Here is a 115,343-nt window from a genome sequence, read left to right as displayed (position 1 = left end):
GGTAAACAGCTTGGCATACAGCACGTACAGCATATAGATGAAGCCGGAGAAGGAGAAGAGAAATCCCAGATAACCGGCTAATTTTAAAGGCTTATGGGAAAATGACGTCATGCCGTCCAGACTTAGCTTGAGCATTTTTTTCAGCGGGTAGTGGGATTCTCCGGCAAGCCGTTCATCGCGTTCATATTCTATGGCGGTCTGGTGAAAGCCGACCCAGCTGACCAGCCCCCGTACGAACCGGTTGCCCTCGGGAATTCGCTTCATCTCTTCACAGACTCGGCGGTCCATCAGCCGGAAGTCGCCGGTATCAATGGGGATGGAGATGTCCGTTGCTGCACTAAGCAGTCTGTAGAACAGGCGTGCCGTCTGTCTCTTAAACACCGTTTCACCTTTACGTCTCGTACGTTTAGCATAGACGACATCGTAGCCTTCCTTCCATTTGGAAATCATTTGCGGTATCAGCTCCGGAGGATCCTGCAAGTCCGCATCAATGATGACGACGGCATCCCCGGAGGCGTAGTCCATTCCTGCTGTAATGGCAATTTGATGTCCGAAATTTCTGGAAAAATCGATCAGCTTGACCGAAGGGTCGAACCGGCTGTAATCCAGCAGGATGGAGGCCGTCTGATCACGGCTTCCGTCATTGACGAACAGAAGCTCGTAGGTTTCTTTGGTCCGGTTCATGACCGTTTTGAGCCGCCGGTAGGTCTCGTGGATGACGGCTTCTTCGTTATATACAGGGATAATGATGGTATATCGAATGGGGCTATCCATACCATTCTTCCTCCTTATCATCCGTTTACGTTGATTTCATACAAGGTTAAGCTGCTGCTTCTGCTGAAGGATTGAGTATCTGTGTCAGATGAGGCGCCTGTTTGCCATTCGGATGAAGGTACCACCTGACTATTGTCCTTAATCCATTGGAGCACCTCCGAGCTGCCTCCTTGGCCGCCCGGGCCTCCTCCAAATCCGCCTCCAGACGGCAGTAAAAAGTATTTGATTTGCTTGTCGGCAACCATTTGCTTCAATCGGTCTACCGTCATGATGGGGTCAGAGCCGCTATAGCCGCCCATAGCCATGACTGCTTTACCGGATTCGATAATATAAGGCGCTGCTGTAGTTGCGTTAGTTGTGCCGAACAGGAAGGTCTCTCCGGTATTATGACGGGTCACGTAGGACAATAGACCAGCATTGATCTGATCGTCTCCTCCCATCGGCATTCCTCCACGGCCGACTCCCGATGCTTGCGGTCCTGCTTCCGGAAGCTTGCTGTTTTGTCCGTATAGAATCGGTGTCGCCGTCCAGTACAAGGGTGCGGCAAGCAGGATGAGCAGACTGGCCAGCGCAGCGTAATAAGAGTAAGACTTGCGCTGCTGTCTTATCAGCACGAGGACCAGGGTTGCAGCCAAGCCCGCTGTCCCGACCCCATATAACCACGCTGCATGGATGGAGCGGATATTCTCGTACAGTATAACGACCTCCAGGGCTGTAGTGGCCAGCACGGAAGCGGGAAGAAGCCATGAAGTCCAGCCCGATTTGGCTTTATACAGGTTCCATAAGGCAATCCATCCGGCTCCCGTTAGAGCCGCAATCGGAGGAGCCAGCATAATGAGATAATATTGATGGAAAAATCCGGCGATACTGAAAAAAATCATTCCTGGAATAAGCCACGCCAGCCAAAAGATCGTTTCTTTATGCCGAGGTGTCAAACCGCTTTTTCTTCGGATGCTTCCGAGCAGCCCTACGCAGCCTATGGCGGCTAAAGGAATAAGCCAGCTGATTTGCCCGGACAGTCCGGACTGGAATAGGCGAAGCGGACCCGGGCTGCCGGTTCCAAACATGCCTCCGCCGCCAGGTCCGCCGCCTCCCATAGGACCTCCATCCCCCATAGATCCTCCAGATCGTAGCCTGCCGCCGCCGTCACCCGAACTCGGCATCTGACCGCGATTCCCGTTTCCATCCCGCATCATGCCACCAGGTTGATTCTGGTTAGTAGCACTGTTGGAGTCGTCCATCCGATTCGGTGACTGCGATACATTGGAGCCGGCCTCCGGCTGGTTCGGTGTTATAGCAGCTGAACCTTCAGCTTCCGTTTGTCCTGGAACCGAAGGATTGGCAAACCGGCTGCCGGATTGCTGCTCAGGCTGTTCAAGCAGGCTTCGATCTTGAGCGGCATTGCTGGGCCCGGTGCTGCCCCGATTTTTTCCGGTCAGCCTTTGAATCCCGTTATAGCCAAAAGCAAGCTCCAGCACGGAATTGGTTTGGCTGCTGCCGATGTAAGGCCGGTCTTCCTTAGGAATCGAGTCGACGATTACAGGCCATGACAAGGACACGAGAAGCAGGGCAGCCGCTGCTCCCGCCAATAGGGCTGCCTTCTTTTTCCACTTCACTTTGAAGGCAAGCAAATAAAACAGGCCGAAGGCTGGAACCACCATATAGGCTTGCATCATTTTCATGTTAAAGCCGATACCGATCACGGCAAATGCGGCCAAGAGCCACCAGGCCTGCTGTCTTCTGACGGCACGGAACAGCATCCAGGCAGCGACAAGCAGTGTAAAGACGAGCAGGCTGTCGACGTTATTGGTTCTGGCGACCGCCGTTGCAACAGGGGTGCAGGCCATAACCAGAGCGCTTATGCGTGCGGCACCCCTTCCGAAGCTGGGCTTTACCAGGCAGTACACGAGGAGTACCGAGCCTACGCCTGCCAAAGCCTGAGGAAGAATAACGCTCCAGCCGTGCAGACCGAATAGAGCTGCGCTTAACGTCTGAATCCAGAACGTAACCGGAGGTTTATCTACCGTTACATAGCCCGCCGGGTCAAATGAGGCGTAAAAGAAATTGTGAAAGCTTTGCAGCATGCTCTGCACGGCTGAGGTGTAATAGGCGTTAACATACTTTTCTTTCCAAGTATTGAAAATATTCAGGAAAGCGGGTAATGCGGCTATGAGAAGAAGGACCGCATCGATATGTTGAAATCGAGTCCGAGGCTGCTTCATTTGTCCATGTTCACTCCCGTTCCTTTATGGCTGTTATCAAGTGATGAGCTTAGCTTGGGATCATTATGTACCTGCAACCTTAATTGAACGTGAGAGTCCGCTGAATATTTGCTGAGTGGTGCGGGCTCCAGGAAGCGCTTATAATGAAATCATTCTTGATTTTCAGCGGACGTTCAGCTTGCGTTCAGATCGTTTTCAGATCGAAGCCGGATAATAGGAGTGCACAAAGGATAAAATGGTGTACAATGGAATCCGGAGGGATCAGAGAATGAATCAGCTAAAAGGAATCAAAATATTGCTCGTTGATGACGAGCCTAATATACTTCAATTTTTGGAGCTGGGACTTACGAATGAAGGCTTCGAGGTTGAAACCGCTCAGGACGGCTTTGCGGCGATCACCGCAGCAAGGCAATTTCAACCGCATATCGCCATCCTCGATGTCATGATGCCCGGCATGGACGGCTTCGAGGTATGCCGGATGCTGAAGAAAACCGAGAATATTGCGGTGATCATGCTGACGGCGAAGGAGGAGGTAGAAGACCGGGTCAAGGGGCTCACGCTTGGTGCGGACGATTACATGTCGAAGCCCTTCAGCTTCGAGGAGCTGCTGGCGCGCATTCATGCCAGGATTCGCAATCATTTTCCGAATTTGCTCGGGGAGGTCGCGATCGGTCCGTTCCGCATCGACGACCGTCGCAAGGAGATCAGCTATGAGAATCGGGTACTGGAGCTATCGCCGACCGAGTATGAGCTTCTTTCCTTTCTTGTCATTAATCACGGGCTGGTGCTCAGCAAAAGTAAAATATTGGACAAGGTATGGGGCTATGATTTCGGCGGGGAAGAAAATATTGTGGAAGTGTATATCCGTTCCTTGAGAGACAAATTGAACGATAAGGAGCATCGGTTGATTCGTACGCTGCGGGGTGCCGGATATCGGGTGGATCTGTCATGAAACGTAACGTTCTAAGACGGCTGGCCCGATTATTCGCGCCCCGTTCTTTGCGATATCAGCTTCTTTCCCGCTCCTTGTTGATATTGGCAGGGCTGCTGCTGCTTATCGGAATTTTCCAATATTTGTTTATGCAGCAATTCGTGTATAAAAATAAGGCGGAGAGCATTCAAAGCCAGATAATGACGATCCCGCGGGAAGCTTGGTCGAATATGAACAAAGAGATGCAGGGGCCAAGAAAGGATCCGCCGATGCGCCTGCTGTTCTTTTCTCCGGATTCCTCGGTTGCTTTTATCGATACGGAAGGCAATTATAAGCTGATCGTTGACCCACCCGAAACGGGGGCGACGGTGAAGCTTTCCCAGCAGGAATATCAGGAAGCTATGGGTTCCAAGCATTGGATTAACTATAAGATCGTCAACGACGAGAACGGAGTCGAGCAGCTTGTCGTTCTGCAGCCGATTGTCAACCGGGGCAAGCTTATCGGTCTCGCTCAAGTCAATACGGGAACGGCTCCGCTGAAGGATGTGCTGCTGCTGCAGCTGGTGACCTTTATAGGCCTATCCTTCCTGGCCCTCGTGTTCGGCTTGCTCACCTTCCTGCCGGTGCTCAAGCGGACATTGGTTCCGCTATCCAAAATGGTAGGTACAGTGGAAAAGATCGATGCAGGCAATCTGGACGAACGGCTTCCGAGTCGGCAAAACCAGCTGGAAATCGACCGGCTGTCCATTTCCTTTAACCGGATGCTTGAACGGCTGGAGGCTTCGTTTGAGGCGGAGAAGGAGGCCAAGGAACGGATGCGGAGGTTTATTGCGGATGCGTCGCATGAGCTCCGTACACCGTTAACGTCCATCCACGGATTTCTCGAAATCCTGCTTCGCGGGGCCATCCATCAGCCTGAGCAGCTGCATAAGGCGTTGAAGAGCATGTATTCCGAATCGGAGCGTATCAACAAGCTGGTGCAGGATCTGCTGCTGCTGGCGCGGCTGGATCGCACACCGACATCGGAGATGGAGGAGGGGCAACTGGACGAGGTGGTTCTGAGCATGGAGCCCCAGCTTCGTCTGCTTGCGGGGGATAGAGAGGTCACATTGCATGTAGAGCCTGAAACGTCATGCATGTTTGATCAGGACAAAATGAAGCAGATCATCTTGAACTTGTTTCATAATGCCGTTCAGCACACAAATGCCGATACGGGTCATATAACCATCAGCCTGGCCCGTGCGGGTCAAGGGGTGCGGCTCTCTATAGGAGATAACGGCTCAGGCATTCCGGAGGAACATCTTCCTCATTTGTTCGATCGCTTCTACCGCGTCGATACGTCCCGGGCACGCAAATATGGGGGAGCAGGGCTTGGATTATCCATCACCAAGACGATTGTTGATATGCATGGAGGGACGATCCAGGTCGAGAGTGAAGAAGGACGGGGAAGCACATTCCATGTCTGGATACCCGAGCATCAGTCTGCTGTAGAATCTTCAGACCATCACGAATAAGACTGCCGGTCGACGGTTTGCTTGAACAAAGCGAAACGTCGGCGGCAGTCTTTTTTGACGTATTGTTGCTCAGTGTTAACGTTTGTTCGATTTTTTCGAGCCTTTATCGCTGGTTCGGGTCGTTGTGTTTTGGTTTGCATGACCTTGCTGCTTATCGGACATCCTCGTCACCTCCCAAGCCTGTCTCCTGTAATGGACAAGCTTTTTTAGTATGACATGCCTCTCATGAGCATATACATGGTTGTATCACAGGGCCAAATTCGGTTTTCACGGATTTAGACCTATGAGAAATAGTTCTTTCGTGCTATAATCTAGGCACAAAGTACTTACATACAAGGTTAGGAAGTGGCGGCGATGAGTATTTTGGCGGTGGCCAATTGTCCGGGATGCGGGAGAGTGTTCCAAAGAAACCTGCGCAACATGTGTATGGACTGCATCAAGTCTATTGACGATGAGTTCGAAGCCTGTTACCGTTTTATGCTATATAACCGTAGAGCTACGACTGAACAATTAAGACAAGCTACAGGTGTCAGCCAGCAGCGTATCACGCAGTGGATGAAAGACCATCGGCTATCGGTTGCCGATTTTCCTAATCTGACCTATTCCTGCAACAGCTGCGGAGCTCCGATCCGCCAGCATCACTTATGCTTGCCATGCAGCAGCAGATTGACTCGCGACATCCGGGAGCTCCACGCCCAGGAGGCGAAGAAAATAGATCCAGGCATCGGCTTTTACAGCAGAGACAGGGTTCGGGCAAGAAGCAAATAAGATAGAGGAAAGCCTTGCTCCAACGGCATTTGGAGGGGCTTTTTGTTTTTGCATAAACTTGTGTTAGAATATCTGGTGAAACGGAAATGTGATAAATTGTCACAAATTTTTCACCGGATTCCCTCGAAAAGGAATAGGTAAAGCACGTTTCATTATGTACAATAAGGCTATACGTCTGTTGGTAAAACTGTAAGGGGGATATTTCCAAATGCAAAAGTGGATCATGTTTACTTTATTTATTGTAGCCTGCCTTCTGGGTGCAGGAGTGCTGTTCCAAAACATTTCGGAGCGTCAAGCGGAAATGGCAGCGGAAGCGAAAGCCGGACCCCAGTTGAAATTCGTGGCTTCGAACTATCAGTTCGATAAGCCTGAATATACAGTCAAAGCTGGCGAAAAGGTGACCGTTTCTCTGATGAACAAAGAAGGTCTTCATGCGTTGGAAATCGTAGGATTGAACGTGAAGCTGGACAATAACACGAAATCCGCTGATGTTACGTTTGACAAACCAGGCACTTACGAAGTACACTGCGTGCTTCCTTGCGGTCCTGGACATGCTGACATGAAAACCAAGCTTATCGTACAATAAGGTAGAACAGCTTAAGGGAGTCGAGAGATCGGCTCTCTTTTCTATTCCAGGTCGGGATGAAATTCATCCCGGCTTTTTCTTTTTCCACGGATTGGAATATTTCAAGGTAAAGTAGTCAACACTGATAAGCAGTAATATAACATTTTTGGAGGGGTAGAAAGGTATGCTCAACAAGGTACTCAAACTGTTCGTTTCTATCTCGCTGCTGGCGTCATTTGCATGGCCTGCGGCGTTTGCGGAGGAGAAGAAGGCTCCGTCCCAAGCTGTTGATTTGGCACCGAATGCGATGTCGGCAATTACCGTCGATGCGGATACGGGAACGGTCATTTTCGAGAAAAACAAGGAAGCGAAATTGCCCCCGGCCAGTATTACGAAAATTATGACGATGCTGCTCATCATGGAAGCGATTGATCATGGAAAGCTCAAGATGGATGACAAGGTTCGCACCAGCGAATATGCGGCTTCTATGGGAGGCTCGCAAATATTTCTTGAACCGGGAGAAGAAATGACCGTTCAAGACATGCTGAAGGGGATTGCCATGGCCTCAGGTAACGATGCTTCCGTCGCTATGGCGGAGAGGATAGCAGGCTCCGAGCAGGCCTTCGTTCAAATGATGAACGAGCGGGCCCAGCAGTTGGGAATGAAGAACACTCATTTTGTTAACTGTAACGGCCTCCCGGCGGATAATCATTATTCCTCTGCACAAGATATCGCCATCATGTCGCGAGAACTATTGAAGCATGAAGAGATTACACAGTTTACTGGAGCATATCAAGACTACTTGCGCAAGGATACGCCTAAGCCCTTCTGGCTGGTCAACACGAACAAGCTGGTCCGGTTCTACAGCGGTGCCGACGGTCTGAAAACGGGTTTCACGGGCGAAGCGAAATTTTGCTTATCGGCTACGGCCAAAAGAGATAATTTGCGAGTCATCAGCGTTGTGATGGGCGAGCCGAATACGAAGACGCGAAATGCGGAAGTATCCAGCCTGTTCGATTATGCCTTCGCTCAATACACAAACCTGCCGATTGTCAACAAAGGAGACACCCTGGGGCAAATTAAGGTAAGCAAAGGCGAGCAGCCGGTTATTCCGTTGACCGCAACGCAGCGCTACAGCCTGCTGCTTAAAAAAGGCGATGCTGCCGAAGGCATCCGCCACGAGGTGCAGCTGAATCAGGACTTGAAGGCACCAATCAGCATGGGTCAGCAGGTCGGTAAGCTTGTTGTGTATAAAGGCGATCAGGTGCTGTCGGAATTCGAGCTTACTTCGCCGGTTGACGTTAAGAAAGCGGGCTTATGGGTGCTGACCAAGCGTACCGCCAAACGTTTGTTCTTTATTGATTAAGGAGCTGCCTGCAGAGGCAGATGTGCGGCTCCAGCGCAATATGTCACATTTCTTCTATTTCTAGCGCATTTCTTCTAGTTTTGTCGGAGGGCAGGAAAAGACAAAATCGATGTAGAAATGAGTGTGCATGAAAGGGAAGGAGTGAGCAGCTTGAGTCTGCATATTGAACTGGAGCATAACCGCAAAACGCTGATCGTCAGGCTTAAGGGAGAGTTGGACCATCATACCGCGGATTCCGTAAAAACGCGTATGGAGGAAGCTCTGCTGAAGGGCAATACGAGCCATATCGTACTGAGCTTGAAGGACTTATCCTTCATGGACAGCTCGGGGCTCGGGGTCATTCTTGGCCGCTACAAGCAAGTTACGGCAAAGGGCGGCAAAATGGTAGTTTGTGACGTCAATCCGTCCGTATACCGTTTGTTTGAAATGTCCGGTTTATTTAAAATTTTGTCTATTCAGGATAACGAAAGACAAGCTCTTACCAGTTTGGAGGTCGTATCATGAGTGAACGAAATTTTATGACACTGCAGTTTGCTAGCCGCTCTGAGAATGAATCTTTCGCCCGCGTTACCGTCGCTTCCTTCGTTTCGCAGCTTGACCCGACATTGGATGAGCTGACGGATCTGAAGACTGTCGTTTCCGAAGCGGTAACGAATGCCATTATTCATGGCTACAACAATCGGCCGGACGGGATCGTCACGATTCATGCCGAGATGGAGGATGACACCGTCTACTTGACCATTGAGGATCAAGGGGCAGGAATCGAGGATTTGGAATTGGCCAAACAGCCGTTGTTTACCTCCAAACCTGAGCTGGAACGCTCGGGAATGGGCTTTACGATTATGGAAAATTTCATGGATGAGATCGAAGTGACTACCGAAGTCGGGATCGGAACAAAAATTAAAATGAAAAAGCGAATTTTATCAAAAAAAGCTTTGTTCAATTAGGGGTCTGATCTTATGGATGTCGATTTGAAACATGCCTCCCACAGCTATTTGGATGATGCCGAAGTCAAAAGGTTAATTGCTTTGAGTCAATCCGGAGATGCGCTTGCCAGAGAAACGCTGGTAAACTGCAATATCCGTCTGGTTTGGTCCGTTGTGCAGCGCTTTTTGAACCGAGGATATGAAGCCGAGGATCTGTTTCAAATTGGCTGTATCGGATTGTTAAAATCGGTAGACAAGTTCGATTTATCCTATGATGTAAAGTTCTCAACCTATGCGGTTCCTATGATCATCGGCGAAATTCAGCGTTTTCTCCGTGATGACGGCACGCTGAAGGTTAGCCGGTCCTTGAAGGAGCTGGCGAATAAAATAAGAAAAACCAAGGATGAGCTGTCCAAACGAAATGGGCGTTTGCCTACCATTACCGAGGTAGCGAGTGAGCTGCAGATTTCTCCTGAGGATGTCGTCTTCGCGCAAGAAGCGAATAAACCGTTGTCTTCCATTCACGAGACCGTGTTCGAAAATGATGGAGATCCGATTACGTTAATGGATCAAATTGCGGATGATGGTCAAGACAAATGGTTTGAGAAGCTGGCATTGAACGAAGCGATAGGCAGTTTATCGGAGCGGGAACGGCTTATCGTCTACCTGCGGTATTTCAGGGATCAGACGCAGTCCGAGGTCGCAAGCCGGCTCGGAATTTCGCAGGTACAGGTTTCAAGGCTTGAGAAAAAAATATTGCAGTCCATTAAAGACCAAATAGCCCAATAGGCTGTTTGGTCTTTTTTACGTGCCGGGATCGAGATCCATCCAATAGAAAAAACCGGAGCGCTCGCGTTACTTGAACACAGGTCTCCGGCTGCAACGGTGATTTATTTTAAACATGCTCCGCACAATAGGCCGGACTTCGAACTAAAGGTACTTGGGGGAACCCCAAAATGTATGACCCTCTACGACGCTCTGGATTCATCCAGGAATAAATATTTCAGGCAATATAATCCGGATAAGCCTACCAGCGTATATACAATGCGGCTGATGCCGGAGGACGTGCGATGAATATCTCCCCCGAAGATAGCGGAAACCAGATCCCATTGGAACAGACCGACAAGCAGCCAGTTTAAGGCACCGATAATTACGAGCGTTAAAGCGATTTTACCCATTTCTACGCACCCTTTCTTGGGATTAAGAGTTATGTCATATTGTTACTTTTTCATAAATGACAAAAGTTTATGCAGAAGGGGAAGTGAATTATTGGCAAGCCGGCAAATGACTATGAGAGATGATTGTTATTCATACTATGGGATAAATGCACAAGGGAGTGAATGGAATGAGTGCTGCCTCCAATCCAACCTTATATATCCGATTGCGCAAACGGGTTTGCGTGCGCCGGGGTGAGGAGATCTACCTTGGCAGGATAGCACAATTGTTGGTCGATAGCGATTATGAAGAGCCTTTGAATCATCTGCTGATTCATCAGCCTAAGGAGAACGAGGGCAACAAAATATTAATCGATATGATGCTGATCGTGGAGAAGGTGAGGAAGCTGTATCCATTTTTTCAAATTGAGCATTTTGGAGAACCCCATTGCTTGATCGATATTCATGAATCCCGCAAGCCGCCGAACATAGTCCAGATTATTGTGGTCTGGCTTCTTTTATTTGTGGGGTCCGGGCTTGCCATCATGAACTTTCACGCCGATGTCAGCATGGCCGAGGTTCACCGGCGAATCTATCAGCTGCTGACGGGCAAATGGGAGCAGCATCCGCTGATATTGCAAATACCTTATTCCATCGGGATCGGAATCGGAATGATCGTCTTTTTTAATCACCTTTTTAAAAAGAAATTCAACGAGGAGCCGAGTCCTCTGGAAGTCGAAATGTTCCTGTATGAGGAAAATGTGAACACGTACGTCGTGGCGGAGGAATACGCCAAAATCCATGAAGCGAGGGAGCGGAAATGAACGGGTGGTGGACGACACCGCTTCAGATGTTCATCGGGTTGGCGGGTGGTATCGCGGTAGGCAGCGGGATGGTGGCTTTTCTCGTCGTGCTCGACGTAATTCCACGACTGGCGCAAATCACAAGGACGTATCATCTTATCCGATGGTATGAGGCCTCCGTAATTACGGGCTCCCTCTTTTTCACGTTATCCGATTTCTTTAACTGGTCCTATTCCTTTCTTCCGATGGCTGCAGGGCTGTTCGGATTATTCGCCGGCGGCTTTGTAGGCATGCTGGCAGGCGCGCTTACGGAAGTAGTCAACGTGATTCCTATTTTGGCAAAACGCATTGGAATGAGCTCGTATATGATATGGCTTCTTATGGCTATGATTTTCGGGAAAGTACTGGGTTCCTTGCTGGATTGGCTTAATTTTTTGGGATAAGAGAAAGGGAGCTGAAGGATATGAAAAAAATACCGATTAAGCCTAAACAATTATCCGGCCGCGAAGAAGCCGGTGAAGAGGCGAAGCTTGAAATTGACCATGAAGGCAACATTATTTCATCTCACGACTGGCTGCCGCCGGAGTTCCATCACGAGGCGATGGAAGACGAAGCGGAGAAGACGGAGACGGAGCATCGAGGTCCATCAAAAGCCGGCGGCTCATCCAAGGAGGACCATATCCCAAGCGATTTTGGACGGCTGAAGAAGCTGCTGGAAAAAGAGGTCGGCCTGAATCAAAGCTTTGATATCGTCTTCCGGGAAATGGTATTCGGAGGGCATAAAACCGGGATATTCTACTACAACGGATTTGCAAAGGATACGGTTCTGACCATGATATTGGACCGGATGTCGGCTGCGGAAATTCACAGCCGCACTTTGGAAGGCGACATCACGAAGTCCCCCGTCTCACATCAGGTCACCGGCGGTAAAGGGCAGGATGCCGTACAGCTGTTCATGGATGCCATCATTCCCCACATCCAGGTTAAGGAAACGGACAAGCTGAGCGAAGTGATCGATAACGTATCCATGGGAGCGAGCGGCTTTTTCTTCGAGGGGTCGAACACAGCGATTATAGTGGATGCGAAATCATTCCCTGTCCGGACTACGGAGGAGCCGGACTTGGAGAGGGTCGTGCGCGGAGCCAGAGACGGCTTTGTCGAGACGCTGCTGACGAACGTTACCCTGGTGCGCCGCCGCATCCGGGACCCTAAGCTGAAGCTGGAGATGCTGCGCGCAGGGAGAAGAACGCACACGGATATTTGCCTCGCTTATATTGATGACATCTGTGATCCCGCGCTGGTCGAATCCATCCGTGATAAAATTCAAAAGGTGGAGGTTGACGGACTTCCCCTTGCCGAAAAGCAGCTTGAGGAAGCGATTGTAGGCAAGAGCTGGAATCCTTATCCGATGGTCCGCTACTCCGAAAGACCTGATATTGTGTCTGTTCATCTGCTGGAGGGTCATGTCGCTGTGTTTGTAGACACGTCCCCGAGCGTCATTATTTTGCCAACCACCTTCTTCCACCATGTTCAGCATGCGGAAGAATACAGACAGACGCCGACCGTAGGGACCTATCTGCGCTGGGTCCGATTTATCGGGATCGCTGCATCGATCTTCCTGCTGCCGCTCTGGTTCCTGCTTGTTACTTCACCGGAGCTGAAGCCGGCAGGCCTGGAGTTTCTCGGTCCGCAAAAAACGGCCAGACTGCCGTTATTGGCCCAGTTTCTCATAGCCGAGCTAGGCATTGATCTGATGCGAATGGCGGCCGTACATACGCCGTCCCCGCTGGCTACGGCGATGGGGCTTGTTGCCGCCATACTGGTAGGCGATGTAGCGGTGAAAAGCGGGCTGTTCGTGAACGAGGTCATCTTGTACCTGGCCATAGCGGCGGTAGGAACCTTTGCGACGCCGAGCTATGAGTTAAGCCTTGCGAACCGTTTAAGCCGATTGGGGCTGCTCGTATTGGCAGCCGTATTTAAAGTGCCCGGTGTCGTCATCGGGTTTACGGCAATGCTGGTCTACTTGACGACGCGGAGATCCTACAACGCTCCGTACATGTGGCCGTTCATACCGTTCAATTTCAAAGCGCTGAACGAGATTATTGTCCGTCGTCCGTTCATGGCGCGGAAGAACCGGATGAGCTTAACCCAGACGACAGATAATACCCGGCAGCCGAAATCTTAACGGTGTTATCGACTTCGAACCGCACAAAAAGACAATTACAAGTTTCTCTTATTGTCAGCCTGCATTCGATTATGGTAAGTTAGAAGTAATGTTCAGGGGGAAGAGGGAAACCGATAATGTACTTACATGGAACCAGTAAAATTAATGATAAAGGTCACCTCCAGATCGGCGGTTGCGATACAACCGATCTCGTAGCAAAATTCGGAACACCGCTGTATGTGATGGACGAAGCGCTGATTCGCCAAAGATGCCGCGAGTATGTCGAAGCATTCCGCGCGTCCGGCCTGAAATTTCAGGTGGCTTACGCGAGCAAGGCGTTCTGCGTGATGGCGATGTGCCGCATTGCGGAAGAGGAAGGAATGTCGCTGGACGTCGTATCCGACGGTGAGCTGTATACAGCGCTGCAGGCCGGCTTCCCGGCCGAACGCATTCATTTCCACGGCAACAATAAATCTCCGCATGAAATCGAAATGGCGATTGATGCCAAGATCGGCTGCTTTGTCGTTGACAATATGGTCGAACTACATTTGCTCAATGCCATTGCGGGTGAGAAGCGTCAAAAGGTAAACATCCTGTTCCGTCTTACTCCGGGTGTTGAAGCACATACCCACGAGTACATTTCGACGGGACAAATCGATTCCAAGTTCGGCCTGGATTTGGATAACGGCTCGGCGTACCGCGCGGTTCAAGAAGCGGTTCAGCTTCCGAATATCGAGCTGTTAGGTGTTCATTCCCACATCGGCTCGCAAATCTTCGAGGTCGAAGGCTTCCAGCTGGCCGTGGACAAGGTGATCGCTTTTGCCGCCAAGGTAAGGGATGAGCTGGACGTTGTGTTCAGCGTTGTCAACTTGGGCGGAGGCTTCGGCATCCGTTATGTTGAAGGGGACACTCCTTTGCCGGTCAGCAAATACGTTGAAGCCATTACAAGCTCGATCAAAACCAACTTCAGCAAATACAATTATCCGACGCCGGAAATTTGGGTCGAGCCGGGCCGCAGCATTGTCGGCGAAGCGGGAACGACACTTTATACGGTGGGTACTTATAAAGATATCCCTGGAGTCCGCAAGTATGTTGCTGTGGACGGCGGCATGACGGATAATCCTCGCCAAGCGTTGTATGAATCGCGTTACGAGGCGATGCTGGCGAACCGGGCAACCGAGCCGGAGGATGAGCTGGTATCTATCGCCGGTAAATGCTGCGAAAGCGGCGATATGCTCATCTGGGATATTCAATTGCCTAAGGTGAACAGCGGAGATGTTCTGGCCGTATCCTGCACAGGGGCATACAATTATGCCATGGCCAGCAATTATAACCGTATTCGCAGACCCGCTGTCGTGTTTGTGAAAGACGGCCAAGCGGACGTCGTAGTTCAACGCGAATCCTACGACAACATCGTTGGCAACGATATGATTCCTGAGCGTATGAAGCAAGTGACCAAAATGGTATAGTTTTCAAGCCGGCTGGCTCTCGAAAGTTACGGAGAGCCGTTTTTTTTGGCATTCTTTCGGGGCCACACGCAAAGTTCCTGAATCTGCTCTGATGCCAGTCCCCCGCTTTGCGGGTTTCTTTGGCATTTGAACAAAAAGTGATTTGTGAACGAGGCTTGGTTATAGTACAATAGGACACATTGAAGAATAAAGGAGTGTACATAGAATGGCAAAACAAGCTCATATTACTATGGCAAACGGTAACCAAATCGTTATCGATTTGTTTGACAAAGATGCGCCTAATACGGTCGCTAACTTTGAAAAATTGGCGAACGAAGGATTTTACAACGGTTTGGTGTTCCACCGCGTTATTCCTGGCTTCGTAGCGCAAGGCGGATGCCCTCATGGCACCGGCACAGGCGGCCCTGGGTACAAAATCAACTGCGAAATCAACCCTAACAAGCATGAACGCGGTACGCTCGCTATGGCGCATGCCGGACGCAATACCGGCGGCAGCCAGTTCTATATTTGCTACCAGCCGCAGCCGCATCTGGACGGACAGCATACCGTATTCGGAAAAGTGGTTTCCGGTATGGAGCATGTTGACGAATTCCAGGGAAGAGACCGTATGGAATCCGTAAAGGTAGTCGAAGTATAATCCCTTGACAGGAAATGAAGGCCGAAAGCTCTCTTTTACAGGGCTTTCGGTCTTTTTTCGTACATTTTTCGTGCACTCCAGCCCAATTTCTTTTCATTCCCAGTTCATTTTCAGCTTTTTTTCATGGTATTGTTTAATAGACAACTCAGATTACTAGAATGAAAGTAGGTTATCACGTGGATAGCAATCAAGGCTTATCCCTGCAACAAACCCGCACTTCGACAGGGAAGAATGCCCGCAAGAAGCGAAGGAACCGCAAAATCGCTTATACGCTGATGGTGTTGATATTCTTAGCTCTTGCGGCGCTGATATGGTTCTACGGGACGGCTTCCGGCTCTACGCTCCGCTACATGATGGCCGATACGCTGATAACGACGCAGCATAGGCATTGGGCCAAGTATTTGATCGGCGAAGACGAGCTGAACCGGAGGGTTGCGGACTACGAGAAGAAATTCGACGAGATGGCACAGATCAAGGACCAGCACAATATTGATCTGGAGAATAAAGCGAACAAGAATGTGGAAGTAGAAGATATAGAGGGGAAAAATTATAAAGGGCATATTTTATATGTTCATGACCCCAAGATGATCCGCGTAGTCACGACAAGCATAGTAGGACAAGGCGAGCAAATATTGAACATGGTTCAGCGGACGAAGGCGATAGCCGGCGTGAACGGCGGGGCCTTTGACGACCCGAACTGGGACGGCAACGGCTTCAAGCCTGCGGGAATTGTTATGTCCGGAGGGAAGCTCCTGTACAGCGATGTGGGCATGGAGGACCCTGTCAATGTCGTAGGGATTGACAAGAACGGTCTCATGGTGGCAGGACGCTATAAACCATCCGAGCTGCTCAGCATGGGGGTAAGGGATGCGGTGACCTTCCAGCCCAAATTTATCGTCAACGGAAAAGGGCTGATTAAGAATCAGGCAGACGGCTGGGGAATCGCCCCAAGAAGCTGTATGGCCCAGAAGCAGGACGGAACCATTATGTTCGTCGTTATTGACGGTCGCCAGCCGGGCTACTCCATCGGCGCAACGCTATATGACGTCCAGAACATTTTGCTCGACAGAGGAGCGGTAACGGCGGCTAACCTCGACGGAGGCTCATCCTCTGTGCTCGTTAAAGACAATCAGGTCGTCAATAAGCCTTCCAGCAGCTACGGAATGAGATATTTGCCAACGGCCTTCCTGGTATTCAGCAAACCGGATCAGGTTGCAGTCAAAAATATCTGGGAAAACATCGATATGGATCACTTTAACTCATCCTATAAGCCGTTTAATCCCTAATTCCGATGGGAATACCCATGCTCTCATCGAGTAATGTCTTGCAATTTTTGTTTCAGGGTGTTATGATTTCTGACAAACGTCGGTTATCATCGGCGCTTGAAGATTCATAAGAATTTCCTTCGGGGCGGGGTGCAATTCCCCACCGGCGGTGATGTATTGCAGCTGACTGCAATACTTAGTCCGTGACCCGCGCAGTGGCTTCATGCCGCCGCTCGGCTGACTCGGTGCAACTCCGAGACCGACAGTATAGTCTGGATGGGAGAAGGAAAAATGCAAACGGCGAACTATCGTCGCGGCAGTTAATGAAACAGGGGAAAGTCATTTTCACAACTTAGGAAATGCTTCTTTCCGCATGGCAGATTTAAGAAAAATCTGTCGGTTCGTTAACTTTATTTAGCTGTGTCGCAGATAGCTTTAGTTGTGCGTTTTTTACGTATGCCTATCAAAGTCAGGCCCCTTTTCTCGTGGAGGAAAGAGGGCCTTTTCTGTATGTCCGCAAAGGAAATAGCATGCCAGAGACAATGAAAGGAGATGCAGCGGTGGAGCTGATCAACGACGAGTTCTACATGAAGCTGGCTATCCAGCTTGCCGAAGGGGCTTCAGGCCAAACGGGAATCAATCCCGCAGTAGGCTGCGTACTGGTTAAGGACGGACGCATCATCGGAATGGGATCGCACCTAAAGCACGGAACTCCCCATGCCGAAATTCATGCTCTGCAAATGGCCGGCTCTGAGGCGGAGGGGGCAACGGCCTATGTGACGCTTGAACCATGCAGCCATTACGGCAAGACTCCTCCCTGCAGCGATCGGCTCATCAAGGAGAAGGTGAAGCGTGTCGTCGTTGGATGCACCGATCCGAACCCGCTTGTCGCAGGAAGCGGCGTAGAACGGCTGAGACGGCACGGGATTGATGTTACGGTAGGCTTGCTGCAAGAACGCGCCCTGTCGTTAAACGAAGCGTTCAACAAGTATATCGTGACGAAGATGCCGTTCGTTACGTTGAAGACGGCAAGCACGCTGGACGGCAAGATTGCATCACGGACAGGGGACAGCAAGTGGATAACGAGCCCCGAATCGAGGTCGTTCGTCCATACGCTGAGACATCGCAATCAAGCCATCATGGTGGGTGTTGGAACGGTGTTGAACGATGATCCTTTGCTGACGACCCGACTGGATGTTCCTGCGCTGAACCCCACTCGTATAATCGTCGATTCGAAGCTCAAGATTTCCCTGGATGCCCATGTCGTCAAGGATCGGTCTGCCGAGACGCTGGTCTTGACAACGAGAGATGCCGATACAGCCAAGCGAAGGGCACTGGAAGCGGCCGGGGTGACGGTTCTTGAATGCGGAGAAGGCCCTAAGGTTGATTTGCCAAAAGCGATGGAGCTGTTGGGCGAGAGAGAAATTGCATCGATCCTGCTCGAAGGCGGGGGACAGCTGAACGGCTCCATGCTGGAGGAGCACTTGATTGATAAGGTGCTGCTGTTCTATGCCCCCAAAATTATAGGCGGAGGTGCCGACGCGCCGTCCAATTTTGACTTTGCCGGCTTCGAGAAGATGGAGAACGCAATTCAGCTGGAACGTATTCAGGTTCAACAGTTTGGCGAGGATGTATGTATATCCGGCTATCCGAAATACGGATGAGAGGTGAATGTGGCGGATGTTTACGGGCATCATTGAAGAAATAGGCTCCATGAGAAGAATAACCAGGCAAGGACAAGCAATGATTCTGACCATAGGTGCCAGGAAAATCCTGGAGGATGTGCATTTGGGCGACAGCATTGCTGTGAACGGCGTTTGTTTAACGGTCGTTCAGTATGACGAATCGTCGATTACGGTGGATGTCATGCCTGAGACCTTCCGGCGTACGTCGCTCCACAAGCTGCATGTCGGGGATCCTGTCAATCTGGAAAGGGCGATGCTTGCGGGAGGGCGCTTTGGCGGCCATATCGTTCAGGGCCATGTGGATTCAACGGGTCTCATAACGAACAGATATCAGGAAGAGAACGCCGTTGTGTTTCAGATCGAGCCTTCGGAGCTTTCCATATTGAAGTATATGATTCCGCACGGCTCCATTACGATTGATGGCATCAGCCTGACACTAGTGCAGGTAACGGAGCAGAGCTTTACGGTGTCCATTATCCCTCACACGCTGGCTCAGACGATTCTTCAGCATAAGAAAGCTGGAGATGAAGTGAATCTTGAAGCGGATGTTCTGGGCAAATATATGGAAAAGCTGATGAATCACCGGATGCCGGGGAGCGGTGAAACGGCTCGCAAAAAGGGAACGCTGACGGAAGCGTTTCTGGCGGAGAACGGTTTTATCTAAACGATCAAGAAAGGCGGGAGTGAGCATGGATACATCGTTTCAATTCCATACGATTGAAGAAGCCATATCGGATTTGATGCTTGGAAAAATCATTATCGTTGTCGATGATGAAGATAGAGAGAACGAGGGAGATTTTATCGCTCTGGCCGAAAAAGCGACCCCGGAGATCATCAATTTCATGATCAAGGAAGGCCGAGGTCTCGTATGCGCCCCTATTACCGAGGAACGGGCCCGGGAGCTGGAGCTGCCCCCGATGGTAACGAGAAATACGGAATACCATGGCACGGCCTTTACGGTTTCGGTAGACCACGTCGATACGACGACAGGCATTTCCGCATCGGAGCGCTCTATGACGGTGAAGTCGCTGATCGATCCTGACACGAACCCTCAGAGCTTCCGTCGTCCGGGGCATATATTCCCTCTTATTGCCAAAAAGGGCGGAGTGCTTCGCCGGGCGGGACATACGGAGGCAGCCGTTGATCTGGCTCGTCTGTGCGGTTCCTACCCTGCCGCTGTCATTTGCGAAATCATTAAAGAGGATGGGGAAATGGCCCGCGTTCCCGAGCTGATGGAATTCAGCCGCAAGCATGATATGAAAATCATCACCATTCAGGATTTGATTCAATACCGCAACCACAAGGAGAAGCTGGTCAAACGGGAGGTGGCGGCCAAGCTTCCGACAGATTACGGCTTGTTCACGGCTATAGCGTACTCCAATGCTGTGGACCAAAAAGAGCATGTAGCCTTGGTCAAAGGCGAGATTGACAGCTCCGTGCCTACGCTGGTCCGCGTTCACTCGGAATGCTTGACCGGAGACGTATTCCATTCGCATCGGTGCGACTGCGGTCCACAGCTGGATGCGGCGCTGAAGCAAATTGACGAAGCGGGGTCGGGCGTGCTGCTGTATATGAGGCAGGAAGGCCGCGGCATCGGTCTGATCAATAAGCTTAAAGCGTACGTCCTTCAGGAACAGGGTCTGGACACGGTCGATGCGAATTTGCAGCTGGGCTTTCCGGCGGATCTGAGGGACTATGGAATCGGCGCTCAAATATTGAAGGATTTGGGCATCTCACAAATACGGCTGCTGACGAACAATCCACGCAAGATCAAAGGTCTTGAAGGATACGGCTTAACGGTTGTGGAACGCGTCCCGATCCAAATGAAAGAAAATGAGTCCAATACGAACTATTTGCACACGAAGCAGGAGAAGCTAGGTCACATGCTGCGGTTCTGACCTTTGTCGAAACCTACACATTTTTTTATAAAATAACGACTACAGCGGAAGGATGTTGTAAAAACATGGCGAAAATATACGAAGGACATTTAATTTCTAAAGGATTAAAATACGGTATTGTTGTTGGACGGTTTAATGAATTTATTACAAGCAAGCTGCTTGGCGGTGCGCTGGATGCCTTGAAGCGTCACGGTGCAGCGGATGAAGAAGTTGAAATTGCGTGGGTACCGGGGGCCTTCGAAATCGCGTTGATCGCTCAAAAAATGGCCGAAAGCGGCAAATATGACGCCGTAATTACCCTGGGAGCAGTAATCCGCGGCTCCACTCCTCACTTTGACTATGTGTGCAATGAAGTCGCTAAAGGAGTTGCGGCGATCAGCCTTAAAACAGGTGTTCCGACCATCTTTGGCGTATTGACTACGGATTCCATTGAGCAGGCTGTGGAGCGTGCGGGAACCAAAGCCGGCAATAAGGGATGGGAAGCGGCTACCACCGCTATTGAGATGGCGAATTTGACCAAACAGCTTTCCTGAACTACAATGATGTATTAGGGCGATTTGCAGACGATGTCATATTTGCGCGAAATTTATCGCCCGAGATACTAGCGAAGTCGATTTTTCTGACGAAAAATCTTAGCGTATGCTTACGAAGCTGATTTTTCTAAAGAAAAATCTTAGGGGGAAATTCTACTTGGAAAAGGTTACATACAAGCTGGATACGTTTGAAGGCCCCCTCGATTTATTGTTGCATTTAATAGATAAATCAGAAATAGATATCTACAACATCCCGATCAAAGAGATTACGGATCAATACATGGAATACTTGGATGCTATGCAGGAGCTGGAGCTGGAAGTCACCAGCGAGTTTCTGGTGATGGCCGCGACGCTCTTGTCCATTAAGAGTCAGATGCTCCTGCCTAAGCCTCCCGTTATTGAGATGGAATATGATGACTATATGATGGACGAGGATTATGACCCGCGTGCCGAGCTCGTTGCCAAGCTGATTGAATATCGCAAATACAAGGCGATTGCCGATCATTTGAGGGACAAGGAGCTGGAGCGGAGCTTGATTTATACCAGGGAACCCGAGGACTTGACGCCTTATGTTCCCGCCATCGTTGAAAATCCGGTCAAAGGCCTGCACATAGCAGATTTGGTACGTGCGTTCCAAAGGGCGATGAACCGGATGTCCAGCCGCAATATGGTTGCCAAAATCCGCAAGGATGAGATTTCTGTTAAGGACCGGATGAGAGAAGTAGTGGAGTATCTGGAGAAGGCCGGGGGCAAGGTGTTGTTTTCCAGGTTGGTGGACAACAACATGATGACCAGGGAAGGGATCGTAACGACCTTTTTGGCGCTGCTGGAGCTGATGAAGGTGAAGGTTGTCATCTGCTATCAGCATAAATTATTTGAGGATATTGTGATTCAGGCAAGAGAGGAAGGAATAGCACATGGATTTTCAACAGATGAAATCAGTTATTGAAGGCTTGCTGTTTGTGGCGGGGGACGAGGGTCTGGATGCCAAGCAGCTGGCTGAAGTATTAGAGCAAAACGCTGATTTCATCAAAGAACTTGTGCTGGATCTTCAAGCGGACTTCAAGAGAAGCGGCCGCGGCTTGCAAATTGTTGAGTTGGCAGGAGCTTACCAGCTGACGACGCTTCCGGACCATGCTCCTTATTTAGAGCGTTTGGCGTATTCTCCGTCCCGTTCCTCCTTATCTCAAGCGGCTTTGGAGACCCTGGCCATCGTTGCTTATAAGCAGCCGATCACAAGAGTGGAGATTGAGGAAATCCGCGGCGTCAAGGCGGATCGTGCCCTCCAGACATTGGTGGCTAAGGATTTGATTCAAGAGGTTGACCGCGCAGATGCGCCGGGCCGTCCTATTTTATACGGTACAACCAAAGCGTTCCTGGATTACTTTGCTCTCAGTTCGATTGATGAGCTGCCGGAAACTTCATTATTTCAAAATGATGATAATTTGGAAGAAGAGACAAGATTGCTTTTCGACAAGCTGGATGAAAAGCAAATGACCTTCGAGGATGTATCCCAATCCGAATAATAAAGCCTGTATATAGCTGCGCATGTTTTACCATCACAGGGCTATACTAACTCCTGAATGAACAGAAGCTGTGCTTCTTGAGCATAAGGAGTTATTTGCGCTTTGCGAAAATACACCTATCCTTGCTTGCGAAGGATTATGGATTTTGGCAGGGCGATGCATGCGGGAGGTAGAACATGATTTGGCCTTGGATTGTAGGAATAGTGTTTGTCCTTATCCTTCTTTTTGCTTGCAGCAGTATGCAGTGCAGATTCACGGTGGTGAGACAGCGGCAGGACGATGAAATCGTGCTGGATTTGCATACACTGTACGGTTTGGTGAAACGTAGATTCGCTATTCCTGTTATCAAATTTTTGAATGTTCAAGAGGGAGTCCATTTTAAGGCGGAACAAGTAAATAAAACCAATAATGAGCTGACGAACGATAACAAGAGCCATATCACCAAACGGACCATTCAAGAGGCGTTCGCGAATTATCAGGTGCTGCTGGCCCACTGTTTCCAATTTAACAGATGGTTCCGAGAGACACTGCGGCATGTACGCTGTACCGAGTTATTTTGGAAAACGAACGTGGGCATTGGAGATGCGGCAGAAACGGCTATGACGACAGGAATGGTGTGGGGACTCAAGGCTTCCCTTTTAGGTTACATATTCCGGTATATTCAGCTGGAGACGAAACCGGTTATTCAAGTGGTCCCTCAATACAATATAACTACTTTTTCCTCGGAAGTTCAGGTTTTGCTCAAAATTCGCGTATACGAAATCATGTATGCCAGTCTTCGACTGCTGCTGCGCATCATGAAGATTAAAGGCGGTTTACGTATGTGGCGTAAGGTCCTGTTCAAAGCGTCATAAAGCGAAACGACTTCTTGATGCTTGTTAAATAAATTTACCATTACATAGGTACCTCTTCTTCTGGAGATGATAAAGATGCGACAGGATTCCCTTAAGTATTGTGTCACACGAAGAGGAGGAGACTAAATGACAACACATCCGATCGAAGGCTTAATGAAGGTTGCAATGGAAAACATTAAGGAAATGGTCGACGTGAATACCATTGTCGGCGATCCTGTAGAAACCCCTGACGGCAGCGTCATTATGCCGATTTCCAAGGTGGGCTTCGGTTTTGCGGCAGGGGGCAGTGAATTTTCATCCGCCGAAGAGAACAATGCGGGTGGCCATCGCAACGATGCAATGAACGCGCAAGTAGCCCTTCCTTTCGGCGGCGGCAGCGGCGGCGGTGTGTCGATTACCCCAATAGCGTTCCTGGTGGTTGGCAAGCATGGCGTAAAAATCGTTCCTTTAGATAACCAAACGCACTTGCTGGAGCGCCTCATTGATTCCGCACCGACGGTGGTGGACCGTATCCAAAGCATGATGAAAGGTAACAAAACCGGCATGCCGGAGAGCGGCACCCATGTGACGAATAATATCGAGAACCAAAATTTTATTGTTTAGCGGCAATTTTATAAGTGATTAGTATGGTTCCAACTTTTGCCGGCTGCTCAAATTTGTTTGGGCAGCTTTGCTTTTTGTTTATGGTTGCTCTTTAAAAAGCTTTCTTTTATAGTTAGGTTATGAGTCAATAACGAAAGAGGTTTTTTTGTGCGTTTACTTCCTACTCGATCCTGTATTCCTGGTATGAAGCTAGGGAAATGCATTTATAATGAGGAAGGTGTCATCCTGCTTAAAGAGCATGTTGAGCTTTCACAAACCGTTCTCAACCGGCTCGAGCAGCTTGGCATCGATTTTTTATACATTGAAGATGAAGCGACAAGCGATATCGTTATAGAAGATCCAATCTCCGATGAAACGAGGGTTAAAGCCCTTAGCGAAATACGAACACAATTTAGGAGCATGATCGAAGGCAACAGCAGACCGAAATTTTCAAAAAATCATTTTATGGGAAAAGCCTTCGGCAATGTGATGAAGATGATCATCGAAGATCTGGATTCCAGAGAAGACGCCCTTATCATGTTAATGAATATGAATGTCACGAATACATATTTATACCAGCATTCTCTTAATGTTTGCATTTATGCTACCATGCTGGGCATGGCTAACGGATACAGCCGGGATGAAATTTTGACACTTGGTCTGGGAGCGCTATTACATGATATCGGAATAATCAAGATTAATCAGGACTTGCTGAAAAAACCGGGACCTCTGACTGATGCCGAGCGCACAGAGGTTCAGGCTCATGCGGAATTAGGCTTCAAATTATTGAAGGACGAGCCTAACATACCGCTGTTGGCTGCCCATTGCGCCTTCCAGCATCACGAGCGTCTGGATGGCAGCGGCTATCCGCGAGGAATTAAAGACAAGGAAATCCATGAATACGCCAAATGGATCGCCATTGTAGACAGCTATGACGCGATGACGATGCATCGCCCGTACAGGACAGCCATGCTGCCGCATCAAGCGATGGAGACACTGTTCGCAGGCGTAGGGACATTATATGAGCATAAGAAGGTAGCTTTATTCCGGGACAATGTCGCGATCTACCCGCTCGGACTATCCGTTGTACTAAGTACAGGCGAGAAGGGAGTCGTTGTCAATATTAACCCTGCGGTACCTCAGCGTCCTGTCATCCGTATCTTTGAGGATGCTGAAGGGCAGAAAACACAGCCGTACGAAGTGGATCTATCTGAAAAGCTGACTGTGTTCGTAAGCAGTGTGGATGATGGGGGTGGCAGATAATGTGCGGGAGGTATACGATCACCGTTACACTGGAGGAGCTGATGCTCCATTTCTTATTAGGCGAGAACGTGGCAGCCCGATATGCTCCCCGGTATAATATAGCTCCGGGTCAATGGATTCCCGCTATCATAGGCGGAGAGAGCCAAGGAGATCGCCGGTTGGGCGAGCTTCGCTGGGGGCTTGTGCCGAGCTGGTCGAAGGATGAGAAGGCTGGTGTCACCCCTATCAATTTACGAGCGGAGACGGTGACGGAGAAGCCGTCCTTTCAACGTCTGTTAAGCCGTAAACGATGCATGATTCCGTCCGACGGATTCTATGAGTGGAAGAAGGCGGGGAAAAGCAAGCAGCCTATCCGGTTTACGATGAAAGACGGCGGTCTTTTCGGCATGGCGGGTTTATATGATACCTGGGTTCAAGCTAATGGAGAGAAGCTGCATACCTGTACTATTCTTACTACGGAACCCAACGATCTTGTGGCCGCTGTACATGATCGGATGCCGGTTATCTTAACCAAAGAATCGGAATCGCTATGGCTGGACCGTACTGTAACGGAGCTCTCAAGACTCGAGCCGGTGCTGGCTTCTTATCCCGCCAGCCTTATGACTTCCTATGAAGTCGACCCCAAGGTGGGCAACGTACGCTATGATGAACCGGATTGCATCGCTCCGATGCGATCCTTGATATAACACTAAAAATAGCTCTGCAGGAACGATACCTCGTTTCCGCAGGGCTATTTTATTTGCATGGCAACTCATAACCATGGTGGATAAGCATATACTTGTACAAGATGTTCCGTAAACGAATCGAGTCACGCTTCCTTAACAGGAATTAAGCCGTCCGGAAACGGAATGCCGGAGGCTGCAATAAAATTAGGAGGATCGGACCACATGAAAAGACTGGGTTCATTGTTGATAATGGGGATCTACCTGATAATTTCGGCAGGCTGGCCGGCAGCTGTACAAGCCGCTCCCCCTGTATCCACGCATGCGGAGGCGGCAGCACTGATAGATGTAACCTCGGGCCGTATTTTGTATAGTCAGCAGGGAGACAAGCAGATGCGGATTGCCAGCTTGACGAAGATCATGACGGCGATTGTTGCGATAGAGAACAGCAAGCTGTCAGATATGGTGAAAGTAAGCAGAAATGCAGCCGGCAAAGAAGGTTCCTCCATCTACTTGAAGGTCGGCGAGGAAATGAGCCTGAATCATTTGCTGTACGGGATGATGCTTCGTTCCGGCAATGATGCGGCTACCGCGATCGCGGAGCATGTAGGAGGAACTGTGGAAGGATTCGGCTACATGATGAATGAGGAAGCCAAGCTGCTCGGTATGACCCGCTCCAGCTTCAAGAATCCTAGCGGACTTGATGCGGAAGGACATTATTCAACAGCGAATGATATGGCCAAGCTTGCGGCCCACGCGCTTCAAAATCCGGTTTTCCAGGAAATCGTAAAAACAAAGGTGAAGAAGGTGCCCAATCCTAACGAAGCCTGGGATTATACTTGGCTTAACAAGAACAAGATGCTGAGCTTGTACGAAGGCGCGGACGGAGTCAAGACCGGCTATACCAAGACCGCGAAACGCTGCCTCGTCTCATCGGCCACCCGCAACGGACAACAGCTGGCTGTCGTCACGCTGAATGACGGCAATGATTGGGCTGATCACGCCAAGCTTTTGGATTACGGGTTCAAGAATTACCCTCTGCAGCAGTTTATCGGCAAAGGCGATGCGGTGCAAGGCACCGACCTGGTTGCCGGCAAAAGCTTTGCTTATCCGGTGCTGGAAAGCGAAAAGGGCCAATTCTCAACCAAGATCCAATTAGTTGACCCTGCTTCAACGAATTATCGTCTGGGTGAAAGAGGGTCACTCACCTACAGCTTGAACGGCAAGCCTATTGGCAGCATTCCGCTATACGATAAGGATAGTCCAAGGTTAAATCAGCCGGAGCAGTCTGCATTTTTCTTTCAGGCCTCCGATCAGGGAACAGCGACATACGCGGATAAATGGCTCTATATTGTACAGTTCCTGGTCCGCGTCTTATTCACGGGACAAGCGGCATAACAATTAGGAAGGGAGACACCTCTTCTATGGTGAATCTTATATGGTTGTTTTTCATTGTCGCCGGTTTTGTAGTGGCTGCCGTCAAGGGAAATATTGAAGTTGTCACGCAGGCGGCGTTTGAGGGTGCCAAGAGCGGAGTAACCGTTTGCTTCGGCTTGATCAGCGTGATGGTGTTCTGGCTCGGCATGATGCGAATTGCGGAGGATGCGGGACTGCTGCAGAAGCTGGCTGTCCTGCTCCGGCCTTTCGTGCGTTTCTTATTCCCAAGCATCCCCAAAGACCATCCCGCTATCGGATACATCATGTCCAATATGAGCGCCAACATTTTGGGGCTGGGCAACGCTGCCACCCCGATGGGGATCAAGGCCATGCAGGAGCTGCAATCGCTCAATCCGGACAAGGATAAGGCGAGCCCGGCCATGTGTACACTGTTAGCGCTTAATACGGCCAGTATTACTCTCATTCCTACGACACTGATTGCCATACGAATGAATTTTCAATCGGCGAACCCTACCGATATCGTCGGAACGACGCTGGTGGCAACCTTCATATCGACCTTGGCAGCAATTATAGTCGATAAGTGGTACCGGAGCCGAAGCGCACCCCTGTTTCGGAAGCCTCCCGCCAATCCGCCAGCTACTCCTCCAGGGAAAGGATGATCGCGTTTGTACTCCTTCGTCAATATCATTTCGGCTTGGGCCATCCCGGTCATCATTGTCTTTATTCCGTTATTCGCCGCCTACCGTAAAGTGCCCGTCTATGAATCGTTCGTAGACGGGGCCAAGGAAGGCTTTGATACGGCGATCCGGATCATTCCGCATCTGGTCGGCATGATGGTTGCTATCAGCGTCTTCCGGGCATCCGGGGCTATGGAGCTGCTGATAGGATGGGTGAAGCCATTCTGTGCGATGATCGGCATCCCGAGCGAAGTGCTGCCACTTGCGATCCTTCGTCCGCTCACGGGCGCCGGCTCGCTTGCTTTTACGACAGATCTTGTTCAACAGTTTGGGCCTGATTCCATGATCGGCCGCATTGCCTCTACAATCCAAGGGAGCACTGACACGACGCTGTACGTCATTACGGTATACTTCGGTGCCATCGGTATCCGCAAGGCGAGCTATGCTCTTAAGGTCGGCTTAATATCCGATGCCGTAGGGTTTATAGCCTCTATCGCCATCTGTTATTTAGTCTTCGCCTAGAACCCCCAAAATTCTCCGCACATATACTGTACCAGCTAACAGATAAGAGGTGAGCTGAGTGCAGTATTACGGCATTATTATCCACCATTCGGTATGTCCCTCCATTAACGGTAAAGGCTATGATTTCTTCATCTCCCGGGATGGCACCATTATCCCGGCTTCCGAGCAAACCGACCCCCTGTATATTCACATTTGTGTGGAAGGCGATTTCTCTGAGCCCCGTTACAGCTATACGGTTAAGGAGAAAGAGCAGCTGTTTATTTTGAATAAACTGATCATCCGGCTTGCGGAAGCATGGCGTTTTCAACCGGATGACATATTTCCGCACAGTATTTCGTGTCCGGGAGCTTTTTTCCCATGGTCTCAACTTGTGATTTCACCTGATGATAGGTATCATTAGGTTGAGGTGAATACAGTCCAATGGAACGATTACAAAAAGTATTGGCAGAAGCGGGAGTGGCCTCCCGGAGAAAATGTGAGGAATTGATCACTGCAGGCCGCGTGCAGGTGAACGATAAGGTAATCACAACTTTAGGGGTAAAGGTTGATCCCCAAAAGGATGTGATTCACGTAGATGGACGGGCTATTCGACAGCAAAAGAAGGTTTACGTCCTGTTCAACAAGCCGAAGGGCGTCATTACTAGCGCTTCCGACCCCGGCGGCCGCAAAATCGTTACGGATTTCATGAAAGAAATTAAGGAACGAATCTACCCCGTAGGCCGGCTGGACTACGACACCGAAGGCTTGCTTCTGTTGACGAACGACGGCGATTTCGCCAATCTGCTAACGCATCCTAAGCATCATGTTCCACGTACATATCATGCAACCGTCAAAGGGGTGCCGCACGGTTCACTTCTGGACAAGCTCCGCGAAGGGATTCAGCTTGAGGACGGCATGACAGCTCCTGCGGAGGTTGAATATTACGATGTCAATCCGGAAAAAAATGAAACTATAATCTCCATGACCATTTACGAAGGAAGAAATCGTCAGGTTCGGCGTATGTTTGATGCGATCCAGTTTCCGGTTATTAAGCTGAAGCGTGTTCAATTCGGTCCTATACCTTTGCTCGGGGTACCCAGAGGCAAATTCCGGCTTTTAAAACCGCAGGAAGTGAAAGAACTGATCGATAGCGCTCTCAAGACACATAAAATTCAAAAAGGCAAATAATCGCTGACGCCAAATTTCGATATAATGGGGATAGAATCGACCGAGATGGTTTGGGGTGTAAAATAATGGGAAAACATAAACGTTGGGTTCAGATGGTGATATTTGCCGCGGTGATTGTTATCGGTGCGCTTACGATGTTCAACAATTTGTATGCTACGGATAAAAAGCCGGTCGAAGGCTCCAAAGCACCCGACTTTACGCTTGTAGGCCTGGACGGCAAGCAGCATAAGCTGTCCGATTATAAGGGAAAGTCCGTTATGGTTAATTTCTGGGGTACGTTCTGCCCGCCTTGTAAGAACGAAATGCCGGCCATTCAGCATCATTACGATAAGATGAACAAGGATACGACGGCAATACTCGGATTAAATCTGGGGGAGAGCAAGGTTACGGTTCAAAGCTTTATTGATCAGTACAAAATTAATTTCCCCATTCTGCTGGACGACAACGAAGAGACTCGTAAGCGGTACGGCGTTATGCAGTACCCTACTACCTTTTTTATTTCTCCGGACGGCAAGATTGCGAAGATTAAAATCGGCGAAATGGACGAAGCTTATATTGAGCAGACTTTCGCTTCCATAGCAGCTGCCGGTAAATAATCATCCAGCGGTGATGCTCATAGTAGTGATTTCATTACGTAAAGGCGTGCTATCCTTCCGATACTCCCTTTACGTAATGCTGTATGAGCGCAGTAACGAAGACGGATATCGATTCTCAATGAATCCAGTTAGTCTGGCAAGGCGGATGTTCCAACGAATCATCGGCTTTGGCACAAGAAGCAAGCTTTCCATGAAGCTCTCAGGAGGAACATCATGATTCAGAATACAAAATGCGAATGCGGTCATCAAAATTTGGTCGGAACCGTGCTGTGCGAGTCTTGCGGCAAGCCGCTGTTTGACGATGATGGTACAGAACCGCTTGAAATGCGTTATGACGGTGTCGCAAGGCGTTCGCAGAAGGCCAATCCGGGTTTGCTTGACAAAGTGTGGAATTTTTTCTCTTCCGTGAAAATCGCTATCTATATTATCATTATCACACTGTTGGGGGCCGCCCTGGGTACCATCTTTACGCAAGAAAGCAACTTCATTAATTTCGACCCGTCGACCTACTACAAGGAAACGTACGGAATTATTGGGGATATCTATTACAAGCTTGGCTTATCACGTACATACGAATCATGGTGGTTTATTACACTGCTTTTTATGCTAGGCACTTCGCTTGTGGTCTGCAGTCTGGACCGTGTCCTACCGCTGTACCGGGCGCTCAGCAAGCAGCAAATTCGCAAACATATCAACTTTATTTTGCGGCAAAAAGTATCTTACAGCGGTCCTATTACGCAAAGCACGGAGAAAGCCGATATAGAACAACAGTCAAGGGCGTGGATTGAACAAACGGCCCAGCTTCTCAAGAAGAAGCGCTACCGAGTTCATACGGACGGTACAGCGCTCCTTGCGGAGAAGAACCGATTCAGCCGATGGGGACCATACATTAATCATATCGGGCTGATCATTTTTTTAATGGCCGTCCTTATGCGCAGTCTTCCAGGATGGAATATGGACCAGTACGTTGCTTTTCCGGAAGGAACTCCTGTAAAAATCCCTTCTACTTCCTACTATCTGAAAAACGAGAAATTTACCGTAGACTATTACTCGGAAGACGAGATGTCCGCCGATTTCCGGGCCAAGCAGCAAGCCGTCGCCAAAATCTACGAGACCAAGGCCGTTCTCTACAAATGTACGGCTAACTGTGATGACCCGCTCAAGGAACCAACCCTAGAGGAAGTTCATCGTCAGGATATCATCGTCAACAAGCCGCTTAATTATAAAGGCCTGCTGGCTTACCAGTACGACTACAAGGAAGATCCGCTCTTAATTTCCGTGAAGCCTTCACTGAAAGATAAACAGACAGGAGAAGTATACGGCAGCATGGAATTATCGATGACCCGGCCGGAAGACGAATACAAAGTCGGTCCGTACCAGTTCAAGCTGAAGGGCTATTTCCCTGAATTCGGCCTGGACGACAAAGGGACTCCAATGACGAAGTCCAATGTAGCAAAGGCTCCCGCGTTTATCTTTTACATAACCGGGCCTGGACTATCTCCGGAGGGCCAGCCGTTTATCTATTTCCCGAGACAAGTGGATAAAGAAGCATTTGCACAAGATCAGATTAACGGGGAGATTGCCAAGAAGCTGGACCTCTCCGTCAATTCGATGTCAGATGTACAATTCTCTTCCTATACAAGCTACTTGAATATCCGCGTGGACCGAGCGCTTCCTTTCATATGGGTAGGCGCAGCCATATCCATGATCGGCCTGGTAATGGGCTTTTATTGGCACCACCGCCGTGTCTGGGTAAGAATTGACGACGGGCAGCTGTCGTTAGGTGCGCACACCAACAAAAACTGGTTCGGCATTCGAAAAGAAGTGGCGCACATTCTTCATAAAACCGGGATTCAGGTAGATCCCAAGACATTAGAGGCAGGGGTGTTGAAGTAGTGGACAGCAGTTCTTTGTTATTGCTTGCTTTCATTGTGTACAGCGCAGCATTTTTAGTATTTGTAATTGGCATTACGGGCAAGAAGCTAAACCGGCAGGATGCGGAGGCCAAAAGCCAGAAGTGGGGGAATGCAGGGATTATCTTATCCATTATAGGATTCCTCTGTCATCTGGGCTTCTTCTTCAAGCGTTGGGCGGAAGCAGGTCATATACCGACAAGCAATATGTTTGAATTTATGACCTTCCTTGCGATGATGATCATGCTGGCGTTTATTATCGTGTACTTCATTTATCGTTCGCAGGTGCTTGGGGTATTTGCATTGCCGGTAGGCATCATTATCATTGGGTATGCATCGGTATTTCCAAAAGAGGTGCAACCGCTGATCCCGGCCTTGCAGAGCTACTGGTTGAAAATTCACGTGACCACGGCAGCTGCCGGTGAGGCGTTCTTTGCGGTAGGCTTCGCCGCCGGGTTGATGTACTTGCTTCGAACCATCAATTTCAACAGCAGCGATCAAGCCGGTAAAAAGGAGAGATTCGGCGTCGAGATAACGATGTTCTTCCTGGTAACCATCGTAGCGTTCGTAGTTATGATCTTTAGCTTCAATGCCGCAGGCTACAGCGCTAAATTTGCGATGCCGGCAGCGGAAGGAGCCGTACAGCAAACGACGGAGTACGTATTGCCTCCGATTGTTATGCCTAAGGATTCTCAAGTGCTCGAGATGAAACCGTTTATTGGACTGACCGAGCCTTTATTTGAAGCCCCGGGATGGTTTAAGGGCAGCGGAGCGGCGAGAAAGCTGAATACCGTGATCTGGTCATTCATCGGCGGCCTCATTCTTTATGCGGTGCTCCGTTTGATCGCAAGAAAGCCTTTGTCGGCGGCAATCAGTCCGTTGATGAAGGAAATTGACCCTGAAGATATTGATGAAATCAGCTATCGCGCCATTGCGATCGGCTATCCTATCTTCACCTTAGGCGCACTTATTTTTGCCATGATATGGGCCGCGGAGGCCTGGGGGCGGTTCTGGGGCTGGGACCCCAAAGAGGTGTGGGCACTTATTACATGGCTCTACTATGCGGCATACCTGCATTTTCGTCTGTCCAGAGGCTGGCAGGGTAAAAGATCCGCTTGGCTGGCTGTTATCGGATTTATCGTCGTTATGTTTACGTTGATCGGTGTTAACCTAGTCATTGCGGGATTGCACTCTTACGCGGGTGTATAATGCAGGGATAATGGAACAGGAAAGGATGAAGGTTCATGACAGAAAGAAAGATGAACATATTGGTTGTCGATGATGAAGAGCGCATTCGCCGGTTGCTGCGGATGTACTTGGAGAAGGAGAACTTTTCTATCGAGGAAGCGGAGGATGGAGAAACGGCCTTGAAGAAGGCGGTTGAGAACGACTATGATTTAATATTGCTCGATATTATGCTTCCAGGTATAGATGGCAACGAGGTATGCTCGAGATTGCGTCAGGTGAAATCCACTCCGGTCATCATGCTGACAGCCAAGGGTGAGGAGACCAATCGTGTGCAGGGCTTCGAAATGGGAGCGGACGATTATGTCGTGAAGCCATTCAGCCCTCGTGAAGTGATCTATCGGGTCAAAGCGATATTGCGCCGTTCCTCGGTTACAGCGTACTTGTCCAAAGATGTTAACACGAGCAACAACATCGTGTTCCCGAATCTGGTCATTGAGCATGATGCACACCGTGTTACGGCCGGAGGACAAGAGGTGGCGTTGACACCTAAGGAGTACGAGCTATTGCATTACCTGGCGGTCTCGCCGGACAAAGTATTTTCAAGAGAAGAGCTGTTGAAGGACGTATGGAACTACGAATTTTTCGGTGATCTTAGAACCGTGGACACCCATGTCAAAAGACTGCGGGAGAAGCTGAATAAAGTTTCGCCGGATGCTGCTGCCATGATCACGACGGTTTGGGGCGTCGGCTATAAGCTTGAGGTGCCTAAATAAGGTGTTTATTTTAAAAAGTATTGTCGGAAAGCTCTGGCTGACTATTATCGGGCTGGTTGCTGTCATCTTGATGGTCTTAGGCCTGTTCCTGTTTCAATATATACAGACCTCATTCCCCAAGTCGCAGGATCAGATTGAAAGCCTGCATAAATTGGGCTCCAAGGTTGCAGAGGGCATTTCCCTTCATAGCGAGGACAATCACTATATTACGATGGTCAACGATTTGCTGAGCGCTCAGGAAGCGACCGTGTTTATTCTAGACAAACAGTTTAACCAATCCGGTTATTTTGAGCCTGGCAGTCTGGGGGATCTGCATTATGATGATTTCTTCAGCAAGCAGGACATGCAGAAGGTATTTGCAGGTCAGATCATCGATAATAAGGTTGTCGGAAAGGCGGGGGGCAAACAGCGAGCCAATAATTTGTATTCCGCTGTTGCCGTCCCCTTGAAGGATGCGTCCCAGCAAACCATTATCGGTGCGGCAGTGCTGTATCAATCGACCCAGTCGGTAGAGGAGACTCAAGCCTATGTCATGCGTTTATTCGCATACGTATCGCTCGCAGGGTTCCTTATGACAACGTTCTTCGCCTTCTTCCTGTTGACCAAAATTACGCAGCCGCTGCAGCAGCTGAAAAAAGCCGCGGATTTAATCTCACATGGAGAATATGGTACTCGGGTACCGATTTCTTCGGATGACGAGATCGGCGAACTGTCCAAAACGTTCAACCGGATGGGGGAAGAGCTGTCAGATACGATCAAGGCGCTGAATCATGAGAAGGAGCATCTGTCCAGCGTGCTGCGAAGCATGGCGGACGCCGTCATTACTTTTGATGCAGACGGTCAAGTGATCCTTACGAATCCCCAAGGCTATAAAATCGTTCGTGATTGGGGGCAGCTTCAATGGACCGACTTCGGTCAGGAGAAGGATTCTGAAGGGGATCAAAGCTTGCATATCGATATGATTCCGCCGCCCGTTCGACCGTTATTCGAAGAAGTGATCAACGGAGCTGCCGAGATCACATCCAAGCTTCATGTTCGTAATGAAGTCTGGTCGGTTGTAATGGCTCCGTTATATTCGCGCGATGTCGTCCGCGGAGTCGTTGCCGTCATGAGGGACGTAACGGAAGAGTTCGGGCTGGATAAGCTGAGGAAGGATTTCGTAGCCAATGTTTCCCACGAGCTTCGGACGCCGTTATCTATGCTTCAAGGATACAGCGAAGCCCTTGTGGATGATATCGCTTCATCACCGGAGGAACGGAAAGAATTGGCCCAAGTCATCCATGACGAGTCCCTTCGCATGGGTAGGCTGGTACGCGATCTTCTGGATCTGGCCAAGATGGAAACCGGCAATATGGAGATGAATTTCCGTGAAGTGGATATCCTTCATTTCATGAGGCGGATGCACAGGAAATTCGCCGTACTGTCCAAGGAGCGGGGCATCACGATGACGGTGGATCTTCCCGAGGAGGAATTGCTGCTGGCCCATGCGGATGAAGATCGATTGGAGCAGGTCATGACCAATCTACTCGATAATGCGATACGCCATACTCCTCCGCAAGCACAAATCCAATTGCGTGCCGCAAAGCATACTTATGAGGGCAAGGATGCCATCTTGCTCGAGATTACGGACCAGGGACAAGGAATACCTGCTGGAGACTTGCCTTATATATTTGAGCGGTTTTATAAAGCGGATAAAGCCCGTACGCGGGGAACGAGCGGAGGCACCGGACTTGGCCTTTCCATTGTGAAGAGCATTGTGGAAGCCCATAAGGGTACCGTGCAAGTAAAGAGTACGGTAGGGCAAGGGACGACCTTTTCGGTTATTCTTCCATGCGATCCTAGGTAGGTAAGCAGGATATCGGACGATTCTACACGGATCTGCATCACATATCGACAAGAAGAAAGAGAGCTTCCGACAGAAATTATCGGAAGCTCTTTCTTTTTGTTGAATGCAGGAAGTAAATCTTGTTGTCCGTGAAACAAAGTGAAATTATTGCAGAGTAAGGTCGGCTACTTTCTCGATTTCCGGAAGCTGTGCAAGCTGTTCCAGTACGTCTGCAGGAGCTGCTTTGTCCGTAGTCAGAACCATGATCGCGGAGCCGCCGAATACTTTACGTCCCACTTGCATCGAGGCGATGTTCACGTCGTTATTGCCAAGCAAGGTTCCCACTTTACCGATGATGCCCGGTTTATCGTTATGGGAGATCAACAGCAGATGACCGTGAGGGGCAATATCAACAGGATATTGATCGATTTGCACGATGCGTTCGCCGTAGCCTGCAAGCAGGGTTCCAGCCAATGTGCGCTCTTCATTTTTCGTTTTTAAAGTAACGGATACCAGGTTCGTGAACGTTTTGGATGCCGTCGATTTTTGAGTCACGATGTTGACGTCACGAGTTTTTGCCAAATGCATCGCATTTACGATATTTACGCCTTCCAGCTGATTAGCCAAAATGCCTTTGACGATGTAGCGGGTAAGCGGAGTAGGATCCACATCGCTCAAATCGCCGGAATAGTTCACTACGATTTCGTTGACGGCGCCTTCGGTCAATTGTCCTGCGAATTGTCCGAGCTGTTCACCGAGGTTGAAGTAAGGCTGAAGCTTATTCAACACAGTCGGAGGAACAGGAGGCATGTTAACGGCATTTTTAAACGGCTGGTCGCGCAGAATATGAAGGACTTCCTCGGAAACGTCAATCGCTACGTTCTCTTGTGCTTCTACAGTGGAAGCTCCCAAGTGAGGAGTCACGATAATTTTAGGGTTGTTCAGGAATGGATGATCCGGTTTTGGCGGCTCTTGTTCGAATACGTCAAATGCAGCACCTGCTACAATACCCGATTCGATAGCTTCAACCAAAGCCATTTCATCAATAATGCCGCCGCGCGCGCAGTTAATGATGCGTACGCCTTTTTTCATCAGCTCGAACTGCGGGCGGGAGATCATATGGCGGGTTTCGTTAGTCAATGGCGTATGAACGGTAATGAAGTCGGCTTGTGCGGCGATCTCGTTAACCGTACCTAATTTGACACCGATTTTCTCAGCGCGTTCTTCTGTCAGGAACGGGTCATATCCGATAACATTCATGCCGAATACTTTAGCGCGCTTCGCAACCTCGCTGCCGATGCGTCCCATACCCAGGATACCCAAGGTTTTGTTGCGCAGCTCTACGCCGACGAAGGTTTTGCGGTCCCATTCGCCGCCGACTGTTTTTTTGTAAGCTTGAGGAATGGAACGCGCGACCGACATCATCATGGCGAAGGTCAATTCACAAGTGGCGATGGTATTTCCGTCCGGAGCATTGATAACCACGATACCGCGTTTGGTTGCAGCTTCCAAATCGATATTGTCAACGCCAACGCCTGCGCGGCCTACAACTTTTAATTTAGCAGCGGCATTCATGATTTTCTCGGTTACTTTTGTCTGGCTGCGTACCATCAAAGCGTCATAATCGGCGATAATGGCGATCAGCTCGTCTTCGGACAAACCGTTTTTCTTCTCAACGGTAACATCCTCTGCGTCATACAGCATTTGAATTCCCATGTCGCTAATGCCATCCATTACTAACACTTTAAACATTGTTCAGACCTCCAAATATAGTATAATGTCTAACAGCTCAAATGACGGACGATAGGGAGGGTGGGCTGCACCTCGAGCCATATCACCTTGTAAATGAGCATAAAAAAACTCCTCATCCCCATACGATTGCCCGTATATAAGGGACGAAGAGTTACTTTCGTGGTACCACCCTAATTCGCTGCGCGTTCACACGAGCAGCCTCGCGAGTCATAAGACTCAGAAAGGTAACGGTTCCTACCCGGCTGCACCTACTTTGCCCGTTCACACGAAGCGGTAGCATTTCAATACAGCAACTCTGGAGTGCTCCGTATAAAGGATAATGTCCGACTCGCACCAACCATCGGCTCTCTGCGCATTACCGGATTATACTGTCTCCGTCAAAGTCGATTGTTAAAATGAATTTTCATTAGCGTACCATGACCCTGTAATTCGTGTCAATAGGTGTCGAATAGGTTGTCCGACCTAATTTGACAAGCCTTGCTAGGGGACGAGATCTACGTACGCTTTGTGCTTGAATGGCGATAATTGTTCGCCTTTCACTAGCTACAAACCATATTTTATGGCAATTTCGTACGGATTGCAATGGTTTTTACTTGATCAATTGTGAATTTTTCGTTATTGTTCTTTACGAGGCAATCAAGAGAAGGAGATGGGCTTAATGGAACCTTTTGAAATGATAGATCCGAAAGCATTCGTGGAGAAGTTGAACCAAGAGGAGATGGGAGATTCCATTATCATTGATGTAAGAGATCCTATGGAATGGGAATATTACCATCTGGACGAGGCGAAGCTGATTCCTATGAACACTATACCTGCCCGTTTATCGGAGCTTCCCACGGATCGTAAGCTCTATATCGTGTGTGCTCACGGTGTGAGGAGCGCCAACGTGTGCTATTACTTGAAGCAGCAAGGGTATGACAATGTCGTGAATGTGGAAGGAGGCATGGCAGCCGTAGCTATGCTTCGAGGCTTCCAATACGATTAATGATTTGACAAAAAAAGCCGTTTCAAATGCAAACCCGCGGGTCTGCAATGAAACGGCTTTTTAATTTCTGGCTTCCCGTAAAGCACTTCAATGTGCTTTCGAAGCCGCAGCACCGCCTTGTAGGGTTACCTCAATTTTGTCCGGTAAAGAAGGGGATTTGCGGCAGGGTTTCGTTCGGATACCATCTGCTTTTGTTGCGGATAAAATCTCCGGAACGAACGGCGTCCGTTGCCAGAAGTACTTCAATAACCGGTTGAATTTGAGTCAGATTGTATTTCGAGGCTTGCCCCGTTGCGATCATCTCGTCGATTCGGATGCATAGATCCTGCGGTGTAAACGGCTTATACAGCTTGGTATTTACTAGAACACCGGATATGTAAACATTCTTGACATTAAGAGGGAGTGAGTTCCACTCCTGTATGGTTAACGGCTTTCCGGCATCGGCGGTTTGAATGGAAGCGGATGCAGATTGCTGCCATTTGACGATGGAATCGTAATAGTTCTTTTGCGCTGCCAAAGCAAAGTTTTTCGCTTCGATCAAGTATGCATTGCTGTCCATATCCTTCAGCAGCTCCGCAGCCGGCATGGAATTGGCTCTGGATTGAAGGCTGCTCAAAGCTTCGCTAAACAGCTTCAGGCTCTTGGCATAGTTTTGCTGTCCCTCCTGCAGAAGAGGCGAGGATTCCGGCATGGATTTGTCGATGATTTCATCGTACTTGTCTTTAGCCAGCTTGGACAAATCCTTGAGCAATAAGGAGGCATCCGCGCTCCGGTTGACTTCAAGCACGTCTAATTTATCAAACCAGCTCGTTTGAAATTCCCTGTACGGTTGATAAATGGTATGATAGAAAGACACCAGATACTGTTGATGATAAGCGGAATACGCTTTGGCAGCATCCTGCTGCCGGGAGATCTGACCTTCGTACTTTGCGGCGGAACGTTCCTGACCCAATTTGACTCCGAGGAAAAAAGTGCCGAGAGCGAGTACGAGCATAAAAATGAAGATGAGGACAAATAAGTAATCTGTACGGGTCAACCTTTTCTCCATGTTCAAGCTCCTTGATGTTTTTTTATTGATAGTATAGGTGATCCTGTCGAAAAAAGGAATAATTTGCATGAAAAAATTTAATTTTAAGCAATTTAAGTTCAGGCACGTCCAGGCCGATGAAATCGACGAACGGTTTCTCATCATGAATTTATACATGACGCAAGTGCTGGTGCTGCTGCTTGGAGCCATTATTATGTTTTTTCAGAAGCCTTCCTTGTCTCAAATGTTTTCTTGGAAGCATGGAATCTGGATTCCTGTTTGGGGAGTTGTCTTCGCCTTAGCCGTGCTGATTGTCGATTTGCTTATTTCGAGATGGGTGCCTCCCGAAGTGACGGACGACGGCGGAATCAACGAGCTGCTGTTCAAAAACCGCCCTTTATGGCATATTACCGTTATGTCCCTTTTCGTTGCCCTATGTGAGGAGCTTTTATTCAGAGGCGCCATTCAGGCTTCTTGGGGGCCTTATTGGACAAGTATATTATTCGCGGCCATTCATATCCGGTATTTGCAGCATTGGCTTATGACGGGTCTGGTATTCAGCATCAGCTATGGCCTGGGCTGGATTTATATTCAGACGGGTTCCTTATGGACGCCTATCATAGCCCATTTCGTCATCGATTTTATAATGGGTTGTATTATACGTTACAGGAGAGAGGATTAAATGCATTTGAGTCAACAAGATATGAGCGCACAAAACAAACAAGGCCCGGAAGAGGAATGGGAGGAGGAACACTTTCTTCCTCCGCGCAGCACCATACATCCAACGGAAAAGGAAAGATGGCTCCCTGTCTTTTACCGGACCTTGCTGTGGTTATTTATCTTGCTAGTCATCGGACTTCTGATCTGGGGCTGGGATTATCTGAAGAAACACAGCTAACAAACCATAGAAGATATCTTGAATCCGTCCTGGGGAACGGATCTTTTTTTGCCCGCGGATCTGAAGAGCGGGGTTAAGGCGTGATTTCTATCGTCGCCGGATCGATAAAGCCGTACTGCTTCTGCTCCAGCTCGGTGAGGAGCTTATCCAGCGCCTTATCGGTCCAAGGAAGCTCATGCATCAAGATGTTGCTTCCGGGCCGAAGCTGCTCCAGCACATTGGCGACCACTTGATCGGGATTGTTGTTTTTGGTGCTCATCTCCCAGTCCTTCGATCCGTTGGACCAGGTCATAAAGAGCATTTGCTCCTCCTTTACCTTGGCCTTGACGATATCACCGCCGGAACCGAATGGAGGACGGAAGAAGCGAGGCGCTTCCCCAATGGCTTCTTTTACGATAGCCTGAACGTCTCCGATTTGCTGATTGACCTTCTCTTCGTTTTCTTTTTTCAAGTCAATGTGATCCCAGGAGTGATTACCAATCGTTTGCCCCCTTTCATGAATCAGCTTGAGGAGCTCCGGCTTTTGCTTCACGCGGTAGCCGTTGACGAAAAAAATCGCCTTGGCATGATGCTTGTCCAATGTATTCAGCATCGATTCGAGCATTTCTTTATCCTTGGGTCCGTCGTCGAACGTAAGCAGCACCATTTTTTTCTCGGTTACTGAGGGATCGATGGGCTGGATATCATAGCTTTTCGGATTTAACCGGTAGGCTGTCTTCGGTACTTCGGGCGGCGCAGCTGATGGCTTCGGCGATGGCAAAGTTTCGGCAGATTGCACTGTAGGCGGCTGCGAGGGAGCGGTATCCGTCGGCTTGGTTATTTGAGCTGGGGTAGTTTTGGAATGCTCTGTCCCTCCGGAAGGGCCGGGTTGCGCACCTGTGATAGTACCGGAAGGCTTTGCGGTATTTTGGCAGGCTGTTGCTGTCAAAATAAGAAGGGCTGCAAGCCCTGTAAGCAGCTTTTTGTTCATGTCTGACTTCTCCTGTTCTGTGTTGGTTTCCTAATTTTATCATGCATGCTTCGCTTCTTCATAGCGGACAATACGTATGTAATCAAACGGATGGAGGGATAGCCATGAAGTTCGGATCATTCTTGCTTGGGGGATTGGTTGGAGCTGCCGCTGTTGTTTATTTCAATAATAAAAGCAAATCCATGCTCTTTTCAGCAATTAGCAGCAAAAACCAATCGCTCGGCGGCTTTGCGGACAAAGCAGGCGCTTCAAATCACTCGGACGTTAAAAACCAGCCTGCCTCCGGATCGGAATCCATACATGCTAAGAAGGAAGCGGGTTCCACCCATGAAGGCCTCGCCAGAGTGGAAGCCCTTATTAATAAGGATGCCGAGATCAAAGCCGCAGTCGATGAAATTCTGACAGAGAATCAACAAAAGGAAGTATATCAGACTCAATGAAGTCTGTAGATGGACCGGAAGTACCAGACATGAGCAGAACCTGTGCTCGTGTCTTTTCTTTTTTTCAGGACATTCGTACATTTCTTGTTATGTTGTGATATAATAGTCATATAATTGAATACAAGCTATAAATGCTTACTCACCTTTTTAACCTTACTTCATAAGCTATAATATATGCGTCGGCAAGGAGGAATCCTGTATGAAAATGGAGCGTTTAAGTCAGGACAAGATACGGATTTTCCTCACATTCGACGACTTGACGGAGCGAGGCATTCAAAAGGATGACATGTGGAGAGAAATTCCTAAAGTGCACGAGTTGTTCAGCGATATGATGGATCAGGCTTATTCCGAGCTAGGCTTCGAGCCTTCCGGACCGCTTGCCGTTGAGGTGCTCCAGCTCCCGGCGCAAGGTATGGTCGTTATCGTTACGCGCGGGAAGGTGGATTTCCAACATTCCGTTGAGTCCTACGACGAGGAAGTCGAAGAAATGTATGAGCTTGAAGTCACGCTGGAGCAAACGGACCAAATCTCCTATATGTTTCATGATTTTGAAGACTTACTGCGCATGGCGAAAGTGCTGAATCCGTTGGTTACTGACGGTGGAATCCTGTTTTCGTATAAGAACAAGTGGTTTCTGCAATTAAATGCCGATGAACTGGATGAGAGCGGATACCAGGCTGTGATTGCTGTTCTGTCCGAGTTTGGGGATGTGGCTACCGTAACGCGTGCGGTTCTCGAGGAGTATGGCAAGACGGTTATAGCGTCTGACGCTGTGAAGGTGCTGTGTTCCCACTTTAAATAAGCTGTCACAGTCGGCTTGACCTAGATGATAAAAGCGTCCAACAAAAACTTGATGTTTTTGGGGGATGCTTTTTTTTGAATTTGTTACTCCGGGGGCTGTTATTTTGGCGTTTTCTTTCCCCTTTTTTGGGAGAAATGGGGAGTGCATGAGGGTGTTTCGATAGTGCAACAATAGGGGAATGAACCGTTCAGGACTAGACCAATCAACTTCAAAAGGATGATTCTAGATGACAGAGAATTTGAATGTGCTTCATTCCACCCAAATCATTATTGAGAAGGCTTTGACCAAGCTCGGCTATTCCCAAAGTATGGTGGAGCTGCTCCGGGAGCCTATGAGGGTATTAACTGTAAAAATTCCGATTCGTATGGATGATGACTCTATCCGGATCTTCACCGGCTACCGAGCCCAGCACAATGATGCTGTTGGCCCTACCAAGGGGGGCGTTCGCTTCCATCCCGATGTCAATGAGGACGAAGTAAAAGCACTGTCTATCTGGATGAGCTTAAAATGTGGTATTGTCGATCTTCCTTATGGAGGCGGCAAGGGAGGCATTATTTGCGATCCAAGGAACATGTCGATGCGTGAGCTTGAAAAGCTAAGCCGCGGATATGTGCGGGCCATTAGCCAAATTGTCGGGCCGACCAAAGATATTCCTGCCCCCGATGTGATGACCAACTCTCAGATCATGGCGTGGATGATGGACGAATACAGCCGCATTCGCGAGTTTGATGCGCCGAATTTTATTACAGGCAAGCCGATTGTACTCGGCGGCTCTCAAGGCCGGGAAACGGCTACAGCCAAGGGTGTAACTATTATGATCGATCTTGCGTTGAAAAAGAAAGGAATCTTGCTGAAGGACGCCAAGGTTGTTATTCAAGGCTTCGGCAATGCGGGCAGCTTTCTGGCGAAATTTTTGCATGATGCGGGAGCCAAGGTTGTGGGAATCTCCGATGTATATGGGGGACTGTACAATAAAGACGGGCTTGACATCGATTATTTGCTCGATCGCCGAGATTCCTTCGGTACGGTAACGAAATTGTTCCAGAATACGCTGACGAACAAAGAGCTGCTCGAGCAAGAATGTGATATTCTTGTACCGGCGGCGATCGAGAATCAGATTACAGCGGAGAATGCAGACCGCATCCGGGCTTCCATCGTTGTGGAGGCAGCGAATGGACCGACGACTCTGGAAGCGACCAAGATACTAACGGACAGAGGCATCCTGATCGTACCGGACGTGCTGGCAAGTGCGGGCGGGGTGGTCGTGTCTTATTTTGAATGGGTGCAGAACAACCAAGGATATTACTGGACAGAGGCGGAAGTGCATGCCAGACTGCAAGAAGTGATGGAAAAAGGCTTTGAAAATGTCTATAATATTCATATTACAAGAAATGTTGATATGCGCTTGGCCGCCTATATGGTTGGCGTACGCAAGATGGCAGAGGCCGCCCGGTTCAGAGGGTGGATCTGATTCTGGATAGGAAATGGAGGGGGACACATGAGCGTCTTCTCAGTCTTAGCGGCGGCGATAGCGCCCGGTGTCGCTCTACTTGCATATTTTTATTTGAAGGATCGCTACGATACGGAGCCGATTCATCTGGTGATGAAAGTATTTTTGTTCGGTGTGCTCCTCGTGTTCCCGGTCATGGTACTGCAGCGTGCATTTGTTCATGCGCTCGGTGAAAATCCGTTCGTGTTCAGCTTTATCATTTCTGCTGGAATTGAAGAGTTTCTGAAATGGTTCCTTGTCTATTTCATTATTTATAAGCACACATCTTTTGATGAGCCTTATGACGGCATTGTCTACGCGGTTGCCGCATCGCTTGGTTTTGCAACGCTGGAGAATGTATTTTACGCGCTCCTGAATTCCTCGTCCATATCCAGCCTTCTGTTCCGGGCGCTGCTTCCGGTATCGGGGCATGCGATGTTCGGCGTCATTATGGGCTATCATTTGGGGAAAGCGAAGTTTGTACCCCATCGGTCTGCAAGGCATTTGGCGTTTTCTCTGGCGTTTCCGATTTTTTGGCACGGCGTGTTCGATTATGTGCTTGCGACGACCAAAACCTACTGGATCTGGTTTATGATCCCGCTGATGGTCTTTCTATGGATTCGAAGCTTGCGCAAAGTGGAGAGAGCTAACGCAACCTCTCCCCTCCGGGTCGTTCAAGCGGATGATAAGGTTAAAATTTAACCTGTTTGTCTATACTTGACGTATCGACTTTTATAGAACCGGAGGGCATGCATGTCTGTAAATGAACGAGTCAAGGTAACCATACGCTGCAAAAACTGCGGAGAAAGATTTATTCTGCGGGGTAAAAAGGATAAGGGCAAGATCGATACCGGGTTCAAACAGTGCATTTGCAACAACGCTAACGATTTTGATATTGAGACTCATGATTTTTGATGAAGGAAGCTTTGGAAGCTGTGTGTCGCAGCACTTTCCGAGCTTCTTTTTTTGTGCATAAGACTTCTTCCTTGGGCGAAAACTAAAGCCAAGTTTGGCTGAAGAAGGGAGATTCCACTTACATGTACAGCAGATTAAGTATTGTTATGTTTCCGATTCTACTTGTTGCCTTGATTGGCGCCGGCGTATGGGGGTACTTGGAGCATCAGGAAAAAAACTCGATCCTAATTAAAGCCGAGAACCAATACCAAAGAGCATTTCACGACTTATCCTTTCATGTCAACAAGCTGCATAGCGAGCTGGGGAATACATTAGCGGTGAATACGGCATCCCAGGACAGCTATAAGAAAGGATTAATCAATGTCTGGCGCATCACCAGCCAGGCCCAAAGCGAGATCAATCAGCTTCCGCTGACTCTGCTGCCGTTCAATAAAACGGAGGAGTTTTTGGCCAATATGGCTAACTTCTCTTATAGGGCCGCGTTAAGGGACCTGAACAAGCAGCCGCTGTCCCAGGAAGAGCTGGGCACCTTGAACGCTTTGTATCAGCATTCCTCTGAAATATCCACGAACCTTCGGGATATGCAGTCCAAGGTATTGACTAACAACCTCCGCTGGATGGATGTCGAAACCGCCTTGGCGACGGAGAAGGAGCCGCTCGATAATGCGATCATTGACGGTTTCCAGACCATGGACAAAAAAGTATCGGAATACTCTGACGTCAAATGGAGCCCGTCGGTAATGAATATTTACCAAAAGCGGGATATGAAGATGCTGTCCGGCAATGATGCTACCGCTGAAGAGATCAGACAGAAGGCAGCCCAATTCCTGAATCTCCAGGATCCATCCGTGCTGCAGGTTGTCGAGAATGGCGCGGGGACGGAGTTCCATTCCTTTAGCGTAACGGCTCCACGCAATCAATCGTCGGATGGGGTCCATATGGACTATAGTACAAAAGGCGGACAGCTGCTGTGGTTTGCAGCGCCTCGTGACGTCACCGAGAAAAAACTGGACGTACGCAAGGCCCGCGACACGGCCGCCGAGTTTTTGGATTCGCACGATTACAAGAATATGACGGCTGTTTCTTATGACGAATACAATAATAACGCCAATATTACTTTTGCAAGTCGTAAAAACGATGTGATCAACTACCTGGACAAAGTATCGGTCAAAGTGGCTTTGGATAACGGGGAAATCCTGGGCTTGCAGGCAACCGATTACGTATTCGATCATAAAGACCGGGAGCATAAGGCGCCTAAGCTGACGGCGGAAGAAGCGCGCAAATCGCTGAACCCGAATTTGAAGGTCGATAATGAAGCGAAGGCTCTGATTCGCAACGATGCTCAGGAAGAAGTATTGTGCTACGAATATACAGGCCGAATTAACGGCGGCGTGTACCGGATCTATATCAATGGCGAGACCGGAACCGAAGAGAAAATTGACCGTCTTGGGAAGGACGAGCAGCAGGTAACACAATCTTAATCATAAGAGGAAGAAGCGCCGAGCTTCTTCTTTTTTTCATGTACGCCCAGCATGGGCGTCATCTATAGGGTGGAAGTCCCGAACGGGGGCTGGCGAGCGCCTACCGTAGCCAAGGGCAAGGGTGTCGACCGCGAGGTCGAATCTGAAGGAAGCCGGAGGCAAATGCACGGACCAAGGTACACGAACCCAATTCGAGGCAGTGTTAGTCGGATGAGTCTCCTTGACAAGACGAAATCCGAAGCCGCCAAGGACTGACGCTGTAAACTTGGGTGGTCGCGGGCAGACAGATGGCGTTCTTATCTGGGGAGACCTGCGGGAAATGCGAAGTACCTTCGTAACCGCAGCTGAGAAGCTGCGCTGAATCCGCAGGAGTCAGCAGAGGCCATAGTACGGGAGTACGGGACGCCGGAAACCGGAAGGGCCGAACCGAAAGGAGAGAGGAAACCGATGCGTTCGCATGAAGAGCAACGACAGCAGAATATCTCGCAAGAGAGCTCGCGGCAAAAAGCAGCGGTGAAGCCGTCAGGGTATGCCGGAGCGCCGAGTTCTTCGTCGGCACAAGTCGCCCCTTCCTCTCGCAAAGACCAGAACGACTTGCTGGAGAAGATGCTCGAGGGAGAAAACCTTCGTCTTGCCTACAAACGAGTGGTTCAGAACGGGGGAGCACCCGGTGTGGACGGAGTAACGGTAGCGGAGCTACAAGCTTACCTGAAAACACACTGGGACACGGCAAAAGCCGAACTCCTCGCGGGAACGTACAGACCTGCGCCAGTCAAACGGGTGGAAATCCCCAAACCCGGAGGCGGCGTACGGCTGCTCGGCATCCCGACCGTGATGGACCGGCTTCTCCAGCAGGCACTTCTGCAAGTGATGAACCCGATCTTCGACGCCCATTTCTCCTGGTACAGCTACGGTTTTCGCCAAGGAAAACGGGCGCACGACGCGGTTAAACAAGCACAAGCCCATATCCGTAGCGGCCTTAGATGGGTCGTGGACCTGGACCTCGAGAAGTTTTTTGACCGGGTAAACCACGACATGCTTATGGCAAGGGTGGCACGAAAAGTGACGGACAAGCGAGTCCTCAAGCTGATTCGTTCCTACCTTAACGCTGGGGTTATGGTGGAAGGGGTTTGCCAAAAGACGGAGGAAGGGACCCCTCAAGGAGGTCCTTTGAGTCCGCTCTTGGCGAACATCCTATTGGATGACTTGGACAAAGAGCTAACCCGGAGAGGATTACGGTTTGTTCGGTATGCAGATGACTGCAACATCTTCGTGGCAAGCAAACGCGCTGGGGAGCGCGTCATGGAATCGGTGATTCACTTTGTAGAAGGAAAGCTGAAACTGAAAGTGAACCGCGACAAGAGTGCGGTGGACAGGCCGTGGAAACGCAAGTTCTTGGGTTTTAGTTTCCTGTCGAACAAGCAAGCTACGGTTCGGCTAGCCCCAAAGACAATATCGCGGTTTAAGGAAAAGATCCGGGAACTGACGAACCGGAGTCGCACGATGTCGATGGAAGAGCGCATCTCTGGACTTAACCGCTACCTTATGGGATGGATTGGTTATTTTCGACTGGCATCAGCGAAGAACCACTGCGAGAGCTTCGACCAGTGGATTCGCCGTAGGCTCCGCATGTGTCTCTGGAAGCAATGGAAGCGAGTTCGAACTCGGATCCGTGAACTCCGGGCACTTGGAGTACCGGAATGGGCCTGTTTCGTCATGGCCAATTCACGTCGTGGCGCATGGGAAATGTCTCGGAACATAAATAACGCCCTTCCAACTTCCTACTGGGAAGCGAAAGGGCTGAAAAGTTTGCTTTCTCGTTATCTGGAACTTTGTTAACCTTTTGGAACCGCCGTATGCGGACCCGCATGTACGGTGGTGTGAGAGGACGGGGGCTAGCCGCCCCCTCCTACTCGATTCCGGAGTTTGCAAAACTTAGAGATCTCCGTAAAGTACATGAATCGGCTCCGAAGCTGAAGCACCACTTTGAGGACCATTTTTTTGCTTCCCATATGTTGCCTTCATGATATAATGAATGGGTATAAGTAGTACTTTGGTACTGCTTTTTCGCTAACATCTAGGGGAGGTGCGCTTGTTTGCTGCCGAAAGTAAATGAAATTTTACATATACAAATCAATTCGATCGACGAAGATGAGGCCAAACAGGAGTTTAAATCGAGAATTGCCGATATGACGGACAAGCAGATCAGCATGGAGATTCCGATGAATGAACGGACGGGCCGTTTAAAAAGACTCTATATCGGGGATGAACTGTCGGTCTATTTTATTACCGATGGAGGAGTGAAAAATTATTTTACATCGACCGTCCTCGGCTTCTCGGATGACGTGATCAGAACCGTTCATATTAAAAAGCCGGATCCCGAATCGATTACCAAGGTGCAGCGGCGCAATTTCCTGAGAGTGCCGGCAGAGCTTGAGATCGCGGTAGCGTATTCGGATCAGCTAAAATTTGTAGCGGTTACAGACGACGTCGGCGGAGGGGGAATCTCCTTTCTGTGCGACGGCTATATTCCGCTTGCCACGCAGCAAACGGTCCGGTGCTGGCTATTGCTGCAATTCAAGAACAATCAACTCGAGCATATTCCTTTCAAGGGAGAGCTGGTGCGGGTCAAGCCTTTGGAAACGGGGAAACAGCAGGTCATGCTGAGATATTCGGAAATTACCGACCACGACAGACAAAAAATTATTCGTTACTGCTTCGAAAGACAGCTCGAATTCCGCAAAAGGTAAGCATGAAACGAAAAGGATTGGGTACACTACCACAAAATGGATGATTATGGAGTGGTGATGGCATTGGACCGCTTAAGGAAGGAACCCGAGTATGAGGAGCAGTTTGTATTATTCTCCGCCTTTGTAGAAAAATGGATGAAAAGGGCTTTGTACGTCCTGCTTTCTTTGCTGATTGCAGTACAATTGCTGCTGCAAATCCCCGGGCTTCGCTATTATTTGGTAATAGTGGAACAGCTTGAAGGAATTCCCTATGATCATTCGCGGTAAGGTACCGTCGTTAAAAGGCGAAAGCTCGCGAAGAGTTTTGCAATCCCTCTTGTACCTATGGTATAATTTTCTTCGATCACAGGCTGGGCCTGTTTTATTATTCATTGCATCATTGTTCATTTTTATTGCTGGGAGGCCCGCGTTTTGGAAAAAATCAACATTGCTATAGATGGCCCGGCGGGAGCGGGGAAAAGTACGATCGCCCGATTAGTCGCTAATGAGCTCGGCTTCGTTTATGTCGATACCGGGGCCATGTATAGAGCCGTCACATGGAGCATTTTGCAAGCGAATCTTCGACCCGAGCAGGAAGAGGAAGTGATCTCCGTTGCGCAACGGCTTCAAATTCGTCTCGTTCCAGGTGAAGAAGGGCAGCAAGTGTTTGTGGACGGGCAGGATGTGACCGCCGAGATTCGTTCGGCTGCTGTAACCGGCAACGTTTCCCGTACATCGCAGATTGCGGAAGTGCGGCGCATATTGACGGAGAAGCAGAAGCAGCTTGCAGCGGATAAAGGTGTCGTGATGGATGGTAGAGATATCGGAAGTCATGTATTGCCCGATGCGGAATTGAAAATATTTTTGACTGCCAGCGTTAGGATTCGGGCGGAAAGACGGTTCAAGGAAATTCAAGATAGCCGTCCGGAGGTCACATTGGAACAGCTGGAACAAGAGATAGCTTCCCGCGATAAGATGGACGAGCAGAGAGAGACCTCGCCTTTAGTCCAAGCAGCGGATGCCATATTGCTGGATACGACAGAAATGACGATTACTGAAGTGGTCGAACGTATTTTGGAGCTTTGCAGATCCAAAGTCGGCGGGGGGAAGTAACATGCTTTACTCTACGCTTCGTGCCCTATTCCATTTTTTGTTCAGGACCTTGTTCCGCTTGAAGGTTGTAGGACTGCATCATATCCCAACCGATGGTCCTGTCATCTTGTGCGCGAATCATATCAGCAATTTTGACCCGCCGTTATTAGGAAGTCCTATAATTAAAAGGCGAGTGCACTATATGGCCAAGGCAGAACTGTTCGAAGTACCGGTGCTTGGCTGGGTACTACCCCGAATTTGTGCGTTTCCCGTTAAGCGCGGAGGCGTAAGCAAGGAGTCCATTCGACTCTCGCTGCAGCTGCTTAAGGAGAATAACATTATTGGTATTTTCCCGGAGGGCTCGCGTCACAATGCCGGGGGCATGGGTAAAAAAGGGGCTGCCAGCTTGGCTTTGAAGTCAGGAGCAACTGTGGTACCGGCAGCGATAGTAGGCAATTATCAATTATTTAAAAGAATGACGCTGGTATACGGCCCGCCGGTTGATATTAGCGAGTTTGCGGAAGCAGGCTCCGAAGGATTGGAGCAGGCAACCGATAAAATTATGGCCACAATTCGATCGATGGTTAAACAATACGAATCGAAATGATAAAATGTGGAATACTTAAAAAAACAATTAACCGCGTATTCTTTTTGCGCCGGTAAATTATATTAGACAGCAGCAATTGTAACTACTATTCATTGAGTTAGGTTGCTAATCAAGGAGGGTATTGGACCATGTCAGAAGAGACAAAAGTGGAAAACGTACAAGAGGAACAAGCACAGCAAGAAGTATCCCAAGAGGAATCCATGGGCAATGTATCTGTACTGAAAAAGGGAGATACCGTTAAAGGCAGCATTATTAAAGTAGATGACGATCAGGCTATCGTTGACGTAGGCTATAAATATGACGGCGTTATTCCTGTTCGCGAGCTTTCTTCCGTTACATTAGGAAGCGCAGCCGAAGGCGTTCAAGTAGGTCAAGAGGTAGAATTGAAAGTATTGACCATCGATGACAACAAGGAGAAGCTGGTGCTCTCCAAACGCGCAGTAGACAGCGAAAAAGCATGGGATCAGCTTCAAGCCGACATGGAAAACAAAACGATTCTTGAGGCAAAAGTAGCCGAAGTTGTTAAAGGCGGTCTTGTGGTTGACGTAGGCCTGAGAGGGTTTGTGCCTGCTTCGATGGTAGAGCGTAACTTCGTTGAAGATTTCAGTGATTACAAAGGTCGCACATTAAGATTGCGCGTGAAAGAAATGGACCGCGAGAAAAATAAAGTCATTCTTTCCCAAAAGGATGTTCTAGACGAAGAGTTCGAAGCGAAGAAGAAAGAATTGATCTCCAATCTTTCCGTTGGACAACAGCTTACTGGTACCGTTCAACGCTTGACTCCATTCGGTGCTTTCGTTGATATCGGCGGCATTGACGGTCTGGTTCACATTTCCGAAATGGCTTGGCATCATGTAGAGACTCCTTCCGAAGTGGTTAAGGAAGGCGATCAAGTTCAGGTGCAAATCCTGAAGCTCGATCCTGAGAACGAGCGCATCAGCTTAAGCATTAAAGCAACTCAACCGGGACCATGGCAAAAAGTCGCCGAAGAATTCCAAATCGGCGATATCGTGACGGGTACGGTAAAACGTCTTGCTCCTTTCGGGGCTTTCGTAGAAGTAGCTCCAGGTGTTGAAGGTTTGGTTCATATTTCCCAAATCGCACATCGCCATATTGCTACTCCTTTCGAAGTATTGAAGGAAGGCCAAGAAGTGAAAGCAAAGGTTCTGGATTTGAATGTGGAGGAGAAGCGTATCAGCTTGAGCATCAAGGAAACAGAAGAAGCTCCTGAAGCTCCTGCTCCTAAAGCAGACAGACCTGCTAGAAATCAAAAAGAAACCGTGATTGCGGAAGAATACCAAAACCAAGGTCTTAACTTGACTTTGGGAGAACGTTTCGGCGATAAATTAAGCAAATTCAAATAAGTCGATTTGAATAAGAGCCACATTGAGAGTGAACAAGCTTCATGCTTGTTCACTCTTGTGAGTTATAGGGGGGCAGGCCAAGTGCGGATACCAAGAAAGATGGAGCATGTGCATCATGCTCTGCAGCTTGGGCAAAGCGGTAATCAAGGATTTGCCGATATTAAGCTGATCCACAATTGTTTACCGGAAACATCCACTTCGCTTATCTCATTGCAAACAAGCATCGGCGAACTCAATTTGAGCTCGCCGATTATTATTAATGCGATGACTGGCGGAGCTCATGAGACAGAAGAGATTAATAGAGAGCTGGCGATCGCGGCCAGAGAAACCGGATTAGCGATGGCCGTAGGCTCGCAGATGTCCGCACTGAAGAACCCGGAGGTAGTATCAAGCTACCGTATTGTGAGGGAAATGAATCCGGATGGCATCATATTCGGAAACTTAGGAAGTGAGGCAACGCTCGAGCAAGCTCTGCGGGCTGTCGAGATGGTTCGGGCCGACGCGCTGCAAATTCATTTGAATGTAATGCAGGAGCTGATTATGCCGGAGGGAGACCGGGATTTTCAGGGCATGCTGGAGCGCATTTCCGCTATTGTCGAGCAGGTTGGGGTTCCTGTCATCGTGAAAGAGGTAGGCTTCGGCATGGCGAGAGAAAGCGTCGATGCCTTGCTCGGCATTGGTATCTCGGTCATTGATGTAGGCGGATACGGCGGAACCAATTTTGCCGCTATTGAGAATATGCGCAGATCGCTGCCGATGGACTGGCTGAACGAATGGGGCTGTACGACCGCGACCGCATTGCTGGAAGCGGACTATGCTTCTTCCCGGCATGCTAACGTGTTTCTTATCGGATCCGGGGGAATCAGAAACAGCCTGGAGGCTTGTAAGGCGCTGATTCTGGGAGCGTCAGCCGTAGGCGTGGCAGGCGCCTTCCTGAGGACGCTTCGTCAGGAAGGGACAGCGGCCCTGGTTGAGCATATCCGGGAGATGCATAACGAGATGAAGCTCGTCATGACTGCGCTGGGAGCACCGACGGTTCAAGATTTGCACAAGGTTCCCGTGGTCATTTCCGGCGAAACGGCTCATTGGTGCTATGCGAGAGGAATAGATATTCAATCGTTTGCAAACCGGAACGGTTTTATAAAAATTACATAACCAAGCCATACTAAGAACGGAATTGGAAGGCTGCTTTGTTAGAAACAGGCTTTCGCGCTCTTGGACTGTGAGGAGCATAGACAACCGTCATCGCTTGCGCAGGCAGAGCTAACGAAGACAGCATCACTACGATACGTTCTAAGGTGGGTGCGATGAATCCAGGATACTTATCTTTGCTGCTTATGGTCGTTTCGTTAATCCTGTTCGCGAGTGGCTGGAAAGACATTATTATGAGAGGTATAACTTCAAAGGTCATACTTCTTTTTTTTATTTCGTGGCTTATCAGTATGAACTTTTCCTTACCTATAGCGGGAGGGCGTGTATGCCTCTGCCTGGGAGTTCTTCTAATCTGTATCCTCTGTGTGCTGTGGAGAGTCCATGGGAACGTCTATCGGGTACACCTTCTTTCGGTCGGCGCTTTGTTAGGCTCCATCAGCTTCTTTATGCTGGAGACCATCCATTTGGTGCCGAGGCTGATTCTGGGCAGCACTGAGATCTCTATGGCGCTTGCCATCGGTGTTCTGCTCAGTCTATTGACCCGGCATCCGGCTGCACAAGTTGCGTCATTGTCCATAGGACTTATCCTGGCTGAATGGTATCATGGTTATCTCCATCGCAATTACTCGGGCTTTCAGCTCGGGTTCCAGTCCTTCCAGGATCGCTGGTGGCTGACGCTTTCTATAACGAGGACTATCTCGTTGACACTGATGGCGGTTGCTCTGACATGCAAAAAAAGCTTTTTTTGGATATCAGATGGTATAAGGCGCAGATACAGCGGCGATAGTGATTAGAGAGGGGGAAGCCAAATGCTCGCTTGGATTGCCGAACAAAAATATACGGTAGGCATTATCATAGGGGTGCTCTTCGGATTGGGAGCCCGCATTACCATGCTGCAGACAGATTATCGTCAATACCCGACCTATCCGCATGGAAAAATAATCCATATCGCATTGGGGGTTATTGCAGCAGGACTAGGAGCGGTTGCTGTCCCTTCCTTACTGGATAAAAACTATACTGCGATCACGTTCCTTACGGTTGCGGCCCAACAATTCAGGGATGTCCGGAATATGGAGCGGCAAACGTTATCCAAAATCGATAGTATGGAGCTCGTCCCCCGCGGGGCTGCTTATATCGAAGGAATTGCCATGGTCTTTGAGGGGCGCAACTATATGGTGATCTTCACCTCTTTTGTAGGAGCCATGTTCAGTATTATTTTCGCATGGTATTGGGGGATCGTTGCCGGAATCATAGCAATTCTCATCACGAACCATTTTAAAAGCGGGAAAAGTATTTCCCACATTGCCGAAGTTCAGAAGGCAGAAGTGCGGATGGACGGGCCGAATCTGTTCGTAAACGATATTTATATGATGAATATCGGCTTGGACGATACCCGGCATAAAATTTGCGAAAAAGGGATCGGGCTTATTCTCGTGCCCAAAAATCAAAACTGCCGTGTGACTTTGGCGAATCTTGGACAGCGGCAAGCGCTGCTGCATGACATTTCCACCATCATGGGCGTTTACCGGGATGACGGAGAGCCCTCTCTGCTGCCGCTCGCAAAGCTGGATATGAACGATGGCCGGCTGGGCATCTTCCTGCTTCCGCAGGTTCATAACATAGACCAGGCAAGAAAGGTCATTCTGCAGTCTCCGGTGCTGGAAAGCGCCATACGGATGCCGTCAGAGGCGGATGTAAGTTCAACCGGAAAGGAAGGCGCCTAAATGGCAAAAATCGTGGCGATAGTGACGTCGGATAGGGAGCAGGTGGCCGGAGGAGCGCCGATTTTTATAACCAAGGATGCGGACGAGCAGCAAAAGGTTGCTTTCAAGCTGGAAAAAATTTTGGATGCGATGGCTCATGATTTAGAGAACGGTACGATGATTCTGGTTGATCATAAAAGCTCTTCCGGATAATGGAAACGTACGGATTTCATTGCTTTGTAGGAAGGCAAATGCTATGATGTAGATTGTGAAATTTTTCATGTTGCCGTTTTGGCGTGCAGCGAGGAAAGGAATGAAGTGGAGTGGCAAGACCCGTAGTGGCCATCGTAGGCCGTCCCAATGTCGGGAAATCGACTATATTTAACCGTATTATCGGGGACAGATTGGCAATTGTTGAAGATATGCCGGGGGTAACCCGGGATCGATTATATGGAGTCGGCGAATGGCTGGACCATCAGTTCAGTGTGATAGATACCGGCGGGATTGAAATCGACGGAGAAGATGAAATATTAAAATCAGTTCGCGCACAAGCGGAGCTTGCGGTTGAAGAGGCCGATGTAATCATTTTTATGGTGGATGCCAAGGCAGGCGTGACGCCCAACGACTCCGAGGTAGCGGAAATGCTGTTCCGTTCGAAAAAGCCCGTTGTTCTGGCCGTTAATAAAGTTGACAATATGAAGCGGCAGGACGATATCTATGAGTTCTATAGTCTCGGATTCGGCACGCCGTTCGGCATTTCAGGCTCTCATGGCACGGGAATCGGGGATTTGCTGGATGAAGTCGTGCAGCATTTTCCGGAGAGAACGGACGATGAATATGGCGAGGAAGTGATTCGTGTTGCGCTGATCGGCAGACCGAATGTCGGTAAGTCTTCGCTGACCAATACTATTCTGGGAGAAGAACGGGTCATTGTAAGTAACGTGGCCGGAACGACGAGAGACGCCATCGATACGCCGTTTGAAAGAGACGGACAAAAATACGTAATCATCGATACGGCGGGTATGAGAAAGCGCGGCAAGGTGTACGAGAATACGGAGAAGTACAGCGTCATGCGTGCATTGAAAGCGATTGAACGCGCGGATGTCGTGCTGGTGCTTATCAATGGGGAAGAAGGCATTATTGAGCAGGATAAGCATGTGGCCGGTTATGCTCATGAAGCCGGTAAAGCGTGTATTTTTGTCGTCAACAAATGGGATGTCGTGGAAAAAGACGATAAAACGATGCAGCAGTTCACCCAAAAGATTCGCGATCATTTCCTGTTCATGACCTATGCGCCGATTATTTTCCTCTCCGCAAAGACGAAGCAGAGGGTTCACAAGCTGCTGCCGATTGTAAACCAAGTGGCGGAGCAGCATGCGATGCGCATACAAACCCATGTTCTTAATGACGTCATTTCCGACGCGGTGGCTATTAACCCTCCTCCGACAGATAAAGGCAGAAGATTGCGTATTAATTATGCGACCCAGGTTACGGTTAAACCTCCGACCATCATCTTCTTTGTCAATGATCCGGAATTGATGCATTTCTCCTATGAGCGATATTTGGAAAATAAGATTCGTGCTGCTTTCGGATTTGAAGGAACGCCTCTCAGGTTGTTTACTCGTAAAAAATCGGATGAAGAATAGGGAGAGATAAGCAGTGCTATCCGTAATATCCATTATAATCGCATATTTGTTAGGGTCGATCAGCTTTAGTTTTCTGGCGGGGAAGATACTGAAAGGAATTGACATTCGAAATCACGGAAGCGGCAACGCCGGGGCTACCAATACGCTCAGGGTACTCGGCGTGGGGCCCGCTATAACGGTACTCATTCTGGATGCGTTAAAGGGGGTTGCCGCCGTTCTTGTAGGACGATGGCTGGGACAAGGAGACGTGCTGATTGAAGTGCTGTGCGGGCTGGCCGCCATTTCGGGGCATAATTGGCCGATCTACTTTGGCTTTCGCGGCGGGAAAGGGATCGCCACAACCATTGGCGTTATGATAACACTGGCTCCCCTGGCCGTTGTATATGCCGGAATCGTATGTATATTGGCGATTGCTTTAACCCGTTATGTTTCACTCGGTTCTCTGTTGTTTACCGCTCTCTTACCTTTATTTATCTGGTTTATGCGGGAACCGATTGAAATCTTCTGGTTAAGCTTATTCGTATTCGTGTTCGCTTGGGTGCGTCACCGTACCAATATTGTGAAATTGATCAAAGGACAGGAGAACAAACTCGGCTCCAAAAAATAAATCCGGAGGTGTGGGCTCATGGCCAAAAAAGTATCCGTACTGGTTGCAGGAAGCTGGGGGACAGCGATTGCTTCGGTTTTGGCGGAGAACGAAATGGATGTCATGCTGTGGACCCGCAACGAACAGCAGGTAACGGAAATTAATACGGAGCACCGGAATCGACGGTTTTTGAATGATGCCCAATTGTCACCCCGCATACGTGCGACAGCTTCAATGGAACAAGCCGTAAGTGAAGCCGACGCTGTTGTTGTGGTTGCTCCTTCGGCCGCGATGCGGGAGGTAGCGTCGCAGATGCGCCCGTTTTTAAAAAAAGAAACGACCTTGATTCATGCGACGAAAGGCTTTGAGGCCTCAACGCTCAAACGAATGTCTACTGTATTGGCCGATGAGCTGCCTCATTATGACGCGTCAAAGATCGTTGTTTTATCCGGTCCGAGCCATGCGGAAGAGGTTATCAAGCAAAGCCCGACCACAGTCGTGGTTGCGTCGGAGGATGCTCAAGCTGCGGAGGCCGCACAAGATTTGTTAATCAATAACAGCTTTCGCGTTTATACCAATCCTGATGTAATCGGTGTTGAAGTAGCAGGGGCGCTTAAGAACATTATTGCATTGGGAGCGGGACTTACCGATGGGCTGGGTTATGGAGACAACGCCAAGGCTGCACTCCTTACGCGGGGACTGGCTGAAATATCGCGTCTAGGAACGGCTATGGGCGGCAATCCGCTAACCTTTGCCGGGCTGGCCGGCGTAGGCGACTTGGTCGTTACCTGCACCAGTAAGCACAGCCGCAATTGGCGTGCGGGCTATTTGCTTGCCCAAGGCAACCCGCTTGATGATGTACTTCGTCAAATGGGAATGGTGGTCGAAGGGGTCAAGACGACGCAGGCGGCATACAAGCTTTCACGTGATTACCAGGTGACGATGCCGATCGCGGATGAGCTGTATTCCGTTCTGTTTGAAGGGAAATCCCCGGAGGCCGCCGTTGAAGATCTTATGGGCAGAGGCAGAACACACGAGCTGGAGGAGGTAGCCAAGCCCGTGCAAACAAAATGGTTCGGCTAGATTCCTGCCTACACGGTTAGTGTCCCTCCTTCATACAATACCTTAGATCATGCTCCGATCCTTAGGGAGTTATGAGGTTAAGGAGGGACAGGAAGTGGCCGATAAAACAACGCCTAAAGATGTGTTGAACACTGTAAAGAAGAAAACCGGCAAAAATATAAGCGAAAAAGATATATATAAGCTGGCTAGCGGTGTAAAACCATCCACAATGCAAAGTGAAGCTCAATTGAGACAGCTGATCAAGCAGGTATCCAGTCTGGTGAATGTACCGGTTTCTGAATCTACGATTAACGAGATCATTCAATCGGTGCAGGGAAGCAAGAACGGCAATACGATAGAGCAGCTTATGAAATTAATATCGAAAAAATAACAGTTTCGTGGCATGAGCGGCCGTCCGGCGCGCTTGTGCTTTTTTTATGTTATAATAGCAAAGAATATTTTGCAGGTACATAATGGATAATGATTATTGATGGTTAGGGGTCGTTGTATTGTATGTCATCCATGGATAAAATGTGGGCATCCTTTATTGCCATTGGGCTGATGGTTCTTGCCTCCTTATTGATCACCTTCGCTAGAACGAAGACCAGAGGGATCCTGCGCGGAGTCCTTTCGGTTATTGCGTTCCTGATGTTTATTCCCATCTTGCTGTATGTTTTTGTCTCCATGATGTAGACTTTCTAGAACGAAAATCAAGCTGAATAACGGGGGTTTCGAACGATGATTACTTTGGTAGGCAGAAAAGTGCAAAAGCAGGTCGAGCATGATAGCGGCCTTACTATACTGGATTTGGCCATGAAGCATGAGGTGGACTGGTCCTTCTCCTGCACAAGAGGCACTTGTGCCCGATGCCGCTGCCTGGTTAAGGAAGGAAGAGAGTATCTGAACGAGCCGAACGATGCGGAGCTGGATCGTCTGGAGCCGGAAGAGATCGATGCGGGCTACCGGTTAGGCTGTCAGGCTATGGTCAAGCAGGACGGGCCTGTTACCGTCGTTTACAAGCCTTATTTCTAATCGGGCATAACCGCCAACGAGAAGGGGAATTTCCGTGGATTATATAGACAAGCTGGGGAATGCGCTCAGAACACTTCAGATGCAGCTTCATGACATAGAGCAGCCTTGGTTAGTCGGAGGAAGCTGCGGATTGCTTATGCAAGGAGTACCGATAGCTGAAGCGCCGAAGGATTTGGACGTATACGCCGATGTAGAAGGTGCTAGAAGCATTCACAGACTTTTATCGGAATATTCCATCGACGAGCAAGTAGAGGACCGTTCTTCCGTCTACTACTCCTTATTAAGCCATTACAGCATTCATGGGATCAAGGTCGAATTGGTCGGGGGCTTCGAAGTGACGATGCGGAACAGCTTCTACAAGGTGAATGCCGCTTGGCTCGACCGTTATGCCATGAAGTATACTTTAAATACCCATGAAGGGCTCGACCCGGTCAAGCTGATGCCGCTGGAGCACGAGCTTATCTTTAACCTGCTGAGAAACCGGCCGGATCGGTTCGAACCGATCGCCAAGGTCATCTCTACGCGGATCGGAAGCTCTTCATCCATTGCCGAAGAGCTTATCCAACAAAATCATATCGACGAAGAGATCGTCCATCAAATGAATCGGCTGCTTCAACGATAAGCTGACAAGAAAAAGAAAAAGGAGTACAAACGATGACAGCTCGTGTGACGTTTTTACCGGACGGCAAGTCGATCGACGTGCGAGCGGGAACGACGCTGCTGGATGCCTCACGCAGAGCCAGAGTTCACATACGTACTCGCTGCGGAGGGAAAGCCGCCTGTCTAATGTGTAAGGTCCTTGTTCAGGGCAGCGGCACAGGGCTGGCTCCGTTAAATCAGAATGAGAGCTTGAAGCTGGGCGGCTTGCATGAGCAAGGCTATCGGTTAGCATGTCAAGCTAAGGTTACAGGGGATGTTACCGTTACACTCCCGGAAGACCCGCTGAAGGCAGCTATACGAAAACAGTTGGAGCGGCAGCAGGAGGAAGAATAAATCATGAATATTCGTTTACGAAAGTCAAGCATCATTCTGTGTGTAGTGATGCTTTGTACGGTTCTGTCGGGCTGCATGTATCCGAAGGAGATGCGCAAGGAGAACCAGATAGCTTCGGGAGAATTCGTGGTGGTTGTACAGAATGCGGTGGATCAATTTCATACGAAAACCGGTGTGCTTCCTATCAAAAATAGCGATCAGATGACGCCGTTGTATGAGAAATATCCTGTTGATTTCAAGAAGCTGAAAGAAAGAGGCTTGATCAGCAATATTCCGGCAAATGCGTTTGAAAACGGCGGTACGGCAATCTATGTTCTAGTAGATGTCGAGACGAAGCCTACGGTGAAAATGATGGATTTAACCTCATTTCAGCAGACTGTAGAAGTCCAGAAGCTTGTCGACGACTATAAATCCAAAAACAACGGCCAGCTGCCGAAAGGGGAACCGGTTGCTCCTTCCTTCTACCGGATTGACTTTGACAAGATGAACAAAAAGCCCATGCAGGCAACCAGTATGTATACCCGTCAGGTGATGCTGCCTTTCATGATCGATGATGCAGGAAGGGTCAGCATTGACTACTCGGAGGAAATGATGCGCCTGATCGACAAGAAATCGCTGCAGAACAGCTTGAACGTGAATCAGGATTTGCGCGAGCTGCTTGTGAAGGAATCGTATTACGTGCCGGCCCGAACCGGTCCATTTCGTTGGATGGAGGGCAGACCGACGCCCGTTCTTGAATAATAGCTTCCCAACCTCTATTAACCTTCTTAAAGGGAAATAGAGGTTTTTTTGTTATGCCAAAGAATAACCGGAACCTCCGGTTCATATATTCTCATAGAGATTAAGCTGCGGTACGAATGCCGTTGGTCAGCAAGGAGTGATCAAAAATAAAATATGATTCTGATTCATCATATTTTGTTAGCTAGTACATATATTTTTAATAGTCCAAAAGCATGTGTACGAGTTTCGTCTTAAACAACCTGTAGGAGGGATTCTCATTGGAAAAAGTGGATATCTTTAAGGACATTGCAGAGCGTACTGGCGGGGATATTTACCTGGGGGTCGTTGGAGCGGTCCGTACGGGGAAATCAACGTTTATCAAGCGCTTTATGGAATCGATCGTTCTGCCTAACATTCAGAATGAAGCAGACCGTATTCGGGCGACGGATGAGCTTCCGCAAAGCGCTGCGGGCCGAACCATTATGACGACGGAGCCGAAATTCGTACCGAATAATGCGGTGCAGCTGCACGTTGCTGAAGGGCTGAATGTCAATGTTCGTCTTGTGGATTGTGTAGGTTATGTGGTAGAAGGCGCTAAAGGCTACGAGGATGAGAACGGGCCGAGAATGATCAATACGCCATGGTTCGATGAAGCGATTCCTTTCCAGGAAGCGGCAGAGATCGGCACACGCAAGGTCATTCAGGAGCATGCGACCTTGGGGGTCGTCATCACAACGGACGGCTCCATTGCCGAAATTCCCCGTGCATCGTATGTAGACGCGGAAGCTAGAATTATTTCTGAATTGAAGGAGGTCGGCAAACCGTTCATTGTTATCGTGAACTCCACGAAACCAAACGGCGATGCGGCCCAGCAATTAAGAAACGAGCTGCAAGCACAGCACGACATCCCGGTCGTTGCCATGAGTGTAGCCAATATGAGCGAAGACGACATGATTTCCGTTCTCCGCGAAGTGCTGTACGAATTCCCTGTACACGAAGTTAACGTCAATCTGCCTAGCTGGGTCATGGTGCTGGAGGAAAATCACTGGCTGCGCTCCCATTTTGAAAATTCCGTCAGGGAGACTGTTCAGGATATTCGCAGACTTCGTGATGTCGATAGGGTTGTCAGCCACTTCGAAGAGTATGAATTTATTGATAAAGCAGCCCTTGCCGGCATGAATATGGGTCAAGGTGTGGCCGAGATTGATTTGTATGCTCCAGATGAGCTGTATGACCGCATCTTGATGGAGGTTGTCGGCGTCGAGATCCGGGGGAAAGACCACCTGCTCCAGCTCATGCAGGATTTCAGCCATGCCAAGCGGGAATATGACCACTTTGCCGAAGCGTTGGAGATGGTGAAGACGACCGGCTACGGTATCGCTCCGCCTACCCTTGCCGATATGGCCCTGGAAGAGCCTGAGCTGATCCGTCAAGGCACGCGCTTCGGTGTGCGGCTCAAAGCAACAGCGCCATCGATTCATATGATTCGTGTCGATGTGGAATCGGAGTTCTCTCCGATCATCGGTACAGAGAAGCAGAGTGAGGAGCTTGTCCGCTACCTGATGCAGGACTTCGAGGACAACCCGCTCAAAATGTGGGAGTCCGATATATTCGGCAGGTCGCTGCATTCCATCGTTCGTGAAGGCATCCAAGGGAAGCTGTCTATGATGCCGGACAATGCCCGCTATAAGCTGCAGGAAACACTGGGCCGCATCATTAACGAGGGCTCCGGCGGACTTATTGCCATTATTTTGTGACATAGATTACAGAAATGTTGTTAAAATGCACTCCACAGGGTGCATTTTTTTGTTTTCACTTGAAAAAGTGTCATGGGTGTATTACTATAGTCTTGATTTACAAGGATTTCGCTTGTTTTATGTATAATTTCTGACTTTTCAGTTAACAAAGGAAGTAATAAGACAAACGGCTAATGGCGTAAATTCGAGAGTAACGGCCATAGCACCTAGCTGCCGTCTTTCACTTGCGGTATTAGTTCTTCTTGTGAAGTTCGTTTTGGATACTTATTTGGGGGGAGGTGAATGGCATGAATAAATCCGATTTGATTAATAAGGTTGCTGAAACCAGCGAGCTTTCCAAGAAAGATGCGACAAAAGCGGTTGAGGCTGTTTTTGAAGCTATTTCCGAGGCTCTTCAAAATGGGGATAAAGTACAGCTGGTAGGATTCGGAAACTTCGAAGTTCGTGAACGTTCCGCTCGTAAAGGACGTAACCCGCAAACTGGCGAAGAGATCGAAATTCCATCCAGCAAAATCCCGGCTTTCAAACCTGGCAAAGCGTTGAAAGACGTTATTCAATAAGAATGGCTGTTTCTGTACATAATGCAGTGCCAATACAAAACATCTGAATCCAAAAGATTCAGATGTTTTTTTACATCAAACCTTTACAAGGAATGGTTTCCCATCATATAATATAACTGTTTCAACGATAATCGGGGTATGGCGCAGCCTGGTAGCGCGCACCCTTGGGGTGGGTGAGGTCGCACGTTCGAATCGTGTTACTCCGACCATGGAAGAGACATCGTCAAATCGGTGTCTTTTTCTTTTGTATGCCATGAGATGCTTCAGCGCAATATTGAAAGCGATGTTTAAAATTTCATGAAGCAAGACGATACCGAATTTGGTATACTGGGTGAAGTTGATTCAGCAGCGTTAATTTGCACGAGGGGGATTGCTGGAATTGAAAGAAAGAGCACAAAGTTGGCTTGCTGCCAATGACTGGACCATGTATGGAATCATTGTCTCCATTTTTTTGGTATGGCGCATCGGGGTTGAGGGTGGCTGGAGTACCGCATGCTGGGTCCTGTTGCTAATCTGCTTGCTCGGTGTCCGTAAAGACCAAATCGATGTCGATTGGAAACGTTTTTTTGTATTTGGCTTGCCGCTGCTAGGCATCTTTTATTATTTTTACGGATCCGGTAACGGTATCTGGTGGAAAATTGCGAACTGGATGTTCGAGAACAACCGCCATCCTTGGAACTGGGATCAAATGATGAACAGCATTCCGTTCAATGACGGGGCATGGGCAAGGGCGTTTCATCGAGTTAAGCTGGATCACCTGATGGTATGGGTGTATAACTACGGTTTTGTGCTCTCCTTATGGATTTGTATCGTGCGCAGCTTTTGGACAAAAAGCATTAAGAAGATGCTCTCTTATGCGCTGTCGGGGCATTTAATGCAGTTCCCTTTAATTTTGCCGTTCTATAACCTGATCTTGCTTCGTGAAGTATGGTGGGTAAAAGGACAGCCCGATTTGCTGGGCAGGACGTTTGCGACCGAGAACGATCTTCTCGTTAATGTAATGAACTGCTTCCCAAGCATGCATACGTCGATCTCCTTCGCGATGCTGCTGCTAGCCCTTCGGGAGAAGGACCGTATTTTCAAATATATGATGGTCGCTTATTGTGCATCGATTATTTTCTCCACGATGTATCTGCAGATTCATTGGGTGCTGGATGTTATCGCGGGTATGGCCTTTGCCTACGGCATTGTGAAGCTGGCTGATCTTGTGATTCGATTGGGAACCAAGTGGATGCCAGCCAGCATAAAGAGCTTCTATAGCGGCAAACAAGACAAATCGTATAACAAAGAGACTATGGCTGCCTGATTAGGCGGCTTTTTTATATTATTTAAATTTTCGAGTCTTCCCGCAAAAGGACTGAATCCGTTTCGAAGCCAAGGCTGTGCTTTTATGGGGTTATTTTATCGGCTTCGGTACTTGCCAGTTGACATCGCTCACATTTTTTTGCATCATACTAATAAGATAGTTAGGACAGGAAGGAAGATCGTGATGGAAGAGAATCCAAACCAAGCGGATTATTTTATTATAAAAGCGAAAGAAAACGGGGTTCAGGTCATCGGATTGACTCGGGGACAAGATACCAAGTTTCATCACACGGAAAAGCTGGACAAGGGTGAAGTGATGATTGCCCAGTTTACCGCGCATACCTCGGCGGTGAAGATCCGCGGGAAAGCGGTTGTCATGACGAAACACGGTGTTATGGACACGGAGGAATAATTTTTCAGTTTTCGCAGGCATAGCCTGCTTTTTTTCGTTGTACAATGAAGAAGAGGGATCTCGGCCAAGCAATCGCAAGAAGTGCGAAGGAGGATATTGTCCGATGAAATGGTTCACCCGTCTTCTGATCACCATTGTACTATCCATGGGCCTTGCAGCCGGCCTATCCGTTCTTCCACAGCTCGAAAGCAAGTGGAGTCTGCCTATGTTTCATACGGTGAAGGCCCAGCCCGTATCGGAATCGAATGTCGTCGATGTACTAAGCAAAGCGCAGCTGCATCTTCGTATCCGCAAGGTCGAGATGACCCATGCGATTATCTCGATAGATCTGTTCGCTTCTCCGGCAACAGATAAGAAGGAGATCGTTCAAGACCTGTATGAGCTGCCGCGGCATCTCTTTCGCAGCTCTACCAATCTGAATCAGGTATTGATCCGGGTATTGGACGGATCTGCCGAGGGGAAGCAGAGCACCTCCCTGTTAATCGCTGAGGAAGCGAGAAGAGAGAAATGGCTGCCGAGCGAGCTGCCCATTAGCACGCAAAGTACGGAAGAAATGGAGCAGTATCTGCAATCCCATTTTCGAGTGACCTACACGGCGAAGTGGCAGGATCGTTTTCAAGTAAAAAGTTAAGACAGGGTATTGTGCGCGAATATGCGTATTGTGCTATAATAATTTAGATTGTTTTATTGCGATTCTTTGCAATGGTTCGGAGGCTAACTATGAATTCTTATCGGATCCCGGAAATGGCCCGAAAATATATGGAGTACGACATGATCCAGGCCCACACGGACTTGCCGCATTTTCCAGAATTTCGTACGCGGTTGTTGTATGCGTTTTTAAGCAGGCACAGTACTTTGTCGGGCTATAGCGAGCTTTTCAGCTTGGTCACGTCTCTGGTTCAGATCGGGATGGACACCCATGATTTAGTGAGTATTACGAATAACGACAAGGAGATGAAAGCGGCAAGGTCAAGGCAGCTGAAAGTGCTGGCCGGCGACTACTTCAGCAGCCGTTTTTATTATTTGCTCTCCCATGCGGAGCAGGTCGACCTGGTCGGCGTTTTATCGAATGCGATCTGCGAAGTGAACCGCCTGAAGTTGAATTTGTATCAATTGATGAAGCAGCTGAAAATGACGGCTGACGATTACATAAACCAGGTGGTGGAAGTCCGCACCCGGCTTTACATGGCATTTGCCGGTTTTATGGAGGATTCGCTTCATAGCGCATGGCCTGAAATCTTGAATCTGTTTACGCAGTGTGAAGTCATTTTGCAGGAGATATCCCGGTCGGAGACGGCACAGCAGTACAGGGACAGCTGGGGGTATTGGCATATTCTTCAGCAGGCCACGAAGGAAGAATGCAGGCATATGCAAGCCGATGAGCCGGACCTCTCCAAGCTCCGGTCCATTTGGCTCAAATATAAAATTACTCCACAGCTTTATCAAATGCTGAATGTATGCATGAAACAGCTGCAAGACAAGCTGCAGACGCTGGAATCGAAGGAATTGGGCAAGGAGCTTCTCTCTATTGGCGAGCCGTTTATGCGTTACCTCTCGACACCCAAAGCGCTGGAAGAAATATGAGGTGAATATTGTGCAGTCCAAAGCAAAATCCAAAGAGGAATTTGTTCATTCCGTATTTGAAAGCATTGCTCACAAGTATGATTTGATGAATGACATTCTAAGCTTCCGAAGGCATAAGGCCTGGCGAAAGTTTACCATGAAGAAAATGAACGTAAGGCCCGGGAGCACGGCGATTGATCTATGCTGCGGCACTTGCGACTGGACCATCAGCCTGGCTGAGGCCAGCGGAACGGGCAAAATGGTCGGTCTGGATTTTAGTCAGAACATGCTTGATTTTGGCGGGAAGAAGGTTCGCGAGGCCGGGTTGGATAAACAGATCACCTTGGTTCGAGGGAATGCAATGGAGCTGCCATTCGAGGATAATTCCTTCGATTACGCTACCATCGGCTTCGCCCTAAGGAACGTACCCGATCTGGTGAAGGTCATTGAGGAAATGCAAAGAGTGGTCAAGCCAGGGGGAATGGTTGTATCACTGGAGCTTTCCAAGCCGACATGGCAGCCATTTAAAGGTCTTTATTATTTTTATTTTCAAAACATTTTACCAATGCTCGGGAAGTTGATAGCTAAGCGATATGAGCAGTACAAATGGCTGCCGGAATCATTGATTCATTTTCCTGATCATAAACAGCTGGCTGATATTTTCAGAAAAACAGGGTTGACCCATGTACAAGCTTATCCGCTGACCGGAGGCATTGCAGCACTTCATATCGGCATCAAGAAGAACGAAGCGGAATAAGAAATGGGAGTGGTACAAACTATGTTGTGGAAAAAAACGAAAATTTTTATGGAAATGATCAAAATCGAGCATACCTTGTTTGCTCTTCCGTTTGCTTTTATGGGAGCGCTGGTCGGATCGGTTGTCATTTTTCAAAAGCTGCCCGGCTGGGGGCAAATCGGTTGGATTATCCTGGCGATGATTGGAGCGAGAAGCGCGGCAATGGGGCTTAATCGGGTTATCGACAAGGTGTTCGACGGACGCAATCCTAGAACTGCTGCAAGAGCGATTCCGGCTGGACTCATTTCTTCCAAAGAAGCTATTGTCTTTATTGTGATTTCATTCACATTATTGTTTTGGGCTACGGCGAACTTGAGCTCGTTATCGATGAAGCTGCTGCCGATTGCGGTCTTTTTCCTGGTCTTTTACTCTTATACCAAACGGTTTACCTGGGCGTGTCATATCATTCTGGGCTTCACTATTGCATTAGCTCCTCTTGGTGGATGGGTGGCTGTAACGAACGGAGTTACGTTGTCCGCGTTAATCTTTTACGTCTCTATCGCCTTTTGGGTGGCAGGCTTTGACATTATTTATGCTTGCCAGGATGCTGAATTTGATAAAGAAGAAGGGCTTCATTCCATTCCAAGCCGGTTTGGAGTCGCCAATGCCTTGAAGATCGCTCGCTGGTTCCATGTCGTTACCGCTGTAGGCCTGCTGATCCTGTTCCTGATGACGGACCTTAGCTGGGTGTACTTGACCGGTCTTATCATCGCCAACGGGCTATTGTTCTATGAGCACAAGATCGTTACTCCTAAAAATTTGAGCCGGTTGAACACGGCGTTCTTCACCTTAAACAGCGTACTGAGCGTCTCCTTGTTCGTGTTTACCCTCATTGATTTGGTGGTGCTTCGCCGATGAGCAAGCCATGGGTCATTGGCATCACAGGGGCCAGCGGAGCCGCCTACGGGGTTAGGCTTTGCAAGTTTTTACTGGATCGGGGGTATGATTTGCACCTTCTGATTACCGATGCCGGCTGGCGTGTATTAAAGGAAGAGTTGGGGTGGGATGTTACGAAGCGTAAGGAAACGCTGGAGTCCCACTTCGGAGGAATGGCCGGTAAGTATACCTATAATCCGATCCAGGATATCGGGGCAAGCACGGCGAGCGGTTCTTTCAGAACAAGCGGCATGGTGATTATTCCCTGCTCGATGGGTACATTATCGGGAATCGCTCACGGGGCTTCCGATAATTTGCTGGAGCGTACCGCGGATGTCATGCTGAAGGAAGGCAGAACGCTCATCATCGTTCCGAGAGAAACCCCGCTTCATACGATTCATCTGGAAAATATGCTGAAGCTGTCCCGGATGGGAGTTCGAATCATTCCTGCCATGCCTGCGTTTTATCAGGGTCCCCAAACGCTTAATGATATGGTAGACTTTTTGGTGGGGAAAGTTCTTGACAATATGGATATTGATCATGAATTGTACAGAAGATGGGGGATGACGGATGAGAAGCGTGAACAAACCGATCCGCATCGGCCGGATTGACTTTACTAATGTATGGCCTTTGTTTTATTATTTCCCGTATGAGCAGCTTCAGCAGGAGGTTGAGCTCATAACGCAGGTACCGACACAATTAAATGCGGCCATGGCGGCGGGGGAGATCGATATCGGTCCCATTTCCTCGTTTGCCTACGGCGAGCATTTTGAAGAATATATGCTGCTGCCGGATATGTCGGTCAGTGCTTACGGGGATGTAAAATCCATTCTGCTGTTTCATCGAAAACCGCTGAGCGAGCTCGGCGGGAGTCCTGTCGCTTTACCTACGACTTCGGCTTCTTCCGTCAATTTGTTGAAAATCATTTTGCAGCGTTTTTATCAAGTGGAGCCTGACTATCATTATGCGGCCCCTGTGCTTGGGGAAATGATGAAATCTGCGGATGCAGCATTATTGATTGGGGATCATGCAATTCGGGAAAGCTGGGAAGATCACGGCTATATGGTTACCGACCTGGCGCAGGAGTGGACGAAATGGACGGGACAATGGATGTCTTTCGCTGTCTGTGCCATTCGAAAGCAGGTCGTACAAGAGAAGCCGGAGCTGGTTAGCCGCATTTATCGGGCGTTTATGGAAAGCAAGAGAAAATCGTTGCATGATTTGACTGCGTTGGTTCAGGAAGCGCGGGAGCTGATCGGCGGTACTGATTCCTATTGGCGCCAGTACTTTTCCACCTTAACGTATGAGTTCGGACCAGAGCAGCAGGCAGGGCTGCAATTGTACTATCGCTATGCTTGGGAGCTGGGCTTTCTGAATAAGCAAGTGCAAATCCAGTTGTGGAACGATAATTTATTGACACAGGTGACGGAATGAAGCTGATAGATTTATACACAAAAATGAAAAAGGATATTTCGTACATAGAAAAAGAGCTTGAACGAAGTATCGATACCGATCATGCCTTGCTCAGGGAAGCATCGGTACATCTATTAAAGGCTGGCGGTAAACGAATACGGCCTATTTTTGTTCTGCTCGGAGCCAAATTCGGAACCTACGATATGGAACGCATCAAGCATGTTGCCGTTCCGCTGGAATTAATACATATGGCGTCGCTAGTGCACGATGATGTGATTGACGATGCGTTGACCCGGAGGGGACAGCTGACGGTCCGGTCCAAATGGGACAATCGCGTCGCGATGTATACCGGGGATTACATATTTGCCAAAGCATTGGCCGTAGCTACGAAGCTGGAGAACCCCAAAATCCATCAAATTTTATCCAAAGCAATAGTGGAAATGAGCATAGGGGAGATGGAGCAAATCCGCTTCTTCTTCAATCCGGATCAAACCGTACGCGAGTACTTGCTGCGCATCCGGAGGAAAACCGCCTTGCTCATAGCCATCAGCTGCCAGCTTGGAGCTATCGCGGCGGGGGCAGATGAGAAGCTGTCCAACCGCTTATACTCTTTCGGCTATAATGTGGGGATGACCTTTCAGATAAGAGATGATTTGCTTGATTTGATCGGGACGGAGAAGGAGCTGGGCAAGCCGCCGGGCAGCGACATTCGCCAGGGGAATATTACGCTTCCCGTTATTTTCGCCTTGCGGGAGCCGGAGCTGCGTGCGCCTCTGCTCAGCGAGCTGAAACGAATACAGGAGGCCGATGGTCAGACGGACATACAGTATTTTATCCACATGATCCGTAATAGCAGAGGCATTAAGCAAGCCGAACAGATGGCTAATCGATATATTGATAAAGCGATAATGCAGCTGAAGGACCTGCCTGACATTCAGGCCAAGAAGGATTTGATCGGAGTTGCCCATTTTATAGGGAACCGCTCCTATTAAGAACATTTATCAGATGACGAAATATGTGATATATTGGGTGTAAAGGAGGAATTTGATCATGGAACGCACCTTTTTAATGGTAAAGCCTGACGGCATTCAACGCGGTCTCATTGGAGAAATTGTCAAACGATTTGAGCAAAAAGGGTTTCAACTGGTTGGAGCGAAGCTGATGCAGGTATCGGCTGAGCTGGCAGAGCTCCATTACGCAGAGCATAAGGGGAAAGATTTTTACGACAGACTAGTCACCTTTATAACCTCCGGACCTGTCTTTGCCATGGTTTGGGAAGGCGATCAAGTGGTTGCGCTCTCAAGAGCCATGATCGGCAAGACCAGCTCGCTGGATGCAGCCCCCGGAACAATCCGGAGCGATTACGCAGTACATACGAATTACAATCTGATTCACGGGTCCGACTCGCCGGAAAACGCGGAAAGAGAAATTGCTAATTTCTTCGGGGAGCACGAATTGGTGAATTACACCAAAGTGATACAACAGTGGATCTAGGATGGGGATAGCCGCATGGAGGATCAAGATTTTCTTTTATTTATAAAAAAGGTCAAAGATTACACGTCCATTGATTTGTCGCAGTATAAGGAAGCCCAGATGAAACGGCGCTTAACGACCCTAAGAATGAAGAAGGGGCACAACACCTTCGTTGCTTTCTTTGAGGCAATGACAAAGGATAAAGAGCTGTTCTATGAGTTCCTGGACCGGATGACGATCAACGTTTCCGAATTTTGGCGCAATCCGAACCGGTGGGAGGTATTGGAGAAGACGTTCCTGCCCGATATGCTTCGCAAAAGCCGGAAGCTCAAATGCTGGAGCGCCGCCTGTTCAACCGGTGAGGAGCCGTATACGCTGGCTATGATTCTGGCCGAGCTCAATGCGTTGAAGGATGCCCATCTGCTGGCTACCGATCTCGATGAGGGAGCGCTGGCCAAGGCGAATAGCGCCATATACTCCGACCGTTCGGTTCGGGACGTTCCGAGCCATTATTTGAACAAGTATTATAAACAAGAGAACTTAACGTTCTCCATTACCGAGGAATTGAAGCGCGAGGTGCGCTTTCAAAAGCAAAACCTGCTGACCGATACGTTCGATACGCAGTTTGATTTGATTATTTGCCGCAACGTGATGATTTATTTTACTGAGGAAGCGAAGCACTTATTGTATCATAAATTCGCGAATGCCCTGAAGCCGGGCGGCATATTGTTCGTAGGCAGCACCGAGCAAATTTTTTCTCCGGGCCAATACGAGCTGGAATCCGCCGAAACGTTTTTTTACCGGAAAAAGGGATAAACCTAACTTCGGATGTATATCTTCTTCCATCCCTTCCAATACTGAAAAACATGGACAACTACTTGCAGGAGGGCCCGATGGATAAAAGAAAAGTGATCATGGCATACCGGAGAGGTTTTATTACGATGCAGGAATGCGCTCAAATATTGGGAATCGATTCATTGCAGGTGATGGGAATGGTAGATGATCCTGAACTGAACGAAATGCCGAGACCATTGAAAAGGCAGCCTGTTAACGGTTAGGTTGTTACGTAATCCGATAATTATGGGGGGAAGAGGCGCTAGCGCGGCTTGTAAGCTGTGCAGCGCTTCTTTTTTTGATTTTATGCCCAATTTGCTCAGCTGTCACAGTAAAGGACGATATATGGCGATTTGACGCCGTTTTCTTGTCAAACCGTGACACCTATACTATAATTAGCACATGATGGAGTACATAAAAGCGCTAAAGCGTGCCGAACGGTGCCGTGCTTTTTTGGGTTACAGGATGAAAGGGGAAAACGAGTGTGAGATATTTAACGGCAGGGGAAACCCACGGCCCGCAGCTGACTGCGATTATTGAAGGCTTTCCGAGCAACGTGACCATAGACTTCGAAGAGGTGAACTTTCAGCTGGCCCGGCGTCAAAAAGGCTACGGCCGCGGACGCCGCATGCAAATTGAACAGGACACCGCTAACATCGTCGGTGGCGTAAGACATGGCAAAACCACAGGTGCGCCTATCGCTTTAGTGGTTGAAAATAAGGACTGGAAGCACTGGACCTCGGTCATGAATATCGAGCCTATTGAAGGCAATGATGAAACGAAGCGCCGTGTAAACCGGCCTCGTCCCGGTCATGCGGATTTGAACGGCGGATTGAAATATAATCAGAAGGATCTGCGCAATATCCTGGAGCGGTCGAGCGCCAGAGAAACGACCATGCGCGTTGCCACCGGTGCCGTTGCACGTCAGCTTTTGTCCGCATTCGGCATTAAGGTAGCAAGCCAGGTCATCCGTATCGGTGAAATTGAAGTGAAGCGCCAGGAGCTTCCGATCGATGAGCTGATTCGTATTACGGAAGAATCTCCTTTGCGCGTAGTGGACAAGGATGCGGAAGCGCAAATGATCGCCGCGATCGACGCGGCCAAAGAGGATGGCGATACGCTGGGCGGTATCGTGGAGTGTATCATTGAGGGGGTTCCCGTTGGCTTGGGAAGCCACGTACAGTGGGACCGCAAGCTGGATGGACGTATCGCGCAGGCGGTATTGTCGATTCAGGCGTTCAAGGGCTGCGAGATCGGTATCGGGTTTGAAGCGGCGAAGCTGAGAGGCTCCAAAGTACATGATGAGATTATGTACAATGAAGAGAGAGGATTTTATCGCGCATCCAACCGGGCAGGCGGCTTTGAGGGCGGCATGACAACCGGTGAGCCTATCGTGGTTCGCGGCGTGATGAAGCCGATTTCGACGTTATACAAAGCTCTGCAGAGTGTGGATATCGATACGAAAGAAGCGTTTACCGCACAGGTGGAGCGTTCCGATACATGCGCAGTCGCAGCAGCCGGCGTCATTATGGAGAACATTATCGCATGGGAAGTTGCCAATGCGTTCCTGGATAAATTCGGCGGAGACTCGCTTGAAGAGATCCGTAATAACTACAATAGCTTCATGGAGCAAGTAAAAAGCTATTAGAAGCGGAGCGTGAAACCGGTGAGAGAGCTTACGGTAGATTTAGGGGAACGTTCGTATCCGATTTATATCGGGGAAGGTATATTGGATCAAGTCGGTGAGTTATTCATCAAGCATAAACTCAGTAATGCTTCCCCTCTGCTGCTCGTGACGGATTCGAATGTAGCCAAGTTTCATCTGGAGCCTGTCGTGAAGAAGATCCAGGAGGCGGGATATAAGGTAGCCACTCACGTTGTAGCTGCCGGAGAGAAGTCCAAGTCATTAAGCGTCCTGGAGGAAGTCGTAGCAACGGCCTTGGAGGCGGGACTGGACCGCAAGTCTTCCGTGATCGCCCTGGGAGGCGGCGTTGTTGGTGATTTGGCCGGCTTCGTAGCCGCCAGCTATATGCGCGGAGTTCGCTTTATTCAGATTCCGACAACAATTCTGGCACATGACAGCAGCGTCGGCGGCAAGGTGGCCGTTAATCATCCGTTGGCGAAGAACATTATCGGCGCGTTTCATCAACCAGAGATGGTTATCTATGATACGGCCACCCTCAAGACCCTGCCGGATCGCGACGTCAGAGAAGGCTTGTCGGAAATGATCAAGCATGGCCTTATCTGGGATGCCGGGTTCACAGCATGGCTGGAAGAAAACGCTGAGAAGCTGGTTTCCCTGGACCAAGAGGCTTTGCAGTACGGCTTGTACGAGGGCTGCAAGGTGAAAGCCTATGTCGTGTCCCAGGATGAGACGGAGAACGGTCTTCGGGCTATTCTGAATCTTGGGCATACGATCGGCCATGCATTAGAAGCCGTTGCGAGCTACAATGAGCTGCATCACGGGGAAGCCATTTCGATCGGAATGGTTGGAGCTGCCAAGCTGGCTGTTAAGCTCGGTAATCCGGAGCATATCTATACAGTGACCAAGCGTATTTTACAAAAGTTCGGTCTTCCGACCCGGCTGCCGGCCCATTTGGACACGGATGAAATCATGCGCGCCATGATGCATGACAAAAAATTTCAAGAAGGAACGATGGTATTTATCATTCCTACGGAGATCGGCAAGGTTGAAATCAACAAATCGGTATCTGCGGCTGACGTAAGAGAAGTCGTGGAGCAATTGAAACAGGAGGCATAAATTCATGCTAGTTCGGGGAATTCGCGGTGCGACAACAGTTGAACATGACGAGAAGAATGAAGTATTGACGGCAACAAGAGAACTGCTGCAGCAGATTATTGCAGAAAACGGAATACTCCCTGAGGAAATCGCGTGTGTGTTTATCACGGTGACCAATGATCTCACCACAACATTCCCGGCTGTAGCCATTCGTCAGCTTCCGGGCTGGGAACTTGTACCGTTGATGTGCTCGCTCGAGGTGCCGGTTGAAGGCAGTTTGCCAAAGTGCATCCGTTTGATGGTGATGGCCAATACGGAGAAAAGACAGGATGAGATTGTGCATGTCTACTTGAAAGAGGCTATGCGCCTTCGTCCTGATTTATCGAAATTGACAAAAGCATAAAAGCCATAGTATAGTTACAGTAGTGATTTAGAACAGTTAAGAGCAGAGTAGAGTTCAGTATAGTTTGAGCAGAGTTGAGTAAGAGCCGAGCGTATTGCAATAGTCCCGTGCGTTTGATATTGCACTTTATTTTATGTTGCCTTTTATTGGCACAGGACTACGGTTATGATCATCTGCGAAACCAACCTCTACTTTGACGTAGAGGTTTTTTTGTTTATATCTGACATGTTGTTGATTTGAGATGAGAAGAGGAGAGAGTAGGATGTATTCACCAGAGCTTAAGGAAGTTATTCGATTATCCCGCCAGTATAATTTGATTCCGGTCGTACGGACGCTTATGGCGGACACCGAGACGCCGATTCGCGTATTCCAGCACTTTTATCAGGAGAAACGCGCATTTCTGCTGGAAAGCGTGGAGGGCGGAGTGAAATGGGCCCGATATTCCTTTATCGGCACGGATCCCTTCCTTATGATTACTGCCAAAAATGGTGTAACCCAGATCGAGAGCAAGAACGAAACGAAGCATTCACTGGAAAAGCCGATCGAAGTATTGAAAGGCTATCTGCGGGCTTATTCCAGCCCGTCGCTTCCTGATTTGCCCCGCTTTACCGGCGGAGCGGTTGGATTTTTCGGTTATGATTTGCTGCAATATTATGAAAAGCTGCCTGCGCACCGGGTAGATGATCTGCAAATGAACGATATCCAGTTCATGTTTTGCGATCAAGTTATCGTATTCGATCATTTCAAACAGCAGATCAAGGTCATCGCGAACGTTCATGTTCCCCAGCATGGTTCGGATGCGGAGATTGCAGCTGCTTATGAGGCCACTTGTGCCAAAATTGATGAAACGATGGAGCGCTTGAAGCGTCCGCTGCCTGTATTCTCCATGGCTCAGCAGCAAATTCCCGAAGAAGTGGAGCTTGGCGAGCTGAAGTCGAACGTAACGAAAGAGCAGTTTATTGCAAACGTGGAGAAAGCCAAGGAGTACATTCGTGCGGGAGACATTTTTCAAGTGGTGCTGTCCCAGCGGTTTGAGATCGAGACCGATGTATCTCCGCTTCACGTGTACCGGATCTTGAGAACGATGAACCCGTCGCCTTATATGTACTGTCTGAAGATGGACGATGAAGTCATCGTAGGTACTTCCCCTGAGCTGCTGGTTCGCGTGGAGGACGAGAAGGTCGAGACACGGCCAATCGCTGGAACACGTCCGCGCGGTGCGACACCTGAGCAGGACCAAGCCTACGAAATCGAGCTGCTGGCCGATGAGAAGGAACGCGCCGAGCATTTGATGCTCGTGGACCTGGGGCGTAACGACATCGGACGCGTATCCGAGTTCGGGAGCGTACACTGTGATACTCTCATGCAGGTGGAACGCTATTCTCATGTGATGCACATTGTATCGAACGTATCCGGTAAAATCGCGAAGGATAAAGATTTCTTCGATGCCTTTATTTCCTGCTTACCGGCAGGAACCGTATCCGGAGCACCCAAGCTGAGAGCAATGGAGATCATTGCGGAAGTGGAAAATGAGGCGAGAGGCGCCTATGCCGGAGCTATTGGTTATTTGGGCTTTTCCGGCAATATGGACACATGCATAACGATCCGTACGATTATTTTCAAAAATGGAAAAGCCTACGTTCAAGCAGGAGCGGGTATCGTATGGGATTCCGTGGCGGAAAGCGAATATCAGGAGACTGTCAACAAAGCGAAGGGGATGCTGAAATCCATTCGCACGGCAGAGGCTGTTTTTTCGCAGAAATCGTATGCTCATGCAGTCATTAACCACGACTACTATTAATCTATTACTCTGCCAGCCGGAGGGCTTCGGGGTCATTGTCGGCTGCTAATGAAATTATGGGGAGGCAGTTCACATGGAAAAAAAGGTTACGGTTCAACAAGCGATACAACAAATCATTAATGCTCAGCATTTGACGCGTTCAGAGGCCAGAGACGTAATGTCCGATATTATGGATGGCCTGGCGACACCGGCGCAGATCGGAGGTTTTCTCACTTCGCTTAGAATGAAGGGGGAAACAATCGAGGAGATTACCGGGTTTGCCGAAGCGATGAGATTGAAAGCGAACCATGTACGGACGGAACGTACTCAATTACTGGATACTTGCGGTACGGGCGGAGATGGAGCCGATACGTTCAATATATCGACCACAGCGGCTATTGTTGCGGCTGCAGGCGGAATTCGGGTTGCCAAGCACGGCAACCGGGCGATGTCGAGCAAGAGCGGCAGCGCGGATGTGCTGGAGGCACTGGGCGTCAATATTGATCTGGACCAGGAGTATGCCGCGAAATGTCTGGAAGAAGTAGGGATCTGCTTCATGTTTGCGCAGAAGTACCATCAATCGATGAAGCATGCGGCGCTTCCGCGCAGGGAGCTGGGCTTCCGCACAGTATTCAACCTTCTCGGGCCGCTGACGAACCCTGCGGGCGCCGATCGTCAAGTGCTGGGTATATTCGACCGCGGCAAAACGGAAACGATGGCTCATGTCATGAGAGCCTTGGGTGTGAAGCGTTCGCTGGTCGTAGCCAGTCTCGACGGCTTGGACGAAATCAGCATTTCCGATGCAACGCAGGTGACGGAGCTGAAGGACGAGGATATATTTACTTACGAGGTAACGCCGGATTTGCTCGGACTTAAAAGCTACAGCATCAAAGAGGTGGTCGGCGGAGATGCGGCGACCAATGCAGAAATCATTCGCAGTGTGTTCCATGGCGCAACAGGCGCTTGCCGCGATATCGTGCTTGCCAATGCAGGGGCATGCTTCTACGTGACAGGCAAATGCTCTACGCTGCAAGAGGGCGTGAAGTATGCGGCTCATGTGATCGATTCGCGTCAGGCTTTGAATAAATTGCAGGAACTAGTCCAATTTACGGGAGAAATCAGACATGTTTCTTGATAAAATCGTAGCAACCAAAGTACAGGAAGTTGAAGCATTGAAGCAAACTGTAACGATAGCCCAAATGGAGCAGCGCATTGCCGCGCTGCCCCCTTGCCTGGGCTTTGAGCAAGCACTGGCTCAAGGCCGCAAACGTCCTATGGGGCTCATTGCTGAGGTGAAGAAGGCATCGCCATCCAAAGGGTTGATCCGCAGTGATTTTGAGCCCGTACAGCTGGCTCAGGCATATGAGAGAGCAGGGGCCGATTGCTTATCGGTATTAACCGATGTAGACTATTTTCAGGGCTCCAATGAGTATTTGAGCAGGGTAAGACAATCCGTGAAGCTTCCTTTGTTAAGAAAGGACTTTACCATTGACCTCCATCAAATCTACGAAGCCCGCTGCATCGGAGCCGATGCTATCCTGTTAATAGCGGCCATTTTAACAACTGAACAGCTTAAGCAGTTTTCAGAAACGGCCAAAGACCTCGGTTTGGATGTGCTGGTCGAGGTTCATGATAAGGAAGAGCTGGACCGTGTGCTGACCTTGGACGCAACATTGATCGGAATTAATAACCGCAATCTGAAGACCTTCGTAACGGATCTGAAGACGACGGAGGAGCTGATCTCTTTTATTCCAAAGGATGTAACGATTGTAAGTGAGAGCGGCATCTCGCAACCGTCAGAAATTGAATATTTGCAATCGATCGGCGCGAAAGCGGTGCTGGTAGGAGAACATTTCATGCGTCAGCCAATCGTTGAGCAGGCTGTGCATGACTTGATGGGAAACGCTGCCGTAAAGGGGTAAAACAGTCATGACAAGCGTAAAAATATGCGGGTTGAAGGATGTACAAACCGTTCAATCCATCCTGCATTTGCCGATAGATCACATCGGCTTTCTTTTTGCCAAGAGCAAGCGTCAGGTAACTCCACAGCAGGCAGGAGAATTGATTCGTGTCATAACGGATTGGAAGGCTTCCGGAAAAGCGGCTCCTCTGACTGTGGGCGTGCTAGTTAACCCGTCAATGGAGGAGCTGGCTGACGTTCTGAAGGAGGCTCCGCTCGATATATTACAGCTTCACGGGCATGAAACCCCGGAGGAATGCCGTTGGATTAAGAATGCATTCCCTGGAATCCGCCTGTGGAAAGTTGTATCCGTAACGAATGTCCGGCAAGGGGATGAGCATGAGAGTCCTCAGAGCTCTAAGGATGTCATTGCGGCGCAGCTTGATCCGTTCAAGGATGTTGTGGATGCCATCTTGCTGGATACGTTTGATCCTGTGTATGGCGGCGGATCAGGCAAAACATTTGCTTGGGAGACCATCCCGCCCTACCAGGAATGGAGCCGGTCGGCGGGAGTCCCCTTGCTTGTGGCCGGCGGGCTGCATGCGGATAACGTAGGAGAGCTGCTGGACGCTTATACGCCTGACGGAGTAGACGTATCCAGCGGTGTAGAGACGGAAGGCGTAAAGGATATTGCAAAAATAACCAGCTTTGTCGAAAGGGTGAAGCATCGTGTATAACGTACCAGATGAGCATGGGCGATTTGGGAAGTTTGGGGGACGCTACGTTCCCGAAACGTTAATGAACGCATTGATTGAATTGGAAGAAGCTTATAAGAAGTATGTGAAGGAAGAGAAATTTCAGCAGGAATTGACCTATTTGCTGCACCGGTATTCGGGCCGGCCAACCTCCCTTTACTACGCCGAGCGCTTATCCGCTCACTTGGGCGGAGCCAAAGTATACCTGAAGCGCGAGGATTTGAATCATACCGGAGCCCATAAAATTAACAATTCATTGGGTCAAGGACTCTTGGCCAAATGGATGGGCAAGAAGAAGCTGATCGCCGAGACCGGAGCGGGTCAGCACGGCGTTGCTACAGCAACGGTTGCCGCTCTGCTGGGCTACGAGTGTAAGGTATTCATGGGTGAAGAGGATATGAAGCGTCAGCAGCTTAATGTGTTCCGGATGAACCTGCTGGGTACGGAAGTCGTACCGGTAACATCCGGTACCCGCACGCTGAAGGACGCATGCAACGAAACGCTTCGCTACTGGGTTAGCCATGTTGACGATACCTTCTATATCCTTGGGTCTGCAACGGGACCGCATCCGTATCCGATGATGGTTCGCGATTTCCAACGCATTATCGGAGATGAAGCCCGCAAGCAAATTCTTGAGTTGGAAGGCAAGCTGCCCAATGCGGTCATTGCCGCAGTAGGAGGCGGAAGCAACGCCATCGGGATCTTCTATCCGTTCGTGCAGGATGAAGGCGTACGCTTGATTGGCGCCGAAGCGGCCGGCCGCGGGATCGACACGAAGGAGCATGCTGCAACCATGACTCTGGGCAGCCATGGGGTGTTCCAAGGCTCGATGAGCTACTTGCTGCAGGATGAATACGGACAAGTACAGGAGGCGCATTCGATCTCCGCCGGTCTGGACTATCCTGGTATCGGTCCTGAGCATGCTTATCTTAAAGATTCCAAACGTGCGGAGTACTATCCGATCACGGACAAGGAAGCGTTGGACGCTTTGCAGCTGTTGAGCCGTACGGAAGGCATTATTCCGGCCTTGGAAAGCGCTCATGCCATCGCTCAAGCGATGAAGGTGGCTCCAACGATGGGCAAAGACGAAGTCATCGTCGTCAGCTTGTCCGGCCGCGGAGATAAGGACGTAGAAGCGATTATGGGCTATTTGGGAGGTGCTGTTCATGAATCGCATTGATCGTACATTTGCGGAACTGAAAGAACGGAAGCAGCCGGCCTTTATTCCTTTTTTATCGATTGGCGATCCGGACCTGAAGACTTCGGTTGACATTATTAAGCAACTGGAGAAGTCCGGCGCAAGCATGGTGGAGCTGGGAGTTCCTTATTCGGATCCGCTGGCGGACGGTCCAGTCATTCAGCGTTCTTCGATGCGGGCTCTGAAGAAGCATCAGGTTTCCATTAAAGATGTTATTCAAGTGGCAAGACAGGCACGGAGCGAAGGCTGCGAGCTGCCGTTCATCTTGTTCACTTACTATAATCCCGTGTTGCAATTCGGCTTGAACAAAATTTTCACCCTATTGCAGGAGAGCGATATTAGCGGAATGATTATTCCCGACCTGCCGATGGAAGAGGACGCAGAGGTACGTAAGCTGGCGGACGAGCACGGTATTCATTTGATTCCACTCGTCGCACCTACATCCAACGACCGTATCAAGCGAATCGTCTCCCGTGCCTCCGGCTTTGTTTACTGTGTTTCTTCCTTAGGAGTTACCGGTACAAGAACCGAGTTTCACAGCGGAATTGACGATTTCCTGAAGACGGTGAAGGAGTCGACCTCGCTGCCTATCGCTATCGGTTTTGGCGTTTCGACGCATGAGCAGTTTGCAAGATTCGCCGGGATTTGTGACGGCATCGTTGTCGGTAGCGCGCTGGTCCGCCAGGTAGAGGAGGCACTTCCTTTATTTGAGCAGGAGGAGACGCGGCCGCAGGCACTTATGCAAATTCATCACTTCGTAACCCAGTTAATTGGATAAAGCAGGACCCTCGCGATCATTAGGATCGGCGAGGGTATTTTTTTGGTGGATGCGACTTAATATAAAACTTTTCTTTTTTTCATAGTTGTGAGAAAATTGATAGGAAGCAACAAATAGCGAGCGTGTTCAATCGGAGCACGCACTTGCCATAATTGGATTATTACTTTGAATGAGGTGACCCTAAAGTGCAACCTAAGAAAAACATTGTCCATCTGCCGGTCTACAAACCGGGCAAGCCTATGGAAGAAGTAAAGCGTGAACTGGGCTTGACGGAAGTCATCAAGCTGGCTTCTAACGAAAATCCGTTCGGGTCTTCTCCTAAAGTAAAAGAGGCGATCCTCTCGCTGCTCGATCAAACGAGCATTTATCCGGACGGCGGAGCCGTTGATCTGACGAAGGCGGTAGCAGACCATTTCGGAGTAGAAACGAACCAGGTTATTTTCGGAGCGGGATCTGACGAAATCATTTTGATGCTGGCCCGCGCCTTTTTCGTACCGGGTGATGAAACCATCATGGCTACGCCTACCTTCCCGCAATACAAGCACAATGCCGAGATTGAGGGAGCTGTTTGCATAGAAGTGCCTTGCATCGACGGGTTTCAGGACCTGAAGGGCATGCTGGCCAAAGTCAATGAACGTACCAAAATTATTTGGCTGTGCAACCCTAACAATCCTACAGGAACGATGCATTCCCATCAAGAGGTGGTTGACTTTATTAATGCCGTTCCGCCTCATGTGCTGATCGTGCTGGACGAAGCTTATGCGGAATACAACGTGAGCGGTGAATACCCTGACAGCATCGGTCTTATCAAGCAATACAAAAATGTCATCAGTCTTCGCACCTTCTCTAAAATTTACGGATTGGCTTCTCTTCGCATCGGTTACGGTATCGGTCATCCAGATGTGATTAAATCGATCAATCAAGTTCGCGAGCCGTTCAATACAACAAGCTTTGCGCAAAAAGCTGCTTTAGCCGCTCTTGCAGATGAGCAGTTTATAGAGGATTGCCGTCAAGCCAATGCGGCTGGCATTAAGTACTTATCGGCTCAATTTGATCAAATGAAGCTGAATTACTATCCTGCACACGGCAACTTTATTATGGTTGATGTAGAGCGTCCGGGAGGCCAAGTGTTCGAGGCCATGCTCCGCAAGGGTGTAATCGTGCGCCACGATCCGGGTTGGGGTATGCCGACCATGCTCCGCGTTACGGTGGGCAGCCAAGAGCAAAACGAGAAGTTTATCCGCGCACTGCAAGAGACACTTGAAGAAGTGGCTGTTATCGCTTAATATCTTCACACTGCACTGCTTTAGTGTCTGTTAGCAAATTCAAAGAAGGAAGCTATTCATGACGAAAATCGCTATTTTTGGCGTGGGACTCATTGGAGGGTCCTTAGCGCTTTGTTTTAAAGGCAAGCCTGGAATTACGGTGGTGGGTCATTCTCCGAACCAAGCATCGGTGGAACGTTATTTAAAACGCCAAGTGGTTGACCATGCGACTACTTCCATGGAAGAGGCCGTAAAGGACGCCGATTTCATCTTTATCTGTGTGCCTGTCGGTAATTTGGAAGAATACTTGGCCAAGATCGCCAAGCTTCCTTTAAAACCGGGCTGCATTATTACGGATGCAGGAAGCACCAAGGCGTCCATCTCGTCCTTCGCCTCTACGTTGAAGCTGAAGGATGCTTACTTCATTGGAGGACATCCGATGGCAGGGAAGGAGAAGTCTGGTGCGGAAGCGGCGACGTCGCATTTGTACGAGAATGCCTTCTATGTACTGACTCCGGATGAAACCATTCCGGACGAAGTGTACAACCGTCTGGCGGAGCTGCTTCAATGGACTCGCGCGCACCTGGTCAAGCTGAATCCCAAGCTGCATGATGAAGTGGTCGGGGCTATCAGCCACTTGCCGCATATCATCGCGGTTGCGCTGGTGAATCAGATCGCCGGCTACAACGAGTCGAACGAGTACTATCAAAATTTGGCCGCTGGAGGTTTCAGGGACATTACCCGCATAGCGTCTAGTGACCCGATTGTCTGGCGCGACATCTTAAGCGACAACAGAGAAGTGATCCTGCGGCTGCTGGAGGATTGGAACTCGGAGATTGCACGGTTTATAGAGCAGCTGAGGCAAAACGACCGTGAGGGGATAGAGGAACAGTTCCGCCGTGCCAATAAGTTTCGCTCCGCATTGCCGGAGAGACGCAAGGGCGTGCTGACCTCCGTGTATGAAGTTTATGTTGACGTACCGGATCATCCGGGTATCATCGGTCAAATTACTACACTGCTTGGGAATCACCGGATCAACCTCAGCAATATTCAAATCATTGAAAGCAGAGAGGACATCCCGGGGGTCCTTCGGTTGTCTTTCCGTGAGGAATACCACATGGATAAGGCTATCGAGTTATTGAAAGAAGAGAACTACGCGGTTCACGTGTAGTTCTCTTTTTTTCTAAAAATAAAATAAAACGTTTTCAAAAAAGTATTGACATTTTGAAAACGTATACATATAATAAAAGTACAGTATGGTTTCTCTCCACTCCTATCCGAATAATGGCACTATGTGCAGCCACCTCATGCAGGTGGTTCTTTTTTTTGTGTTTATAACCATTTTTTCTAGTATAAGTAATAGAATAGGTAGTGGGTACATACACCTTTTTTTGGAAGTTATTCTGAAAGTTGTATGAAAGCTGTCGATTAAGCAGGATTTTTGACCAAGTTTACCGAATAAAATAATAAGGCTAAAAGTATTCCTAAAATTTTTTTAAAATACCGCAACTTTTTTACTCCCCCTACAGTAAAAACAAGTAGTATCACTGGGAGTAACCAGGAATCACAAGGAGGGTCGTACTAAATGACCGATTCCCAGTTGATCAGAGAGATCAAGGACGGCAACGTCCAATTATATGATGAGCTAATGCGTCGCTACGAACGGAAAATTCTTGCCTTTATCTATCACATGTTGAAGAGCGCCCAGATGGAATCGTTCGCGGAGGATTTATGCAATGAGACCTTCTATAAAGCGTACCGAAGCCTGCACTCCTTTCGTGAGGTGGAGGCGACCTTCTCTACATGGCTGTATACGATAGCAAGGAATACGGTGCTGAGCGAGCTGCGTAAAAATAAAAGTATCAAGGTATCTTTGGAAGAAAGCGGACATGAGCCTCATGCCGGGTCGGATGTGATGCCGGAATTGACGGTTCTTCGGAATGAGAAAGTGACGATGGTACGTGAGGCTATCAACAATTTGCCTGAGAAGCAGCGGTCCGCGCTTATCCTGCGCGAATACGACCAATTGGATTACCAGGAGATTGCCAATATCCTCGGGCAGACGGTGAGTTCGGTCAAATCCTTGCTGTTCAGAGCCAGAGCCAGTGTAAAGCTCCAATTGGAGCCATACTTTCTCGATCCGATCTTTGAGGAGTACGAAGGGATGAAACGATGATGAAGTGTGAAGATATTCAAGAGCTGCTGGGTACCTACTGGGATTTGCCTGAGCATGACTTAAAAAGACAATGTGTGGATGAGCATATTAAAACGTGCAGCTACTGCGCGATGGAATTTGAGATATGGCGCGAGAGCACGGAGCTGATTAAATCCGCGGCAGGCGCTGAAGAGCTGGCTGAGATTTCTACGCCGATTTCCCGCAATGTCATGAACCGCATCTATGAGGATGAATCCTGGAGGGTGCCGGTTAAGGATCGGATGTATGCCATCTCGTTTAAGCTGCGCAGGAATATTACGGCGGTCGTCGCGTTCTGCCTTGCCTTGTTTATTTTTTCATTCGTATACTCCATCACGCATCAAGCCGCACCGGAAATGACTGCTTCCACGTCAGGCTCTGCCGTATTCGGGCGAATCGGGGATCCCGTCGTCGTCGCAGGAAGTCAATCGGATTCGATGAACGTACATACGATGCCTTCCGCGGTGGCTAGCTTAAAAGGGTTTAGCGAACCGTTCATGTATCAGGTAGGCCCGATCCATACGTTCAAGGACTACTTAATTTTCGTTTCGCTGTTAGGTCTTACCTGCACGCTGCTTATCATGAATTGGTTTTCCAGAACGAAATCATAGGTTCGAATGAGCTTCGCCCCGATGCCGGGGCGTTTGTCATCTTCAGAGAAAAAACGGAAAGTGAGAGGATAATTTGATTACATTAGGATTTATTCGGCACGGGACTACGGAATGGAATTTGGCAGGGAGAATGCAAGGCCAAATGGATACGGCTCTGGCTGAGGTGGGGATTCATCAGGCAAAGCTTCTGGCGGAGAGACTTAGGGGAGAGGCTTGGGACGGTATTGTAACGAGCGACTTGGTTCGGGCTCAGCAAACAGCGGAGACGATAGCGCGTACTACGGGTACCCCGATCCTAATGAGTGATATTCGTCTGCGTGAGCGATCCTTTGGACTGGTTGAAGGGACAACTCTGGAGGAACGGATTTCACGTTGGGGTGAAGGATGGAGGCAGGCTGATCTGGGGATGGAACCGGATGAGGCGTTGTTAGCCCGGTGGCACTCTTTTATGGAAGAGCTGCTGGCGAACCATGCTGGTAAACGAATTCTGATCGTCAGTCACGGAGGCTATATAGCCCCTGTTGTTGAGATGATGCTGGGCCAACCGATCGAAGAGCATTTGAGCAACACCTCGCTTACGATTGTGGAAGGCCTTCCGAAGAATTGGACCTGCACATTATTGAACTGTACAAACCATTTGAATCCATGACGAAATTTTAGAACGAGGCTCTGATAACGCTCCTAGCTAAGGGGGCGTTTTTTTGTTTTTCAATAGAGATGAATTTTTCTCAGAATATGCGTTTTAAAAACGGAACATCTTCCCATAATGGTACTAAGCCTATTTTGGAGGTGTGGTGCCATGAATTTAGCAGATATGTTGAGTTATGCGGATATTCACGAGTTGAGCCGGATCGCTAATACGTACAACTGCGATTGCAACGGCCACTCCAAAAATGAGCTGATCCAGTCCATCTTGTCGACGGTCAATCGAAGGGAGATATTTGAGCGTCAGGTTATAGATCTGTCCATCGAGGACGTTCGATTCTTAAATTCTCTAATCTTTGATCAGCGGGGATCCTTTAGTCTGGAAGAGCTTATTGCGCGAGTGCAGCAAAGCCGGTTCTCGAAGGATGAAGATGAGATGTGGAACCCCAGGGACATGATCTCCCGATTTAAGCAGCGGGGATGGCTTTTCAACGGATATTCTCAAAACACCCGCTATTTGTTCCAGGTGCCTGCCGATCTTAAACGAAGATTTAGCGAAGCCTTGGCCAAGCAGTTTCGCCAGCAGCTCGTGAAATCCAATGAACCCATCGTATACCGGGACGAGCAGAAGCTGCTGATCGACGACATCTATCATTTTCTCCATTACGTGCAGCAGAATGAAGCGATTTTGACATCGGATACCACGCTGTACAAGAGGCAGCTTCAGCAGATTCTCGACCGTTTTTCAGTAAAGGAGGAGCCGGTTGGCAAAACAGCTTGGCGCTTCGGTTACGGACGATTTTTCAAGGATTACCCGAATCGGTTCTCCCTCATCTATGATTACTGCTATTATGCTGAACTGATAACAGAGCACAACCAGGTACTGGCCTTAAGTGAAAAAGGGGCGAGTCGAGTAGCTCACGGGCAAAAGGAAGATATCCTGCAGGTATACAAGTTTTGGCTGCGGTTATACAAGAATGCGATTCCTAACCTGCAATCCCTTGTGTACTGGATCGAAAAGCTTGCGCCGAGCTGGGTAACTCTAGCTTCCGTAAAAACAGTCCTGCTGCCGTTAGTTCGTCCTTTCTATTACGATACTCCCGATTCCATACTGGAACAGAGAATATTACAAATGATGATGCACCTGGGGCTGCTTCGTATCGGCGAGACGGAGGAAGACGGGACCGTGATTCAAATGTCCAAGCTAGGAAGCAGCGTTGTTCAAGGGATTTATGTGAATGAAGAGGATAAAGTCGCCCTTCCGTTCGATAGTCGCGAGAGCCTGAGCTAGTCATTAGACTAATTTTCGCCAACAGGCTGCGGGTTCATTAGGATCAAAGGATCAATCAGGGTAAGGCGCCTCAATTGTTCTCGGCAAACCCGAATAGGTAAAGACACATTCATCAGGATGGGGGCTATTGTACTTAACGGAGGCGGCGCTCATGAATATGCTTTAGTAGGGGCAGTTTCGTTAAGGCAGGAGAAGCGGCATTCTCCTCTTACCCTTTCATCAGGCTCACGGAAAATTGGTACTAGAGCTGCGGCTATGATGTCTGCGGCGAATCAAGCGGCCGGTGGGCAGCTGTGTGAAGAAAAGCATCGAAAAAAAGACAACATGTGAGGCCAAAAGCGTAAAAATAGTTGAAATGCGGACCGGTTTGGAGGTAGGTTCTATGGGCAAAATGAATGTTTCCAATGATATGATGCTGGGCTTGTTTGCGGAGATGGTTCTTGATGAAGCCATACGCAAATACAAGGAGCAGTATTTGTACAGAGAGATTGATATAGCTTTGGCAAAGGGAGACGAAGTTTCGTTTCTAGCCCTCACTACAGAACTGAAATCGCTCAATGCACATGGTCAATAAAACGAAGCACCTTGGCCTGAATTATGACATTTTTTTGAAAGGCATGTGAAGATGATTCATATGTCTTTTTTTTGTGTTATGGTGAGTTGGAACTAATTGAACGCGGAGGCGAATGGAATGAAGTTTAGCGATGTGGAAAGTGCATCTTGGGAAGAACTGCGCCCCTATGTGGATACGTGTCTGCTTCCGGTAACCGGCCTGACAGGCAGTGAGCAGCCTTGGGAGGCGACCCAGGCGCTGGAAAAGCTGAGGGATGCGCTGGATTGCTTTGAGATTCCGTACAAGGGGCGCGTGTTGACCTATCCCGCTTTTCATTATATAGAAGGAGAAGAAGGTAAACGGCTTCTTATAAACGTCTGTGAAAGGTTAAAACAAAGCTTTCCTTACTTGATTCTCGTATCGGCCTCGAACGGGATTCAACTGCCCGAGAGCGGGGAAGCATTCGATTTGGCATTTATACTTACTCCGGAGCAGTTGGGTGAATCTTCGGCGGAAGTGAAGCAGAACATTGCCTTGCAGCTGCAAAGTTTATGGGCGCAGAAGTAAGGGTTGCACGTAGTGTATGATTGGTTACATTTTTGCTAATTCTAAGTAACGGGACAAAGAAAAATTTCTTTGTGAACAGATGTGACAATTTCGTTAAATGTTACTACTGGGACAAGAATTGATGGCTCGAAATGGAAGTTGACATTCTTGACGCACCTAGAGTCGTAAGCTATTATTAGTAATGTCCTAGTATGTGGTGTAAAGTTATGTCGAACGACGTGATATATGTTGCAAAAGGGGGTAGAACGAGAATGAGTGAGCACAATAGCCATGATGCGCAGCATCAGGGAGAGAGACCAGTGAAACGTCGCGAGATGTCCCGCAGACAGTTCCTGTCCTATACCCTTGGTGGTGCTTCAGCTTTCATGGGCGCCGGAATGATTGTTCCTATGCTACGATTTGCTGTCGATCCGGTACTTCAACCGAAAACACAAGCTGCTTGGGTTAAAGTAGTTGAAGAATCAAAGATTGCAAGCGAACCTAAATCCTTCAAATTTAAAGTGCATCAGATTGACGGCTGGTATGAGAGCGACGTTGAGCTGGAAGCTTGGATTGCGAAGGATAAAGATGGCAATATCTTCGCATTGAATCCAACCTGTAAGCATCTTGGATGTACGGTTAACTGGAATGCAAATCCGGAGTTTAAGGACCAGTACTTTTGTCCATGCCACGGCGCACACTATACAGTAGACGGTAAAAACCTCGCTGTTGCGCCATTGCCTTTGGACCAATACGATCTGAAGGTTGAGAACGGCTTTGTTTATTTAGGACAACTTGGTCCTAACAAAAGGGTGAAATAAGGAGGCGTAACATCGGATGTTTAAAGCTATGTATAACTGGATTGATGAACGTCTTGATATCACGCCGATGTGGAGAGATGTGGCCGATCACGAGGTTCCTGAACACGTTAACCCGGCACACCATTTTTCCGCATTTGTTTATTGCTTCGGTGGATTGACGTTTTTTATTACGGTTATTCAAATTTTGTCCGGGATGTTCTTGACGATGTATTACGTACCGGATATTATCAACGCTTACGCGAGTGTTGACTATCTCCAGCATAAAGTAGCATTCGGCGTTATTGTACGCGGTATGCACCACTGGGGAGCGAGTTTGGTTATCGTAATGATGTTCTTACATACGCTTCGCGTGTTCTTCACAGGCTCCTATAAAGCGCCACGCGAAATGAACTGGGTTGTCGGTGTGCTTATCTTCTTCGTCATGTTGGGTCTTGGTTTCACAGGATACCTCCTGCCTTGGGATAACAAAGCATACTTCGCAACACAAGTAGGTATCAAAATTGCCGCTTCTGCACCTTATATCGGCGATTACATCAAAACCTTCCTGCAAGGTGGAGAGATTGTCGGAGCTCAGACCTTGACTAGATTCTTTGCATTGCACGTGTTCTTCTTGCCAGGCGTGCTGTTGGCATTGCTGGCGGGACACTTCTTTATGATTCGTAAGCAAGGGATTTCCGGTCCGCTTTAATGAGATATCGCAGTACATAAGATCGTCCTCTATGGTCGGTCGCTTGTGCTGTCACGGTGATTGTTCTTGCGTGCAGAGAGCTGTCTGACGCTCAGCCAGAGCCGACCCAGCTTTCTGACACAAAAAGAAGTAAGTAAGGAGGGGCGAAATTGGCACACGGCCATAAGTCTGACGAAAAAATCGTTTATGTAGGAGATTCGCGCGTTCGCGCTAAATCTTCCTCAATGAGTCAACCGGATTACTCGGCCTTCCCTGGGAAATCCGAGGTGTTCATCCCGAACTTCTTGTTAAAAGAATGGATGGTTGGGGTCGTTGTACTTGTTGGGATCTTGGTGTTAGTTGTGTCTGATCCGGCTCCGCTCGGATATCCTGCGGATCCGACCAATACGCAATTTATTCCGATGCCTGACTGGTACTTCCTGTTTATGTACCAACTGTTGAAATACCCGTATACTTCGGATCAATTCGTCGTATTCGGTACGTTGATCGTTCCAGCCATCATGTTCGGCGGTTTGATGGTTGCTCCTTTCCTGGATACAGGAAAAGAAAGACGCTTCTACAAACGTCCGATCGCTTCAACGTTGATGTTCTTAACTCTTATCGCTTGTACTTATTTGACGGTTGTTTCTTGGACGCACTATGAGCATGAAATGAAGGAAAAGAATATGGTTCCTGAGCACATTAAGCGTGAAGAAGAACTGCATGCCGGCAAAGGGGAAAGCGGCGGAGGCGGAGCTAAGAAGCCTGCGGCAGCGGCTGCTATCGTTGCTCCTGATGATCCTGGCGCTGAGCTGTACAAGAAAGCGACTTGCGTAGCTTGTCATGGCGGCGAATTGAAAGGGATGCCTTCTTCCGGAATCCCTGCATTGCGCGGTGTCGGAGATAAGCACAGCCAAGAAGAGATCATGAACATCATTAAAAAAGGGCAAGGCAACATGTCCGCACAATATGATGAAAATATCAAAAAAGGCTTGACTGACGCAGACATCAACAAGGTGGCTGAATGGTTGGCTAAGCAGAAGAAAGAATAGTTTAGAGACCTGACCGTTGCTTGCGGTCAGGTCTTTTTACGGCATTAGTAGGTTCAACTTCTCTAATTAAATGACCTCAATTTTGAATACAAGCAATGCATATGTGCGGGAGGTAACCCAATGCTTAGCATGTCGCTTCGAACCTATTTTTCCAAGGCTTTCCTGGGGAGCCGATTTATGCTTTGGTCGTTGTTCTGGATCAACTTTCTGGGTACGATTTATGGCTATGAATGGTACTGGAAACAAATGGAATATACAATAGAGAATATGTCTGCAGCCTACCTTCCTTTTGTCCCGGATAGCCCGACTGCAAGCTTGTTCTTTACGGGAACTCTCGTCTATCTTCTTGTGGATTCCTATAAGGGAAGGATAGCTGAACCTAAGCAAAGTGCAATCCGAAGCTTTGTTGAAGCGTTTGCAGTCATTACTTCCTTTAAATATGGAACATGGGCTGTCACTATGATATGGGCAGGAGTGTACCAAGGAAGTGAAGTCAGCTGGCAGGATTGGATGCTGACAATATCCCATCTTGGAATGGCTGCCGAGGCGTTGTTATACTTGAGATTGTACACGTATCGTGTTTGGCCGATCCTGCTTGTGGGCATATGGGCACTGTGTAATGATTATATGGACTATGTTGAAGGTGTATTTCCTTGGCTGCCTGAAACCTTGATGGACGATCTACCTGCCGTTGCTTCATTTACAATTGAATTAAGCTTCGTTAGTATCATTGTTGCGTTCATCATCTATAAGATAAGACAAGTTTTAGCTAAACGAGAGGTCTAAATGTGGACATCCCTCCATAGGATGATGGTAGGAGGGATGTCCAATGTTGTTTAATCGTGCATGGAAAGGCATTGGCCTCATGCTGGTTATGCTCTTATGTATTCAGCTGCTGGCAGGATGTCTGCAAACGGACAAGCCAAAGCAGGAGTCTATCGAACCTAAGCCTTCCACAGAACAGCTGGAGAGGGTTGATCTGCTTAATCAAACAGCAGATGAAATGTACAAAAAGGTTATGCAGGGGGATATAACGGGAGGCCGTACGGTTATTCAGCAAGTTAGCGACTTGGTGACAACCATTCGCTATGAAGGTTTAACGACGCTAGAAGGGCTGAATGCCTTAACCGAAGCTGTCGCTCAAGGGAAACGATTATTGAATTCTACCCGCTATTCTTCTGATGAAGGGGTCGTCGCAGCTGCACAAATCCGATTGGCTGCGGATGCTCTGTCACATCCTGAGCAGCCGATGTGGCTTCAGTATTACAAGCTGCTGAAGGAAGATCTGAATGGAATCGAGCAGGCAGCAAAAAGCGAGAAGCTGGCCGACTTCAAGAAAGACGTCGGAAGCTTTGAACGGCATATTTCCATCATTCATCCAAGCCTTCTCATTAGCCGGGATCCGACTGATGTAGAGAAGCTGGATTCCCTGGTAACGTTTGTTGCAGGACAGATTAAGACGGAGCAATCCCCGTACCAACCGATAGTGAATTTGCTGCCGGCCATTCATCAAATCATAGACAAGCTGTTTTTGAAGAAGGATACAACCGCGTTCCTACCGATAGTGGACGATAAAAATCCGATATTATGGACTTTTGTCATGGCTTCCGTCATTATGGCTGCCCTCGGCTTTGCAGGCTGGCGGTTGTCTAAAAAAGACAACGGTATGGTTCTTGTCAGAAGAAAGGAAGAGAGATAAACGTTACTCCGGCTTAAAGCCTTCACCGACTACGTCGTGTACCTCGTTAATGATGATAAAAGCGCGAGGATCGATGGAACGGGCGAGGTCTTTAAGCTTTTTCATTTCTTGACGGTACACCACGCAGTAAACCATATGCTTATGTGTTTTGGAGAAAGCTCCTACTGCTGGAATCAAGGTCGCTCCACGATCCATGGTTTCTGTTATTTTGGCGGCAATTTCCTCCGCTTGATCGGTTATGATAGTAAATGCTCTTGCCGCGTAAGCTCCCTCGATAATGATGTCGATAACTTTGGATGTAATAAAAACGACCACGAAGGTGTACAATATTTTTTCCTTCGGAATGAAGAAGAAGGACGAGCCGATGACAAGACAATCAAAGGCAAGCACCACTTGGCCCATGCTCCAGCCCAAGTACCTTTTACCGATGGTCGCTATAATATCCGACCCTCCTGTTGTACCCCCGTTCCGAAACACCAAGCCTAATCCAACTCCCAAGGTTACCCCTGCGTAAGCTGTAGCCAGAAAGTAATCGTGCTCAGAGCGAAAAGGAACGAGCCACCCGCTGTGAATCAGCTGTTCCATTATCCATAGAAAAAAGGAAAGAGAGACCGTTCCGACGATCGTATTGATCATGGTCTGCTTGCCGAGCACCTTAAGTCCAACATAAAATAAGGGGATGTTAATGACCAGCGTTGTAAGAGAAGGCGGGAAGTGAAAAATATAGTTTAGCAGCAGCGCAATGCCTGTGATTCCACCTTCCATCAATTCGTTGGAAATGACAAAATAATGCAAGCCGAACGCATAAATGGCTGTACCCAGCATGATAGGCAAGAAGCTCTTTGCCCTCTGAATCAGGTTTTCGGATACCATAAAAACATAGCCTCCCTGGCATAAAATGATCGATAAGTGCCTTCTTCTGCTGCAAGATTTTATCTAGTATACCTTATCTTTTGGCAAAAAAAAATTTGTCATCCCTAGATGTTTGCGATAACATGGTAATTGGAATCAATATGTAGTATGGTATGGATATAGTTATGGACAAGGCTGGTGAGGATGACAAAATGGCAGAACGTTCGTTGAAAGAGCTGCAGCAAGAAGTGGACCGCTACATATCGCAATTTAAAGAAGGATATTTCAGCCCTCTCTCCATGCTTGCACGTATGACGGAAGAAGTAGGCGAGCTGGCCCGTGAGGTGAATCACCAATTCGGTGAAAAGCCCAAAAAGGCGTCAGAAGAGGATAATTCCATTGAATTGGAGCTTGGAGATATTTTGTTTATAACCATCTGCTTCGCGAATTCTCTTGGCATTGATCTGACAGAGGCACATGATAAGATCATGCATAAATTTCAGACCCGAGATGCGAACCGATGGACGAAAATAAACACCGATAACGAGTAAGGGTCATATGCTGTACCATCACCTTTTTCATAAAGGAGGGTGGGGCAGTTGAACGGAAAAGAGCTGATCAAGAAAGCGTACGAAGCCATTCTAAACCATGACTTTGAACTGGCAATGGAATGGTTTGATCAGGCGATAGCATTGGAGCCTGACAACGCCTCTTATCATTATAGATTGTCTATTACTTATGCCAGAAGCAACAAGTTAAGTAAAGCGATCGAGCATGCCGAACAGGCAATCCGATTGGACCCTGAGGAGGAGCACTATCATTACCACCTTCAGCATTTAAAGGCCAAGGAGATCGTTCAGAAAGCGGAGCTATATATAGATGATTCCGAAGATAAAGCCTGGATAGCCATCGCTTTGTTAAAGCAGGCTGTGGCTTTGGATTCCTTGTCCTCGGAAGCGTATTTGATACTGGGGATTGCCTATTCGCATGTGAAGGAGTACAGCTTGGCCATTCAGGCCATAAGAGAGCTATTGAAGCTGGATCCGCAGCATGAAATGGGAATTGAACTGCTGGAGCAGTACAGACAACAATTGAAGCAATATATGAAATCATAGCGGCAACTTATTATGGGTGAATGAAAGGAAAGAGAAAGATATGAGTCGAATTCGAGTGGCGGTAGCGGGTGCTAGTGGAAGAATGGGCCGCGAGGTAGTGAAGATGGTATTGCAGGATCCGGAGCTGGAATTGGTAGCGGCAGTCAGCCGTACCTCCGATCCCAAGCTGGATGCGGGTCGTCTTGTAGGCCTGGACCCTTGCGGCATTCTGATGAGCAATGACCTGGAGATGGCTTTAGTTGAGGGCAAGCCGGATGTGCTGGTTGATTTCACAACGCCGCAGTCGGCATTTCAGCATACAGCATTGGCTATCCGCCACAAGGTCCGTCCTGTCATGGGAACCACCGGTTTCACTCCGCAGGATATTGAAAACTTGGACGAGCAATGCAAGCAGCAGGGCATCGGCGGCATTATTGCTCCGAATTTCTCCATCGGCGCTATATTGATGATGAAATTTGCTGCTCAAGCTGCAAAATATATGCCTCACTTGGAAATAATTGAGTATCATGGCGACCAAAAGCTGGATGCTCCATCGGGCACGGCTGTCAAAACGGCAGAGCTTATTTCGCAAAATCGCCAAGAGCTGCGCCAAGGCAATCCGAATGAGGAAGAAACTATTGAAGGTTCGCGCGGCGGATTATACAATGGGTTCAGAATACATAGCGTGCGCCTGCCAGGTGTATTCGCTCAGCAGGAGGTTATATTCGGAGCCTTCGGACAAACATTGAAAATTCGTCATGATTCTTACGATCGTGCCGGTTACATGCCTGGCGTCAATGTAGCCGTTAAGAAGGTTATGGAATTTACAGGTATGGTGTACGGCTTTGAACATTTTATAGATTAAACTTTAACGGACAAAGGACTTTGGAATCCGCGATTAGGGGTTCTATGTCCTTGTTTTGTAAGTAATGCGAAGGAGCAGGTAGACAATGTCTTTAAAAATTGCGTTGATCGCACACGATAGAAAAAAAGAAGAGATGGTAAACTTCGTAACAGCGTACGAGACTGTATTCTCACATCATGAATTATTCGCTACTGGGACTACAGGTACACGTATTATGGAAAATACGCAATTGCAGGTGCATCGTTTCATGTCGGGTCCCCTTGGGGGAGACCAGCAGATTGGAGCCATGGTCGCAACCAATGAGATGGATCTGATCATTTTCTTGCGGGATCCGTTAATGGCACAGCCTCACGAGCCCGATATTATTGCATTGCTTCGTCTATGCGACGTACAAGGAATCCCGGTAGCAACCAATATTGCGACTGCGGAAATTTTGGTAAAGGCGCTTGATCGCGGCGATTTTGCCTGGAGAGAGCTGGTACATAAATATAAGCCGGGTATCGACGAATGACCGAGACACTGGATATTCTTATCTTTGGCGCGCATCCCGACGATGCGGAGATCGGAATGGGCGGAACGATTTATAAGCACACGGCGGCAGGCTATCGTGTAGGAATATGCGATTTGACTTATGCCGAGATGTCTTCGAATGGTACCGTAGAGATTCGGCAGCAGGAAGCGGCCAAGGCTTCCGAGATCTTGAAGCTATCTGTGCGGAGCAATCTGGGATTGCCAGACCGCGGGTTATGGATCGGACCTGAGCCGATAGCCGCGATTACGAGAGAAATTCGCAAGTACAAGCCCAAAATCGTATTTGCCCCGTACTGGGAGGATCGGCACCCGGACCATATAGCCTGCAGCAAGCTGGTACAAGAAGCGGTATTTAATGCCAAGCTTCGCAGGTATGAACCGGATCTGCCGTCGCATACAGTAGACCAATTGTATTTTTATTTTATCAACGATGTCGCCGAGTCCGATCTTTTGGTCGATATTTCGGATTGCCATGAGAAGAAGATGGAAGCGCTAATGGCTTACCGGACTCAATTCGAAGCGGTAGGCGCGAACAATGATTTTGTGCAAACTCCGCTAAATCAGGGCTATCTGGAGAGAGTGGAAGCCAAGGACCGAATGTTAGGTCAAAAGAAAATGATCCCTTATGCAGAAGGCTTTATCACTAAGTTACCTTATATGGTTGACCTATTTTAATACGAAAAGGCAAGGGAGGAAGCCGTGTGAAGGAACGGTTAAAAATTGGCATCACCTGTTATCCTACGCTGGGCGGTTCAGGTGTTGTTGCGACTGAGCTCGGCAAGCTGCTTGCCGAAAAAGGTCATGAGGTTCATTTTATTACGCATAGCATGCCTTTCCGTCTAGGAAAGTTCGATAAAAATATATTTTATCATGAAGTGGAAGTTAACGATTATTATGTATTTAAATATCCTCCGTATGATCTGTCTCTTGCCAGCAAGCTGGCTCAGGTGATCCAGCACCAGGAATTGGATCTGCTTCATGTTCATTATGCGATTCCTCACGCGGTATGCGCTCTACTCGCCAAGCAGATGGTCAATGACCGGATTAAGGTTGTGACGACGCTGCATGGAACGGATATTACCGTATTAGCCCAGGACGAATCATTAAGTGATCTGATCCGATATGCGATCAATCGAAGTGATGCGGTTACGGCCGTATCGCAGGATTTGATACAAGAAACCCGAAAGCTGTTATCGATTGAGAAGCCGATTGATCTGGCCTATAATTTTGTTGATAAAAGAGTATATTATCCTCGGGATGTTGCAGCTCTGCGCAAGGAATTTGCCCATCCTGATGAAAAAATATTAATTCATATTTCTAATTTCCGGCCTGTCAAGCGGGTTACCGATGTTGTGGACATTTTCGACCGCGTCAGCAAAGACGTACCGTCCAGGCTTTTGTTTGTCGGCGAGGGACCGGAGCTATCCAAGGTGCTGTGCCAAGTCAAGGAACGCGGATTATTGGACCGGGTTTCGTTCTGTGGAAAGCAAGATGACGTAGCCCAGTTGCTGTCTCTCAGCGATGTCATGCTGCTGCCTTCGGAGAAGGAAAGCTTCGGCCTCGTGGCTCTGGAAGCGATGGCATGCGGAGTTCCTACTATAGCTTCCAATGCCGGAGGCATTCCGGAGCTGATCACTCATGGGGAAACCGGTTTCTTGGCGAATATCGGTGATGTCGAACAAATGGCTCAATATACAAGGAGCCTGCTGACGGATCAAGCCATGTATGAGCGAATGAAGGAAGCTTGCCTGCACAGAGCGCGCTATACCTTCTGTAATGATATTATTACTCGTCAATATGAAGAAATCTATTATCGTGTCCTCGAGCGTCCGCTGCCGGATGAGTTGAAGAAAAATCCACTGAATTGTTAATACGGAGGAGCGGCATGAAGGATTCGCTAGAGCAAGGAGCTTTTACGATTATTGAAACGCTTCTGGGTAACGGACACGAGGCTTATCTGGTTGGGGGCTGCGTACGTGACAAGCAGCTGAACAGACGGGTTAAGGATTATGATATTGCTACATCAGCGTTACCCGAACGCGTGGAACGGCTGTTTGCAAGAACGATCCCTACCGGACTTCAGCACGGGACGGTTACGGTAGTTATCGACGGGCAGCCTTATGAAGTAACGACCTTCCGCAAAGAAGACGCCTATGAGAATTACAGGAGACCTACGGAGGTTCAGTACATAGATAGCCTGGTTGAGGACCTGCAGAGAAGAGATTTTACTATGAATGCAATGGCCATAGACCACGAGGGAAGGCTGCTGGATCCCTTCCACGGTATGGAGGATCTTAGCAATGGTATACTTCGGTGCGTAGGCGAAGCGGGCGAACGGTTCCAGGAGGATGCACTTCGGATGCTGCGCTGCGTTCGTTTTGCGGCGGAATATCAATTAAGCATAGAAGAGCGAACTTGGGCCGCTTTACGGGACAATGCTCCTTTGCTAAAGCATATTGCAATGGAGCGCGTCAGAATGGAGCTGGAGCGCATGATGTCGGGCGCTTCGCCCAGCCTTGCATTAGAGCTTTTGGCTTCCAGTCAACTATTGCAGTACACGAAGATTCCACTGCTGCTGGCCGGGATCCATAAGGTGACGAAGCTGAACAACGTCTCCCAGCTGAACGCTCCAATAGAGTGCTGGGTTTATCTTTACCTTCTATTGGATGCTGAACCGCAATCAGCTGAAGAAGAACTTCGTCAGCTGACATTTTCCAAGCAGCAAGTTGATGCTGTCAAGCTGCCGTTAGCCGCCGCGGAGTTCATGGCGGCTGGGCTTGGCTCTGGCTCCATTGAGGAGCTGGAACGGCAGTGGAAGCTGGCGATAATTCAATACGGCAAGGACGCTATGATAACCTTGGCGCACATTTTAACGGTTGATCCGGCGGCTTCGGAGAGCAAAGGATTGAAAGGTTCTGCGGGCCGTATTCTGGGTCAGCAAGGTCTGCATTGGCTGGAAGAAATCCCGGTAGACAAGCTGTCCGGTCTGCATATCAGCGGGGGAGAAGTTATCAGCCGCATGGCTGTACCGGCGGGACCGTGGGTTGCTAACGTGCTTCAGCAGCTCTTGAGGGAAGCGGCGTTAGGTTCCCTGGCTAATGAAAAGGACGTTCTGCTGGATAGAGCGGAGCGGATTTATAAAGAACATTATTCTTCAGGAATGTGATAAAGATGTCAATCCATGAACAACTAATCCGAATATTTGAGGACCAGCCTCAGCAGTTTCTCTCGGGTGAGGAGCTGAGCACGAAGCTCAACTGCAGCCGAACCGCCATATGGAAGCATATCGAGAGACTGCGACAGGAAGGATATGAGTTCGAGGCTGTCTCCCGAAAAGGGTACCGGCTTACCTCCAAGCCGGAAAAGCTGGATGTGCAAGCGATTCAGAACCGATTGGAAACCAAAGTATTGGGAAGAACGATGTTTTACTATGACGAAGTAGATTCCACTCAGATTGTGGCACGCGAGCGAATCGCCCAAGGGGCAGAGGAAGGTACTCTCGTTATTGCCGAGCTGCAAACAGCGGGACGGGGAAGGCTAGGCCGGAAATGGCATTCCCCCAAAGGGAAAGGTCTATGGATGAGCCTGGTGCTTAAGCCGCGCATCCCGCTGCATTTTACCCCTCAGCTCACTCTTCTTATTGCTGTAGCTCTATGCCGTTCATTAAGACAGTCAACAGGGCTGCCTATCGGGATCAAATGGCCAAATGACCTCTTAATTGAAGGGAAGAAGATAAGCGGTATTTTGCTGGAGTCTAGTGCCGAGGATGAGAATCTGCACTATGTGGTTGCCGGTATAGGGATTGGCGTGAATCTCGCACAAGAAGATTATCCGGATGACGAACTTCGGGCAAAAGCTACTTCGCTTGCAATAGAGTCAGGCAAGAAATGGGACCGGACCGAGATTTTGTGCCAATTTCTAAAGGAGCTGGAGCTGGTCTATGATCTGTATCATGAACAAGGCTTTGGCCCCATCAAGCTGCTATGGGAGGCGCTAAGCGTATCCTTGCATCTCACGATCACTTGTCATACCCCAAGAGGACAAGCCACGGGCTATGCGGTTGGAATCGATGATTCCGGCGCTTTATCCGTTCGTCTGCCTGACGGCAGCATGACTCTGTGGTATTCCGGAGATATTGAATTGGCGCCGGCGGCCCACGATTCTTTGTGACAAATAAGTGTATTCGAAATATGAAATGTCTGGTATAATGTTCTCTACAAGGCGATATCCTTTGTGAATTGCACTTGTTATGAACGATGGCATCAAACAATTTCATAGCTGTATCCTGAAATATGTCGGATTCTGCTCTGAGCCTTACGGACCGAGACAGAAGGATCATATGATTTTTTTTGCCATGTGAACCTTTTAGCTCCCGTAGACTAAAAGGTTTTTTTGTTCATACTAAGGGAACATGACCAAAAAGCTGAGGGAAGGTGTGGATAACATGGAAAAGCGGAGACCGGTTACTACAGCAAAATTGAAAAAAATGAAAGAGGATCGCGTACCGATTTCAATGATCACGGCTTACGATTATCCTTCTGCAAAATTAGCGGAGGAAGCCGGGGTTGATGTCATTCTGGTGGGGGATTCTCTAGGGAATGTCGTGCTCGGCTACGATTCGACGATTCCTGTAACTATTGAAGATATGATTTATCACTCCAGAGCGGTCGCGAGGGCGGCACAATCCGCCTTTGTCGTTACGGATTTGCCTTTTATGACTTATCACGGAAGCATAGATAATACGATTCGCAATGCAGCCCGGATTATGCAGGAAGGGGCAGCAAAAGCAGTTAAGATGGAAGGCGGAGTCGAAATTGCCGAGGCGGTATCCGTTCTCACCCGGTCAGGAATTCCTGTCATGGGCCATATTGGACTGACGCCGCAATCCATTCATCAAATTGGAGGATATAAGATTCAAGGGAAAAATTCAGCCCAGGCTCAGAAGCTGCTGGAGGAGGCAAAAGCATTGGAGCAGGCAGGCGCTTTTGCTGTTGTCCTGGAGCTTGTCACCGAACAGCTGGCTGAGCATATAAGCAACGAAATATCCATCCCAACGATCGGGATCGGTGCAGGCCCGCATTGCGATGGACAGGTATTGGTATTTCATGATGCTCTGGGTTATGGATCCGATATCGTTCCTAAACGGTTTGTCAAAGAATTCGCGAATGTCGGCAGCATCATAAGGGATGGAATCAAGCAGTATGTAGATGAGGTTAAGCAGCGGCAATTCCCGCTTGCCGAGCACTCCTTCCAAATGGAAGATGAAGTTGCGGAATTTTTATATGGGGCCAAGAAATAAGACGGAGGTCTACTTATGCAAATCATTCATCATATCAAAGAGCTGAGGCAAGCGGTGCGTGATGCAAGAGCATCCCGTCGTGAACTCATTGTCGGATTCGTCCCAACCATGGGATACTTACATCAGGGTCATGCAAGCCTGCTGGAAGCCGCTCGTAAACAATGCGACCTGGTGGTACTCAGTATTTTTGTCAACCCGCTTCAATTTGGCCCGAATGAAGATTTGGCCCGATATCCGCGGGATGAAGAGCGGGATTTGGCGGTGGCCAAGGCGACCGGTACCGATATCGTATTTTTCCCTTCAGTTGAAGAGATGTACCCGCAGCCGACTAAAACCATCGTTTCTGTGAGCGGAGTGTCAGAACGTCTATGCGGAGCCTCGCGGCCGGGACATTTTGACGGTGTAGCAACAGTGGTTACCAAATTATTTAACATCGTTCAACCGGACTATGCCTTCTTCGGAATGAAGGATGCTCAGCAAATTGCGGTTATCCAGCAGATGGTTAATGATTTGAATATTCCGGTGGAGATCGTGCCATGCAAAATCGTCAGAGAGGAAGACGGTCTTGCTTTAAGCTCGAGAAATGTATATTTGCAGCCGGAAGAACGGGAGCAAGCTCTAGTGTTGTCTTCCGCTTTGAAGATGGCGGAGGAATTTGTGAAAGGGCATCAAGGTCCGCTTAAGGCAAGTGAGTTACAGGATGCCGTCAAACGACATATTGCTCAGTCTCCTCTGGCAGAAATTGATTATGCCGACATATTAGCGTACCCGACGCTGGAGCCTGTTACCGATTTGCGTTCGGTTCCGGCATTTATTATAGCGCTTGCCGTAAAATTTGGTAAAACCCGCCTCATTGATAATACCATCATTCGCTGGTAATCTATGCTTACGAAGAAAGTTTAGCCTGGGCGAAACTCTTAGGAGGTCACATCCATGTTCAGAACAATGCTCAAATCCAAAATCCACCGTGCGACGGTTACGGAAGCCAATCTCAATTATGTAGGAAGCATCACGATCGATGAAGATTTACTCGATATGCTCGACATGCTGCCGAACGAAAAGGTGCAAATTGTTAACAACAACAATGGAGCGCGTCTGGAAACTTACATTATTCCCGGTCCCAGAGGCTCCGGCGTGATCTGTTTGAATGGAGCGGCTGCAAGATTGGTTCAAGTGGGCGACACGGTCATTATTCTTTCCTATGTCATGCTTACAGATGAAGAAGCGCGCAATCATAAGCCCCAAGTAGCCATTATGGGTGAAAATAATAAGGTTATCAGCGTCATTAAAGAAGAAATTCATTCCACCGTACTGTAACGAATGAAAAGGGCTGTCGGGGCAAAAAATGAGGATATGCTCAGCTGAAGGTGGGATGCGTACATGTTCAAACATTTATTTGCCTCGATGAATGAAATGCTTGACGAAATTTCAGCACAGTTCGCAACCGCAACAGGTTCGAGAAAAAAAGAGCTCCAGGAAAAGCTTAGAGTGTTAAAGGCCATGAGCGACACCTTTATTGAAGAATGGCTTTTATTTGAAGAAAAGATGGCTTCGTTTCATCAGCAGCACCATCAAGAAAGCACACTGTCCAAAGTATTGGATCCGGAATTGGGCGGCAAGCGGTCGGACGAATTTTTACGCGGCCAAGGATTTTATAAGCTGCTGATGTTCGACGAGGCTATAAGGGAATTTTCCGGAATTATTCGCAAATATCCTGATTTTACGCTAGCTCGTATTTATTTGGGGATGAGCTACCTGCGTAAAGGCGATACAGCCGAAAGCTATAATCATTTCCTCTTTACCTCCCAGTTGACCGATAACAATCAAATCCGCGCGATTTCTTATAATGCTATGGGGTGTATTCAAGCACAGAACCGAAACTTGGACAAGGCGTTTGAATATTTTAATTTGGCCTTTCAGACGGATCCTTCCAGCGTCCAGCCTTTGGTAGATATGGGGCTGTGCAATGAAAGAAAAGGACAGCTTCAGTTCGTTCATCACCCCAAACGATAGCTGAAGAATAAGTTTACTATTCCCTTTTCCCGATAGTATTGGTATTCTAATAAGAAGAGTGGGTATGAAGGGATTGACATTAAGGAAATGAAATTCGCGGTTTTGGATTTTGAAACGACCGGGAGTCAACCAACGGATCGCATTATCCAGGTAGGTCTCGTCATCATACAAGATGATCATATTTCGGATAGGTATACTTCACTCGTAAATCCCGGGATAAGTATACCTTCTTCTATAACAACGTTAACCGGCATTGACGATGAAATGGTCGCCGGTGCTCCCGAGCTTGATGTAGTCATCGGCCAGCTGGTGCCGCTATTGCAGGATGCCGTCCTTGTCGCTCACAACGTAGGATTTGATTTGGCTTTTCTTCAAAGAGCGCTGGATGAGCACGGTTATTTTCCATTTGACGGAAGAGTGCTGGATACAATGGATTCCCTTCGGGTCCTGTTCCCGTCGCTGGCAAGCTTGCAGCTTTCCATGGTAGCCCATGCATTTAACATAGAACATGAAAGGCCGCATCAAGCTGACAGTGACGCTGAAGTGACGGCCCTTATTTGGCTTCGCTGTATTGAGCGCTTTCAACAGCTTCCATTGATTGTTCTTCAGCGCTTGTCGATGATTTTTGACGAAGGGGCAACCGATTTCGGCTGGTTTATCCGTGAAATGAGAATGTATAAGGAAGCATTCCAGCCCGTCGATACGGATGAAGCCAAGTACTACCGCCAATTTGCCATTAATGTGGAGGATTGGGGCGATGAAGAGCCGCTTCGCGAGGAAGGGGATGTTTCCGTTATCCCCGACGATTTTGCGGAGTTCTATGAGCAGTTAAAGCAGCTGCTCCGCCAAAGGTTCGAGTCCTACGAGGACCGCGAGGCGCAGGTCAAAATGCTTGAGGAAGTGGAAGCCGCTTTCGAACAGAAGAAGCACCTTATGGTGGAGGCGGGAACGGGAACCGGCAAATCGTTGGGATATTTGATTCCTTCCCTGTACTATGGCTTGAAGCAGGATAAAAAGGTGCTGGTGAGTACCCATACGATCAACTTGCAGGAACAGATTCGTGAACGTGACATTCCCTTGCTGCACAGCTTGTTTCCTGTGCCATTCCGCGCCGCCGTTTTGAAGGGACGAAGCCACTATTTGTGCTTGCGCAAGTTTGAGCATAAAATAAATCTTCTTGATTTTGAGAACGGAAAAGAAGATCGGATTAATGCAGGGCAAATGCTGGTTTGGCTTAGTGAAACGAAAAGCGGAGACGAGGAAGAGCTGCATTTTGCGAACAAGGGCATGCAGTTCTGGCATACGGTTGCAAGCGATTCGGATTCCTGCTTGAACCGCGCATGTCCTTGGTTTCGCAAATGCTTTTATCATCGTGCGAAGCATGAAGCCAACACCGCCGATGTTATTATAACAAACCACTCGATGCTATTTACAGATACCAAGGCGGAGAACCGCCTCTTACCTAGTTATAAACACCTTGTCATCGATGAAGCGCATCACTTTGAAGAAGTAGCCAGCAAGCATCTTGGGATTGAGCTTTTTTACGGGTCTTTCCTGAATACTCTATGGTGGTTATATAAGGACGGGCGAAGCGGACAGTTATCGTCGCTGCATGCACGTCTGCAAAGGGAGCCTTCGGAGAAAGCGCAGTCCTGGTGCGAAACCATCGACGCCATCACTCCCAAGCTGGTGAAGATCAAGGAAGATTGGGATGAGCTCTCTGAGCTGCTGTACCAATTACTGGCGGTTCGTTCCGATCCTTCCCAGACGGAAGGAGGGCAGCTTGTCTACCGGATCAAAAAAGGGGAAACGCCGGCGGCATGGGACAAGCTGCTTGTTCACGAGGATAACATTTATCTCAATGCGACAGAGGTGTTGAAAAAGCTGGATAAGCTCCTCTCCGAAATGAAGGAAATGCAAGAGGAGCTTGATCTGCAAGGCACAGTTACCGATATCTCCGGGGCTGTCAAGGAGCTGTATCGTCAACGCGATAATCTGCATTTCTTCATGACGATGCCTGATGACAATTATGTTTATTGGCTGGAAGCGGGGCAATTCAATAAGAGCAAATCGCTGCAGCTGGTATGCGTACCGATCGATGTCAGCCCGATGCTGCAGCAGCAATTTTTCGACGTAAAGGATAGCGTCATTATGACGTCAGCCACTCTGTCTGTGGGCAAATCCTTCGATTATACCGCCGAGCAGCTGGGACTGGATATCAAAGACACCGACGGCAAGCTGAAGACGGTACAGCTCCCGTCTCCGTTCAATTACCGCCAGCAGGCGCTGGTAGCGATACCGAGAGATTTCCCTAGTATTCGGGGAAATTCTGGGGAGAAGCAATTTGTCGATCATTTGACCCAATCTCTGGCTGAAGTAGCTCTCGAGACCAAGGGAAGGATGCTCGTATTATTTACGTCCAATAGAATGCTGAAGCTTGCTCACGCGGCTTTAAAGGACGTTCTGAGCCCGTTCGGGATTCAAGTATTGGGACAGGGTGTCGACAGCAGTAATCGCAGCAAATTGACGCGATTATTCCAGAATAATCCCGCAAGCGTCTTGTTGGGAACGAGCAGCTTCTGGGAAGGAGTAGATATACCTGGAGATGCTCTTACGTGTCTGGCTATCGTCCGGCTGCCGTTCCAGCCGCCTAACCATCCCTTGGTGGAAGCCAAAACGGAAAATTTAAAAAAGCTGAATCAGAATGCTTTCATGAAGCTGTCGGTTCCGCAGGCGGTGATCCGATTCAAGCAAGGCTTCGGAAGATTGGTGCGGACGGCCAAGGACAAAGGCATTGTTATCATTTATGACACTCGCGTCATTGATACGACTTATGGGAAGTACTTTTTGTACTCGCTGCCCGGCCCCAAAATCGAACACATGCCAACCAAACAATTGGTATCAAGAATTAAGCAGTGGATGGGGGAAAACGGTGCATGAAAACATTAAAAATATCCGAAGCAGTGGTAAGAAGACTGCCTATTTATTTACGGTTTCTTAATGAATTGAGCAAGAAGAGTGTCCATACGGTATCCTCGCAGGATTTGGGTCAGAAGCTTGACTTGAATCCTGCGCAAATCCGCAAGGATTTAGCTTATTTCGGCGAGTTCGGCAAAAAAGGAATCGGCTACGATGTCGCTTATTTGATCGAAAAAATACGTCAAATTTTAAAGCTGGATAAGGTGATTCCGGTTGCTTTGGTCGGAGCGGGGAACTTGGGCCGGGCGTTGTGCAATTACAATGCTTATTTAAAGGACAATATGAAAATTGTCGCTGTGTTCGACGCTTCCGAGACTAAAGTAGGCGAATCCATCAACAATCTGAAGGTCAAGCCGATGAACGAGCTGAAGGAAACGATCCAATCGCTTCATGTTCGTATCGGGATCATTACCGTACCTGCGGCGGAAGCGCAAAATGTGGCTAATCAGTTCGTTGAGGCCGGGGTAGAAGCGATACTGAATTTTGCGCCAATGATCATCAAGGTACCCAATGAAATTCGGGTTCATCATGCGGATTTTACAACCGAGCTGCAAAGCTTAGCCTATTATTTGGATTGAATAAACGCGACGCTGCCGATAATATAAAGAAGCCTACAAATCTGTAGGCTTTTTTGCTATGTACGCCCAGCATGGGCGTCATCTCTACGGTGAAAGTCCGGAATGGGGGCTGGCAAGCGCCTACCATTAGCCAAGAGCAAGGGTGTCCGCCGTGAGGCGGAATCTGAAGGAAGCTGGAGGCAAACGCACGGCTTGAGGTACACGAATCCAATTTGAGGCGGTTGCAGTCGGATGAGTCACCATACCATGACAAAATCCAAAGCTGCCAAAGGCTACAGCCGTAAACTTGGGCGAGCGCGGGCGGAAAGATGACGTTCTTATCTGGGGAGACCTGCGGAACACGCGAAGTTACTTCGTAACCGCGGCTGTAAGGCCGCGCTGAATCCGCAGGAGTCAGCAGAGGCCATAGTACGGAAGTACGGGACGTCGGAAACCGGAAGGGCCGAACCGAAAGGAGAGAGGAAACCGATGCGTTCGCATGAAGAGCAACGACAGCAGAATATCTCGCAAGAGAGCTTGCGGCAAAGAGAAGCGGTGAAGCCGTCAGGGTATGCCGGAGCGCCGAGTTCTTCGTCGGCACAAATCGTCCCTTCCTCTCGCGAAGTCCGTAACGACTTGTTGGAGCGGATGCTCGAAAGGGAAAACCTTTTGCTCGCCTACAAGCGAGTGGTCCAAAATGGAGGAGCACCCGGGGTGGACGGAGTAACGGTAACGGAGCTACAAGCTTACCTGAAGACGCACTGGGAGACGGTGAAAGCCGAACTTCTCGCGGGAACCTACAAACCTATGCCTGTCAAACGGGTGGAAATCCCCAAACCCGGAGGCGGAGTACGGCTACTTGGTATCCCGACCGTAATGGATAGACTCCTTCAACAAGCACTTCTGCAGGTCATGAACTCGATCTTTGACGCTCACTTTTCATGGTACAGCTACGGCTTTAGACCGGGAAAGAGAGCGCATGACGCGGTAAAGCAAGCCCAGCAATACATACAAAACGGTCTTCGGTGGATCGTGGATATGGATTTGGAGAAATTCTTTGACCGGGTAAATCATGACATTCTCATGGCAAGAGTGGCAAGGAAAGTGGCGGATAAGCGAATCCTGAGACTAATCCGTGCCTACCTGAACGCCGGAGTAATGGAAGGTGGAGTTTGCCAGAAAACGGAGGAGGGAACACCGCAGGGCGGCCCTTTAAGTCCATTATTAGCAAACATCCTGCTGGATGACCTAGATAAAGAACTAACCAAACGGGGGCACAAGTTTGTCCGCTATGCGGACGATTGTAACATCTTCGTCGCCAGCAGACGGGCCGGAGAACGTGTCATAGAATCGGTTATTGGATTTGTGGAAGGAAAGCTGAAATTGAAAGTGAATCGTGACAAGAGTGCAGTGGATCGGCCATGGAATCGGAAGTTCCTCGGCTTTAGCTTCTTATCAAACAGACAGGTGACGATCCGGCTTGCTCCCAAAACGATCTCCCGATTCAAGGAGAAGATAAGGGAACTAACGGATCGAACACGCTCGATGTCGATGGATGACCGCATCACCCGGCTCAACCGATACCTCATGGGATGGATGGGATACTTCCGACTCGCTTCGGCGAAGAACCATTGCAAGAGATTCGACCAATGGATTCGACGACGATTGCGAATGTGCCTCTGGAAACAATGGAAGCGTGTGAAAACTCGCATTCGTGAACTTCGAGCACTCGGAGTCCCTGAATGGGCGGTCTTAAAAATGGCCAACTCCCGGCGAGGAGCATGGGAAATGTCTCGAAACACAAACAACGCCCTTCCGACGTCCCACTGGGAATCGAAAGGGCTGAAAAGTTTACTTTCTCGTTACTTGGAGCTTTGTTAACCTTTTGGAACCGCCGTATGCGGACCCGCATGTACGGTGGTGTGAGAGGACGGGGGTTAATCACCCCCTCCTACTCGATTATAGGGAACTTAAAGTATCCGATGTTATTTTATATCTTATGAGGTTAATTGGAAAATAATTTTGTAAATGATGAACGATAGGACCATGCTGATAGGGATTGTAATGATCCAGGTCATAACCATTTTCGTAACGGTGGCCCACTTCACGTCATAGAATCTCATGACTGCGCCAGTCCCAATAATGGATGACGAGATAACATGCGTTGTGGACAATGGCATTCCCATCGCTGTAGATACTTGAATCACGATGGAGGAGTTCAAGTCCGAAGCAAATCCGTTAATAGGTTCGATCTTGATCAGCTTTTTACTCATGGTTTTAATGATTTTCCAACCGCCGATAGACGTTCCTAAGCCCATTGCCGTAGCTGCACACAATTTAACCCATAACGGAACATCCAGTGTATCTTGATAATCTAGAGCCACCATACCGAAGACGATAATACCCATTGCTTTTTGTGCGTCGTTGCCTCCATGGGAGTACGAAAGCAGTCCGGCGGAGAAAATTTGAAAAATCCGGAAGGTTCGGTTCAGCTTTGATCTGGAGTGATTGCCGCTAAGAAGAATGAGCTGACGGATAATCCACATGATGATAAAGCCCGTAGCAAAAGCAATGATTGGAGAAGCGACCAAGATAATAATAATTTCCTTGAAACCGCTCCAATTGACAGAAGATGCACCTGCACCTGCGATAACGGCACCGGCAAGAGCGCCGATCAACGTATGAGAGGAGGAAGAAGGGATGGCAAAGTACCATGTGATGAGGTTCCAAATAATAGCCGTTAATAATGCCGCGATAACTACTTGTACACCATTATCAATGGTTGCCGGGTTGGCAACCTTACCTCCGACCGTTTTAGCAACTTCTGATGAATAAATAGCTCCTACAAAATTCAAGGTAGCCGCGAAGAATATGGCGAATTTAGGTGACAACGCTTTGGTTGAGATGGAAGTTGCAATCGCGTTGGCTGTATCGTGAAAGCCGTTGATGAAGTCAAATATCAGGGCTAGCGCGACAATGATGATTAAAAGGGTTAACATAATTACCTCCTACCAAGTTCGAACAGCTTACGAATAACGCAATACGACGCTTTCCAAAATATTTGCGACGTCTTCACAGGCATCCGTTGTTTGTTCGAGCCGCTCGTATAGCTCCTTCAATTTGAAATCATGGTAAGGATCTGTCGGGTTCATAAAGATTTCTCTTATTCCCTCGCGCATCAAACGGTCCGCTTCGTTCTCAAGACTGTTGATTTGAACAGTATGCTCCGTAATTTGCATATATTTCTTTTTGGAAAGCAGCTTGAAGGAGTCCAGGATGTGCTGGCAGCTGTCGACGAGAACGGCGGAAAATTCTCTCATATAGTTGTCGCTGACGTTAATGTTCATGTAATCAAATCTGGCGATGGATGCCTCAATTCCATCTATTACGTCATCCACCTTGGAAGCAAGCTCCATAATGTCCTCGCGTTCCAAAGGAGTAATGAACACTTTGTTCAACCCTTTGAAGATTTGGTGCGTAATTTGATCGCCCTTATTTTCCAAATCCTTCAACTGGGGATAAAAGGCTGCAGGCGGTTGATCTCCCATGACGGCATTGCGGAATATTTGCGCCGCGTGAAGAGTGTTCTCTGATGCTTTAATCAACAGCAGCAAAAAATCGATGTCGTTCTTCTTGGCAAAAAGCATGAAAGAGCCTCCCTCAAAATTGTATCTTAATGAAAACTTCATATTCTAACGCAAATTATGTAGAAAAAAAGCGATAAAATTCACACAAAAATAAAAATAACACAACATACTAATGCTTTGCAATCATAGTTTATCCAATTGAAGATATGTTCATGAATCTGTTTATATGTTGTCACAACCCTGCGATTTCGCCAGCCCGCTTGATTTATAGAGTTCGAAGTTGTACAGTGAAGATTGATGCTACGGTTCGAAAGGATAAGGTGATCATGAAAAAAACGATTATAACAAACGGAACGTTTCTTACAATGAACCCCGAGAAGCCTGTAATCCAAGGCTGCATGGTTTTGGAAGGCAATCTTATTACATATATAGGTGAAGAAGCGCCGCAGCCGCTCGAAACATATGATGAGCAAATCAACGGCAAGGATAAGCTGTACATGCCCGGTCTGGTGAATACGCATTGTCATGCGGCCATGTCTCTACTGCGCGGCTATGGCGACGATCTGGCTCTTCAAGTATGGCTTCAGGAAAAAATGTGGCCGATTGAAGGCAAATTTACCGCTCACGACGTCAAATGGGGGACGCAGCTATCCATTCTGGAAATGATAAAAGGCGGAACAACGACGTTCGTAGATATGTACGATCATATGAATGAGGTGGCCCAAGCCGTTGAGGAAAGCGGTATGCGCGCCTGCCTGACGCGCGGTGTTATCGGATTATGCCCGCCGGAGGTTCAGGACGCCAAACTGAAGGAAGCCACTCAGTTCGCCCGTGATTGGCACGGAAAAGCTGGAGGACGCATTACGACTATGATGTCTCCTCACGCCCCTTACACTTGCCCTCCCGATTATATTGAGAAGATTGTGCAAGTCGCCCATGATTTGAATTTGCCGCTGCACACCCATATGTCGGAGACCGCTCGTGAAGTCCAGGATAACGTCGATCAATACGGGGCGAGACCAGTAGCGCATTTGGAGAAGCTCGGTTTGTTCTCCAGACCTGCTTTGGTCGCTCATGCGGTACACTTAACGGACGACGAGATTCAAGTGCTGAAACAACATGATGTTCGGGTATCGCATAATCCGGGAAGCAATCTGAAGCTGGCCAGCGGCATCGCACGAGTGCCTGAATTATTGAAGCAAGGTGTGAAGGTGTCCCTTGGCACGGACGGAGCGGCAAGCAACAACAATCTGGATATGTTCGAGGAGATGCGTTTGGCTGCTTTGATCCATAAAGCTGTTACAGGTGATCCTGTAGCTGTTCCTGCAGAAGCGGCAATCCGTATGGGAACCATCGATGGGGCCCAATCCATCTGGCTGGAGGATGTAGGTTCTCTCCAACCGGGGATGAAAGCTGATTTCATCTCCCTGAACCTGAATCAGCCTCACTTCTTCCCTAAAACCAACTACATTTCGCATGTTATTTACTCTGCTTCGGCTAAGGATGTTGCTGATGTGTGGGTAGATGGAAGAATGGTGGTTAAGAACGGGGAATGCCTTACATTGGATGAAGAAAAGGTGCTTTACGAAGCGCAGCGCTGCTTTGAGAGACTTACGAGTCAATAATCGCAACAGTAGTGCAGCATTAGCGGGAAATAGTTGCAGGAGGTTCCCTCTATGAAAATCAAAATAACCATTGCAGCGGTGGCTGTTATCGGACTTATTTTGTTTTTTGGAGGCCGTTTTATCAACGCGGTGCAAGAGGATGAATGGAAAATTCAACGAAATGCAGTGCAAACGGCTTATCAAAAAACTCTACTGACGAAAGCTGTAAAAGTGGAAAGGTTCGTCGGAGAAAAGCCCTATACGGTAATTCGCGGGGAAGATAAAATCGGGCAGCAGCTCATCGTTTGGGTAGGGGAAGATGAAATTTATTCCCAGATGGCTGCAGACGGTGCGTCGGAGGATCAGATCAATTCCACGCTGGAGTCGAAGCATCCCAACGCGGATATTTTAAGAACCATACCCGGAGTGCTTGGCGGTAAGCTTATTTGGGAAGTATTATATAAGCTGCCGGCAGACGAATCCGGAAGCGAGAAATATTATTACGATTATTATTCGTTTAATGATGGAGCCTATTTGGATACATGGCGTTTGAGTATTCAATAACATGGAAGCCGATGCAGGTTTCGGGAAACAACTCCGGACTGGCAAAGGCTTCTTTTTTCATTTCATTAAATATAATTCAGGAACCCGCCAAAATAGCACTTTAGTCAGCCCCGGCGACAGGGCTTCGCTTTGTGGTATTCATGCTGGAGAAGGAAAGGGTTCATTACCACACATTACATCAACCATTTTGATATATCATGTGATATACTCAACGTATGCTTTTTGATATATCACATTAGAAAGGGGGACGTCAGCTAATGAAGTTACGTCTCTTACCTATAGTATTGAGTGTTGCTATTTCTGCTACCGTGTTGTTTGGCGGTTGGTTCGCATATCAAAGCTTTGCCATGGAGAATCCTTTGGCAGGTGTCGTAAAATCTACCCCGGGTGTTGAACTGGTAAGTACAAAGATCAATACAGATGATGCCGAAATCGAAGTGAAGCTGCAGCCGGGCACTAGCTTGCGAGAGGTATATGATAATATAGAAAATAAAGGCTCTTCCATTATCGGGAAAAAAGCCTTAAAGCTTAAAGTAGTCAATGAATCGTCGCAGCAGTTGGATCAATGGTGGTCGTCCGCTCTCTTTGATGTTGCCCAAGCTATGGAAACGAAGCACTATGCTGAAATTCCGACTACACTACAATCCCGTGTCGCGGGTTCTTCGAATTTGAAAATTTCTACGGAAATGAACGATAAATTCGTGTTTGTTACCATGACGGACGGAGACAAAAGCAAATTCGTAATGCTTCCTCGCACACCGGAGAAGATGGAGGTGTGGCCGAATGAGTAAGATTTATAAGGAGATCTTTATTGGGGCTATTCCCGTTGTCATTATTTTTCTCTTCTTTATCGGCGTCAATGCGTTACCGTTGGTGTTTCTTGCAGTTATTTTAGGAACCATCTTCTATATGAACCAGATGCGCAGTGCCAGCGCAGGCTTTGGCGGCCAGGGCAAATCGCGCAGACAGCAAGCCCCGAGCTACTTGACCTTTGATGATATAGGAGGCCAGCAGCGGGCCAAGACCGAGCTCAAGGAGGCGTTGGATTTCCTGATTAAGCATGAAGAAATACGCAAGCTAGGGATCCGTCCGCTTAAAGGGATATTGCTTGAAGGTCCTCCCGGAACGGGGAAAACCTTGCTCGCCAAAGCAGCTGCTCATTATACGAATTCGGTATTTATGGCAGCCGCAGGCAGTGAGTTTGTGGAAATGTATGTCGGTGTCGGCGCAAGCCGGATCCGCGATTTGTTCAAGGATGCACGTAATCGAGCTGTGAAGGAAAACAAAGACAGCGCCATCGTGTTTATTGACGAGATCGATGTTATCGGCGGTAAAAGAGACGGCGGGCAGCATAGAGAATATGATCAGACCCTAAACCAGCTCCTGACGGAGATGGATGGGATTCATACGACGGAAAGCCCGCGAATTCTAATTATGGCGGCAACCAACCGCAAGGAGATGCTGGATAGCGCCTTGCTGCGTCCAGGCCGTTTCGACCGTCATATTGAAGTGGATTTACCGGATAAGAAAGGCCGTCTGCATATTTTGAACATTCACAGCAAAAATAAACCTTTGGCACCGGAAGTGAATCTGGAGCATGTTGCCGAAGAGACTTTCCAATTTTCCGGAGCACAGCTTGAAAGTGTTATGAACGAAGCTGCAATTTACGCTATGCGTGAAGAGTCGGAGTTTATCCAACAAAGCCATTTGTCCCAAGCAGTGGATAAGGTCATGATCGGGGAAAAAACGGACCGCGAGTCTACGAAAGAAGAACGCGACCGGGTTGCCCTCCATGAATTGGGGCATGCTATCGCAGCGGAAGTCGTACGCCCGGGCTCGGTATCTCAGGTGGCGTTAAGCCCTCGGGGAAAAGCACTTGGTTACGTACGTCATAATCCACAGCAGGATCAATATTTATATACCAAGGAACAGCTGGAAGAGCAAATCATCATCGCCTTGGGCGGAGCTGTAGCCGAGGAAATGTTTTACGGCGGGCGTTCCACAGGGTCGCGCAACGACTTCGAACAGGCGCTGCATCTGGTACGGACCATGATGGATTCTGGCCTGACCAATCTTGGCATTATCGATCGCCAAATGGTAACGAAGGAAGAGCTGATGAAGGAAAACACAGCTATTCTTGAGCAGCTGACCGTGAGAACCCGTGAGCTTCTGGAGCAGCATCGCATTGTTTTTGAACAATCGCTGTATATCCTGGTCAAGGAAGAAGTATTATCGGGAGACCAATTCCGCGAGCTGCTGGAGCATTCCAAACTGCAGACTGCATAAACGATGAAAGCAAGAGCTTGAAGCACAGGCGTAAGCCGGGCAGCTTCGGGCTTTTTTTATTTTATGCGTGCCCAGCTAAGCACGCATCTTCTATCCGGTGAAAGTCCGGTCGCGGGAGGGGCCAAGCCCCCGCGTAGCTTGGATTCTTATGTATGGCGAA

The 115,343-nt window shown here is 48.7% G+C and carries 126 protein-coding genes, 1 tRNA gene, 1 riboswitch and 1 other annotated feature (1 of these 129 running past the window's edge); of the genes, 118 read left to right on the top strand and 9 right to left on the bottom strand.

Annotation, left to right across the window (positions count from 1 at the left end):
- Positions 1–774: the 5' portion of a glycosyltransferase family 2 protein gene (locus GGC63_RS26795; protein ID WP_192704910.1), read on the bottom strand. Its footprint begins 210 nt before the window's first position; only the first 774 of its 984 coding nucleotides appear in the window; it begins with the start codon at positions 772–774; the stop codon falls past the left edge of the window.
- A 17-nt stretch (positions 775–791) separates the two neighbouring features.
- Positions 792–2,996 carry an ArnT family glycosyltransferase gene (locus tag GGC63_RS26790; RefSeq protein ID WP_192704909.1) on the bottom strand — a complete coding sequence of 735 codons (2,205 nt, stop codon included), beginning with the start codon at positions 2,994–2,996 and terminating at the stop codon, positions 792–794.
- Positions 2,997–3,264: 268 nt separating this feature from the next.
- On the opposite strand from GGC63_RS26790, the gene GGC63_RS26785 reads away from it, so the two are divergent.
- The 8 genes from GGC63_RS26785 (at position 3,265) to sigF (ending at position 9,855) form a co-directional block, all read left to right on the top strand.
- Entirely contained in the window at positions 3,265–3,948 is a 684-nt protein-coding gene (locus tag GGC63_RS26785) for a response regulator transcription factor (protein ID WP_079910753.1), read from the top strand.
- On the top strand, positions 3,945–5,441 hold the full coding sequence (locus GGC63_RS26780) for a sensor histidine kinase (RefSeq protein ID WP_192704908.1): 1,497 nt from the start codon (positions 3,945–3,947) through the stop codon (positions 5,439–5,441). Before GGC63_RS26785 ends, GGC63_RS26780 begins: the two co-directional genes overlap by 4 nt.
- Before the next feature lie 354 nt (positions 5,442–5,795).
- The gene (locus GGC63_RS26775; protein WP_079910751.1) at positions 5,796–6,209 is read left to right on the top strand and encodes a flagellar protein; all 414 of its coding nucleotides are present in this window, start codon (positions 5,796–5,798) and stop codon (positions 6,207–6,209) included.
- A 208-nt stretch (positions 6,210–6,417) separates the two neighbouring features.
- Entirely contained in the window at positions 6,418–6,795 is a 378-nt protein-coding gene (locus tag GGC63_RS26770) for a cupredoxin domain-containing protein (protein WP_079910750.1), read from the top strand.
- Between the two features lie 163 nt (positions 6,796–6,958).
- Positions 6,959–8,140, top strand: a complete 1,182-nt coding sequence (locus GGC63_RS26765; RefSeq protein WP_079910749.1) for a D-alanyl-D-alanine carboxypeptidase family protein — start codon at positions 6,959–6,961, stop codon at positions 8,138–8,140.
- Between the two features lie 150 nt (positions 8,141–8,290).
- Complete coding sequence (gene spoIIAA, locus GGC63_RS26760) at positions 8,291–8,644, top strand: anti-sigma F factor antagonist (RefSeq protein WP_079911049.1); 354 nt, start codon at positions 8,291–8,293, stop codon at positions 8,642–8,644.
- Positions 8,641–9,087 carry an anti-sigma F factor gene (spoIIAB, locus tag GGC63_RS26755; protein WP_192704907.1) on the top strand — a complete coding sequence of 149 codons (447 nt, stop codon included), beginning with the start codon at positions 8,641–8,643 and terminating at the stop codon, positions 9,085–9,087. Before spoIIAA ends, spoIIAB begins: the two co-directional genes overlap by 4 nt.
- Positions 9,088–9,099: 12 nt before the next feature.
- On the top strand, positions 9,100–9,855 hold the full coding sequence (gene sigF / locus GGC63_RS26750) for an RNA polymerase sporulation sigma factor SigF (RefSeq protein ID WP_079910747.1): 756 nt from the start codon (positions 9,100–9,102) through the stop codon (positions 9,853–9,855).
- A 179-nt stretch (positions 9,856–10,034) separates the two neighbouring features.
- Here sigF and GGC63_RS26745 read toward each other — a convergent pair whose 3' ends face one another.
- Positions 10,035–10,244: a DUF378 domain-containing protein gene (locus GGC63_RS26745; protein ID WP_079910746.1), complete on the bottom strand. Its 210-nt coding sequence runs from the start codon at positions 10,242–10,244 to the stop codon at positions 10,035–10,037.
- Positions 10,245–10,411: 167 nt separating this feature from the next.
- Between GGC63_RS26745 and GGC63_RS26740 the strand changes: the two genes are divergently transcribed.
- The 26 genes from GGC63_RS26740 to GGC63_RS26615 all read left to right on the top strand — a co-directional run bounded on the left by GGC63_RS26740 (position 10,412) and on the right by GGC63_RS26615 (position 35,641).
- A complete protein-coding gene (locus GGC63_RS26740) occupies positions 10,412–11,044 on the top strand; it encodes a stage V sporulation protein AA (RefSeq protein WP_192704906.1) in 633 nt (210 codons plus the stop codon).
- The gene (locus GGC63_RS26735; protein WP_079910744.1) at positions 11,041–11,466 is read left to right on the top strand and encodes a stage V sporulation protein AB; all 426 of its coding nucleotides are present in this window, start codon (positions 11,041–11,043) and stop codon (positions 11,464–11,466) included. The genes GGC63_RS26740 and GGC63_RS26735 overlap by 4 nt, the downstream gene beginning before the upstream one ends.
- Positions 11,467–11,486: 20 nt before the next feature.
- Positions 11,487–13,208 (top strand): spore germination protein, encoded by a 1,722-nt coding sequence (locus tag GGC63_RS26730; RefSeq protein ID WP_192704905.1) that lies wholly within the window; start codon positions 11,487–11,489, stop codon positions 13,206–13,208.
- A gap of 116 nt (positions 13,209–13,324) precedes the next feature.
- Complete coding sequence (gene lysA, locus GGC63_RS26725) at positions 13,325–14,656, top strand: diaminopimelate decarboxylase (protein ID WP_192704904.1); 1,332 nt, start codon at positions 13,325–13,327, stop codon at positions 14,654–14,656.
- Positions 14,657–14,861: 205 nt separating this feature from the next.
- Entirely contained in the window at positions 14,862–15,293 is a 432-nt protein-coding gene (locus GGC63_RS26720; protein ID WP_079910741.1) for a peptidylprolyl isomerase, read from the top strand.
- Between the two features lie 176 nt (positions 15,294–15,469).
- A complete protein-coding gene (locus tag GGC63_RS26715; protein WP_412973898.1) occupies positions 15,470–16,579 on the top strand; it encodes a phosphodiester glycosidase family protein in 1,110 nt (369 codons plus the stop codon).
- Between the two features lie 111 nt (positions 16,580–16,690).
- Positions 16,691–16,850: riboswitch (FMN riboswitch) on the top strand.
- 238 nt (positions 16,851–17,088) lie between these two features.
- Positions 17,089–18,222 carry a bifunctional diaminohydroxyphosphoribosylaminopyrimidine deaminase/5-amino-6-(5-phosphoribosylamino)uracil reductase RibD gene (ribD, locus tag GGC63_RS26710; protein ID WP_225948521.1) on the top strand — a complete coding sequence of 378 codons (1,134 nt, stop codon included), beginning with the start codon at positions 17,089–17,091 and terminating at the stop codon, positions 18,220–18,222.
- A 16-nt stretch (positions 18,223–18,238) separates the two neighbouring features.
- Positions 18,239–18,907, top strand: coding sequence for a riboflavin synthase (gene ribE / locus GGC63_RS26705; RefSeq protein WP_192704902.1), 669 nt, complete (start codon positions 18,239–18,241; stop codon positions 18,905–18,907).
- 25 nt (positions 18,908–18,932) lie between these two features.
- On the top strand, positions 18,933–20,141 hold the full coding sequence (locus GGC63_RS26700; RefSeq protein WP_079910737.1) for a bifunctional 3,4-dihydroxy-2-butanone-4-phosphate synthase/GTP cyclohydrolase II: 1,209 nt from the start codon (positions 18,933–18,935) through the stop codon (positions 20,139–20,141).
- 65 nt (positions 20,142–20,206) lie between these two features.
- On the top strand, positions 20,207–20,674 hold the full coding sequence (gene ribE, locus GGC63_RS26695; RefSeq protein WP_079910736.1) for a 6,7-dimethyl-8-ribityllumazine synthase: 468 nt from the start codon (positions 20,207–20,209) through the stop codon (positions 20,672–20,674).
- Positions 20,675–20,831: 157 nt separating this feature from the next.
- A complete protein-coding gene (locus GGC63_RS26690) occupies positions 20,832–21,623 on the top strand; it encodes a segregation and condensation protein A (RefSeq protein WP_225948520.1) in 792 nt (263 codons plus the stop codon).
- On the top strand, positions 21,592–22,200 hold the full coding sequence (scpB, locus tag GGC63_RS26685; protein ID WP_192704900.1) for an SMC-Scp complex subunit ScpB: 609 nt from the start codon (positions 21,592–21,594) through the stop codon (positions 22,198–22,200). The genes GGC63_RS26690 and scpB overlap by 32 nt, the downstream gene beginning before the upstream one ends.
- Before the next feature lie 176 nt (positions 22,201–22,376).
- On the top strand, positions 22,377–23,054 hold the full coding sequence (locus tag GGC63_RS26680) for a DUF2953 domain-containing protein (protein WP_192704899.1): 678 nt from the start codon (positions 22,377–22,379) through the stop codon (positions 23,052–23,054).
- 126 nt (positions 23,055–23,180) lie between these two features.
- Positions 23,181–23,657, top strand: a complete 477-nt coding sequence (ytfJ, locus tag GGC63_RS26675) for a GerW family sporulation protein (RefSeq protein ID WP_192704898.1) — start codon at positions 23,181–23,183, stop codon at positions 23,655–23,657.
- A gap of 147 nt (positions 23,658–23,804) precedes the next feature.
- On the top strand, positions 23,805–24,899 hold the full coding sequence (locus tag GGC63_RS26670; protein WP_192704897.1) for an HD-GYP domain-containing protein: 1,095 nt from the start codon (positions 23,805–23,807) through the stop codon (positions 24,897–24,899).
- A complete protein-coding gene (locus GGC63_RS26665; RefSeq protein WP_192704896.1) occupies positions 24,899–25,585 on the top strand; it encodes an SOS response-associated peptidase in 687 nt (228 codons plus the stop codon). Before GGC63_RS26670 ends, GGC63_RS26665 begins: the two co-directional genes overlap by 1 nt.
- 201 nt (positions 25,586–25,786) lie before the next feature.
- Positions 25,787–26,959 (top strand): D-alanyl-D-alanine carboxypeptidase family protein, encoded by a 1,173-nt coding sequence (locus GGC63_RS26660; protein WP_192704895.1) that lies wholly within the window; start codon positions 25,787–25,789, stop codon positions 26,957–26,959.
- A 26-nt stretch (positions 26,960–26,985) separates the two neighbouring features.
- Entirely contained in the window at positions 26,986–27,618 is a 633-nt protein-coding gene (locus GGC63_RS26655; RefSeq protein WP_192704894.1) for a nucleoside recognition domain-containing protein, read from the top strand.
- Positions 27,619–27,624: 6 nt separating this feature from the next.
- Positions 27,625–28,158: a spore maturation protein gene (locus GGC63_RS26650; protein ID WP_079910727.1), complete on the top strand. Its 534-nt coding sequence runs from the start codon at positions 27,625–27,627 to the stop codon at positions 28,156–28,158.
- Between the two features lie 58 nt (positions 28,159–28,216).
- A complete protein-coding gene (locus tag GGC63_RS26645) occupies positions 28,217–28,558 on the top strand; it encodes an N-acetylmuramoyl-L-alanine amidase (protein WP_079910726.1) in 342 nt (113 codons plus the stop codon).
- 20 nt (positions 28,559–28,578) lie between these two features.
- Positions 28,579–29,325, top strand: a complete 747-nt coding sequence (locus tag GGC63_RS26640; RefSeq protein ID WP_079910725.1) for a pseudouridine synthase — start codon at positions 28,579–28,581, stop codon at positions 29,323–29,325.
- A gap of 65 nt (positions 29,326–29,390) precedes the next feature.
- Positions 29,391–29,921, top strand: coding sequence for a thiol-disulfide oxidoreductase ResA (gene resA / locus GGC63_RS26635; RefSeq protein WP_192704893.1), 531 nt, complete (start codon positions 29,391–29,393; stop codon positions 29,919–29,921).
- A gap of 213 nt (positions 29,922–30,134) precedes the next feature.
- Positions 30,135–31,817 (top strand): cytochrome c biogenesis protein ResB, encoded by a 1,683-nt coding sequence (locus tag GGC63_RS26630; RefSeq protein WP_079910723.1) that lies wholly within the window; start codon positions 30,135–30,137, stop codon positions 31,815–31,817.
- Positions 31,817–33,043, top strand: a complete 1,227-nt coding sequence (gene ccsB / locus GGC63_RS26625) for a c-type cytochrome biogenesis protein CcsB (RefSeq protein ID WP_192704892.1) — start codon at positions 31,817–31,819, stop codon at positions 33,041–33,043. Before GGC63_RS26630 ends, ccsB begins: the two co-directional genes overlap by 1 nt.
- A 35-nt stretch (positions 33,044–33,078) precedes the next feature.
- The gene (locus tag GGC63_RS26620) at positions 33,079–33,795 is read left to right on the top strand and encodes a response regulator transcription factor (RefSeq protein ID WP_079910721.1); all 717 of its coding nucleotides are present in this window, start codon (positions 33,079–33,081) and stop codon (positions 33,793–33,795) included.
- A gap of 1 nt (position 33,796) precedes the next feature.
- Entirely contained in the window at positions 33,797–35,641 is a 1,845-nt protein-coding gene (locus tag GGC63_RS26615; RefSeq protein ID WP_079910720.1) for an ATP-binding protein, read from the top strand.
- A gap of 144 nt (positions 35,642–35,785) precedes the next feature.
- Here the strand turns inward: GGC63_RS26615 and serA are convergent, their stop codons facing one another.
- Complete coding sequence (serA, locus tag GGC63_RS26610) at positions 35,786–37,372, bottom strand: phosphoglycerate dehydrogenase (RefSeq protein WP_192704891.1); 1,587 nt, start codon at positions 37,370–37,372, stop codon at positions 35,786–35,788.
- A 136-nt stretch (positions 37,373–37,508) separates the two neighbouring features.
- Positions 37,509–37,762: a binding site (T-box leader), on the bottom strand.
- Between the two features lie 268 nt (positions 37,763–38,030).
- On the opposite strand from serA, the gene GGC63_RS26605 reads away from it, so the two are divergent.
- The gene (locus GGC63_RS26605; protein WP_192704890.1) at positions 38,031–38,357 is read left to right on the top strand and encodes a rhodanese-like domain-containing protein; all 327 of its coding nucleotides are present in this window, start codon (positions 38,031–38,033) and stop codon (positions 38,355–38,357) included.
- 130 nt (positions 38,358–38,487) lie between these two features.
- Here GGC63_RS26605 and GGC63_RS26600 read toward each other — a convergent pair whose 3' ends face one another.
- Positions 38,488–39,405 (bottom strand): hypothetical protein, encoded by a 918-nt coding sequence (locus GGC63_RS26600; RefSeq protein ID WP_192704889.1) that lies wholly within the window; start codon positions 39,403–39,405, stop codon positions 38,488–38,490.
- Positions 39,406–39,472: 67 nt separating this feature from the next.
- Here GGC63_RS26600 and GGC63_RS26595 point away from each other — a divergent pair, with 67 nt between their 5' ends.
- Positions 39,473–40,066 carry a CPBP family intramembrane glutamic endopeptidase gene (locus tag GGC63_RS26595; protein WP_192704888.1) on the top strand — a complete coding sequence of 198 codons (594 nt, stop codon included), beginning with the start codon at positions 39,473–39,475 and terminating at the stop codon, positions 40,064–40,066.
- Positions 40,067–40,282, top strand: coding sequence for a hypothetical protein (locus GGC63_RS26590; RefSeq protein ID WP_144027856.1), 216 nt, complete (start codon positions 40,067–40,069; stop codon positions 40,280–40,282). It begins immediately after the preceding gene.
- 73 nt (positions 40,283–40,355) lie between these two features.
- Here the strand turns inward: GGC63_RS26590 and GGC63_RS26585 are convergent, their stop codons facing one another.
- Positions 40,356–41,252, bottom strand: coding sequence for a polysaccharide deacetylase family protein (locus tag GGC63_RS26585; protein WP_192704887.1), 897 nt, complete (start codon positions 41,250–41,252; stop codon positions 40,356–40,358).
- Positions 41,253–41,356: 104 nt separating this feature from the next.
- Here GGC63_RS26585 and GGC63_RS26580 point away from each other — a divergent pair, with 104 nt between their 5' ends.
- The 62 genes from GGC63_RS26580 to GGC63_RS26275 all read left to right on the top strand — a co-directional run bounded on the left by GGC63_RS26580 (position 41,357) and on the right by GGC63_RS26275 (position 92,952).
- Positions 41,357–41,692, top strand: coding sequence for a hypothetical protein (locus GGC63_RS26580; RefSeq protein WP_079910714.1), 336 nt, complete (start codon positions 41,357–41,359; stop codon positions 41,690–41,692).
- Positions 41,693–41,891: 199 nt separating this feature from the next.
- Positions 41,892–42,494 carry a genetic competence negative regulator gene (locus GGC63_RS26575; protein WP_079910713.1) on the top strand — a complete coding sequence of 201 codons (603 nt, stop codon included), beginning with the start codon at positions 41,892–41,894 and terminating at the stop codon, positions 42,492–42,494.
- Between the two features lie 226 nt (positions 42,495–42,720).
- The gene (locus tag GGC63_RS26570; protein WP_079910712.1) at positions 42,721–43,965 is read left to right on the top strand and encodes a Glu/Leu/Phe/Val family dehydrogenase; all 1,245 of its coding nucleotides are present in this window, start codon (positions 42,721–42,723) and stop codon (positions 43,963–43,965) included.
- A 27-nt stretch (positions 43,966–43,992) separates the two neighbouring features.
- On the top strand, positions 43,993–44,685 hold the full coding sequence (gene prsW, locus GGC63_RS26565; RefSeq protein WP_079910711.1) for a glutamic-type intramembrane protease PrsW: 693 nt from the start codon (positions 43,993–43,995) through the stop codon (positions 44,683–44,685).
- Positions 44,686–44,736: 51 nt separating this feature from the next.
- Complete coding sequence (locus tag GGC63_RS26560; protein WP_179136005.1) at positions 44,737–44,898, top strand: hypothetical protein; 162 nt, start codon at positions 44,737–44,739, stop codon at positions 44,896–44,898.
- A 122-nt stretch (positions 44,899–45,020) separates the two neighbouring features.
- Complete coding sequence (gene ypeB / locus GGC63_RS26555) at positions 45,021–46,379, top strand: germination protein YpeB (protein WP_192704886.1); 1,359 nt, start codon at positions 45,021–45,023, stop codon at positions 46,377–46,379.
- A 447-nt stretch (positions 46,380–46,826) separates the two neighbouring features.
- Complete coding sequence (gene ltrA, locus GGC63_RS26550) at positions 46,827–48,218, top strand: group II intron reverse transcriptase/maturase (RefSeq protein WP_192704885.1); 1,392 nt, start codon at positions 46,827–46,829, stop codon at positions 48,216–48,218.
- A 257-nt stretch (positions 48,219–48,475) separates the two neighbouring features.
- Complete coding sequence (locus tag GGC63_RS26545; RefSeq protein WP_192704884.1) at positions 48,476–49,129, top strand: flagellar brake protein; 654 nt, start codon at positions 48,476–48,478, stop codon at positions 49,127–49,129.
- Between the two features lie 51 nt (positions 49,130–49,180).
- The gene (locus tag GGC63_RS26540) at positions 49,181–49,396 is read left to right on the top strand and encodes a hypothetical protein (RefSeq protein WP_412973897.1); all 216 of its coding nucleotides are present in this window, start codon (positions 49,181–49,183) and stop codon (positions 49,394–49,396) included.
- Between the two features lie 144 nt (positions 49,397–49,540).
- Positions 49,541–50,221, top strand: a complete 681-nt coding sequence (gene cmk, locus GGC63_RS26535; RefSeq protein WP_192704883.1) for a (d)CMP kinase — start codon at positions 49,541–49,543, stop codon at positions 50,219–50,221.
- A gap of 1 nt (position 50,222) precedes the next feature.
- Positions 50,223–50,807, top strand: a complete 585-nt coding sequence (locus tag GGC63_RS26530) for a lysophospholipid acyltransferase family protein (RefSeq protein WP_192704882.1) — start codon at positions 50,223–50,225, stop codon at positions 50,805–50,807.
- 128 nt (positions 50,808–50,935) lie between these two features.
- Complete coding sequence (gene rpsA / locus GGC63_RS26525) at positions 50,936–52,171, top strand: 30S ribosomal protein S1 (protein ID WP_192704881.1); 1,236 nt, start codon at positions 50,936–50,938, stop codon at positions 52,169–52,171.
- Positions 52,172–52,270: 99 nt separating this feature from the next.
- Positions 52,271–53,326 carry a type 2 isopentenyl-diphosphate Delta-isomerase gene (gene fni / locus GGC63_RS26520; protein WP_192704980.1) on the top strand — a complete coding sequence of 352 codons (1,056 nt, stop codon included), beginning with the start codon at positions 52,271–52,273 and terminating at the stop codon, positions 53,324–53,326.
- Between the two features lie 152 nt (positions 53,327–53,478).
- A complete protein-coding gene (locus tag GGC63_RS26515) occupies positions 53,479–54,117 on the top strand; it encodes a hypothetical protein (RefSeq protein ID WP_192704880.1) in 639 nt (212 codons plus the stop codon).
- Between the two features lie 15 nt (positions 54,118–54,132).
- A complete protein-coding gene (locus GGC63_RS26510; RefSeq protein WP_192704879.1) occupies positions 54,133–55,047 on the top strand; it encodes a YIEGIA family protein in 915 nt (304 codons plus the stop codon).
- A complete protein-coding gene (locus tag GGC63_RS26505; protein WP_079910701.1) occupies positions 55,048–55,239 on the top strand; it encodes a capping complex subunit for YIEGIA in 192 nt (63 codons plus the stop codon).
- A gap of 110 nt (positions 55,240–55,349) precedes the next feature.
- A complete protein-coding gene (der, locus tag GGC63_RS26500; RefSeq protein WP_192704878.1) occupies positions 55,350–56,672 on the top strand; it encodes a ribosome biogenesis GTPase Der in 1,323 nt (440 codons plus the stop codon).
- A 13-nt stretch (positions 56,673–56,685) separates the two neighbouring features.
- A complete protein-coding gene (gene plsY, locus GGC63_RS26495; RefSeq protein ID WP_179136004.1) occupies positions 56,686–57,279 on the top strand; it encodes a glycerol-3-phosphate 1-O-acyltransferase PlsY in 594 nt (197 codons plus the stop codon).
- An 18-nt stretch (positions 57,280–57,297) separates the two neighbouring features.
- Complete coding sequence (locus GGC63_RS26490) at positions 57,298–58,341, top strand: NAD(P)H-dependent glycerol-3-phosphate dehydrogenase (protein WP_192704877.1); 1,044 nt, start codon at positions 57,298–57,300, stop codon at positions 58,339–58,341.
- A gap of 94 nt (positions 58,342–58,435) precedes the next feature.
- The gene (locus tag GGC63_RS26485) at positions 58,436–58,711 is read left to right on the top strand and encodes a stage VI sporulation protein F (RefSeq protein WP_256865343.1); all 276 of its coding nucleotides are present in this window, start codon (positions 58,436–58,438) and stop codon (positions 58,709–58,711) included.
- A gap of 122 nt (positions 58,712–58,833) precedes the next feature.
- Complete coding sequence (locus GGC63_RS26480; RefSeq protein ID WP_079910697.1) at positions 58,834–59,013, top strand: DUF2768 family protein; 180 nt, start codon at positions 58,834–58,836, stop codon at positions 59,011–59,013.
- Between the two features lie 45 nt (positions 59,014–59,058).
- On the top strand, positions 59,059–59,352 hold the full coding sequence (locus tag GGC63_RS26475) for a 2Fe-2S iron-sulfur cluster-binding protein (protein WP_079910696.1): 294 nt from the start codon (positions 59,059–59,061) through the stop codon (positions 59,350–59,352).
- A 34-nt stretch (positions 59,353–59,386) separates the two neighbouring features.
- Entirely contained in the window at positions 59,387–59,974 is a 588-nt protein-coding gene (locus GGC63_RS26470; protein WP_192704876.1) for a nucleotidyltransferase domain-containing protein, read from the top strand.
- 32 nt (positions 59,975–60,006) lie between these two features.
- Complete coding sequence (locus tag GGC63_RS26465) at positions 60,007–60,345, top strand: 2Fe-2S iron-sulfur cluster-binding protein (RefSeq protein WP_192704875.1); 339 nt, start codon at positions 60,007–60,009, stop codon at positions 60,343–60,345.
- A gap of 3 nt (positions 60,346–60,348) precedes the next feature.
- The gene (locus tag GGC63_RS26460; RefSeq protein ID WP_192704874.1) at positions 60,349–61,086 is read left to right on the top strand and encodes a hypothetical protein; all 738 of its coding nucleotides are present in this window, start codon (positions 60,349–60,351) and stop codon (positions 61,084–61,086) included.
- A 257-nt stretch (positions 61,087–61,343) separates the two neighbouring features.
- Complete coding sequence (spoIVA, locus tag GGC63_RS26455; RefSeq protein ID WP_079910692.1) at positions 61,344–62,822, top strand: stage IV sporulation protein A; 1,479 nt, start codon at positions 61,344–61,346, stop codon at positions 62,820–62,822.
- Between the two features lie 287 nt (positions 62,823–63,109).
- Positions 63,110–63,382, top strand: coding sequence for an HU family DNA-binding protein (locus GGC63_RS26450; RefSeq protein ID WP_079910691.1), 273 nt, complete (start codon positions 63,110–63,112; stop codon positions 63,380–63,382).
- A 132-nt stretch (positions 63,383–63,514) separates the two neighbouring features.
- A tRNA-Pro gene (locus GGC63_RS26445) sits at positions 63,515–63,591 on the top strand.
- 170 nt (positions 63,592–63,761) lie between these two features.
- Positions 63,762–64,688: a phosphatase PAP2 family protein gene (locus GGC63_RS26440; RefSeq protein ID WP_225948519.1), complete on the top strand. Its 927-nt coding sequence runs from the start codon at positions 63,762–63,764 to the stop codon at positions 64,686–64,688.
- A 183-nt stretch (positions 64,689–64,871) separates the two neighbouring features.
- On the top strand, positions 64,872–65,099 hold the full coding sequence (gene mtrB, locus GGC63_RS26435; RefSeq protein ID WP_079910690.1) for a trp RNA-binding attenuation protein MtrB: 228 nt from the start codon (positions 64,872–64,874) through the stop codon (positions 65,097–65,099).
- Between the two features lie 103 nt (positions 65,100–65,202).
- Positions 65,203–65,730 (top strand): hypothetical protein, encoded by a 528-nt coding sequence (locus tag GGC63_RS26430; protein WP_079910689.1) that lies wholly within the window; start codon positions 65,203–65,205, stop codon positions 65,728–65,730.
- 89 nt (positions 65,731–65,819) lie between these two features.
- The gene (locus GGC63_RS26425) at positions 65,820–66,683 is read left to right on the top strand and encodes a heptaprenyl diphosphate synthase component 1 (protein ID WP_192704873.1); all 864 of its coding nucleotides are present in this window, start codon (positions 65,820–65,822) and stop codon (positions 66,681–66,683) included.
- Between the two features lie 10 nt (positions 66,684–66,693).
- Positions 66,694–67,419: a demethylmenaquinone methyltransferase gene (locus tag GGC63_RS26420; RefSeq protein WP_412973896.1), complete on the top strand. Its 726-nt coding sequence runs from the start codon at positions 66,694–66,696 to the stop codon at positions 67,417–67,419.
- Between the two features lie 24 nt (positions 67,420–67,443).
- On the top strand, positions 67,444–68,316 hold the full coding sequence (locus GGC63_RS26415; RefSeq protein WP_192704978.1) for a UbiA-like polyprenyltransferase: 873 nt from the start codon (positions 67,444–67,446) through the stop codon (positions 68,314–68,316).
- Positions 68,313–68,945, top strand: a complete 633-nt coding sequence (locus tag GGC63_RS26410; RefSeq protein ID WP_192704872.1) for a UbiX family flavin prenyltransferase — start codon at positions 68,313–68,315, stop codon at positions 68,943–68,945. The genes GGC63_RS26415 and GGC63_RS26410 overlap by 4 nt, the downstream gene beginning before the upstream one ends.
- Entirely contained in the window at positions 68,905–69,768 is an 864-nt protein-coding gene (locus GGC63_RS26405; RefSeq protein ID WP_192704871.1) for a menaquinone biosynthesis protein, read from the top strand. The genes GGC63_RS26410 and GGC63_RS26405 overlap by 41 nt, the downstream gene beginning before the upstream one ends.
- Positions 69,765–70,739, top strand: a complete 975-nt coding sequence (gene hepT, locus GGC63_RS26400; protein WP_192704870.1) for a heptaprenyl diphosphate synthase component II — start codon at positions 69,765–69,767, stop codon at positions 70,737–70,739. Before GGC63_RS26405 ends, hepT begins: the two co-directional genes overlap by 4 nt.
- Before the next feature lie 58 nt (positions 70,740–70,797).
- Positions 70,798–71,241, top strand: a complete 444-nt coding sequence (gene ndk, locus GGC63_RS26395) for a nucleoside-diphosphate kinase (protein ID WP_192704869.1) — start codon at positions 70,798–70,800, stop codon at positions 71,239–71,241.
- 15 nt (positions 71,242–71,256) lie between these two features.
- Entirely contained in the window at positions 71,257–72,036 is a 780-nt protein-coding gene (locus tag GGC63_RS26390) for a CheR family methyltransferase (RefSeq protein ID WP_192704868.1), read from the top strand.
- Between the two features lie 77 nt (positions 72,037–72,113).
- Positions 72,114–72,278, top strand: a complete 165-nt coding sequence (locus GGC63_RS26385; RefSeq protein WP_192704867.1) for a hypothetical protein — start codon at positions 72,114–72,116, stop codon at positions 72,276–72,278.
- A gap of 260 nt (positions 72,279–72,538) precedes the next feature.
- Positions 72,539–73,702, top strand: a complete 1,164-nt coding sequence (aroC, locus tag GGC63_RS26380) for a chorismate synthase (protein ID WP_079910681.1) — start codon at positions 72,539–72,541, stop codon at positions 73,700–73,702.
- A gap of 18 nt (positions 73,703–73,720) precedes the next feature.
- Positions 73,721–74,815: a 3-dehydroquinate synthase gene (aroB, locus tag GGC63_RS26375; RefSeq protein ID WP_079910680.1), complete on the top strand. Its 1,095-nt coding sequence runs from the start codon at positions 73,721–73,723 to the stop codon at positions 74,813–74,815.
- 4 nt (positions 74,816–74,819) lie between these two features.
- Entirely contained in the window at positions 74,820–75,197 is a 378-nt protein-coding gene (aroH, locus tag GGC63_RS26370; protein WP_079910679.1) for a chorismate mutase, read from the top strand.
- A 262-nt stretch (positions 75,198–75,459) separates the two neighbouring features.
- Complete coding sequence (gene trpE / locus GGC63_RS26365; protein WP_192704866.1) at positions 75,460–76,998, top strand: anthranilate synthase component I; 1,539 nt, start codon at positions 75,460–75,462, stop codon at positions 76,996–76,998.
- A 73-nt stretch (positions 76,999–77,071) separates the two neighbouring features.
- Positions 77,072–78,112, top strand: coding sequence for an anthranilate phosphoribosyltransferase (gene trpD / locus GGC63_RS26360; RefSeq protein WP_079910677.1), 1,041 nt, complete (start codon positions 77,072–77,074; stop codon positions 78,110–78,112).
- Entirely contained in the window at positions 78,102–78,899 is a 798-nt protein-coding gene (gene trpC / locus GGC63_RS26355) for an indole-3-glycerol phosphate synthase TrpC (protein WP_079910676.1), read from the top strand. The genes trpD and trpC overlap by 11 nt, the downstream gene beginning before the upstream one ends.
- A 7-nt stretch (positions 78,900–78,906) precedes the next feature.
- Positions 78,907–79,614, top strand: a complete 708-nt coding sequence (locus tag GGC63_RS26350; RefSeq protein WP_192704865.1) for a phosphoribosylanthranilate isomerase — start codon at positions 78,907–78,909, stop codon at positions 79,612–79,614.
- The gene (trpB, locus tag GGC63_RS26345) at positions 79,607–80,812 is read left to right on the top strand and encodes a tryptophan synthase subunit beta (protein ID WP_079910674.1); all 1,206 of its coding nucleotides are present in this window, start codon (positions 79,607–79,609) and stop codon (positions 80,810–80,812) included. Before GGC63_RS26350 ends, trpB begins: the two co-directional genes overlap by 8 nt.
- The gene (gene trpA, locus GGC63_RS26340) at positions 80,799–81,608 is read left to right on the top strand and encodes a tryptophan synthase subunit alpha (RefSeq protein WP_192704864.1); all 810 of its coding nucleotides are present in this window, start codon (positions 80,799–80,801) and stop codon (positions 81,606–81,608) included. The genes trpB and trpA overlap by 14 nt, the downstream gene beginning before the upstream one ends.
- A gap of 185 nt (positions 81,609–81,793) precedes the next feature.
- Positions 81,794–82,894 (top strand): histidinol-phosphate transaminase, encoded by a 1,101-nt coding sequence (gene hisC, locus GGC63_RS26335; RefSeq protein ID WP_079910672.1) that lies wholly within the window; start codon positions 81,794–81,796, stop codon positions 82,892–82,894.
- A gap of 58 nt (positions 82,895–82,952) precedes the next feature.
- A complete protein-coding gene (locus GGC63_RS26330; RefSeq protein ID WP_192704863.1) occupies positions 82,953–84,044 on the top strand; it encodes a prephenate dehydrogenase in 1,092 nt (363 codons plus the stop codon).
- A 414-nt stretch (positions 84,045–84,458) separates the two neighbouring features.
- On the top strand, positions 84,459–85,049 hold the full coding sequence (locus GGC63_RS26325; protein WP_079910670.1) for an RNA polymerase sigma factor: 591 nt from the start codon (positions 84,459–84,461) through the stop codon (positions 85,047–85,049).
- Complete coding sequence (locus tag GGC63_RS26320) at positions 85,046–85,678, top strand: anti-sigma factor family protein (RefSeq protein ID WP_225948518.1); 633 nt, start codon at positions 85,046–85,048, stop codon at positions 85,676–85,678. Before GGC63_RS26325 ends, GGC63_RS26320 begins: the two co-directional genes overlap by 4 nt.
- Positions 85,679–85,751: 73 nt before the next feature.
- Positions 85,752–86,327, top strand: coding sequence for a histidine phosphatase family protein (locus tag GGC63_RS26315; protein WP_192704862.1), 576 nt, complete (start codon positions 85,752–85,754; stop codon positions 86,325–86,327).
- Positions 86,328–86,477: 150 nt separating this feature from the next.
- Positions 86,478–87,614 (top strand): hypothetical protein, encoded by a 1,137-nt coding sequence (locus tag GGC63_RS26310; protein ID WP_192704861.1) that lies wholly within the window; start codon positions 86,478–86,480, stop codon positions 87,612–87,614.
- A 382-nt stretch (positions 87,615–87,996) separates the two neighbouring features.
- The gene (locus GGC63_RS26305; RefSeq protein WP_079911043.1) at positions 87,997–88,188 is read left to right on the top strand and encodes an IDEAL domain-containing protein; all 192 of its coding nucleotides are present in this window, start codon (positions 87,997–87,999) and stop codon (positions 88,186–88,188) included.
- A gap of 117 nt (positions 88,189–88,305) precedes the next feature.
- Complete coding sequence (locus tag GGC63_RS26300) at positions 88,306–88,734, top strand: DUF2487 family protein (protein ID WP_192704860.1); 429 nt, start codon at positions 88,306–88,308, stop codon at positions 88,732–88,734.
- Between the two features lie 251 nt (positions 88,735–88,985).
- Entirely contained in the window at positions 88,986–89,534 is a 549-nt protein-coding gene (locus GGC63_RS26295; RefSeq protein WP_079910666.1) for a ubiquinol-cytochrome c reductase iron-sulfur subunit, read from the top strand.
- A 16-nt stretch (positions 89,535–89,550) separates the two neighbouring features.
- Positions 89,551–90,222: a menaquinol-cytochrome c reductase cytochrome b subunit gene (qcrB, locus tag GGC63_RS26290; RefSeq protein WP_079910665.1), complete on the top strand. Its 672-nt coding sequence runs from the start codon at positions 89,551–89,553 to the stop codon at positions 90,220–90,222.
- A gap of 149 nt (positions 90,223–90,371) precedes the next feature.
- Positions 90,372–91,253 carry a menaquinol-cytochrome c reductase cytochrome b/c subunit gene (locus tag GGC63_RS26285; protein ID WP_079910664.1) on the top strand — a complete coding sequence of 294 codons (882 nt, stop codon included), beginning with the start codon at positions 90,372–90,374 and terminating at the stop codon, positions 91,251–91,253.
- Positions 91,254–91,373: 120 nt separating this feature from the next.
- Positions 91,374–92,039, top strand: coding sequence for a DUF1405 domain-containing protein (locus GGC63_RS26280; RefSeq protein WP_318781127.1), 666 nt, complete (start codon positions 91,374–91,376; stop codon positions 92,037–92,039).
- Positions 92,040–92,082: 43 nt separating this feature from the next.
- Positions 92,083–92,952, top strand: coding sequence for a sporulation protein YpjB (locus tag GGC63_RS26275; protein WP_192704859.1), 870 nt, complete (start codon positions 92,083–92,085; stop codon positions 92,950–92,952).
- A 3-nt stretch (positions 92,953–92,955) separates the two neighbouring features.
- Here GGC63_RS26275 and GGC63_RS26270 read toward each other — a convergent pair whose 3' ends face one another.
- The gene (locus tag GGC63_RS26270) at positions 92,956–93,825 is read right to left on the bottom strand and encodes a YitT family protein (protein ID WP_192704858.1); all 870 of its coding nucleotides are present in this window, start codon (positions 93,823–93,825) and stop codon (positions 92,956–92,958) included.
- Positions 93,826–94,016: 191 nt separating this feature from the next.
- Between GGC63_RS26270 and GGC63_RS26265 the strand changes: the two genes are divergently transcribed.
- The 15 genes from GGC63_RS26265 to ltrA (GGC63_RS26195) all read left to right on the top strand — a co-directional run bounded on the left by GGC63_RS26265 (position 94,017) and on the right by ltrA (GGC63_RS26195) (position 109,023).
- Positions 94,017–94,355, top strand: coding sequence for a nucleotide pyrophosphohydrolase (locus tag GGC63_RS26265; RefSeq protein ID WP_079910661.1), 339 nt, complete (start codon positions 94,017–94,019; stop codon positions 94,353–94,355).
- A gap of 39 nt (positions 94,356–94,394) precedes the next feature.
- Entirely contained in the window at positions 94,395–94,919 is a 525-nt protein-coding gene (locus GGC63_RS26260) for a tetratricopeptide repeat protein (protein ID WP_318781126.1), read from the top strand.
- 40 nt (positions 94,920–94,959) lie between these two features.
- Positions 94,960–95,763, top strand: coding sequence for a 4-hydroxy-tetrahydrodipicolinate reductase (gene dapB / locus GGC63_RS26255; RefSeq protein WP_079910659.1), 804 nt, complete (start codon positions 94,960–94,962; stop codon positions 95,761–95,763).
- Between the two features lie 85 nt (positions 95,764–95,848).
- A complete protein-coding gene (gene mgsA, locus GGC63_RS26250; RefSeq protein ID WP_079910658.1) occupies positions 95,849–96,274 on the top strand; it encodes a methylglyoxal synthase in 426 nt (141 codons plus the stop codon).
- Positions 96,271–96,969, top strand: coding sequence for a bacillithiol biosynthesis deacetylase BshB1 (gene bshB1, locus GGC63_RS26245; protein WP_192704856.1), 699 nt, complete (start codon positions 96,271–96,273; stop codon positions 96,967–96,969). The genes mgsA and bshB1 overlap by 4 nt, the downstream gene beginning before the upstream one ends.
- Before the next feature lie 26 nt (positions 96,970–96,995).
- Complete coding sequence (bshA, locus tag GGC63_RS26240; protein WP_192704855.1) at positions 96,996–98,165, top strand: N-acetyl-alpha-D-glucosaminyl L-malate synthase BshA; 1,170 nt, start codon at positions 96,996–96,998, stop codon at positions 98,163–98,165.
- A 14-nt stretch (positions 98,166–98,179) separates the two neighbouring features.
- Complete coding sequence (locus GGC63_RS26235; RefSeq protein ID WP_192704854.1) at positions 98,180–99,460, top strand: CCA tRNA nucleotidyltransferase; 1,281 nt, start codon at positions 98,180–98,182, stop codon at positions 99,458–99,460.
- A 5-nt stretch (positions 99,461–99,465) separates the two neighbouring features.
- Positions 99,466–100,464, top strand: coding sequence for a biotin--[acetyl-CoA-carboxylase] ligase (locus GGC63_RS26230; protein WP_192704853.1), 999 nt, complete (start codon positions 99,466–99,468; stop codon positions 100,462–100,464).
- A 274-nt stretch (positions 100,465–100,738) separates the two neighbouring features.
- A complete protein-coding gene (gene panB / locus GGC63_RS26225; protein WP_192704852.1) occupies positions 100,739–101,593 on the top strand; it encodes a 3-methyl-2-oxobutanoate hydroxymethyltransferase in 855 nt (284 codons plus the stop codon).
- A 15-nt stretch (positions 101,594–101,608) separates the two neighbouring features.
- Positions 101,609–102,472 carry a pantoate--beta-alanine ligase gene (gene panC, locus GGC63_RS26220; RefSeq protein WP_192704851.1) on the top strand — a complete coding sequence of 288 codons (864 nt, stop codon included), beginning with the start codon at positions 101,609–101,611 and terminating at the stop codon, positions 102,470–102,472.
- 54 nt (positions 102,473–102,526) lie between these two features.
- On the top strand, positions 102,527–102,910 hold the full coding sequence (gene panD, locus GGC63_RS26215; protein ID WP_079910652.1) for an aspartate 1-decarboxylase: 384 nt from the start codon (positions 102,527–102,529) through the stop codon (positions 102,908–102,910).
- A 63-nt stretch (positions 102,911–102,973) separates the two neighbouring features.
- Positions 102,974–103,606 carry a tetratricopeptide repeat protein gene (locus GGC63_RS26210; RefSeq protein ID WP_192704850.1) on the top strand — a complete coding sequence of 211 codons (633 nt, stop codon included), beginning with the start codon at positions 102,974–102,976 and terminating at the stop codon, positions 103,604–103,606.
- 87 nt (positions 103,607–103,693) lie between these two features.
- The gene (gene dinG / locus GGC63_RS26205; RefSeq protein ID WP_192704849.1) at positions 103,694–106,546 is read left to right on the top strand and encodes an ATP-dependent DNA helicase DinG; all 2,853 of its coding nucleotides are present in this window, start codon (positions 103,694–103,696) and stop codon (positions 106,544–106,546) included.
- Entirely contained in the window at positions 106,543–107,163 is a 621-nt protein-coding gene (locus GGC63_RS26200; protein WP_079910649.1) for a redox-sensing transcriptional repressor Rex, read from the top strand. Before dinG ends, GGC63_RS26200 begins: the two co-directional genes overlap by 4 nt.
- Positions 107,164–107,631: 468 nt before the next feature.
- A complete protein-coding gene (ltrA, locus tag GGC63_RS26195) occupies positions 107,632–109,023 on the top strand; it encodes a group II intron reverse transcriptase/maturase (RefSeq protein WP_192704848.1) in 1,392 nt (463 codons plus the stop codon).
- 116 nt (positions 109,024–109,139) lie between these two features.
- Here ltrA (GGC63_RS26195) and GGC63_RS26190 read toward each other — a convergent pair whose 3' ends face one another.
- Both GGC63_RS26190 and GGC63_RS26185 read right to left on the bottom strand, forming a co-directional pair.
- Positions 109,140–110,141: an inorganic phosphate transporter gene (locus tag GGC63_RS26190; protein ID WP_192704847.1), complete on the bottom strand. Its 1,002-nt coding sequence runs from the start codon at positions 110,139–110,141 to the stop codon at positions 109,140–109,142.
- 27 nt (positions 110,142–110,168) lie between these two features.
- Entirely contained in the window at positions 110,169–110,789 is a 621-nt protein-coding gene (locus GGC63_RS26185; RefSeq protein WP_079908993.1) for a DUF47 domain-containing protein, read from the bottom strand.
- A 266-nt stretch (positions 110,790–111,055) separates the two neighbouring features.
- Here GGC63_RS26185 and GGC63_RS26180 point away from each other — a divergent pair, with 266 nt between their 5' ends.
- The 4 genes from GGC63_RS26180 to GGC63_RS26165 all read left to right on the top strand — a co-directional run bounded on the left by GGC63_RS26180 (position 111,056) and on the right by GGC63_RS26165 (position 115,183).
- Entirely contained in the window at positions 111,056–112,354 is a 1,299-nt protein-coding gene (locus tag GGC63_RS26180; protein ID WP_192704846.1) for an amidohydrolase, read from the top strand.
- Positions 112,355–112,405: 51 nt separating this feature from the next.
- Positions 112,406–112,897 (top strand): DUF5590 domain-containing protein, encoded by a 492-nt coding sequence (locus GGC63_RS26175; RefSeq protein ID WP_192704845.1) that lies wholly within the window; start codon positions 112,406–112,408, stop codon positions 112,895–112,897.
- A gap of 257 nt (positions 112,898–113,154) precedes the next feature.
- Positions 113,155–113,688, top strand: a complete 534-nt coding sequence (locus GGC63_RS26170; RefSeq protein ID WP_192704844.1) for a hypothetical protein — start codon at positions 113,155–113,157, stop codon at positions 113,686–113,688.
- Positions 113,681–115,183 (top strand): AAA family ATPase, encoded by a 1,503-nt coding sequence (locus tag GGC63_RS26165; RefSeq protein ID WP_192704843.1) that lies wholly within the window; start codon positions 113,681–113,683, stop codon positions 115,181–115,183. Before GGC63_RS26170 ends, GGC63_RS26165 begins: the two co-directional genes overlap by 8 nt.
- Positions 115,184–115,343 lie beyond the last annotated feature (160 nt).

The organism is Paenibacillus sp. OAS669 (genome assembly GCF_014873645.1).
Taxonomy (GTDB): Bacteria; Bacillota; Bacilli; order Paenibacillales; family NBRC-103111; genus Paenibacillus_S; species Paenibacillus_S vulneris.
The sequence above is the reverse complement of the archived record's forward strand: the minus strand, read 5'-3'. Positions and strand labels throughout refer to the sequence as shown.

Coding starts and splice junctions, on each gene's coding strand:
- GGC63_RS26790 (WP_192704909.1), bottom strand. CDS start 2,996: ATGAAGCAGCCTCGGACTCGATTTCAACATATCGATGCGGTCCTTCTT.
- GGC63_RS26785 (WP_079910753.1), top strand. CDS start 3,265: ATGAATCAGCTAAAAGGAATCAAAATATTGCTCGTTGATGACGAGCCT.
- GGC63_RS26780 (WP_192704908.1), top strand. CDS start 3,945: ATGAAACGTAACGTTCTAAGACGGCTGGCCCGATTATTCGCGCCCCGT.
- GGC63_RS26775 (WP_079910751.1), top strand. CDS start 5,796: ATGAGTATTTTGGCGGTGGCCAATTGTCCGGGATGCGGGAGAGTGTTC.
- GGC63_RS26770 (WP_079910750.1), top strand. CDS start 6,418: ATGCAAAAGTGGATCATGTTTACTTTATTTATTGTAGCCTGCCTTCTG.
- GGC63_RS26765 (WP_079910749.1), top strand. CDS start 6,959: ATGCTCAACAAGGTACTCAAACTGTTCGTTTCTATCTCGCTGCTGGCG.
- spoIIAB (WP_192704907.1), top strand. CDS start 8,641: ATGAGTGAACGAAATTTTATGACACTGCAGTTTGCTAGCCGCTCTGAG.
- sigF (WP_079910747.1), top strand. CDS start 9,100: ATGGATGTCGATTTGAAACATGCCTCCCACAGCTATTTGGATGATGCC.
- GGC63_RS26745 (WP_079910746.1), bottom strand. CDS start 10,244: ATGGGTAAAATCGCTTTAACGCTCGTAATTATCGGTGCCTTAAACTGG.
- GGC63_RS26740 (WP_192704906.1), top strand. CDS start 10,412: ATGAGTGCTGCCTCCAATCCAACCTTATATATCCGATTGCGCAAACGG.
- GGC63_RS26735 (WP_079910744.1), top strand. CDS start 11,041: ATGAACGGGTGGTGGACGACACCGCTTCAGATGTTCATCGGGTTGGCG.
- GGC63_RS26730 (WP_192704905.1), top strand. CDS start 11,487: ATGAAAAAAATACCGATTAAGCCTAAACAATTATCCGGCCGCGAAGAA.
- lysA (WP_192704904.1), top strand. CDS start 13,325: ATGTACTTACATGGAACCAGTAAAATTAATGATAAAGGTCACCTCCAG.
- GGC63_RS26720 (WP_079910741.1), top strand. CDS start 14,862: ATGGCAAAACAAGCTCATATTACTATGGCAAACGGTAACCAAATCGTT.
- ribD (WP_225948521.1), top strand. CDS start 17,089: ATGCCAGAGACAATGAAAGGAGATGCAGCGGTGGAGCTGATCAACGAC.
- ribE (WP_192704902.1), top strand. CDS start 18,239: ATGTTTACGGGCATCATTGAAGAAATAGGCTCCATGAGAAGAATAACC.
- GGC63_RS26700 (WP_079910737.1), top strand. CDS start 18,933: ATGGATACATCGTTTCAATTCCATACGATTGAAGAAGCCATATCGGAT.
- ribE (WP_079910736.1), top strand. CDS start 20,207: ATGGCGAAAATATACGAAGGACATTTAATTTCTAAAGGATTAAAATAC.
- scpB (WP_192704900.1), top strand. CDS start 21,592: ATGGATTTTCAACAGATGAAATCAGTTATTGAAGGCTTGCTGTTTGTG.
- GGC63_RS26680 (WP_192704899.1), top strand. CDS start 22,377: ATGATTTGGCCTTGGATTGTAGGAATAGTGTTTGTCCTTATCCTTCTT.
- ytfJ (WP_192704898.1), top strand. CDS start 23,181: ATGACAACACATCCGATCGAAGGCTTAATGAAGGTTGCAATGGAAAAC.
- GGC63_RS26665 (WP_192704896.1), top strand. CDS start 24,899: ATGTGCGGGAGGTATACGATCACCGTTACACTGGAGGAGCTGATGCTC.
- GGC63_RS26660 (WP_192704895.1), top strand. CDS start 25,787: ATGAAAAGACTGGGTTCATTGTTGATAATGGGGATCTACCTGATAATT.
- GGC63_RS26655 (WP_192704894.1), top strand. CDS start 26,986: ATGGTGAATCTTATATGGTTGTTTTTCATTGTCGCCGGTTTTGTAGTG.
- GGC63_RS26640 (WP_079910725.1), top strand. CDS start 28,579: ATGGAACGATTACAAAAAGTATTGGCAGAAGCGGGAGTGGCCTCCCGG.
- resA (WP_192704893.1), top strand. CDS start 29,391: ATGGGAAAACATAAACGTTGGGTTCAGATGGTGATATTTGCCGCGGTG.
- GGC63_RS26630 (WP_079910723.1), top strand. CDS start 30,135: ATGATTCAGAATACAAAATGCGAATGCGGTCATCAAAATTTGGTCGGA.
- GGC63_RS26620 (WP_079910721.1), top strand. CDS start 33,079: ATGACAGAAAGAAAGATGAACATATTGGTTGTCGATGATGAAGAGCGC.
- serA (WP_192704891.1), bottom strand. CDS start 37,372: ATGTTTAAAGTGTTAGTAATGGATGGCATTAGCGACATGGGAATTCAA.
- GGC63_RS26605 (WP_192704890.1), top strand. CDS start 38,031: ATGGAACCTTTTGAAATGATAGATCCGAAAGCATTCGTGGAGAAGTTG.
- GGC63_RS26600 (WP_192704889.1), bottom strand. CDS start 39,405: ATGGAGAAAAGGTTGACCCGTACAGATTACTTATTTGTCCTCATCTTC.
- GGC63_RS26595 (WP_192704888.1), top strand. CDS start 39,473: ATGAAAAAATTTAATTTTAAGCAATTTAAGTTCAGGCACGTCCAGGCC.
- GGC63_RS26590 (WP_144027856.1), top strand. CDS start 40,067: ATGCATTTGAGTCAACAAGATATGAGCGCACAAAACAAACAAGGCCCG.
- GGC63_RS26585 (WP_192704887.1), bottom strand. CDS start 41,252: ATGAACAAAAAGCTGCTTACAGGGCTTGCAGCCCTTCTTATTTTGACA.
- GGC63_RS26580 (WP_079910714.1), top strand. CDS start 41,357: ATGAAGTTCGGATCATTCTTGCTTGGGGGATTGGTTGGAGCTGCCGCT.
- GGC63_RS26575 (WP_079910713.1), top strand. CDS start 41,892: ATGAAAATGGAGCGTTTAAGTCAGGACAAGATACGGATTTTCCTCACA.
- GGC63_RS26570 (WP_079910712.1), top strand. CDS start 42,721: ATGACAGAGAATTTGAATGTGCTTCATTCCACCCAAATCATTATTGAG.
- prsW (WP_079910711.1), top strand. CDS start 43,993: ATGAGCGTCTTCTCAGTCTTAGCGGCGGCGATAGCGCCCGGTGTCGCT.
- GGC63_RS26560 (WP_179136005.1), top strand. CDS start 44,737: ATGTCTGTAAATGAACGAGTCAAGGTAACCATACGCTGCAAAAACTGC.
- ypeB (WP_192704886.1), top strand. CDS start 45,021: ATGTACAGCAGATTAAGTATTGTTATGTTTCCGATTCTACTTGTTGCC.
- ltrA (WP_192704885.1), top strand. CDS start 46,827: ATGCGTTCGCATGAAGAGCAACGACAGCAGAATATCTCGCAAGAGAGC.
- GGC63_RS26530 (WP_192704882.1), top strand. CDS start 50,223: ATGCTTTACTCTACGCTTCGTGCCCTATTCCATTTTTTGTTCAGGACC.
- rpsA (WP_192704881.1), top strand. CDS start 50,936: ATGTCAGAAGAGACAAAAGTGGAAAACGTACAAGAGGAACAAGCACAG.
- fni (WP_192704980.1), top strand. CDS start 52,271: ATGGAGCATGTGCATCATGCTCTGCAGCTTGGGCAAAGCGGTAATCAA.
- GGC63_RS26515 (WP_192704880.1), top strand. CDS start 53,479: ATGAATCCAGGATACTTATCTTTGCTGCTTATGGTCGTTTCGTTAATC.
- GGC63_RS26510 (WP_192704879.1), top strand. CDS start 54,133: ATGCTCGCTTGGATTGCCGAACAAAAATATACGGTAGGCATTATCATA.
- GGC63_RS26505 (WP_079910701.1), top strand. CDS start 55,048: ATGGCAAAAATCGTGGCGATAGTGACGTCGGATAGGGAGCAGGTGGCC.
- GGC63_RS26490 (WP_192704877.1), top strand. CDS start 57,298: ATGGCCAAAAAAGTATCCGTACTGGTTGCAGGAAGCTGGGGGACAGCG.
- GGC63_RS26480 (WP_079910697.1), top strand. CDS start 58,834: ATGTCATCCATGGATAAAATGTGGGCATCCTTTATTGCCATTGGGCTG.
- GGC63_RS26475 (WP_079910696.1), top strand. CDS start 59,059: ATGATTACTTTGGTAGGCAGAAAAGTGCAAAAGCAGGTCGAGCATGAT.
- GGC63_RS26465 (WP_192704875.1), top strand. CDS start 60,007: ATGACAGCTCGTGTGACGTTTTTACCGGACGGCAAGTCGATCGACGTG.
- GGC63_RS26460 (WP_192704874.1), top strand. CDS start 60,349: ATGAATATTCGTTTACGAAAGTCAAGCATCATTCTGTGTGTAGTGATG.
- GGC63_RS26450 (WP_079910691.1), top strand. CDS start 63,110: ATGAATAAATCCGATTTGATTAATAAGGTTGCTGAAACCAGCGAGCTT.
- mtrB (WP_079910690.1), top strand. CDS start 64,872: ATGGAAGAGAATCCAAACCAAGCGGATTATTTTATTATAAAAGCGAAA.
- GGC63_RS26430 (WP_079910689.1), top strand. CDS start 65,203: ATGAAATGGTTCACCCGTCTTCTGATCACCATTGTACTATCCATGGGC.
- GGC63_RS26425 (WP_192704873.1), top strand. CDS start 65,820: ATGAATTCTTATCGGATCCCGGAAATGGCCCGAAAATATATGGAGTAC.
- GGC63_RS26410 (WP_192704872.1), top strand. CDS start 68,313: ATGAGCAAGCCATGGGTCATTGGCATCACAGGGGCCAGCGGAGCCGCC.
- GGC63_RS26405 (WP_192704871.1), top strand. CDS start 68,905: ATGAGAAGCGTGAACAAACCGATCCGCATCGGCCGGATTGACTTTACT.
- hepT (WP_192704870.1), top strand. CDS start 69,765: ATGAAGCTGATAGATTTATACACAAAAATGAAAAAGGATATTTCGTAC.
- ndk (WP_192704869.1), top strand. CDS start 70,798: ATGGAACGCACCTTTTTAATGGTAAAGCCTGACGGCATTCAACGCGGT.
- GGC63_RS26390 (WP_192704868.1), top strand. CDS start 71,257: ATGGAGGATCAAGATTTTCTTTTATTTATAAAAAAGGTCAAAGATTAC.
- GGC63_RS26385 (WP_192704867.1), top strand. CDS start 72,114: ATGGATAAAAGAAAAGTGATCATGGCATACCGGAGAGGTTTTATTACG.
- aroH (WP_079910679.1), top strand. CDS start 74,820: ATGCTAGTTCGGGGAATTCGCGGTGCGACAACAGTTGAACATGACGAG.
- trpE (WP_192704866.1), top strand. CDS start 75,460: ATGTATTCACCAGAGCTTAAGGAAGTTATTCGATTATCCCGCCAGTAT.
- trpD (WP_079910677.1), top strand. CDS start 77,072: ATGGAAAAAAAGGTTACGGTTCAACAAGCGATACAACAAATCATTAAT.
- trpC (WP_079910676.1), top strand. CDS start 78,102: ATGTTTCTTGATAAAATCGTAGCAACCAAAGTACAGGAAGTTGAAGCA.
- GGC63_RS26350 (WP_192704865.1), top strand. CDS start 78,907: ATGACAAGCGTAAAAATATGCGGGTTGAAGGATGTACAAACCGTTCAA.
- trpA (WP_192704864.1), top strand. CDS start 80,799: ATGAATCGCATTGATCGTACATTTGCGGAACTGAAAGAACGGAAGCAG.
- GGC63_RS26330 (WP_192704863.1), top strand. CDS start 82,953: ATGACGAAAATCGCTATTTTTGGCGTGGGACTCATTGGAGGGTCCTTA.
- GGC63_RS26325 (WP_079910670.1), top strand. CDS start 84,459: ATGACCGATTCCCAGTTGATCAGAGAGATCAAGGACGGCAACGTCCAA.
- GGC63_RS26320 (WP_225948518.1), top strand. CDS start 85,046: ATGATGAAGTGTGAAGATATTCAAGAGCTGCTGGGTACCTACTGGGAT.
- GGC63_RS26310 (WP_192704861.1), top strand. CDS start 86,478: ATGAATTTAGCAGATATGTTGAGTTATGCGGATATTCACGAGTTGAGC.
- GGC63_RS26305 (WP_079911043.1), top strand. CDS start 87,997: ATGGGCAAAATGAATGTTTCCAATGATATGATGCTGGGCTTGTTTGCG.
- GGC63_RS26300 (WP_192704860.1), top strand. CDS start 88,306: ATGAAGTTTAGCGATGTGGAAAGTGCATCTTGGGAAGAACTGCGCCCC.
- GGC63_RS26295 (WP_079910666.1), top strand. CDS start 88,986: ATGAGTGAGCACAATAGCCATGATGCGCAGCATCAGGGAGAGAGACCA.
- qcrB (WP_079910665.1), top strand. CDS start 89,551: ATGTTTAAAGCTATGTATAACTGGATTGATGAACGTCTTGATATCACG.
- GGC63_RS26280 (WP_318781127.1), top strand. CDS start 91,374: ATGCTTAGCATGTCGCTTCGAACCTATTTTTCCAAGGCTTTCCTGGGG.
- GGC63_RS26275 (WP_192704859.1), top strand. CDS start 92,083: ATGTTGTTTAATCGTGCATGGAAAGGCATTGGCCTCATGCTGGTTATG.
- GGC63_RS26270 (WP_192704858.1), bottom strand. CDS start 93,825: ATGGTATCCGAAAACCTGATTCAGAGGGCAAAGAGCTTCTTGCCTATC.
- GGC63_RS26265 (WP_079910661.1), top strand. CDS start 94,017: ATGGCAGAACGTTCGTTGAAAGAGCTGCAGCAAGAAGTGGACCGCTAC.
- dapB (WP_079910659.1), top strand. CDS start 94,960: ATGAGTCGAATTCGAGTGGCGGTAGCGGGTGCTAGTGGAAGAATGGGC.
- mgsA (WP_079910658.1), top strand. CDS start 95,849: ATGTCTTTAAAAATTGCGTTGATCGCACACGATAGAAAAAAAGAAGAG.
- bshB1 (WP_192704856.1), top strand. CDS start 96,271: ATGACCGAGACACTGGATATTCTTATCTTTGGCGCGCATCCCGACGAT.
- GGC63_RS26235 (WP_192704854.1), top strand. CDS start 98,180: ATGAAGGATTCGCTAGAGCAAGGAGCTTTTACGATTATTGAAACGCTT.
- GGC63_RS26230 (WP_192704853.1), top strand. CDS start 99,466: ATGTCAATCCATGAACAACTAATCCGAATATTTGAGGACCAGCCTCAG.
- panB (WP_192704852.1), top strand. CDS start 100,739: ATGGAAAAGCGGAGACCGGTTACTACAGCAAAATTGAAAAAAATGAAA.
- panC (WP_192704851.1), top strand. CDS start 101,609: ATGCAAATCATTCATCATATCAAAGAGCTGAGGCAAGCGGTGCGTGAT.
- panD (WP_079910652.1), top strand. CDS start 102,527: ATGTTCAGAACAATGCTCAAATCCAAAATCCACCGTGCGACGGTTACG.
- GGC63_RS26210 (WP_192704850.1), top strand. CDS start 102,974: ATGTTCAAACATTTATTTGCCTCGATGAATGAAATGCTTGACGAAATT.
- dinG (WP_192704849.1), top strand. CDS start 103,694: ATGAAATTCGCGGTTTTGGATTTTGAAACGACCGGGAGTCAACCAACG.
- GGC63_RS26200 (WP_079910649.1), top strand. CDS start 106,543: ATGAAAACATTAAAAATATCCGAAGCAGTGGTAAGAAGACTGCCTATT.
- ltrA (WP_192704848.1), top strand. CDS start 107,632: ATGCGTTCGCATGAAGAGCAACGACAGCAGAATATCTCGCAAGAGAGC.
- GGC63_RS26190 (WP_192704847.1), bottom strand. CDS start 110,141: ATGTTAACCCTTTTAATCATCATTGTCGCGCTAGCCCTGATATTTGAC.
- GGC63_RS26185 (WP_079908993.1), bottom strand. CDS start 110,789: ATGCTTTTTGCCAAGAAGAACGACATCGATTTTTTGCTGCTGTTGATT.
- GGC63_RS26180 (WP_192704846.1), top strand. CDS start 111,056: ATGAAAAAAACGATTATAACAAACGGAACGTTTCTTACAATGAACCCC.
- GGC63_RS26175 (WP_192704845.1), top strand. CDS start 112,406: ATGAAAATCAAAATAACCATTGCAGCGGTGGCTGTTATCGGACTTATT.
- GGC63_RS26170 (WP_192704844.1), top strand. CDS start 113,155: ATGAAGTTACGTCTCTTACCTATAGTATTGAGTGTTGCTATTTCTGCT.
- GGC63_RS26165 (WP_192704843.1), top strand. CDS start 113,681: ATGAGTAAGATTTATAAGGAGATCTTTATTGGGGCTATTCCCGTTGTC.